This is a genomic window from Leptothoe sp. LEGE 181152 (genome assembly GCF_032906605.1).
GTDB lineage: Bacteria > Cyanobacteriota > Cyanobacteriia > Phormidesmidales > Phormidesmidaceae > Leptothoe > Leptothoe turfae.
In genome coordinates this window covers 57672-147202 of the sequence record NZ_JASATU010000016.1, presented here as the reverse complement: position 1 = coordinate 147202, position 89531 = coordinate 57672, and the positions used below count along the sequence as shown (strand labels likewise).

General features: G+C 46.8%; 59 protein-coding genes and 4 pseudogenes (1 of these 63 only partly in view). 43 read left to right on the top strand and 20 right to left on the bottom strand.

The genetic code is table 11. The features are described 5' to 3' along the window. Positions 1-1166 precede the first annotated feature (1166 nt). From QGP82_RS08345 to QGP82_RS08335, 3 genes are all read left to right on the top strand, one after another. Positions 1167-3650 carry an L-type lectin-domain containing protein gene (locus QGP82_RS08345; RefSeq protein WP_499058345.1) on the top strand — a complete coding sequence of 828 codons (2484 nt, stop codon included), beginning with the start codon at positions 1167-1169 and terminating at the stop codon, positions 3648-3650. 292 nt (positions 3651-3942) lie between these two features. Continuing rightward, complete coding sequence (locus tag QGP82_RS08340; RefSeq protein ID WP_499058343.1) at positions 3943-7491, top strand: two-partner secretion domain-containing protein; 3549 nt, start codon at positions 3943-3945, stop codon at positions 7489-7491. Between the two features lie 130 nt (positions 7492-7621). Further along, positions 7622-8878 (top strand): adenylate/guanylate cyclase domain-containing protein, encoded by a 1257-nt coding sequence (locus QGP82_RS08335; RefSeq protein ID WP_499058342.1) that lies wholly within the window; start codon positions 7622-7624, stop codon positions 8876-8878. Positions 8879-8911: 33 nt separating this feature from the next. Here QGP82_RS08335 and QGP82_RS08330 read toward each other — a convergent pair whose 3' ends face one another. Further along, entirely contained in the window at positions 8912-11380 is a 2469-nt protein-coding gene (locus QGP82_RS08330) for a CHASE2 domain-containing protein (protein WP_499058340.1), read from the bottom strand. Between the two features lie 393 nt (positions 11381-11773). On the opposite strand from QGP82_RS08330, the gene QGP82_RS08325 reads away from it, so the two are divergent. Beyond that, entirely contained in the window at positions 11774-12430 is a 657-nt protein-coding gene (locus QGP82_RS08325) for a DUF928 domain-containing protein (protein WP_499058338.1), read from the top strand. Here the strand turns inward: QGP82_RS08325 and QGP82_RS08320 are convergent. Then, positions 12420-12671, bottom strand: a complete 252-nt coding sequence (locus QGP82_RS08320; protein ID WP_499058336.1) for a hypothetical protein — start codon at positions 12669-12671, stop codon at positions 12420-12422. The two genes, QGP82_RS08325 and QGP82_RS08320, sit on opposite strands and share 11 nt — an antisense overlap. A 284-nt stretch (positions 12672-12955) precedes the next feature. Between QGP82_RS08320 and QGP82_RS08315 the strand changes: the two genes are divergently transcribed. After that, entirely contained in the window at positions 12956-14359 is a 1404-nt protein-coding gene (locus QGP82_RS08315; RefSeq protein ID WP_499058335.1) for a sensor histidine kinase, read from the top strand. Between the two features lie 196 nt (positions 14360-14555). Here the strand turns inward: QGP82_RS08315 and QGP82_RS08310 are convergent, their stop codons facing one another. Beyond that, a complete protein-coding gene (locus QGP82_RS08310) occupies positions 14556-15854 on the bottom strand; it encodes a response regulator (RefSeq protein WP_499058333.1) in 1299 nt (432 codons plus the stop codon). 216 nt (positions 15855-16070) lie between these two features. Further along, the gene (locus QGP82_RS08305) at positions 16071-21734 is read right to left on the bottom strand and encodes an AAA family ATPase (RefSeq protein WP_499058330.1); all 5664 of its coding nucleotides are present in this window, start codon (positions 21732-21734) and stop codon (positions 16071-16073) included. A 164-nt stretch (positions 21735-21898) separates the two neighbouring features. On the opposite strand from QGP82_RS08305, the gene QGP82_RS08300 reads away from it, so the two are divergent. From QGP82_RS08300 to QGP82_RS08270, 7 genes and pseudogenes are all read left to right on the top strand, one after another. Then, positions 21899-22123, top strand: coding sequence for a hypothetical protein (locus QGP82_RS08300; protein ID WP_499058328.1), 225 nt, complete (start codon positions 21899-21901; stop codon positions 22121-22123). 108 nt (positions 22124-22231) lie between these two features. Continuing rightward, positions 22232-22945: a peptidylprolyl isomerase gene (locus QGP82_RS08295; RefSeq protein WP_499058326.1), complete on the top strand. Its 714-nt coding sequence runs from the start codon at positions 22232-22234 to the stop codon at positions 22943-22945. 68 nt (positions 22946-23013) lie between these two features. Beyond that, a complete protein-coding gene (locus QGP82_RS08290) occupies positions 23014-26262 on the top strand; it encodes an ATP-binding protein (protein ID WP_499058324.1) in 3249 nt (1082 codons plus the stop codon). Between the two features lie 110 nt (positions 26263-26372). Next, complete coding sequence (locus QGP82_RS08285; RefSeq protein WP_499058322.1) at positions 26373-26504, top strand: hypothetical protein; 132 nt, start codon at positions 26373-26375, stop codon at positions 26502-26504. Positions 26505-26788: 284 nt separating this feature from the next. Beyond that, a complete protein-coding gene (locus QGP82_RS08280) occupies positions 26789-27745 on the top strand; it encodes a class I SAM-dependent methyltransferase (protein WP_499058320.1) in 957 nt (318 codons plus the stop codon). A 602-nt stretch (positions 27746-28347) separates the two neighbouring features. Then, positions 28348-28527 carry a DUF4278 domain-containing protein gene (locus tag QGP82_RS08275; protein ID WP_499058318.1) on the top strand — a complete coding sequence of 60 codons (180 nt, stop codon included), beginning with the start codon at positions 28348-28350 and terminating at the stop codon, positions 28525-28527. 227 nt (positions 28528-28754) lie between these two features. Then, positions 28755-29051, top strand: a pseudogene (locus QGP82_RS08270) (hypothetical protein); the annotation flags it as partial. A 137-nt stretch (positions 29052-29188) separates the two neighbouring features. Here QGP82_RS08270 and QGP82_RS08265 read toward each other — a convergent pair. Beyond that, entirely contained in the window at positions 29189-29431 is a 243-nt protein-coding gene (locus QGP82_RS08265; protein WP_499058316.1) for a hypothetical protein, read from the bottom strand. An 804-nt stretch (positions 29432-30235) separates the two neighbouring features. On the opposite strand from QGP82_RS08265, the pseudogene QGP82_RS08260 reads away from it, so the two are divergent. Then, positions 30236-30466 (top strand): annotated as a pseudogene (locus QGP82_RS08260) (AMP-binding protein); the annotation flags it as partial. Positions 30467-30562: 96 nt separating this feature from the next. Here QGP82_RS08260 and QGP82_RS08255 read toward each other — a convergent pair. The 11 genes from QGP82_RS08255 to QGP82_RS08205 form a co-directional block, all read right to left on the bottom strand. Further along, on the bottom strand, positions 30563-30850 hold the full coding sequence (locus tag QGP82_RS08255) for a hypothetical protein (protein WP_499058314.1): 288 nt from the start codon (positions 30848-30850) through the stop codon (positions 30563-30565). A gap of 278 nt (positions 30851-31128) precedes the next feature. Next, positions 31129-33516, bottom strand: a complete 2388-nt coding sequence (locus tag QGP82_RS08250) for a hypothetical protein (RefSeq protein WP_499058312.1) — start codon at positions 33514-33516, stop codon at positions 31129-31131. A gap of 496 nt (positions 33517-34012) precedes the next feature. Beyond that, on the bottom strand, positions 34013-35269 hold the full coding sequence (locus tag QGP82_RS08245) for a hypothetical protein (protein WP_163665505.1): 1257 nt from the start codon (positions 35267-35269) through the stop codon (positions 34013-34015). A 280-nt stretch (positions 35270-35549) separates the two neighbouring features. Then, positions 35550-37226, bottom strand: a complete 1677-nt coding sequence (locus QGP82_RS08240) for a tetratricopeptide repeat protein (RefSeq protein ID WP_499058310.1) — start codon at positions 37224-37226, stop codon at positions 35550-35552. Positions 37227-37457: 231 nt separating this feature from the next. After that, complete coding sequence (locus QGP82_RS08235; protein ID WP_499058308.1) at positions 37458-38873, bottom strand: cache domain-containing protein; 1416 nt, start codon at positions 38871-38873, stop codon at positions 37458-37460. Positions 38874-38937: 64 nt separating this feature from the next. Next, a complete protein-coding gene (locus tag QGP82_RS08230) occupies positions 38938-41508 on the bottom strand; it encodes a COG1470 family protein (protein WP_499058306.1) in 2571 nt (856 codons plus the stop codon). A gap of 54 nt (positions 41509-41562) precedes the next feature. Further along, the gene (locus tag QGP82_RS08225) at positions 41563-43854 is read right to left on the bottom strand and encodes a WD40 repeat domain-containing protein (RefSeq protein WP_499058304.1); all 2292 of its coding nucleotides are present in this window, start codon (positions 43852-43854) and stop codon (positions 41563-41565) included. A gap of 5 nt (positions 43855-43859) precedes the next feature. Then, the gene (locus QGP82_RS08220) at positions 43860-45158 is read right to left on the bottom strand and encodes a hypothetical protein (RefSeq protein WP_499058302.1); all 1299 of its coding nucleotides are present in this window, start codon (positions 45156-45158) and stop codon (positions 43860-43862) included. 82 nt (positions 45159-45240) lie between these two features. Beyond that, positions 45241-46296, bottom strand: a complete 1056-nt coding sequence (locus QGP82_RS08215) for a phage tail protein (RefSeq protein WP_499058300.1) — start codon at positions 46294-46296, stop codon at positions 45241-45243. Between the two features lie 11 nt (positions 46297-46307). Beyond that, entirely contained in the window at positions 46308-48557 is a 2250-nt protein-coding gene (locus tag QGP82_RS08210) for a putative baseplate assembly protein (RefSeq protein WP_499058298.1), read from the bottom strand. An 80-nt stretch (positions 48558-48637) separates the two neighbouring features. Beyond that, positions 48638-49060, bottom strand: coding sequence for a GPW/gp25 family protein (locus QGP82_RS08205; RefSeq protein ID WP_163665489.1), 423 nt, complete (start codon positions 49058-49060; stop codon positions 48638-48640). A 611-nt stretch (positions 49061-49671) separates the two neighbouring features. Here QGP82_RS08205 and QGP82_RS08200 point away from each other — a divergent pair. The 4 genes from QGP82_RS08200 (at position 49672) to QGP82_RS08185 (ending at position 54405) form a co-directional block, all read left to right on the top strand. Then, positions 49672-49881: a Nif11-like leader peptide family natural product precursor gene (locus tag QGP82_RS08200; RefSeq protein ID WP_163665486.1), complete on the top strand. Its 210-nt coding sequence runs from the start codon at positions 49672-49674 to the stop codon at positions 49879-49881. Positions 49882-50118: 237 nt separating this feature from the next. Next, positions 50119-51342 (top strand): Pvc16 family protein, encoded by a 1224-nt coding sequence (locus QGP82_RS08195; RefSeq protein ID WP_499058295.1) that lies wholly within the window; start codon positions 50119-50121, stop codon positions 51340-51342. Next, positions 51339-53483 (top strand): ATP-binding protein, encoded by a 2145-nt coding sequence (locus QGP82_RS08190; RefSeq protein ID WP_499058293.1) that lies wholly within the window; start codon positions 51339-51341, stop codon positions 53481-53483. Before QGP82_RS08195 ends, QGP82_RS08190 begins: the two co-directional genes overlap by 4 nt. Then, positions 53476-54405, top strand: a complete 930-nt coding sequence (locus tag QGP82_RS08185; RefSeq protein ID WP_163671115.1) for a hypothetical protein — start codon at positions 53476-53478, stop codon at positions 54403-54405. The genes QGP82_RS08190 and QGP82_RS08185 overlap by 8 nt, the downstream gene beginning before the upstream one ends. A gap of 159 nt (positions 54406-54564) precedes the next feature. Here QGP82_RS08185 and QGP82_RS08180 read toward each other — a convergent pair whose 3' ends face one another. After that, a complete protein-coding gene (locus QGP82_RS08180) occupies positions 54565-55170 on the bottom strand; it encodes a Uma2 family endonuclease (RefSeq protein WP_431732055.1) in 606 nt (201 codons plus the stop codon). Between the two features lie 693 nt (positions 55171-55863). Beyond that, positions 55864-56496 (bottom strand): type I restriction endonuclease subunit R, encoded by a 633-nt coding sequence (locus tag QGP82_RS08175; protein ID WP_499058291.1) that lies wholly within the window; start codon positions 56494-56496, stop codon positions 55864-55866. A gap of 259 nt (positions 56497-56755) precedes the next feature. Between QGP82_RS08175 and QGP82_RS08170 the strand changes: the two genes are divergently transcribed. Both QGP82_RS08170 and QGP82_RS08165 read left to right on the top strand, forming a co-directional pair. Continuing rightward, positions 56756-57283 carry an eCIS core domain-containing protein gene (locus tag QGP82_RS08170; RefSeq protein ID WP_163670275.1) on the top strand — a complete coding sequence of 176 codons (528 nt, stop codon included), beginning with the start codon at positions 56756-56758 and terminating at the stop codon, positions 57281-57283. 50 nt (positions 57284-57333) lie between these two features. Further along, entirely contained in the window at positions 57334-58797 is a 1464-nt protein-coding gene (locus QGP82_RS08165) for an ATP-binding protein (protein WP_163670273.1), read from the top strand. Between the two features lie 34 nt (positions 58798-58831). On the opposite strand, the gene QGP82_RS08160 is transcribed toward QGP82_RS08165, so the two are convergent. Continuing rightward, positions 58832-59035, bottom strand: coding sequence for a hypothetical protein (locus tag QGP82_RS08160; protein WP_163670271.1), 204 nt, complete (start codon positions 59033-59035; stop codon positions 58832-58834). Positions 59036-59693: 658 nt separating this feature from the next. Between QGP82_RS08160 and QGP82_RS08155 the strand changes: the two genes are divergently transcribed. The 24 genes and pseudogenes from QGP82_RS08155 to QGP82_RS08040 all read left to right on the top strand — a co-directional run bounded on the left by QGP82_RS08155 (position 59694) and on the right by QGP82_RS08040 (position 87837). Continuing rightward, on the top strand, positions 59694-61406 hold the full coding sequence (locus QGP82_RS08155; protein WP_163670269.1) for a phage tail sheath family protein: 1713 nt from the start codon (positions 59694-59696) through the stop codon (positions 61404-61406). A 112-nt stretch (positions 61407-61518) separates the two neighbouring features. Then, positions 61519-62016, top strand: coding sequence for a phage tail protein (locus QGP82_RS08150; protein ID WP_163670267.1), 498 nt, complete (start codon positions 61519-61521; stop codon positions 62014-62016). A gap of 17 nt (positions 62017-62033) precedes the next feature. Then, entirely contained in the window at positions 62034-62516 is a 483-nt protein-coding gene (locus tag QGP82_RS08145; protein ID WP_163670265.1) for a phage tail protein, read from the top strand. Between the two features lie 109 nt (positions 62517-62625). Next, a complete protein-coding gene (locus tag QGP82_RS08140) occupies positions 62626-63111 on the top strand; it encodes a phage tail protein (RefSeq protein WP_163671841.1) in 486 nt (161 codons plus the stop codon). 24 nt (positions 63112-63135) lie between these two features. After that, positions 63136-63579, top strand: coding sequence for a hypothetical protein (locus tag QGP82_RS08135; RefSeq protein WP_499058288.1), 444 nt, complete (start codon positions 63136-63138; stop codon positions 63577-63579). Positions 63580-63594: 15 nt separating this feature from the next. After that, positions 63595-63870 (top strand): hypothetical protein, encoded by a 276-nt coding sequence (locus tag QGP82_RS08130; RefSeq protein ID WP_250565179.1) that lies wholly within the window; start codon positions 63595-63597, stop codon positions 63868-63870. Positions 63871-63939: 69 nt separating this feature from the next. Beyond that, positions 63940-64485, top strand: a complete 546-nt coding sequence (locus tag QGP82_RS08125) for a phage tail protein (protein ID WP_431732038.1) — start codon at positions 63940-63942, stop codon at positions 64483-64485. Positions 64486-64488: 3 nt separating this feature from the next. Next, a complete protein-coding gene (locus tag QGP82_RS08120; protein ID WP_499058284.1) occupies positions 64489-70692 on the top strand; it encodes a hypothetical protein in 6204 nt (2067 codons plus the stop codon). A gap of 13 nt (positions 70693-70705) precedes the next feature. Continuing rightward, the gene (locus tag QGP82_RS08115) at positions 70706-71182 is read left to right on the top strand and encodes a CIS tube protein (RefSeq protein ID WP_499058282.1); all 477 of its coding nucleotides are present in this window, start codon (positions 70706-70708) and stop codon (positions 71180-71182) included. A gap of 205 nt (positions 71183-71387) precedes the next feature. Beyond that, positions 71388-73397, top strand: coding sequence for a VgrG-related protein (locus QGP82_RS08110; protein ID WP_163670258.1), 2010 nt, complete (start codon positions 71388-71390; stop codon positions 73395-73397). 8 nt (positions 73398-73405) lie between these two features. Next, positions 73406-73798 (top strand): DUF4280 domain-containing protein, encoded by a 393-nt coding sequence (locus QGP82_RS08105; RefSeq protein WP_163670257.1) that lies wholly within the window; start codon positions 73406-73408, stop codon positions 73796-73798. Between the two features lie 57 nt (positions 73799-73855). Next, on the top strand, positions 73856-75202 hold the full coding sequence (locus QGP82_RS08100) for a pentapeptide repeat-containing protein (protein ID WP_163699721.1): 1347 nt from the start codon (positions 73856-73858) through the stop codon (positions 75200-75202). A gap of 302 nt (positions 75203-75504) precedes the next feature. Beyond that, positions 75505-75892: pseudogene (locus QGP82_RS08095) on the top strand (helix-turn-helix domain-containing protein); the annotation flags it as partial. A gap of 192 nt (positions 75893-76084) precedes the next feature. After that, positions 76085-76231: pseudogene (locus tag QGP82_RS08090) on the top strand (group II intron reverse transcriptase); the annotation flags it as partial. Between the two features lie 202 nt (positions 76232-76433). Continuing rightward, the gene (locus QGP82_RS08085) at positions 76434-76613 is read left to right on the top strand and encodes a hypothetical protein (protein ID WP_083876767.1); all 180 of its coding nucleotides are present in this window, start codon (positions 76434-76436) and stop codon (positions 76611-76613) included. Between the two features lie 405 nt (positions 76614-77018). Next, entirely contained in the window at positions 77019-77699 is a 681-nt protein-coding gene (locus QGP82_RS08080; protein WP_163670253.1) for a helix-turn-helix domain-containing protein, read from the top strand. A 98-nt stretch (positions 77700-77797) separates the two neighbouring features. Next, positions 77798-80548: an ABC transporter transmembrane domain-containing protein gene (locus tag QGP82_RS08075; RefSeq protein ID WP_499058277.1), complete on the top strand. Its 2751-nt coding sequence runs from the start codon at positions 77798-77800 to the stop codon at positions 80546-80548. A 116-nt stretch (positions 80549-80664) separates the two neighbouring features. Further along, complete coding sequence (locus tag QGP82_RS08070) at positions 80665-82086, top strand: HlyD family type I secretion periplasmic adaptor subunit (RefSeq protein ID WP_163670244.1); 1422 nt, start codon at positions 80665-80667, stop codon at positions 82084-82086. A gap of 70 nt (positions 82087-82156) precedes the next feature. Beyond that, complete coding sequence (locus tag QGP82_RS08065; RefSeq protein ID WP_499058274.1) at positions 82157-82954, top strand: peptidylprolyl isomerase; 798 nt, start codon at positions 82157-82159, stop codon at positions 82952-82954. Positions 82955-83018: 64 nt separating this feature from the next. Further along, on the top strand, positions 83019-84200 hold the full coding sequence (locus tag QGP82_RS08060; RefSeq protein WP_163670240.1) for a phosphotransferase: 1182 nt from the start codon (positions 83019-83021) through the stop codon (positions 84198-84200). A 21-nt stretch (positions 84201-84221) separates the two neighbouring features. After that, complete coding sequence (locus QGP82_RS08055) at positions 84222-85346, top strand: T3SS effector HopA1 family protein (protein WP_163670238.1); 1125 nt, start codon at positions 84222-84224, stop codon at positions 85344-85346. Between the two features lie 1032 nt (positions 85347-86378). Continuing rightward, on the top strand, positions 86379-86624 hold the full coding sequence (locus QGP82_RS08050) for a hypothetical protein (protein ID WP_250565178.1): 246 nt from the start codon (positions 86379-86381) through the stop codon (positions 86622-86624). Positions 86625-86967: 343 nt separating this feature from the next. Further along, on the top strand, positions 86968-87435 hold the full coding sequence (locus tag QGP82_RS08045) for a nitrogen fixation protein (RefSeq protein WP_250565177.1): 468 nt from the start codon (positions 86968-86970) through the stop codon (positions 87433-87435). A 222-nt stretch (positions 87436-87657) separates the two neighbouring features. Then, on the top strand, positions 87658-87837 hold the full coding sequence (locus tag QGP82_RS08040) for a hypothetical protein (RefSeq protein WP_163670235.1): 180 nt from the start codon (positions 87658-87660) through the stop codon (positions 87835-87837). A gap of 327 nt (positions 87838-88164) precedes the next feature. On the opposite strand, the gene QGP82_RS08035 is transcribed toward QGP82_RS08040, so the two are convergent. Further along, a protein-coding gene (locus tag QGP82_RS08035; protein WP_499058269.1) for a CHAT domain-containing protein crosses the window boundary here: on the bottom strand, positions 88165-89531 show its 3' portion. 1234 nt of this gene lie beyond the right edge of the window; only the last 1367 of its 2601 coding nucleotides appear in the window; the start codon falls outside the window, past its right edge — the gene reads right to left on this strand; its stop codon occupies positions 88165-88167.

The following is an 89531-nucleotide window of genomic DNA, read 5'->3' as shown; positions in this document are numbered from 1 at the left end:
GAGATTTATTGGCTGCGGTACGCTCAGTTGTCAATACCGGTAAACGTCAAGGACTATCCGCTCTCAAGGCTATTCAGATAGCTCTCTCACCTGGACTCTCTCTTTTTAAACCGGGTTGAGCAATTACAAGCATGGATAGGCTTCTCAGACTTTATGTCAGGCTATGTAATATAGGCCAAACCATGGCAAATCGAGCAACTAAAGTCATCCCAAGGACCAGCAACGCCATAAGTCCTTTGCAACCTTGTGGCCGCAATATCACATCGAGAATCCATTGAAATGTATCGAATGTTTGGTATGGAAGATCTTCTCCAGGAATACCCCAATTAACCCAAATAGAGTAAATGGGGGTATTGTTCCTATTTACTCTAGCTGATGGAGCAGGTGTTTGTGTTTTCTCAATCAATTACCCTTGAAGTAACAATATAAACAGCTAGAAACAGAGTCAACGGAATGCCTTGAAGGGCCACACGGGTAAAAACTCAAAAATTTTATTGGCGTTGAGAAACACTCTTTATGTGGGCTAAGGCCAGTAATGTGTTAAGGGCTAAAAAACAATAAATATTATGGTTTAGCCCCTTAATCTCGAAGTAGTTGCTTCATGGATTACTGCAAATGTTCAATGAAAATTTATACTCGAACGAGATATTCTAGGTGATATTGTTCATAGCTTTGTATCGTGATCTGTGTTGAAGTACTGATTTCCCTTTAAAGAGGCTATGGTTCTTCATACTGGAAGCGATTCATCTAAGGGGACAAGTGGCTTTAATTTTAGTGATTCAGCTATAGCATTGAGAGCACAATAGTTTTGATGCCCAGTGAATTGGTATTCAATTACTCATTTTGACTGGATGATTTCAACTACAGCTGCTCGAATTAGCTTTTGTATAAGCTGAAAAATTGAGGCGTTATTTTTCCAAGTAAGATCCATCGAGTTTGGTCTGCATTTATAGAGCTTACGTGAATGCACGAGAATGTCGGCATTTATCAATGTTGATACAGCATTTTAGGATTAGTGGAGTATATGTCAATTTCTCAAGGCTTTCTAGCCAAGACTTGTAAGTACTTCATCTAATGAAAAGCGCTATCTTGTCAAAATTTGCTGTGGATAATCTCCTCGTTTTAACCATCCACTTTTGAGGATTTTTTTAGCAATGGGCCTCAGTATGAATTCAACTGTCGACAGCCTTCTCTCAGAATCTCTTTTAATAACAAACGGTGACGCCGTTTTGAATAAAGGTAGGCTACGTTTAACCGATGTATCCGACCCTTATACTAATCCCAATGACCAAAAGGGTACTGCTTTCTTACAAGTTGACGTAGGTCAGGCAGAATCTTGGGAAGCTTTCTTCACGTTTCAAGTGAGTGATTCTGGTGGAATTACTGATAAATTTCAGGATGTCGGTGTTTTAAACGGAGCCGATGGTCTTGTGTTTATGCTCCAAAGTAATGGAGCTCATGCATTAGGTGCATCAGGAGAAGGCTTAGGATATTTGGGCATTGATAATAGTTTTGCCGTTGAGTTTGACACTTGGGCAAATCCTAATAGATTAGACCCGAATAGTAATCATCTTGGCATCAATATAAATGGTTCTGTGCAGTCGATCAAGACCCAAAGTCTGCCAGGAGTAGTTTTCGAAAATATCGATGAAACACCTGTCAATGCTTGGGTTCAATATGATGGTGGCGAACGTGAACTGAGCGTTTATGTCAGTGCTGATGAAGATGATGATTATCCCTCACGCCCAGAAGATCCGAGTCTAACGATTGATTTTGACGATCCTGATGGAGATGGGGATGAGTCTGATCGCATTGATTTAGACTCTAGTTTTGGACAAGGTTCAAATTGGATTGGATTCGGTGCAGCCACTGGGGGTGCCTATGCCACCCATGAAATTTTAGATTTTGAATTCAATAAATCGTCATTGTCAGTTACAAAGGACTTTGTTATTGAAGGATCTGACAATCAACTTTTACCCTTCAATACCATAGCTTTAGGGCAGAATCGTCTACTAAGGTTTGAAGTAGAAAATAGTTCTGATCATGCTGTTACCTTTGACTTAGCTGACAATATTGTAGGTTCGGGGTTAGCGTTTAATTCTGGAACACTAGAGACGTCTGATCCTGATATCACTTCGGTTCATATTAATAAGTTTGATAGTGATGAACTAGAATTAACGGCAACGTTAGCGGGTAATTCGACTGGCACATTTTTTGTTGAGGTACAGGCACTTTTGCCTGACGAACCGATTGTAGAAGTTCCGGTTGCAGCGCTTACAGGTATTGCTAGCGATGTAGCAACCTATGGGGGCAGGGTTTTAGACGGTTCGTTTTGGCTCTATGAATCGTTGATTACAGAAAAAATCGATACTGATAATGATCACCAAGTTGATCAGATTGTTTTAGAAGCAGAGGAATACACCAATACGGTTTCAGTGACTGAATCTGAAACGGGGATCACTGTAACAGATGAGGAAACTGTTCAGCTGGCATTTGGAGCAGTTGATGTGGCAAATGTTGGTGAGTTCTTCATTGTAGATGGCAGTATTGGAACTGGTTCAACCAACTGGGGCCCTTGGGGATGGGATGGGGTCAATACATCTGAAGCGGGTACTCTTCCTAATGGTGAGCTGTTTTTAAAATTTGTCGAAGATCCCGATTTTGATGTATTGGACGATCAAGGGGCTGTTGAGTTTTTCCAACAGTTTGTAGATGGCGTTGAACAGCTAGAGGACGGTAGCCTGAGAGTTGTCGGCGATGAGACTGTTCCAGATATAGCCGAAACGATAGACCTGGTATTTGGTGAGTTAGCCAATATTACAACGGTATCTTCAGACGGTAAGTTAGATGGTCTTTCTGGCCCTGTCACAGTGGACACATCGATTTCTTCAGTTTTGACATGGAAAGGAAATGATGAAGACGGGATTAGCACCCTAATCTTTAACAACTGGGAAAATGGTGACAAAGTTACTATTAAGGAGCCTAGGCACCATAAAGGACGCCATAAAGGCTATAAAGACTACAGTTCTAAAAAGAGTAGAACGACATTTAGCCCGTTTGCCGATCTGATTGCCAGTTCTAACAATGCTGAAGAGACCTTGAAGGTTAAAGTTGACCTATCTAAGTCTAAAAAGCGCTCTGCCAAGGACTTTTTTGATGCTTCGGCAAATAAATTTAGCAGCAATATAGATGTCACAGTCAAAACTGGTAATGGTAAGGATAAGGTGACAGACTTTGGCTTGAGTTTGGGAGAGAGGCTCAACACTGGCAGAGGTAACGACACCTTAATCTTATTTAGTGGTGTCAATACCTATACGGGGGCAGGAAGAGACAAGGTTTATGTCCCAGTCGACTTTTTGCTTAATCCTCCTGACTCAGTTACATCGACTGGCGACGAATTAGCGTCTACGGTCAAAGACTTTAGTAAACGGCATGATAAAATCTTTTTGCAAACAACAGAGTTTACTATTGATGACTTTGTTTACTCCCATAATGCGGGTGATTTAGAAATTAGGCTTGGCAGCGATACCAGTGACCCAGGCAAGTTGATTTTGACCCTAGATCACACGCGGGTACGAAATCGCCATAACTTTGAGCGGATTGTTTCTGTAACGCCTGATTTGCCATTTCACACTGCTTTGGATGTCTAAAGCAAAGGTTTATAACTAAGGCAGGAACTGTCATTAGCCCCAGTCTCAATGTGCTTGTCTATTGAGGCTGGGGTATTGGTATTTAGAGGATAAGGGTAGTCCATAAAAATTGGACTGGTTTTAGCTTATTGCGATCGCAAACAATTATGGAGTGATGATTTGCGATCGCCCCATAGTTACTAAACGCTATAACTTAATAAATACTTACTAAGTAAAGACCCTATTCCCAAGGTTTTTCACGGTACACTTGTGCGCAAAGTCACTTCAAATCTACGCTAAAGGTTTTACAGCCATGCAGCAAGGCACGAAATTTGCATTCATGGGTATTGTAGCTGTTAGTCAATTGGCTGTAGCCAGTTTAGGTATCGTTGCTCCCGCCTATGCCCAACTCATTCCAGATAATTCTCTAGGGATTGAAAGCTCTTTTATTACCCCTGGTGTTCCTTTAGGTAATGGCTTTACGGATCGAATTGACGGAGGAGCAATTCGAGCTGGAAATCTCTTTCACAGCTTTTTAGAATTTAATGTGCAAAATGGCCAACAGGTTCATTTCGCCAATCCTGTTGATATTGAAAATATCTTTAGTCGAGTGACTGGAGTAAACTCATCCAGTATCTTAGGCACCCTTGGCACATTGGGACAGGCTAACTTATATCTAATCAACCCCAACGGTATCCTCTTTGGCCCTGATGCTCAATTGGATGTACGCGGCTCATTTGTTGGCACCACATCTAACGGCGCTACCTTTGACAACGGCTATATTTTTGGTGCCCTTAACCCGGATGTTCCCCCTCTGTTAGCCATTAACTCACCGATGGGGCTTAGCAGTTGGCTGCCTGCTACAGGAAATATTACCAATGAGGGCAATTTAACTGCGGGGCAAGACCTGACCCTGCAAGGGCTAAGTCTGAACCTGCATAATCAAATAAGCGCGGGGGAAAATTTAACGCTATTAGCTACAGATACACTAACGGTCAGGGATAGTGACAGTCATTCATTTATCGCTTCAGCAGGTAACAATCTAACTCTGCAAGGTGACACGATTGATCTATATATACTGCAGCAGGCAGGCAGCGGTTTGACTGCAGGCAATGATCTAACATTGGTTTCACCCAATGCCATTCGAGCAGACGCTCACTTTATAACAGGGGGTGAATTTCAGGCCCAAGACCTTGATGGTAATCCAGCGAATGTGTTCAGTTTGGAAGATCCGATTGTTTTAGCGGTGGGTAATGTGACCCTGGCGAACTACGAAGGCCCTTCACTGCATGTGTTAGCAGGGGGCAGCGTTCAATTGGGTGACGTCGTGATTACTGGTCCTGATACGGGAGCTAATACCATTAACCCGAATAACAATACGCTTATTCCTGGGACAACAACTCCTTACAGTGCCCTCAGTAACGTGACATTATCTGATGGTGTAACAACATTAGAGATTAGTGGCAACACTCAGACTACGCTGGATGTGAGAGCTGGTGTTGACTGGAACCAGGCTCCGTTTACTGGAACACCCATCATCGGAACACCCACTGTTGAGCCCGCTGCTACAGTCACTGTAAATGATCCTGGTGGAACCCTTGGCTCTGACATTACTGTAGGTACTATCGGTATTGGACAACCCGGTGGATTGGTGTTGCTGACTAATCAGTATCAGCCCAATGCCAATTTACCCGCTGGGACGATCGAAGTAATTTCGATTACGGAGCAGTTTCCACCACCTGCCGGTCCCGGCACTAATATTGTTATCGATGCTCGGGGTGATATTTCTCTACCTTCATCTAGAGATATTAGATCATTTGGGACACCAGGAGGGAGTATTACCCTGCGAAGTGAAACAGCAATTCTGCAACCTCAAGATGATGCGGATATCGACAGTTTCTCTTTAGCTGGAACTGGAGGAGATGTTACTTTGGTGGCTCCAGTTATTAATTTGGGTGGTAATGCGTCTACTGTATTTTTCGGAGCCTTAGGCCCTGGTCAAGGAGGAGACTTTAATGTAGAGTCAGATTCATTTCAGTCTGACTTTTCTAGCATAGGGGCTATAACGATTGGCCCTGGTAATGCTGGAAATGTCAATATTGATAGTGATTCAATTTTCTTAGATGAAGTCCAGTTGCTCAGTGGAGTTCTAGCACCTGGGGCTTCAGGGAATTCAGGTGATGTCACTATCAATACCGATTTACTAGTTGCTATTAACGGCACTCGGATTGGTTCCTTAACGGCTGGTAATGGCAATGCAGGGAATGTGACTGTAACAGCTGATTCTATATCACTATCAGGTTTTAGAGTTGTACCTCCAACTAGTTTTGAAGCCACTGGCATTTTTAGTACCGTTGAACCCGGTGCAGTGGGTATGGGAGGAGACATTGATATCACCACCAACTCACTATCTCTGCAAAATGCAGCTCAAATCAGAACCAGTTCAGAAGCTATGGGAGATGCTGGTAATGTTGCTATCCGAGCAGAAGATATCACTATAGATGGAGCTGTTTTTATTCCAGAAATTTTAGCTATTCCGGATGCAATCCCCACCTTGCCGAGTGCTATCCTCAGCGAAATGTTTTTAGGTTCAGAGGGACAGGGGGGAGATATCAATATTGCTACCTCAACCTTAGCTGTTACTAGGGGGGGGACCATTAGCTCCAGTACTCAATCTGGTAAGGCAGGTAATGTCAGAATTACTGCTACTGAATCTGCTAGCTTTGATGGCCTGACCTCATTTGCTGAAGTTAATCAGGATGATAGAGCCAGTGGTGCTAGCGTTGAAACCTTGGAACAGGCAACTGGAGATGGTGGGGAGTTAGAAATTACAACCCCTAATCTTTTTGTTACTAATGGTGCTCAACTGGAAGCAACAACTGCAGGTGAGGGTAATGCTGGCAACATTGAACTGAATGTTACTGATACTGTTTTAGTAGATGGTGTTGACAGTGCTATTGAGGCTAGTACTACCCCTGACTCTACTGGGATGGGAGGAAGTGTGATTATTAATCCCCGTTTGGTACTGGTACAAAATGGAGGTCGAATTGCAGTTGATAGTGAAGGCACTGGCGAAAGTGGCAGCATTGCTATCACATCTGAACAACTTCGTTTAGACCAAGGGCTGATTTCAGCTGAAGCTGACAGTGCCGATGGTGGCAATATTACCCTTAATCTGGGGCCTATTTTGCTTTTGCGTAATGGCAGTAACGTTTCTGCCACTGCCGGGCGTGATCAGGGCTTTGGCAACGGTGGAAACGTTGCCATTACGACTGCCGATGGCTTTGTGGTGGCGGTGGATACCGAAAATAGTGACATCACAGCCAATGCTTTTCTTGGCAACGGTGGGAATGTCACCGTAAACACCCAGGGGTTGTTTGGTATCGAGTTTCGGCCAGCCTTAACCCCTTTGAGCGATATTACAGCTAGTTCTGAATTTGGTCTTCAGGGAAGTGTCACTATTGAAACACCAGATGTTGATCCCAGTGATGATCTGGTACAACTACCCACAGGGCTGGTTGATGCCTCCCGACTAGTTGCCCAGGGGTGTGGTGCGGGGGCTAGCGATATTGCAACTGCCCTGGGGGAATTTACGGTGACCGGTCGGGGAGGGCTGCCACCATCACCCGAGCAGCTCAATCCTCAAAACGACCTGGCAATTTGGGAAACGCTAGATGATGCTCCAACTACGCCAACAGGTCCGGTTGCCTCAACGTTTAACCAGCAAGAATCCAGACAAATTACTGAGTTTCAGGGATGGATCGTGGACAAAGATGGTGAAATTGTGCTGACAGCAGAGGCAAGCTCGGTCACACCTCGTAGCCCCTGGCAGTCAGTATTTACCTGCCAGACACAAGGTTAAATGGCTTGAAATTAGCCGTTACTTATACCACTGCTCAGCAACGGTATCCCTGGGACAGTTACCATTTTTAAACACTGCTGGCTTTTTGATGCATTCTTGTAAACATAGGTTAAAGGTGCCATTATCCTCTATGAACCCTGTGTCCCCTAAACCTGATGACCTGTCACCAACTGACCTTGCCGCAGAGAATGAACGATTGCATCAGGCACTGTTAGTGGCTCAGAGCGAACGCGAAAGCCTGGAGACGCTGATCAATATTGTGACCGAGCATTCTACTGTGTTGGAGAACTCGCTTAATCAGCAAAAGCGGGAAATGGCCAGTTACATTCAGCAGGTGAAAATTGTTACGTCAGCAGCAGCGGCTGTTCAACGTAATGCGTTCACCCCTGATCACTTAGAAACAGTTATCAGTCGTGCTGACGAGTTGGGTACCCTGGCCCAGGTATTTACAGAAACAGTGCTGGCTGTCAAAGCCCATGAACAAACATTAATCAAAAACAACCAACACCTAGAGCAACTCTTGCAAGCTTACAGTCGATTTGTGCCTCAGGAGTTTCTTCATTTTTTGCAAAAAGAGAGCGTGATCGACTTACATCTGGGGGATCATGTGAGTAAAGAAATGGCCATCTTGTTCTCCGACATTCGTGACTTTACGACAATGGCCGAGACCATGACTCCCCAGGAAAACTTCAACTTTATTAATAGTTATTTAGGGGATATTAGCCCAGAAATTGCTAATCATCATGGCTTGATTATGAAATATATGGGGGATGGCATTATGGCCGTCTTTCCCAATGGAGTAGATGATGCTCTACAAGCTAGCATTGCTCAAGCTCAACGACTACGAGACTATAACCAACAGCGCCAATCAAAAGGCTATGTAACTCTAAATGTGGGCACGGGGATCCATGTGGGGCAGATGATGGTGGGGATTGTTGGTGAGAGCCATCGCATGCAGTTGGATGCCATGGCTGACAACGTGAACCTAACAGCTCGCCTGGAGGGATTGACTAAATACTATGGGGTGCAACTGCTGATTTCAGAAGACGTTCTCCAAAAATTAACAGATGTTGATCGTTACTCAATGCGTCTAATTGATCGGGTCATTGTCAAAGGTCGTCACACACCCATCACCGTTTACGAGGTGCTTGATGCGGAAGAAGAGACAATGCGGGCCAATAAGCTAAAAACATTGCCAGAGTATTTACAGGCTCTAGAATTTTATCAGCAGGGACAGTTGCTCAAAGCCCAGGTTTGTTTTCAAGAAGTTCTTCAGGCAAATCCTACTGATAAAGCTGTGCAGCTTTATTTAGACCGTTTACAGCTGCTTCAGCAGCAAGAATTACCTGAGAACTGGCAGGGGATTTGGGAGTTTAAACAAAAATAGGATACCTAATTCTTTGGGAGAATAACCTCAGATTTAATCATCCTGTTGCTGTAAACACATATCTACCAGTTGCGCGATTTTTGCATACTCATAGTCTTTAGCAAACGCCATTAGCTGCTTGGTGGTCGATATTTGAGACGGGGGAATGTCTTGTAATAACACTTTCACTTGCTTGCCATTGAGCCGCTGAGCTGCCTGATGTAGTTTCACTAACCAGTCTGGCGGCATGGTAGCCAATGCTACTGTAAGACTGTTATTATTTGTCACATTTACAGGGATCACCTCTTTCTCTACGAGTGTTGCGTCCTTAGGTTGTTCAACAGCGTTATCCAGATTACTTGGAACTTCCACAGCGGAAGGAACTACAGTTGTGGCTGGTACTTTTAGGATCTTTTGATGGGAAATAACAGTATCAGTAGAAGATTTGCTACTCCCTAGTTTGTCTGACTTAACCAACACGTGAGCTGTGAAAGTGAAGATGCTCCCTTTCCCAAGTTGACTACTAACCTGAATATCCCCACCCATTAACTGGGCTAGCTGCTGGCTAATGGGTACCCCTAAGCCAGTGCCAGTCTTTGAGTTTTCGCCGCTTTCAGTTTGTAAAAAAGGAATAAACAGCTTATATAACTCAGATTCGGCAATTCCTTCACCCGTATCTTCAATTTCAAACTGTAAAGAGAGGCCACTTTGTTGGTATTTTGTGTGGCCCACGCGTAAGGCTATATACCCAGCCTGGGTGAACTTTAAGGCATTACCCAATAAATTAATCAACACTTGCCGAAGTTTGGGGGCATCTCCAATCAGCTCCTTTGGCATAGTGGGTGAAATTTCAACTATAAACTGTAGCCCTTTCTGTTCTATACGCAGTCGGAATAAAGACTCAATCGTGGTGATTAGAGTACTCAAAGCGAAGGGATCTTGACGTAAAGTCTGTTTGTTTGACTCCAGCTTAGCCATTGATAAAATGTCATTGATCAGTTCCAGTAAATGTTCTCCACTCTGGCTAATCATCTGTATGCGTTTCTGACTTGTTGCAGAAATGTTGTTATCACTGGCAACAAGTTGACTAAATCCTAAGATGGCGTTGAGGGGCGTTTTAAGCTCGTGACTCATGTGGGCAAGGAAGTTGCTTTTTGCATGGCTAGCCGCTTCTGCAACTTCTTTGGCCTGATTGAGTTCTACGTTAGACTGTCGCAATTCAGCGGTGCGTTCAGCGACGGTTAATTCCAGAGCAGATTTTGCCTCTTCTAGAATGGTAACGGTCTGTTGCTGGGCTTTGACTTTTGTTTGGATAACCCGATCGTATTGGTAAAAAGCTGCCAGTCCGGCACTGCTTAACAATAGGCTGGCAACCGCAGGTACCCAGGGAATCCACCAACCTGTTAACAGCATGATATAGCTAATGCCAACGATAGTGGCAGTGCTAAGGGAAACCCACAGTAGGCCATGCAGAGGCTTGCGAGTATATCCTGCAAGAGCAATACCGACTAGCCCCCAGCCAATAATCCAGAGGTACTCTTCTAGATCTGACCAGCTTCTAAATAAGGGACGTTGCTCAAGGGCTGCACTAATAATTTGGCTGACTGTGTGGGCTTGGATTTCAACACCATAGACAAAATCTAGCTTTGGGCTGATGACAGATTGGGTTGCTGCGTTGCTATAGTCTTTGATACTGGGTGTAGTGACGCCGATGAGAACAATGCGATCGCGAATCCAATCAGGATTGACATCACCTGCTAATACATCCTGAAATGTCACTACTCTAAAGGGTTGAGCGCTTTGACGAAAATTGAGCAAAGTTTGGACTGTGCCATCACCCGTATCTAAATTTACATAACTGCCAAAATTGGGTTGAAGACGAGGTATTTCAGTATCACCAAAGCGTATGGTGATCGGATCCTTGTACCCATTGCCGATAAGAATGTTTTCTTGTTCTAGATAAGTTTGAGCTAATAATAATGCCAAAGAAAATCGGAACCCTTGATCTGTTTGGGTGCCGAGAATGGCACGGCGTTGCCAACCATCTTGATCAAAAGGGGCGTCAACAAACCCCACACGTTCTGCAGGTATTGTATGGGGTGGTGGAATTATAGGATAAAGGACTTTTTCACTGCCAATAATGTTTTCAATATCTTGCAAAGTGGTTCTTAACTCGTTATGACCTGGCTCTACAGGCAGGTCTCTAAATAGATCTAAACCAATGACTCGTGGCTCATGGCTATGGAGTTTGCGAAGCACTTTGGCAAGGGAACGATCGGGAATGGGATAGGTGCCGCTGGCTTGAATGGTTTCCTCGTTGATGCTGACCAGCAAGATCCGTTCATCGGTGGGTTCTTGGGGGTGCGATCGCAAAAAAGCATCCAAAGCTTGCCATTCCAAAGGTTGAAATGCCCCGGCCAGTCGGCCAGCTGTAATTAAGCCTAGAAACAGCAAACCGGGTAGCAGTCCAACTTGTAAAACTGCTATCTGGTTACGAATACTGCCCCAGGTCCCAAAAATCAATCAGTCGTCTCCGGAAGATAGTGTCATTATTCTAGCTGCAACCAAAGTTTACATCGCCTGAAATCATCTTTGGAGTTAGAGTTAGCCATCTGATCAGCACACCTCGCATGTCTTAACATCCGGTATTTACCTTAAAACTGTGGGAAATGGTATGTAGAGAATGATGAGTGTCTCAGGTTACCCTCCTTCCGTAGAAACTATTACCTGCTATCAGGGTCGAATATAGTATGAGGTAAAGATGGCTTGAGATTGAAGTTAACAGAATCTTCTCGTAGAACTATGAAATGCTTTAAAGATTTTCAATATCTGGCTATGAGACCCTCACAGAAAAGCCCTTTGTTTTCAAAACGTTGTTATCAATTAATTCTAGGGACTTTACTGTTAACGTTGCCGTTGACTCCTGTTCACGCTCAACAGTATAAGCCTCCCAGCGGTAGTCCTCCGCAAACTGCAACTGGCTCAAATGGCTCACGTGGTTGTCAAGGAATGTATGATGTACCACTAGTAGGATTAGCTCCAACGTTGATGAATCATGTGGGGCAAACGACTACGATCACCCCCACCCTAGCCTGGTTTGTACCGACAGATGAACTCTATCGCATTAGAGTTTCTCTCTTTACAATTGACCTAGAAAATTTACTATACGAGACAGAGTATGAAGACAATGTCTCAGGAATAATTAGTTTTTCAATTCCTGAAGATGTCGGTTTAGAACCTGATGGGCGTTATCTTTGGGAGGTCAACATTGACTGCGATTTGGATAATCCCACTTATCAAGAGTATTTTATAGCCGAGGTTGATGTCGTTTCTCCTCCAGCAGAGCTGGCGGCGGCTGTAGCTCTGGCTCCCACAGCCTCAGAGAAGGCATCACTCTATGCAGAAGCCGGCTACTGGTACGATGCTTTTGAGGAAGCATTGAGCGCTTCAGAAGATGTGAGTTTTGTACAAACACTATTATCCAGTTTAGCTGCTTCCGAAGAAGACTCCCTTCAGAAACAGTACTTATCTGAAGTTATTGAAATCATTGGTAACTCAGATATTAATCCGTAATCGACTTCGAGAGATTTATCGACTCATCCTCCCAGTGGGACTCTAACTGTCGTAGCAATTGGAGCCACTGGGATTCACTATTTTTGAGTAAATCGCAAAAATCATCGGGTGTTTCGATGCTGTCGAAGTAGTTAGCGGCGGCTGGTTCTGCATGATTCCAAGGATAAGGAGTATCATCGCTCAAAATGCTATAAAGCATTTCCAGCTCAATGTACTTGAGGTCGGTTTGAGAAAACATCATCGAACAGAGGAGTGATGAAAATTACTGGCAGCCCACTGCATATCGCCTATTGGATTTTACAATCTCACTATGACAACTACTTTTTGTAAAATCAATCCTGAAAAGTTCAGATTTATTCAGGTAAAAGTTCAGGTTAATTGAGTTTCTAAGCAAAAATGGATCCTTAGGCTCACTTTTTACCAGTATTTTCTAAATACCTGGTGGCATATGATACAAACTTCTAGATACCAGCTATATGTGCAAGAATAGTTAGAACTTGATCGGACCTATGCTCAGGTTTGCCCATGGATACAAAACATCTAACTGTAGAACTTAGCGAGCAGGCACTAAAAAATTTAGTAGCCTATTGCGAGCAGTCTGGTCTGGATTCATCCACAGTTATTCAATCGTACTTGTTGACATTGGGAGCACCTCAGTCAAATCTTTCTAAAGAACCTACTGTTACGTCCGAAGATCAACAGTCTGAGCATAATCCTCTTACTCAACTGCAAAAAATAATCAGCGAGCTTGAGCGTGAAAAAATAGATTTAGAGATTCTGCTTGACACTACTCTGGAACACTCGGACTATATTACGCATCAACTACGTATTGCTAAGGTGACTGCTGAGTTGGCAAACCAATCTAAAAGTAGGTTTTTGGCTAGGATGAGCCATGAGTTACGCACACCCTTAAATGCGATTTTGGGATTTAGCCAACTGTTAGAAAATACCCCGTCCCTGAGTTCTCAACAACGAGAACAACTGACTATCATCAATCGAAGTGGAGAGCATCTGCTGACTTTGATCAATGACATTTTAGATATGTCTAAGCTGGAAGCAGGTAAAACCATTGTTAATCCAAGCATCATCAATTTGCATACACTTTTGCAGGCTATGCAGGCTATGTTTAAGCTCAAAGCAGATGCCAAAGGCTTAGAGCTGATCCTCAATTACTCTCCTGAACTACCTCAGTATGTTGAAACGGACGCCGGAAAATTAAAACAAGTTTTAATCAATTTATTAGATAATGCCATTAAATTCACAGAGCGTGGTCAGGTGTGTCTTAGGGTTAGTTTTGAAGCATTGGCAGCTGAGCAACAAGGGGAAACATCGTCTAGAACTCCATGTACGTTGTACTGTGAAGTAGAAGACTCTGGGCCTGGGATTGCTGAGAGTGATCTCGAAGTCATCTTTACCCCCTTTGAACAAACTTCAGTAGGTCGTAATATCCATCAAGGAACTGGGTTAGGGTTATCCATCAGTCGGCAATTTATTCAATTGATGGGTGGTCAATTGACAGTCAATAGCCGAGTTGGAGTCGGCTCTAAGTTTGAACTCCATATACCTGTTTACCAATATTCTGATGAGATGATGTCTGTGGAGATACCTGCAGAGCTGTCTGTAGCCTCTGCTATTGAGCATTTATCCAAGCTTGATGGTCAAGAGCGTCAAATTCAAATCAAAGAGAATAATATAAACAAAATTGAGTCATTATCGCCATCAACTGCAGCATCATTGGATGAAATGCTAAATGATATGCCGCCCCAATGGTTAAAAGAGCTACATTATGCAGCGAGCCAATTAAAGGGGAAACAGGTGATGCAGTTGATTCAGCAAGTATCAGAAGAGAAAGCAGCCCTTGCGCACCACTTGAGAGAACTAGCCGAAAATTATCAGTTCAACAAGATAACTGAGATGACAATGCGTTAAAAACTAAGGCTTTAAACTGGAATGATGATAAAAGTGTTGTTGGCTTTTGTGAGCACTCTGTTGATCGTGGTTTGGGACTTGATACGCTAGAGCATGGCTACGGCATCTATCGATTAACCAGCAATCGCGCTTTCCGTAACACAAACCTGAGTACTGCCCCCCAGTGAGAAATAATATCGGCCTGAGCGTTAAAGGGTTACAACGACACTATGTTGATGCCATTGCCGCCGCTTTGTTTGGCCTGTTGCAGAGCGCGATCGCATCCCTCTAAAAACGCCTCCAGTCCCATATCCGCTATCGGCTGCGCTGTAATTAGCCCAATACTCAGGGTTTGATCAATTTTCTCAACAGCTTGCAACAACTTCTGGGCCATTTTCTCTGCTGTTGTTGTATTCGGTAAAACGATGGCAAAGACTAACGTGCCATAGCGACCAACCAAATCATTAGAACCCTGGATTGTTTGCTTCAGCACCTGGGCCACTTGAGTCAGACACTGATCGCCCGCTGTCGGGTTTCCCCCTTCCCCATAAAAATTAAAATTATCTACCTGGGCCAGCATCAAACTTAAAGACGTTTGGGATTGTACCGCCTGCTGCCAACACTGCAGCAAATAGGCATCAAATCGACGACGACTGGCCACCTGGGTCAATTCATCCAGGGCAGCTAGGCGCTGTAGTTCTTGAATCGCCTGCTGCAGCTGAGCATTTTGTGCCTTGAGCTGACGTTGCAGCTGTTGTACCTTGAGCTGATTTTCTACCCTGGCCAGCACTTCCACCACCTTGAAGGGCTTAGAAATATAGTCACTCCCCCCTGCCGAAAATGCTTTGACTTTGTCCCACGCTTCATCCAGGGCACTGACAAAAATGATAGGGATCTCCTGGGTGGTTGGATTCGCCTTGATCTGCTGACAGACGGTGTACCCATCCATATCGGGCATATGAATGTCCAGTAAGATCAAATCTGGCTGTTCTAGAGAAACGGCTTGCAGCGCCACAGTGCCATTGATGGCCTGCTGGACTTCATAGCCCTGCTCTTCGAGCAAATCAGATAGCAGCCTCAGGTTTTTAGGCTGATCGTCCACCAGCAAAATGGTAGAACCTGATAAAGGTTTAACCGATGGTACAGCGGTTGGCGCTGTAGTGGCTGGTGTGACCGGTAGTACAGCCGCTGCTGCTGCATCAGCGGCAATTAGTGCCGTAACCGGTTTAGGAACAGGGGCAGCACTGCGCATCGCCTGTTCTAGGAGCCCGCGCACATTAGCTTTTGTAACTTTTTGATCCAATGATTGAGAAATCAGCTGCCAAAGTTTAGGCGCAACATCTTGCTTGACATATTTAGCTGAGTATCCACATTCTTCAGCAATCTGGTCATAGGTTTTGCGTTCTCCCTGGAGAGCGGCAATCAAAATTTGGCGTTGTAGCTCACTACAGAACGTGTCTGTCTTTTTGTGGATAAGAGTTTCAGCAAATTCTAGAATACTGTCAGTGTCGCTCATGGATAACGCTTATTAAATCTGGCCTACGTTCAGAAGAGTAAGTTGACCGTAGAAAATCAGCTTTCTCAACCACTGTCATTGCAGTGGTTGAGAAAGCTTAAACTGTCGTGAGTGTAGCAAACCCTTCAGATTCATTGTGGATAGGGTTATAAATATTATCTGAGCCGCATTATCTGAGTCGTTGAGTAAAACCATAAGCTTATTTTTTGACAAGCCCTAGGCTGGATGACCTGACAAAAGGGCAGTTAGTTGACTGTAGTCATAATTTTCGGCGAGTTGCTTCAAATGGTTAGCCACCGCTACTTCAGATGCTGGCATCTGGTTCAGGAGTTTCATCACCTGACGACCATTGAGCCGCTGTGAGGCTTGTTTGAGTTCAGTTAACCAGTTTGCAGGCATCGTGGTCAGGGCTTGGGCAATGGTACTAGATGTGATTGGGGTGTTTGCTCCTTTTGCTAGCTCCCCTAAATCTGAAACGTCGGGTTCAACTTCACGATTTATTACTTGGATAGCAGGTTCTAATATGGCTGCTGGTGCCGATGGTTTTAGTGCCTCAACGGTACTTTGGCTTTGAACCGTGAAGGAAAATACTGTGCCTTCTCCCAGTTGACTTGTAACCTGAAACTCTCCCCCCATGAGTTTGACAAACTGTTGACTGATAGAGAGACCTAAACCAGTGCCAGTTTTGGATTTAGTGCCACTGTCAGTTTGTTCAAAGGGGACAAATAATTTAGGTAGTTCATCGACGGCAATGCCTTCGCCGGTATCTTCCACACTAAATTCTAAGCATGGCTGCTCAGCCTCAGAGCAAGGCCGCACCCGCACACCGATGTGTCCCTGGTTCGTAAATTTGAGCGCATTACTCAAGAGATTTAATAGCACCTGACGAATCTTTTTCTCATCACCGACAAACTGAGGTGAGACATCTGGATCAGTCTCGATGAAAAATCTCAATCCTTTCTGTTCCACCCGTAGTTGAAAGAGGGCCTGAATGGTTTCTGTTAATTGGATAATCTCAAATAGACTCTCCTTTAGGGGGTGCTTACCAGCCTCCAATTTAGAGAGTTCCAAAATGTCATTGATTAAGTGCAGCAGGTGTTCCCCACTATGGCGAATCAAATTGAGACGCTTTTGATGGGTCTCTGCCAGGTCTGTAGCCTTAGCCATAATTTGGCTAAAGCCAATAATGGAGTTGAGGGGGGTGCGTAGCTCATGGCTCATGTTGGCGAGAAACTTGCCTTTAGCTTTGCTAGCCATTTCGGCTTCATCCCTGGCCAACTTCAGTTCAACCGTGCGTTCTGCTACCTTTTGCTCCAGGGTGGTATAAAGCTGTGAGTTTTCTAATGAGATGGCTATTTGGGTGGAAAGGAGACCCAAGATCTGCAAACGATCGCGGGTAAAGGCTCCTTCTACCAGGTTGTTTTCTAAATATAGAACGCCGACTAGCTTGCTTTGGTGTACCAGGGGAGTACAGAGTACAGACTTGAGCTGGTGTTGCTGAATGTAGGGATCTTGGGCGAAGTCGGCAAATTGATCCGTGGCGTCGGGTGCGATCGCATTGGTTAACACCACACTCTTCTGAGTCCGCACCACATAGTTAAACAGCCCAGTGGGAATATGCCCCTGAATGGGTAACCCCATCAACACCCGAATCGGTTTATTGACTGCTCCAGTTGCTTCAATCCTGTACTGGCCCTGATTTTCAAGAATGAGATGGCCGGTTTGGGCCCCGGCATTTTCCATCACCACTTTCATCAGCTGCCCCAGCAACTTCTCCTGGACAATCTCCTGGGCAATGGCCTGGGACGCCTTCATCAAAGACTGGAAATCAACGGTTTCAGTCCCCGACGCGAGACTAAACTGCACTGCCGTAGACTGGGAATCAAAAATGTACCCTCTGGGGGAATGGCTGGTGATCGCCAACAGATTTGGGTAGTGCCGCTTCAGCTGTTTCACTTTGGCATGGGCTCCCCAAAGTTGATAGGTATAGCTGGCCTTTTGCAAATAGGTTTGGGCAAAATCTCGCTTGTTTTGTGATAACCAAAACCGACCTGCCAACTCATTTGCTAAGGCTTCATCCTGGATAAATCCTTGGGTTGCTGCCTCTGTAATTGCCTGATCGTACCCCCCAAACGCTTCCCATGGTCGCTCGTCAAGGCGAGCGAGTTCTGCGTTTACCAGCCAAACCTTATGCAAGAAGTTTTCAGGACAGGTGTTGGCCCAGCCTTTAAGTTCTTGCTGCAGACTTGAAATTTCTTCCAGATACTCCCTTTGCTGTTGGGGGGTCGCCTCTGGATAAAGTTGGATCAGAATAAGGGAGGTGTACAGGTTGAGTTCAGCATTGGAAATCACCCCCAGAATATAACTTTGCAGTTCCCTGGCTTGTCGGGCATAGTCCAGGGCTAGCTCAAACTCCCTGTCCATATAGCCCATAATGGCTTTGAGAATGTAGTAGCGGCAGAGGCCACTAAAACTTTTGTGGTCTGTACAGGCTTGAATATAGGATGTTTCCACTGCTGCGGGTAACTGAGCCAGGTCGTCCTCCGCAGAGACTTCAGCTGGGGCCTCTGCCAAAGGAGTTAATAACTGCTGGAGAACTAACTCATATCCCCGTAGCGCATCGATAGCCCACTGATTCTTGACCTGGCGACAGAACGCTAGGGCATCTTGCAAATCCACCATTAAGGCTTCCAGGTTTTTGCCCTGAAAGAACAAATTGGAAATGCGATAGCTGATGGTGTAGCCCACATATTGCAGTTCACCGGATTCTAAACCTACCTGTGCCCCGGTTTGGTTGATGTCGTCGGCCTCTTTGACAGGTTTGACCCATGAGTGCACAAAGTTACTCAAAATAAAGCAGGCCCGCGATTTCTGAGTTAAATTGTTATATCGTTCACTCAGTCTGAGAGATACTAAGCAGGACTCATAGCTGGCTTCATAGTTACCTAAGACTGAGCCCAGCAGCGTGCCATAGTTGGAATAGCCATAGCACGACTCAGCTACATTGCCATGGTCTAAAAACAGGTTAATGGACAGAACAACGACGATTTGCCAGGCAGCCTGGTTATAACGATAGGCTGCTGACCCAATATTAGAAAGGATTTTAACCGCGAGCTGTTGCTCAGGATCAACAATTTCAGGCAGCTCTAGCAGTGACGCCAGGGGACGATCGTCCAAACGGGCCTGAAGATGGTTGCAGCTTTGAGTAAAGGCTGCTGAAAAATTCTCTTGGGGAAAGTCAATGTTAAACAGCTGTAGTGCCTGCCGACCGTAATCCAGTGCCTGGGCATACTCAGTTTTAAGGGTGGACTGAATTACCAGTAGGTTATATGCCTCAGCTCGGTCCATGACCGTTTGAGCTTGGGTTAAAACAATTTCCAACAGTTGACGGGAGATGTCAAAATTACCCAGAAGGTACTCCACTTCTGCCTGGGCTTGATGCAGCGCCAGAGTCAAAGAATAGTGATTATTCCAGCAATTGTCTGGTAAACAATCTAGCCCCACATCAAGATAGGTGTGGGCAGCGTCGTAGGCAGTAGCATCTTTGGACTTTTGAGCCGCTTTTAAATTGAGTTCAGCCAGCTTCAATGGAAAGCCTGTATCGGTATTGTGTCTGCGGCCAATGTTGAGGTGATCAGCAACATCAAACAGGGTATCACTCCAGTCTCCTGCTGGAACCGTATGCCATAGCAGTTGGCCAATGGACAGGTGTTGCTGTTGCCGCTGGCTGTCGCTCATGGTGTCATAGGCAGCCTGCTGCACCCGATCATGTAAAAATCGGTATTCTTGAATCAGTAAATTGGCATCTGTTTGTGATGTGGTTAAAATCAGTCCGGCCTGGACAGCCACCATCAGGTCTGGGGCAATATCTGTATCTGGTTTGCGCTCAAGAACAGCCAAGGTTTTCAGGTCAAATTGGGTCCCTACACAAGCGGCTAGACAGAGCAGCTGCTGAGTGGCTTGAGGTAGCTTTTTCAGCTTGACCAACATTAGCTCTACGACATTGTCGGTAATGTCTTGAGCTTGAACCTGTTGAATATCCCATTGCCAATGACACTGTTGCCTATCAAAGTAAACCAGGTTTTCGGCAGCAAGGGTTTTGAGAAACTCGTTTACAAAAAAGGGATTACCGTTGGTTTTTTGGGTGATTAGCTGGGCAAGGATATCAACAGCTGTCAGATCGCAGCGGAATGTATCCGATAACAGGGACTGGATATGCTGGTGGGTCAGGGGGTGGAGAGCCAGGTGGCGAGGGTTAACACCTTCCTCCTTCAAGGCCTTGAGCACCATCATCCAGGGATGTGTGGGACTGACTTCATTATCCCGATAGGCCCCAATAAACAGATGGGACTTCATTTTAGGATTGGTCAAAATCAGTTGGATCAGCTGGAGGCTTGCCGCATCAGCCCACTGTAAGTCATCCAGAAAAATTACCAGGGGGTGGGTGGGATCGCTAAAGACTTGAACAAAGCGTTGGAAAACTAAATTAAAGCGATTGCGGGTTTCTGTTGCCCCCAGCTTAGGGACAACGGGCTGAGGGCCAATGACCAACTCTAAATCTGGAATCACATCCACAATCACCTGACCACTGTTGCCCAAGGCCTGCAGCAGTTTTAGTTTCCAAGATTTCAGCCGCTCTTGATCCTCAGTCAGTAATAACCGTATCAGGTTGCTAAATGCATCCACTACAGCCGCGTAGGGGATATTTCGCTGCACCTGGTTAAACTTACCGGAGATAAAATATCCCTTCTTCTCAGTAATAGGTTTATAAACTTCCTGAACCAGGACCGATTTCCCAATGCCTGAATGACCCGTGACCAACAACAACTCGGTCTTTTCTGCCGTGGCTACCTGGTTAAAGATTTCGAGCAACTGGTTAATTTCAGCTGCACGACCATAGAGTCTTTGGGGAATTTTGAGCTGGTGGGGATAATCCTGACTGGCCAGGCTAAACTGTTCTATAGTTCCCTCGGTTTCTAACTGGTGTAAACACCGCTGCAAGTCTGCCTGAATACCCTGGGCACTTTGGTAACGCTCTTCAGCTGTTTTACTCAGCAGCTTTAGAACAATGTCTGAAATAACCGTGGGTATATCCGGTCGTTTTTCTTGTAAACAGGGTGGGGATTGAGCTAAATGTTGATGGAGGACTTCTAAGGGATCGTCGGCATAAAACGGTACGGTTTGAGTTAACAGTTCGTAGAAGGTCACCCCCAGAGAATAAAAGTCTGTGCGATAGTCCAATAGCCGGTTCATCCGACCCGTTTGTTCAGGGGAAATATAGGCCAGGGTGCCTTCTAATACATTTGGACTTTCTAACCGGACACTGGTTTGGGGTACCTGGGTGGCGAGACCAAAATCGATCAGCTTTAACTCTTGTGAGATCTCATTGAAAACAATGTTAGAGGGATTAATGTCCTTATGGATCACATTGGCTCTGTGAATGTATCCTAATGCCTGGGTGATTTTGATGGCAATGGTGAGAAACTGGTTTATGGCCATGGTCCCACCATGAAGCAGATTTTTGAGGGACTTACCGCCAAAGTCCTCTAGAACAATAACAAGAGTTTTTTCATGGGATTCTAATCCATAGGCTTGAACAATATATTCATTGCCAGCTGATGTTTCGTGTTCTGTGGAAGGGGACAGGTTTGTCCCAAAGTTGGCCTCCCCAGGAAAGGCAAGATGTTGCAAGATGCTATATTCCTGGCGGAAACGTGCTAAAGCCTTTGAGGACGGATAATTGTTTTTAAGCTGTTTGATAATGACAGTCTGTCCCTGGGTCAAACCGTTTCCCTCCGACAGCACAGTTCCTCGATACACCAGGGACTGTGTACTTTCGTAAATCTTATTTTGAATGTGATATTGAGATGATTGAAGCAACTGAGCCAATCTCCGTCACATTTTGAGGGATAGCTAAAATCATACTGAATTTTCCTAACCTTTTCTGGTCAAACACCTGAACTTTTCGGGATTTTTTCTGCTTGCTATCACCGCAATACTTGAGTCATCTCAAACGATTGGCTATGCGGTAAGGGGCTTAAGTGATGCAGACTATTATCCCGATAACGTCGTCATTAAGAACTCAGAACTTGACTCGCTCTGCCCATGGCCGTTCTGGTTCATGGAAATGGAAGCAACTTATGACTGGTTTGACCCTGTGGGCATTAGGCGAAGTTCTTTTAGGAGCGGCTGGGTTAGATGACTTGGCAGACTATAGCGAATTTCTATCTGATCGCTATGAGATTGTCCTATTAGCTAAAGCGTTTTGAAAAACCTGAATTTAAACCTGAATAAACCTGAACTTTTCGGTATTTTTTTTGCTGTAGCTTTCCGCGATATTGGACCTTGTCCATGGCATTTTCTCAGGAGGCACTGCCATGAATACAACCTTGCAATTTGATGCCCAAGCCCTTAGTACGATGGATTTGGTACCGTTACTCAAACGCTACCAACTGCTGCCGCAATTACAGCGAGATCTGGTCATTGATCAAGCGATCGCATCCATTCAACTCACACCTGACGATATTAGAATTGCCTGTCAGCAGTTTGACATGCGATATAACTTATTTTCAGTAGAAGACCAGCAGGCATTTTGTCGTCAACGAGGGCTGGTGCCAGACGAATTAGAAGCCTTAGCCATTCGCCAGTTTAAAGTCCAACGATTTAAAGAGGATAAATGGGCGCATCAGCTAGGGTCTTTGTATGCCAAACGTAAACATGATTTTGACCAGGTGATCTATTCGCTCATTCGTACTCGCGATAGTAGTCTGGCCCAAGACATCTATTTTCGCATTCAGAAAAACGAAGATACCTTTGCTAACCTAGCAAAAACCTACTCCAAAGGGTCATCAGCTGAAGTGGGTGGTTTAGTGGGGCCTGTGTCTCTGATGCAGCCGCATCGTGCTATTGCGCGACTGTTGTCAGTGAGTCAAGTAGGTCAGCTATGGTTTCCCATTCCCATTGGCGAATGGTTTGTTATCTTGCGGCTGGAAGAGCGGGTGTCTGCCGAATTAAACGATGGCTTGAAACAGCGTTTACTGGATGAATGCTTTGACGCCTGGTTGGCAGCACAGATGAAAGGTATGACCTAAATCATGCGAGTCGCACTATCCTTAAACGAAATCCAATGGACTAGATAAGCGTTATTGTCTCTAGATTCATGCGCCATTTTCAAAACGCTAAGCTCAGTCTTCGTCAGGCCCTGGTGGTGTCGTTTGTTGTGCAAATTATGGCAGCAGTCGGATTGACGAGCTGGTTAGCATTTCGTAATGCTCAGAAGTCAGTGGATGATCTGGTCAAGCAGATCAGTGATGAGGTGACTACAGGGGTGGAAACCCATGTCAAAACCTTTGCTGATACTCCTCACCAGTTTTTACAACTCAATGTGGCGGCAATTGAGGCGGGGTATTTTGATTTGACCGACTACGATGCTATGGCCCGCTACTTTTGGGAGCAGATCCAAATCTCTGAAGCCGTTCCCTATGTTTATTTTGGTAATCCTGATGGAGAGTTTGTCGGTATATGGCGTGAAAATCAGGTTCTCACCACCTTAAGAATCAAAGATCAGCGCACAGTTCCTAACCGAGAGATTTATCAATTAGATCAGCAGGGCGATCGCAAAACGTTACTCAATCAGGATGGGTTTGATCCAAGAACACGCCCCTGGTATCAAGCAGCCGTGGCGGCTGGGCAGTCTACATGGTCCCCAATTTACGTATTTGCGAATCCTCCCCGTTTGGGGATTACCCATGCTGTACCCGTAGTGGCGGACCAGCTGTTAGGGGTGCTGGCGGTGGATTTGACACTATCTAACATCAGCGACTTTTTACGACAGCTGAATGTCAGTGACAATGGCCAGGTCTTTATTGTTGAACGTTCAGGGAATATTGTTGCCAGTTCGGTACCAGAACCTCCGTTTCTAAAGGTAAATCGACAAGAGGAACGACTGGCGGCAATAAAGAGCCGCCATCCCTTAATTCATGCCGCTACCGAAGATTTATTGCAGCGGTTTGACAGTTTTGAACACATTACAACCAGTCAGCGGTTTACGTTTAAGCTAGATGGCCAGCGGCAATTTTTACAGGTCACTCCAATTCAAGATGGCCGTGGGCTGGACTGGCTGATGGTGGTGGTGATTCCCAAGGCAGACTTTACGGCCCAGATTGATACAAATACTCGTAATACGTTGGTTTTGTGTGCGATCGCACTGGCCGTCGCTATCCTCTCTGGCATTGCCACTGCCCGATGGATTACGGCCCCAGTAATGGCCATGGCCCAAGCCTCAGAAAAACTAGCTCAAGGAGATTTAGAGCAGCAAATAGTCCCCAGCCCCATTGCCGATATTGATACCCTGGCCGGAGCCTTTAATAAAATGGCCAGTCAGCTCAAGGATTCTTTTGAGGCACTGCAGCAGAGTGAAACCACTAATCGTGCCATTGTTGAAGCCATTCCTGATCTGCTTATCCATGCAAAGAGAGATGGCACCTATTTAGAAATTGTTAGTTACAATCGCTTGCAACGGGTTTATGGTGTAACCAAATTTTTGCCTGGTAACACGGTGGATGAATCATTACCATCTGATTTGGCTAAAAAAAGAATGCATCATATTCAGCAGGCATTACAAACAGGAGAACTGCAAGTCTACGAACACCGCATGATTTTGGATGGTCAGATCCAGGATGAAGAGGTGCGTATCTCAGGGTTAGGAGATGATGAGGTGCTGATCATGGTGCGTGATATCAGTGCTCGCAAACAGGCCGAAGAAGCGTTGGCCCAGGCAAACCAGGTATTGGAACAAAAGGTAGCCAAACGTACTGAATCCCTTGCCCAAAGCCAGCAAACATTAGCAAAAAGTAACCAAGAACTGAGGGCAACGTTGCAAACTCTTAGAGCCACTCAAGTAGAACTTCAACAGGCTAAGGAAAAAGCAGAAAGTGCAAACCGAGCCAAATCAGAATTTTTGGCCAATATGAGTCATGAACTCCGCACCCCTCTCAATAGCATTATTGGCTTCACCCAAATTCTTGGCAAAGACACATCCTTTAAGCCTGAGCAGCAGCAGCGTCTAACTATTATCAACCGCAGCGGTGAGCATTTACTGTCCTTGATCAACAATATTTTGGAAATGTCCAAAATTGAGGCAGGGCAAATTGTGCTCAATGCTAAATATTGTGATTTGCATGAAACTCTCAGAGACATTCAAGGGATGTTTTGTCTCAAAGTGCAAGAAAAAGGGTTGCAGTTTCGCATAGAACCTGATGCTAGTCTACCCCAGCATATCTATGTTGATGAAGGGAAGCTACGGCAAATCTTGATTAACTTAGTCGGCAATGCGGTGAAATTTACTGAAAAAGGAACCGTGACCTTAAAGGCTAGTGTGGATAGTGCTCAACAGCCTACTTTGCACTTAGATATAGAAGACTCGGGGCCTGGTATTCCTAAGGAGGATTTAGAACAGTTATTCGTTCCCTTTGAACAAACTACTGCAGGACATAAGATTAAGCAGGGCAGTGGCTTAGGGCTATCGATTACAGATAAATTTGTCAATCTCATGGGAGGAAAGATAACGGCCAGCAGTACCGTTGGTTTAGGCACCTGTTTTCAGGTGTCTTTGCCAATTGAGATTGCTGACAGTGAGTCTTTCCCGGTGCAACGTTACACCGAGAAGGTGGTCGGTTTAGTGCCAGATCAACCTGACTATCGCATGTTGATTGTGGATGATGAACCGGATAATTGTTTGGTCATGTTAGATTTGCTCAGACCGGTTGGCCTTTCGGTCCGAAAGGCAAGTAATGGGCAAGAGGCGATAGAAACCTGGAAAGAGTGGCAGCCCCACTTGATCTGGATGGATTTGAGAATGCCTGAGATGGATGGCTATGAAGCGACTCGTTGGATTCGAGAAGAGGCAGAAAAAGCAGAGGCAGAGGAAGTCGAGAGAGATAATTCAAAACTCAAAACTCAAAACTCAAAATCTCCGATAATTATTGCCCTGACAGCCAGCGTATTCGAAGGTAAGCAGGAATTAATGCGTCAGGCTGGGTTTGATGACTTTGTGCTCAAGCCGTTTCAAGAAGAGAGTATTTGGAAAAAGATTAGTGAACATTTGGGAGCTGAGTTTGTCTATGACTCGGTCAGTGTTCCCTCTAATTTGACTAACGCTACAACGCCTGAACCTGTTACCACTGATGAGCTAGCAGCAGCGCTAAAAGCTATGCCTACTGAGTGGGTGAGCGAGCTAAAACAGGCAGCTAGCTCCCTTAAGGGTAAACGGGTAAAACAGCTACTTAGTGAGATATCAGTGACGTCCAATGGTGCTTTAAATAAAAGGGGAAATGCTATTGTTGCTCGCTTCAATGCCTTAGTTGAGAATTATCAGTTTGATGAGATTATTAGCTTACTAGAGACTTAGGGCTGTTAAGAAACAAGTTCAGGATTTGGATGCGGCAACTTATACTCTTACCGCGCCGTAAGTTACACATAAAGTTGGTCCAACTTAATAGCGGAATTAAGAGTTCGACGTTGAATGGTAGTGCTGGATTTGCCACAGCACAATCACCCAGTAATCCTTCAGCTGCCATTAGTAGCGCGATCTCACCACCCATAGAAATTCAAACGTCCCAACATGAGAATACTGCTCCCTTGCCCGAGTAATCTCTTGCCGAGCGGCAGTAAAAATTTTCTCTTTAGTTATGCTGGCAGATTTTTGCTCCTGCTCCTGAAGTTTTTGATACCCATTGATTAGATGTGAGCTATTCACCCCATTCAACTAATTTCGAGCACTTATTTTCATGACACCTGAATAAACCTGAACCTTCTCCTAAATAAACCTGAACAAAACGGAATTTTTTTCGCCGATTTTTTTTGCCATAGTTAGATCATCACAACAAAACCTACACACAATATCCTAGAAGCCAAACACCATGATTAGTAAGACTATGACTAATAAGACTATCTCCTTTCAAAAGCAGACTCCTGCCTGGGCTGGAGATACTTGGCTATCTCATTTTGTTAATCTGTTAATCAGTACCAAGCCATTATATGCCTTAATGAAACAGCAAGCCCGACAAGTATTGATTAAAAAGGCAGAGAGAAAAGGAATTCCATGGCGTGAGACAGTTCAGACATTGGTAACCTCTGATGTAAAAAAATGGTTATCTCAGTTGAACAATCCTACTGTTACCTATCCTGACTATTATCAGGCCCCTTTTCACGCTTATGCCAAAGGAAACTTATGTTGGATTGCAGCGTTTGAAACGGAACCAGCTACCTACGCCATGCCATTACGAATTTGGCCAGCTTTGAGTTGGGAGGCAGCCCAGGCAAAGCTACGCACTAATATTCATCAAGTTCTCGATCAATATGGCCCAAATGATGTCAAAAATCTCCTTGATGTGGGTTGTTCGATCGGCATTTCCACTCAATATCTCCATCAGCACTACACCCAACGCCAAAACCACGCAGTTCGCACTGTCGGTTTAGATCTCTCCCCTTATATGTTGTCTGTAGCAAAATATCGCGATACCAACAATGAAATTGCCGAATGGCGTCATGCTCAGGCAGAGGAAACAGGCTTACCTAATGCCTCTTTTGATTTAGTATCGCTACAGTACGTTATCCACGAACTGCCTCGCAAGGCAACCCAGAAAATTTGCCAGGAAGCCTTTCGTCTATTGCGTAAGGGAGGCAGCATAGCCCTGGTGGACATCGATCCTAAGTCTCCCCATATTCAGAATTTGAATCCCATTTTGTCAACCCTTATGAAGAGTACCGAACCCTGGAGTGACGACTACTATACCTTTGATATAGAAACTGCTTTGAAGCAGATCGGGTTTAATGCTGTAATCACTAAGGCTTGTAATCCTCGCCATAGAATCATCATTGCTACAAAATAAAAGGGCTATCAAATAAGATTTCAAGTAGCTTAGCAAGCAAAATCAATTAAATTCCACACACCTCACTGGGCCATAGCATCAGAGAACCTCTGAATCCTTTAGTCAATACCCAATCAGTCCACTCCACAGTGATAGCAGACACAAACCAAGGAAACTTGATGGTTGTGTAAGCAGACAGTGGGCTTATCCTGCAAAGGGGTTAGTGTGCCACTGCCCGGCGTACAGTGGATTCACAGACAAACTATTGCATAACGTCCTATCTCGAACCTTATATCGTCTAAGAGTTAGGTAAGTAGACAGAACCCTGTATTACTTTCCTAATTTTAGGCACCCTCTATATCTAACCCGAAGCCCTCCGTGAACCTTAGTGTCCGTGGAGGGCTTCTTATTTGAAGCGAGGCTGTAGTATCGCGTAGGCAGAAAAGGGATGGCTCGAAAGTGAGCGATCGCACATTCACCTGTAACAACGATCACAAAACGTCCATCGGAATTGATAGGCAGCCCGCTGTTTCCCTACTCAGAACAAACAAAACAACGTTCATCCACCCCCTCGGAGTTCCAACACCCACCGACACACTCACACACCTATAAGGACTTTATCTATGAAACTCACTCATCTTGGTGCATCCTACACTCCCTCTGCCCAGACTATCGAAACCATCGAAACCAATACTGAGCTGTCCTTTATGGGTCGCACCTTCAAAATGAGAGCCCCCAAGGCCATGCCTGCTCAGTCTGCTGCTCGTAGCCTCACCTATCGCGGCATTCGCTACAGCGCCTAAGACCAAATTCCAACGTTCGATACAGCACAGTGAACGGCCTCTGACAGCAGTGTCAGAGGCTTTTTTATTGGGCTTTGAGCAACCTGTGATGCTGGTCACTTAGTTTACTCAGCCAATCTCAGAAACCCCTTAAGCAACCTTCAGTTATCGGTCAGATAGCGTTCAGCTAACCCCAGCATTCTTGTAATCAATGAAGTCAATCACCGATTCCTAAAGGAGCTTTAACCATGAAACGCACACTGCTTTCCACCTTAACCGTTCTCGTTGCGACAGCTGCCATTACACCCGTTGCCTCCGCCGTTGAGCCTGCTAACTTCAATATCCAAGAAGCCCGCCTCGAAGCCCTCGACCGCCGCACTAAGAATTCCGTTCACAAGCTGCGCCTTGAGCACCTCAACAACCAGACTAAGGCCATTGAAGATATCCAAGCGGCTCGTTTGGAAGCATTGGATGCTCGAACTAAAGCTATCGACAACATCCAGGAAACTCGGCTAGATGCCCTGGATGCTCGTACTAAGTCCGTAATCCGCTAACAGATTAAACTCTCCTACACACACTCCAAGCCTCTGCCGACAAGGTAGGGGCTTTTTTGTGGAAAGTGGGATAGGGAGAAAGGGAGATCGGCATATTGCGGCTCCCCTGCCCCCATGCTCCCCTACTCCTAATCTACTCGTACTCGACGGGTCAAAATAGCCATCACCTCATTGGGTCGACCGGTTGCCAGAGGACGGCTCCAGTCGTTGGGTTCGGCATAGTTGAGTTTGAATAGGGTAGCAATGGTATTTTGCACAGCGTTTAAAGGGCCAAGCAGCATCAGTCGTACATCCTCGTACTGATGCTCGGGTAGGCCATCGGCAGGCGGATCGGTTGGCGCACCTGCACCCTGGGTTGGGTCGATAAACATGGGCTCTGATCTCCATATGGATAACGGGTAGGAAACCAGAGCGCATAAAGTAGCCACCCCGTGTGTATATGCAATCCGGGGTGGCAACAGGTACCATAAACCTGCGCTCCCAGGTTGTCGCCGCAACGTGGGGGTGAAGCCGCCGGTTTGGTGTTACCAGCACCAGCCGGTGGCGCTAAATTATGTGCTCTGTAGTGGGGTCGGTGAGGACCTTAGGCATAGGGTATACATTGAGGATCTGCCTAGTCAAGGGGGTAGGGAAATTGGTATTTTGGGCGTTCTGAAATGGTTAGGGCAGATTTCTGATCGATTTTATAGGGTTTGAGTTACTTTGCTTGACGATTCGTGGGGGTCAGGCGATCGCTGAAACCCTTATTTTTTGGTTGAACCCCACGAATGCATTGGCACATAAGAGCTTTAGACGTTTTCCACAGGTGGTAATTGCAAATGATTCTTAAGTATTTGGGAATGAGCTTGCCCCCTACGAAAAGTGGGGTCTATAATGCTCTCAGAGTAAGGGTTCTAGGACCCGGCCCTCATGACTTCTCTCGAAGTCGAACTAATGGAAGCTTTACAGTTTAAAATCCACCAGTTCGGGGAGTGATTTTCCTCATGACTTCTCTCGAAGTCGAATTAATGGAAACTTAACTCGGGTTACGCGCACATGGCGTAAACCAAGCTCATGACTTCTCTCGAAGTCGAACTAATGGAAACGCAAGCTTTGTGAGATTTCAGTTACTGCAGAGTTATGCTCATGACTTCTCTCGAAGTCGAACTAATGGAAACCGGCGTCTTGCTCCGTTGGCTTTATGTTTGTTACAAGACGGTGAAGTAGAATCCGGCACACTTACCTACCAGGAGTTAGATCAACAAGCTCAAAATATTGCAGCCTATCTGGGGCAGCGGGTGAATGTGGGGGATCGTGCTCTGTTACTTTACCCATCTGGGTTAGAGTTTATTGCCGCGTTTATGGGCTGTCTATATGCAGGTGTGGTGGCAGTCCCAGCCTATCCCCCCCGACGTAACCAAGACCTGCCATAAAAGCGGTACCGCTCGTCCACAACAGACCACCGACAGGTGAATCATACAATAGCGATTCCACAGCACTGTCGTATCCAACGCCAGATACAGTTAATGAGACTGCCAGTGAGTGAGTGCTAACAAAACCAGAGGTAGATACAATCCCTTGATATCGATGACTCGATTCATGAAAAAGCGAGACCATCGACGTTCAAAGCTTTGAGCCTGAGTTGTCCGACTGGGGACATACGGCTCCCAAGCGGCGGGGTTAAGTTGGCCACTACAGATGAGCGCACTGACCATCCAAGCCAACGTTTTCAAATGCCGAAAGTCTTTATAACAGCTGTGTTGACGTAAGAAGGTGAACAATTGATCATACAGTTGGGTCGAGGGTGACATGCATCTCAAGCTTAATGCCCGATATGAAAAGAGTATTTTTAGTAAATCATACAGTTGGGTCGAGGGTGACATGCATCTCAAGCTGATGGTTTGGTATTTTCAGCTTTGCATGCGCTTTGCCCATTTTCTGGCTGACCCTTATGTATGCTAGGTTATAGGCATTTATGTCAGGCAGGCAGGCGTGTGGGTTTAATTTACGAAAGTTAGTCCGTTTCTTTCTCAAGAATCCAAAAAATTAGTTTCCAGTCGGAGCCTGCTTTGAGGTTTTTCAGGGACGACTATCTAAAGGTCGAGGTGATTGACTTTTGTTGTGGATAAACGGATACCATGCCTGAGGCTGTTAGGTATGTTTGGCTTTCCTGAGTTAATAAGAGCTTTGTCAGACTTTTTCCGATTGCTGATCGGGTGTTGTCTAGAGGATAAACAATGGCCAGGGGATAGGCCAAGGGATAGGTGCGTTCTCGAATGACATGTTCATGGGGAAAATAACTGCCTTTGCGATCGCACAAATCACTTTCCGGCGTGACAACTGCCCCTGTATCAAATATCAGTGGTGCTGTAGCCTGACGGTTTTTCTCAAAAGCAAGAGGATATACGGCACACTGACCAAAGACCTGGCTTAGGGGAGCGATCGCGATACTGCCGGTGTCATTGCTTTCGAAATCCTGCAAAATGCGACGGAACATTGGCAGCATTGGCAGAGTTTCGGCGGCAGACTGGCTTTTGTTAATTAATGCGTTAGCCTCTGGTCCATTTTCTCTATCAGCAACAAACAGCTGCTGAAAAATCTCTTGATTGGTCTTATCGTCGGGCCAATAACGTTTGACAGCTAAGTTTACAGGACTTAGCTTGTCCCAATTATTGATTTCGTTAGTATATAATTTCTCTAGCTCGGCTATGGTCATCTTGCCTCGCAGGGCTGTTGGTAAGCTGTCATCTCTTTTAGAGTAGCTAAATGCCACAATGGGTACCAGGCTATCGTAGGCGATGATGGTAGCCGTTACATCAATAGGTAATTTTGCGAGCATGGGTACGATAGCAAAGTCAGCTTGATCCGTTCGAACTGCTGTAATTGCATCATCTATCGATGTATTTGCAAGATTGGTCTCATCGTCATTTTTGGGATGATATCTCTTAAAAAAGAGCTTAGATTGTTGTTGGGTGATCTGGTCTAACAGCCCTGATGTGTTATCAATGATGGTGGTGCGGTCCTGACTATTTGGTGTGGGTTGAAACAGTGGTTGCCAATAGGCCGAATCTGGGATGGCATAGGTATACTCACCTGAGGGAATACCGTCCACATCTTTGAGGCAACAGGGAGAGGGGACACGTTGTGCAACCTGTGCGCGTTGAGATCGCCATAAGAACCACCAAACTAGACCACCTAGGGCAGTTAATGCTAGAAAGCTGAGCAAGGGCCAGGGCATAACTCGCCGGTACCATGGCTTTTGAGTAGGCAATATTTCTGCTGCTCGTTTCTCAATCTGATTAATGGCTGGCTTGGGTGGGAGTTTGAGTAATTCATTACGGGCTATCTCAGCACTCTCAAAACTGGACTCAATGCCAATTAACTGACAAATAAACTGTTTTAACTCTTTATCGATAGCCTTGGGCCAGTGGCGATTAAGTCGAGGATTAAGGAGATAACCATGATCATCTACGGTAGTGCCATGTAGTATCCAAAATGCTACTTTCCCAAGGGATTGTAAATCATCTTGAGTACTCAGTTCATCCTGGGCACCTAAATCACCCCGTTCGAGGCTGGCCGGGTCAAACAGATTGGTCCAGATATGAAAGTCGGTAAGATAGACAAATCCCTGGGGAGGACTGTCATTTGTATTGGCAGCCCATAGCAAACTATTGAGATTTAGATTACCGTGAATGACGCCCTGTTGAGCCTGACCAGTAGGTACGGCGAATCGTTGTTGGTGTAAAAAGATAAGGGTTTGGAGAGCCTGGTTCAGCAGGTCTCGTACCATGGAATCGTTAAAGGGACCATGGCGAGCGCAGTACTCATTTAGGGTGGCGGTACGATTGAAGCCAAGGGTGATTAAGTAGCATCGATCTCCAGATTGATCGACAATGGTATCAAAAGGGTCAACAATTCTAATATCTTGGGAGCGCCCATCGGCCAGGGTAATGCCAGCAAGGCCAAGGAACTGTTCTTGGTAGTTTCGTTGTTCTTCCTGATTAAAATATCGTGAGGGTAGAAGAAATTCTTGAATAATAATGGGATCTTCGGTGTCTAGGTTAATGCCCTCGTAAAGGCGGCTAATGCCTCGGCGACCCAGAGGTTTAATAATTTCATATTCACCTCGTTTGCCGATAAGGTGTTGTTTTGGGGCGAGCCATGCAGGAAAGTAACATTGAGTACAGATGAGGCTAGTGGGTTCGCCAGGCTGGCTAATATGTTCTTGACAGGTGAGGGGATCGCCTTGGGTACAGCGGTATTGACGATAGTAGGGTGGCAGGGGTTGAATGGTATCTTGTATCTCTACGTTCTCGGGGAGAGGTTCTTCTGGTAACACCTCTGGTTTAATCTGCTCTAGAGCGGTCTGGAGCCAACTCACCGTCATCAGGTATTGATACTGTGATATGCGCTGAGATAACGGCAACCTGCGTAAGTGGCGTCGGAGAATGGTGGTTGCTACAGGATTTAGGATCATTTAGCCATCCTCAGTAAATAACAGATATTGTTCCAGACGATAATGGGTCCCTAAGAACCACTTATTATAGAATCGATCTCCTTTTAAGAAATATCTATACCCAATCCAATACTTCCGTATCTGTTAATGGTTTATCTAACTTTGCATACTTATCATGGGTGGCCTGCAAAATAAGGGATCAACAATTCGAGTTATTTAGCCATCTTCAGATACGGGTAGGGTGTGTTAGCGATACTTCGCGTAACGCACCAATTTGTTTTGGGGCTTTGGTTGTAGAGATTGATTGTGGAGTGAGGAGAGGATCGTCGGGAGCGAAATGGGTTGAAGCGGTGCAATGTATTGCACCCTACCGGGCTACTACAAAATGCGACGTAACAATTGAGCTAAAAAGCGTTTTAATGATTTTTTAGGTTTTGTTATGAGCTTTCAGGAATCGTGCCTGTCCAATTTCACCCTACAGTCCTTTTCGTTTGGTTCGGGACGGATTCCACCGAGATCAGCCGAAGTGAATCTCGACGCTTCCCTTCTTCAGGAGTACTAGCTCCGTGATCGTCTTGATCCCAATGAGGTGACCCCGGTCGTTGACAAGGAACACACCCGCCTTGACATTGGGGGTCGCCAACAGCACGAAGAAGATCGGATCCTTGGGGGTGAACTTGAGGTCGCCGTTGCCTCGATCCTTGCGTACCTGCCGGATGATTGGCTGGAGGGTCTTGTTGACTACGTGATCGCGGATCAGTGTCTTTACCTGTGGCTTCTGTTTTGCAACTTTCGCTGCCTCCAGCAACTGGTGGTAGATGACTTCGTTGTTGGTCAGGGGCTCCTTTTCTTCTGACTGGGCTCGATAGTTTGATGAGGCGACAATCGTTCCAGACGGGAAGTAGAAATAGTTCTGGTAGTGGCCAGTGTCCTTAAGCAGTCGATTGAAGTACGTGTCTTTGAAGCCAGTCTTGACGACAACCTTGATGCCCCACTCTTTGGTTACGGGGTCTATAGCGTTATCTGGCTCCATCTTATCGGATTTGTACTGCTGCCATTCTTTCCTTGGCTTAGACAATTTATTTTTGTGACCCATGCTCGCGTAGAGCGCCTTGCCTTGGTTTACCATCTTGGTATAGCTTTCTTTCGTGGTTTCTGGTCTGGGATTGACGCCACCCTGGACGTTCCGCTTAGCGTCGCGCGCCAAGGCGGAGTCAGTCAACCCTAGCCAGCCTTCCTGGAGCCATTGTAGGTATGGTTTCTTCTCGCTTTTAGTTAAGTTGTCTTGGTAGAAGAGCAAATCCTTGCCCTCGACACAGAACCACGTCTTATTGTCGATCGGCTTGTCCCATTTCATGAGCTTACCTTCAGTATCTTTGCCTTCATAGGGGACCCACTTGCGCTGGATAGGCCCTCGCCTGGCGGACATTGATGCTCCTAACGCTTCTGTCGGTTTTCGTTGCACAGGTTCTGCCGACGTAGCATTAGAAAACGACCCAGGTGGGTCAGGAATAGCCTCGCGCTTGGCCATAAACTGATTCGAATCTCCTGTGCTGATTTCCGCTTGCCCGTTGTTCCCTTTGAATTGCGTCGCCAACTGGTCGGCGTGACGGAGATTGTTTTCAGCGGTTTCTTGCAGTTTCTTGAGATGAAGGGCAGCGGAGCGATTATCCACAAATCCAAAACATTGCTTCACGTCACTTTTCTTCTGAGCAACAGAATTGGCAACCGCCTGACTCTTATTCCCTCTTTTTTTATCTACTTGTGCATACATATCTCAAACCTTGTTTGAATTTCTATTTAATGGTTGTTATAGGCTTCCCTCATTGCCTATAACATGGCCGGTAACCGTCACTATTCCGTTTATTTCTACTATGTCATTACTCAAAAGGTGCACATATACCGCCGATTTAGCGGTATATGTGCACCCCTCCTTCCCTCCATCACCTCCAGCATAAACTTCAAGCTCTCCCTCCCGTTGACATAGATTCTGTGTAAATTTCCAACGTCACTAAACGGTGACGCCCTGTTCTCAACATTTTCACCCATTCATTTTACTTATCACCTTCCCCTTGTCCCTCCAGACTCAACGCCTCCAAAGTCTCCTGCGCCAACTCATCCTCCGGATTCAACGCCAACGCCATTTGTAAATCCATCATCGCATCCTCATGCTCTCCTAGATGAAACCGTGCCACCCCTCGCCCCGTCAAAGCACCGGCATATTTCTCATCCCTATCCAGAACTTCATCGTAGCTCTCAATCGCCCCACGATAGTCCTTCAATGCCGACTGAGCTGCTCCCCTGTTATACCAAGCCTGGACCGAATCATCATTTAGATTTAGAGCCTCTTCTGCCGAGACTATAGCCTCCTCATAATCCCCCAACTCCCACAAAACCAAACTGCGATTTGTCCAGGCCCAATCATTCCAAGGGTTTAACCCCAACCCCCGGTTATAGGCTTCCAATGCTTGGAGATATTGTTCTTGTGCCCGAAAAATTAACCCACGGGTAAACCAACCATGGTCATAGGTCGCATCAATGGCCAAAGCCTGCTGATTTGCTTCTAAAGCCCGACCATAATCCTTTAAATACCAATAAACAATACTCCGTTGGTTATAAGCCTCCACATATCTCGGATCTATTCCCACCGCCCGATTAATCGAGGCCAGGGCTTCGTCATATTTACCGGTACCCGTTAAGGCAATGCTGCGCTCATGCCATGCATTAGCAGGGCTATTCTCTCCCCAGTCACTATCCCCTGCCAATGCTGCTTCGCAAGCGGTTAAAGACTGTTCATATAGTTTCCCTTGTTCTTTCACCTCGGCGTCCACCGCTAACCGATTTAAAGCCATACATTGGCCCAACAACGCGTCTGCAAAATCTGCCTTGATACCTACGGCCTGTACAAAGGAAACCAACGACTCTTCAGTCTGCTTGAGCTGTGCTAATACCTGTCCCTGGGCCACCCAGGTTACGGCACTCATGGGATCCAGATTGAGGGCCTGGTCATAGGCAGCAATTGCCTCATTATATAGTTCCAACTGGGTATGGGTTTTTCCAATGGTTGTCCACACCATAGCCGGACTAGCTTCGCCCCAGTCTTGATTGACGCCCAATGCTGCATTGCATGACTCTAGTGCTAGAGAGGCCTGTTGCAATGCAAAATGGGCGTCACATTTACGGGCCAAAGCAAAGGAATACTCGGGTTCTAACAGTAGCGTGCGTTCATAAGCCACCAGTGCGCGCCCATACTCTTCTTCTTGGGCCAGAATGACACCGCGATATAACCAGGCAAGGGCCGGATTCTCATTACCCCAGTTACCATTGATCCGCAGGGCCTGATTACAATGATCTAAGGCAGTTTCGGTTTGTTTGAGGGCGCTATAGGCAACACACTGATAGGTAATGGCTAGCGAATGTTCTGGGTCGAAGAGTAAGGCCCGATTGGCTGATGAAATCGATTCTGGATATTTTTGAGTATTGAGTAATATACTACTATGTAGTACCCAGATGTTGGCATCTTCAGGTTCGAGGGCAATCGCCTGTTCACAGGCCATCAGCGCTTTAGCATATTCTTCTTTTTCTTCTTCTTCAGCAGCCTTATCCTCTGCCGCACTAATGTGGAGTTGACAAAGATCCTGCCAGTATTCAAAATCTTCAATCGCTTCTCCCAATGGTGATTCCTGCGCCCAAGCAACAGATAAGCATAGACAGCTTACTGCCACTGACATTGCACAGCAAGTGGCACTACGAAGCGTAGCCAAACCTGTTACAAACCTGAGTTGCAGTAAATTGGACATTGGGTAAAAGTCTATAGTTTGAACATATTGTAAAATGCCTGGGCTATGCTGAGGGGCGTATTATTAACGATAATTATATCTTTCTCACTAAATAAAAGAGTTGACAAACCCTATGCCACCAATCGATTACTTCCCCCCTCTTGGGATGGGCTCTGGGTGGGGTTACCGCTGGCTATATCGACTGCGTACCTGTTTCGCATGGCGCAATGCTACATCCAAAGAGTAACGTTTATCTCCTGTGCTCCGATACTGTAATTTCTCTGTCTCCAGCTGTTTTACCTGATCTGCCAAACTTTGTTCGCGACTCACCACCACCGTTGCCATATCGTCAAATACATCGGCCAGGATACTAAACTCATCCGGACGCTGCCTCACATCTGCCAGGGTTTGAGGATCAAACTGATGTTGTTTAATATCATCGGCAGCCTGGTTTAGCTTTTTAATGGGGCGAATAATATACATTGCGCCTACTAACGCCAGCAGTGAGGCAAGCACGGTAATAACAACTCCGATTAATAGTGCCTTTCGGACAATGCCATTGATGGCCCCCATATAATCCTGCTGAGGAATGGTGACTACAATCAGCCACTTAATGTTGATATCTTTATCTCCAAGGTAGTTGACACGAACTAGATGTTTTTTCCCATCAATATTAAATTCACAATTGTCATTCCTTAGGTTATTTATTTCTTCATTAGAAAGGCTGTTTGAATTACAATTTGGGTGTCGAAGACCGTTGTTGTTATCCAGAATATAGTCTGCTGTTTCTCTAACTAACTTATTTGTACTTTCTTTAGCACTAATGGTGTTATTTCTTCCCGACTGTTTTACAAATAGATCCTCGTCCTCAGGGGTGGCGATAAGTTCTCCTGTAGACTGCTGATCATCTACCATTTCTAAAATAAATGCCTGACCTGATTTGCCCACATTTAATTCTTTAAGAAAATTACTCAGGGAATTGAGCTTGATGTCAATTCCAAAAACACCTTCTAGATTCCCGGCTTGATTATCAATGGGAATTGACCGAGTCAAGACTAATTCGGAGGTTTTTTTATCGTTATAGACTTCTGCCCAGATGGCTTTTCGAGCTTTTTCAGCAGCTTTATACCAGGGGCGTTCCCGTCGATCGAAGCTGGTGGAGTCTGGCTGGCTGGTGGCATGCTTTCCGGCTTCATTGGCATAAAAAAGGTTGGCAATATTCTCACTCGTTTGTGTCGTTTGGAAGACTTCTCGAGTTTCCTCAAGATAGTTGGTGAGTGTAGCCATATCTTGAATGTTAAGGACCTCACTATTGACCTCAGCCACTAACATTTTTGATGCCACGATGGATACTTCAAGGTATCTGATGACTTCTGTCTGGATGTTATTTGCAACCTCTGTAGTGATTTGGTTGACGGTTTCTTCAACGGCACTTCGGCCACTTCTATAGGCGAACCAACCCGTTAGAGCAATGCCAATGATTACTGGAGCAACAACCAATAAAGGCAAAATCCATCGGATGGAAATAGCCGGTCCTTGGGAGGCGCGGGTTGGCGATTCCCCGTAGGATTCGAATGGAAATGGCTCTAACGTTGACATGATTTTTCTAAAGATGTTGATAAATTATGATGACCAATGCAGATCGTTAAACGTCAGTCGAGAATCACTCAAATTGGGGAGGTAGTTCCACAGGAGAAACGGTTCCTGGACGAGAGCGTACTGGTGGTCCGCTGCTCTGACCAGCCTCTCCTCCACCCTCGCTGGCACCATCGGCAGCCTGGTCGCCATCCTCAGTATTAACAATGATGGTGGGGTTTTCAGGTGTGGGATCATAGGTGGTAATGGTGAGCGATCGCGTTAGTGATTCTCCGGCTGAATTGGTTACCTGTAGTGAAAAGACATTTTTACCGGGGTCAGGACTTAAGGGCACAAATAAAGTTCCCTGGGTTTCCACATTGCCTGGGGCGGGCATCAACATCACTTGAGTTCCTGGATTATTTTCCACTTCCCACCCCAATACAATTTCCATGAGGCCCTCCCCTTCGTCAACAGGTAATAAATAGTCTGCTTTCTCGGCCAGGATAGGGTCTCCATTAAGGGTAAACTGAATCACCTGAGGTGGCCTTGCCTGTACTTGAATAGGATCTGTGGTGGCTAAAATCGGTTCTTCTGTGGAGGATGTTGTTTTGGGAATAGCACCCAACTCGATGGTGTGGGCTCCAGCTTGCTTCAGGCCTGTTGGCACGTTGCTACACGCTAAAATACTGTTTTGGTTAATGTCGCAAAAATCTTCTAGTTCATCGGGGATACCCTCTTGAAAATCAAATATTTGGGGAGGCAGTGCAACGGCTTTTTGGGCATCTCGCACAATTAGCCGCAGGCCCATAAGTTGTTCGGGATGGCTGATGTTCCAGTTTGCCCTGACAATATAGGGATCTTCTTCGAGCGATGGTAGTGGCTTGCGATCGCTACTGTCTGATTCGTTAGCTGATCTACTGGTCGCTTCATCAGTGTCTGCATTACTCGGAACAGCTGTGGCAGCGGTCTGATTATCCGAAGGCTGAACCGGGGGGGCTTCCACATAGTTCATTTGGGATGGCACCAACTCTAAGATGCTGGGTCGTGGGATGGGTGCGATCGCAACAAGAGGAGCCTGGGCCTGGGTGGGGGTGGCATTGCGTCCAGGTTTAGGAATCACATTGAGAATAAATTGGTACTCTCCGGCCCGTCTAGCATCGGTGCGAACATTGCGACAGGTCAGAGACTGTCTCCGTTCGATGCAAAAAGATTCCAGTTCTGGCGGTAAGGTTTTACCACTCAGGTCATAGATTAGGGGACCACTCAACAGATCCCCCTCCGCCGACTGACCCATAATTTCTAGCTGTTGAATACGGCCAGGGTGGCTAATTTCAAAGCCCACAGACACTGTATCGCCATTAATGGCCTCATAGGCGCTACTTTCGGTGGCAAAGCGTAGTACCTTAGCCTGGGCAGGCGGATGAATAAACAACCACCAGGCCAGCCACATTAAGCCGATAAAGGAGCCAATTAATAACAGGATAAAGGGCAAAATCTGCCACCAGGGGCGAGCCTCCCACATCAGTAGCCCCTGCATTGGGTTCTCGACCAATGGCTTTTTGTCGGGGTCTGTGGCAATGACTTCAAATTGGATGACGCGACCGCCACCAAACAGAGGTTGTTTCCATGGATTTTTGGGTTGGACGATGACCTCACTCACCAGGGTTTGTTGGGGGGCGAGGGTCAGGGATTCTGGTCGGAGGGTATACTCGCAAAGATTTCCACCTTCTAACCCAATCACCTGAAAATCCAGGGTTCTCTCGGTGTTGCCTTGGTTTGTTGTCTGGATGCTGTACAGCCCTGATTGTTGTTGAATGCGGCTGACCAGGGTACGAAAATGGGTGGTTACTTCGTAAAACGGCTCAATCTGTAGATAGAGAACATCCAGTAGCTTAAGCTTAGGATTGTTTTCAGATTTTACCTGGAGGGTGACCAACATGGTTTGGGCCAGAGCCCTAACTGGAGGCGTGAGGGTGAGTAAAATCACCCCTTCCATGTCTGGGTTGAGATCTAACTGGGTTTCAACAACGGCTAAGCCCGGTGTGCGAAATCCTTGAGGATAATTAATGGTGACCCAGTCTTCGGGTAGGTCGGGGCAAAACAGTCGAAACCGATCGACCCGATCTGAACGATTGTAGACATATACTTGAAACTGGAGGGGGTTGCCGGGAAGCACCTTGATGGGTTTGAGGTGGGTAGTGACCGGTTCCACCGCAAAGGTGGGTGTGTTCTCCTGGGGGCTTTCCTGGGAGGGGGGCAGCACGTTTAAATGATGTTGATAACGGTGGGGCGCTTTCCCAGGATAATGTGCTGGTGCGTCCACCACTAGCCAATAGTGATAACTGCCTGTCAGGGCGTTGGGGGGGACATCAAAGTGAAAGGTGACGTCTTCTCGTTCCCCTGGGTCTAAGGCTAGCTGAGTTTGGGTAAGGGGACACCAGGGATGAATGGCGACGGGTAACTCATCTAGGAAAATGTCAATAACGGCACTTTTATCTCCTTGATTGCTAATGGTAACGTTGATGTCAAAACAATTCCCTGGGAGTACCTGGTCCTGTCCGGATGACGAGATTACCACACCAATTGGATCGGTGGTAGATTCCTGTTGAAGGGCGACTGTGGGCAATGCTGCCATTGGAACAGAATAGCGAGTCATGGCGGAGGGAAGGGGGAGGTAATATTAAAAAGTAACGAGTAGCGAGTATGGATCTTAGGGGCAGGCGGGGTTGTCGGCTTTTGTTTGGCGCAGATTGACTTGATGGGTGTCGCTGCCACTGACAATGGCTAGTGTGTTCTCCTTTTGGGCAATATCGACGCTGTTGATGGGTTTTGAAAACTTGGCAATTTGTTTTTTGTCCATTACTAAACCTGAAGGGTTGAGACGCCACAGGATGACTCGACCATCGGCACCGCCGCTGACGAGATAACAGGCATCTTGGGTGAGGGCGATGGCATTGACGGGACGCTCTTGGTGACCATCTGTCCACTGGTCGGTGGGTGAACAATTGGCATTGTCGGTCCAGCACTGGTTAAGATTCCAGAGACTAATGCGACCCTGGTTATCGGCAACTGCCAGGCGCGTTGGCTTATTGTTAGCGGTGTCTAGGCTGGTAATGTAATTGTCTTCTTGACCTGTAGCATAGGGGATAGAGCTGATTTGGTCAGTTTGGGGATCCCATAGCTTGAGCTGATTGCGGCGACCGCCAATGACCAGGGCTAAGGGATCTTCCGGTGCAGGTGTTTTATTGAAGAGGATCCCTTGCTCAGGGGCAAGGCTTGTGGGGGCCATGGCCTGAACGGCAAAGTTAAACTGTTGTTGTTGAGCCGGTGTCGAAAGTCTAGGGCGATTGTCTAGGTCTGGTAGATACCAGCGTAAAACTAGCCCACTACCGTGGGCGCTAAACAAACTGCGGGAATCAGCGCTAAATTGTAGGTCAAAGACGCGATCGTCTGGCTGGAAGACCATTGGTTTATTGGTTTCCGCGAGTAAATCCCACAGTTGAATTTCTCCATTTTCTAGCCCAGCTGCCAGAATATTATTGTTACGAGGACGGTAGTGAACGACTCGCACCGCCTTTTCTTGCATTGCTTTGTTCGGGGGCAGCTTATTTAACCGTTGGAGTTGACTCTTTCGGAGTTGGCGAAAGAGCTGCCAACGGCCAATGGTATTGTCATTGGAGCCGCTAATGACCATGCTGGCTTGCCCGTCAAATTGCACGCTATTAACGGGGCCTTTATGGTCAGATAAATGTTGGTAGAACCACCTTAGACCTAGTGCCATTAAGAGCAGTCCTAAACATTGCAGCCAAAATGGAACTCTAGGGGGGACCGCAAGCCGAATCTGGTGTTCCGGAGGGTCAACGATAGTTTCTTGCAGTTGGGGGTGGAGCTGAAACTGTTGTCGGCGTCGCCATCCCCACCAGGGGACCTTGGGTTTGATGTTTAAGGCCAGGGTGGTGACTTCTCCAGGTTTGAGATCAACCTGAGATGGTCTTAGGTGCAGGCAATGGGGGGTGGTGCGAGCTGGGGTGGGAACGGTGCGTCGTAGGAATGACTGCAATCGCTTGAACCAGGGGATATCGATGCGGTTTATGTTGAGTCTGACGGACTGTACTACATTGCTGGCGTTGTCCAGGGTGATTCTGTAGGTTTTGGATTTAGAGGCTTTGGTAGATCTGGATCGGGGGTTATGGGTGGGAGAGGAAGGGAGGTGCGATCGCACCTCCCACAGCTCAACGTCATCGACCTCATCCATCTCCCTAGGGTCTTTATGCAGCTTGGGATTCACCGTTGCCAGGTCACAGTCAAAGAGCAAAGAGCCCACGGGTAACACGGTCAAGGTAGCCGCCTGCTGTACCGGCTGAGCCTGAATTTGACGCGCCTCCACCTGAAACCCATAGTCTCCGTGGATCGCTTCACTGAGATCGGGCAGTTGGCAGATAAATAACAGCTCAGATCGGCCCTGGGGCGGCAGCTGTAGCCGTCGTTTATGGCCATCAATTAACCAGTTCTGGTTTAAACCCGTTAGCTCTACTTGCAGGTTGGCCGTATTACGCTGACAGTTTTTAATCACTACCGGAATATCAATAAGCTCCCCTGGTTTGCCCTGAAATTCCGTTGTCGCCATGGAGATTTCCAGGGGAATACTGCCTGGGCCTTTAACCTCTAAATTGATACTTTGTCGATCTTTTTCTCCCAATTCTAAACAGGTGACATTCACATTGAGCTTCATCTTGCCAGTGAAGCCACCGGCAATGGGGGGCAAAGCCAAGAGATTAACAATAAAATTAGCCTGATCCCCGGCTGGAATCTTGGCAGAGATATCCGGCGTCAGGCGATACCAATCAGGGCTGGCATTAGGCCTAATGCCAGGTGCCGATAGCTCCAGGGTAAAGGTGGCAAAACGATTACTGAGATTATTGACCATCACCTCAAACTGGTCATGGCCGTCGCCAACTTGAAGAGACTGGGTAGATAGCTGGGTCAAAATCTGGGTAGCCATGGGTCTTAGACCGGTTGAGAACGAGGGGATGAATCGGCCATCAGCCACTGGTGGAGCTGACGATGACGGGCAGCAAACGTAAGGAGATTAACGCCAAATTCCTGGGCCGCACGAATCTCTTCTCGATCGAGATATAGGTCATCATTGGCACCCCAGGCCTGGAGTAATGGCCCCATTAACAGCACCACCCCACCCCAGCGATATAGCCCAATGGGCCGCCGCTGCACCGTTGGCAAATGGCTAAAGTGAAAGGGCTGGGTCTGCACCAGGGAAAACTCTCCCTGACGCACCCTATCCGCCGCTGTTGCTGTGCTAACGGTGGCTGACAGTCCTTCAATCTCTAGAAATGTATGAATGGGTGCGGCCAGGTTAGCCACTTCGTCGGCAATGCAAGTTTGCAGGGTACTTAATTCTGCTTGAGCACTTTCTCGCAATGATGGAGCACTGTGGGCGGGGGTAGCGGCGATGGCCTGCTGCAGTTCTAGCTCGGCCTGATACAGGTCCAAGACATCATGATCCACAATTGCCTCGATGAGCAACACCCCGCCCTGCTTTAGGTAGTCAGCCAGCCGGTGCTGATGGGGACGGGGTGTACGACAAAACTCATCGTAGTCAATGTAGCTGAGGTCCCCTGTTAGGGGGGTATCCACCATGTGCCCCTGGAGTCTAGGGGCGAGGCTCGGTAAGGCGGCAAATAACGCCTGAAACTGAGCCACATTGTTAGACGAGGATGACCATAAATCGACTCCACAGGTGAGGGATGAACGAGCCTGAACCGGTTGGCGATGACGTAAATCTAGCTGATTAACATCAGGGGAAAAGACATTGTCTGGGTTAGTGAGCGCCTGTAACCCTGGCCCCAATCGTACCCGACAAAGCTCTACCTCATCTGCCTCAGCAGGCACATCTTTTTCAATAATCTGAAACGCATCCTGAACGATTTCTGCTTCCATTTGGGAGGCCTGTTCCGAATGCTTGAGCACAATATAAATTGTGGTTTCTTCGGTGGGCTGGGCCGACAGATAACAACTCTCAGGACAAGAGACAACAATGGGGTTACCCTGGCCATCTATCGCCAGCCCTGGTTGAATCGTCAACCATCGCGGATGGCGATAGCGACTGGATGCTTGCTCTGGAATCTCAGCTACACACACCCCCAGGCCATCGACAATACCTCCCTGGTGTAGCGACTGATAGTGGATGGTCTGACGGGTTTGATGGTAGCTGTGGGCCACCTGCCACAGGTTGGCCGTAATCAGTAAACCGTCGTTGACGTGGAGACGTTGGAGGGGTTGGAGGGGCATGGGGGAGAGGAAGTAAAAAGTAAAAAGTAAGAGGTAGGAGTGAGAGAGTCTGATTCACTACTCGCTACTTGTTACTTTTACTTCAACTACTGTCCACCCCAGCTTCAATCACAAGATCGTAGCTACAAAAGGCAGGCTTTTCCTGGTCAATGATGGTACGAATTAAGGATTCATCCAGGGGATGGTTCTCGGGGGGGCGTAGTCGTACAGAAAAGTGACAGGGACGGCTGCCTCCTAAGATTGCTGAGGTGCCGATGACGGCTTGGCCCAATACATGGCCTGGGCTAAAGGTCTCGTGGATGCCAATGGCTTTTTGGGATTCGTCGGGAATATGTTCATCCAGGGGCAAGCCGCTGGCCAGGTGTAGATAAAACCGTAATCCTCGTCGGGTGCCACGCCATCGGTAAATCTCCATGGCGTAGCGAATTAGCATCCGTTGTTGTTCCAGGCTCAGGGGCACCTGAAATGACCAACCCACCCAATGGGCCAAAAACGGCAGCATCGCGCGCGGGGCGGTCAGTGGATCTAGATAGGCCCACAGGTGGTCCAGAATATCAACGGTGGGTTCAAAGGTGGTCTCAAAGATTTTGAGAAATCGACCGACAATATCGGTGCGGCGGTAAATATCGGGTAAAAGGTCTAGATATTTACTGGGGGGACGTACTAAGAGTTGAAAGGGGGTGAGATGTTCTTCGGCATCACCCCGTTGGGAACTGGCGGTGACTTTAAGTTGGCCTTTGTAATCTAAGCGTAGGGGTAATTGACTGGGGGAGAGGGGGCGTTCAAAAAAATCCGTTGGACTAACAAAGTAAAATACCGTCTCCATTTGATGGTGCGCAGGCAGTGTCGAGCCTTCTGTGTGAATCTGGCACCAGCCTGAGGGAATATCTCCCATGATCGTAAACTGAAGTGTGAGGTTCGCGTCCCCTCGATTTTTTATTCGTACCACCAACTCATTGGGTTCTCCTGGTTGTAGCTGTAGCTGGGTTGTGAGGGAGGATGGCAGGGGGCGGGGAGTGGCGATGCGAGACAATGTGCTAGAGGGGGAAAAGCTAATTGCCGAGCTAGAGGCAAGATCTGGTTCCTGCAAGGGCACCAACTCAAGGTCGATCATGCGTCCAGTTTGGGTCTGTGCCATGGTACGTCCCCCTAACGAATGACCCTAATGGTATGGCCAGTAGACAGCTGAGCGTCGTTCCAGGAACAGATGAGACCCAGGGGATCGGGGGTGACGACGTTGTCTGGAGCCAGCCGCCGTACCCATTCCGTTTCTTGGTCTGTACTCTGATCTGTACTCTGATCTGTGCTCTGGTCTGCGGCCTGCTGCCGACGTTGTTGTCGAATTTCGTATAGGGTCACTGCGCCCAGATATCGTACCCCGGTCATGGTTTGCAATAGCGTAATGATATCTGACGGATAGACGGGGGTACCAAAGGGCCAGCCTTCTCCCTGGGGGCCACCGGTCAATGGGTTTAAGAATCGATATAGGGCCACCTGCAGCTCCTGTAGTATGGCCTGTTCCGCTTCTGGTGAACTGTAGCTAGGATCCAGAGCCACTTCGGTGGTCACACTCACCCCCACATAATTAGGAGATACAAGCTTTACCTGCAACCCCAGGGGACGTCGTTCGTTGAGATAGTTGAGCACGGTTTGGCTGAGCTCTGGCGTGAGACCCAGCGCTTCGGGGGAAATACCTAGACCCGTGTCAAGGTCCCCCAGGTTGGTTTTGGGCACAACAACAACAGTGATGATGCCAGGTTTGTCGTTGAGTGCATGGGGGCAGAGACTGCGGGCCACAGTGCCTGCACCTGCTTCTAAGGCCAAGGCTTCAAAATCTTCGGCGGTGACGGCGCGATCGCGAGTGCGCAACAATTTAGGTACCCGCAATACGGCGGACTCCAGGGATTCCGCATCAGCGCCATAGAGGGCAGCCCGATAGTTGGTCACAGATGCCACATAGGGTACAGCCGACTTAATCACCCGCAGTGTATTGGCTTGCACATTGCCCTGTTGGCCGCCGCCGGTGCGATAGGCCCGCATAGTCAGCACCGCCCCTCTAGGGGGCACAACCCCATGCTGTCGTTCTAGCAATTGGGGAGAAGCGGCCAACACAGCCGCCGCACCAGAAGCATGGAAAGACTGTTGGTGGGCGCGTAGCTGGGTGGCAGTTTTTAACTGGGCCGGTTCACGGATCAAGGGACCAAACTGGATTAAACCCGTTAGTGAATCTAAGGTGTAGTGGAGATCTTCCGGTCCCGACTCAGCAAAGTCAGATACCTCCTGCCACACTTGCTGTAGACCATTGGTTAAGGTGGCCACCAAAGACTCTGAACCCTGGCGCGGCAAAATCGGCGTACTTTGCAACTGAAACGTTTGTCCCGACTGGCCATTACTTTCCCCCAGCAGTTCATTGTGGATGGTCTCACATTGGTGGGCATTGACCGTGCCCCCCGTGGACCGAGCCGCCACACTAATCAAGCGAGGAGAACTGCCATAGGCCGTTGTTCCTACCATCGGCTCAGTGCAGACACACCGAATCCACCGTCCCCGATGACCAGCAAAGTCTGTGGCTGGAAAATGTTGGGGCAAATGTAAGACAATTTCCCCCTGTTGCACCGCACTGTCACTGCCGGAATTGTAAAAACTAAACCCGTGGGTTTCATCGTCAGTTTCCTGCATCAATATCGTAGAGACCCAGGTCTCACCATTCCAAGCCTCCCAGCGACGGGGCGGTGCTGCGGGCAACAGGCCGGTGGGTGTAGCCGCCTCGCCCTCTACATGTAACGCAACAACGTTGCCGTCTAGCGCCTGGTCAGCATCAAGCACCACATAAAAACAATTGCCAGGTTGGGGCGTGGGGCTAAAAATCTCCTGCTCTGCCCCGGTCCAACGACCGTTGGGCTGGCGAGACCAGCGTACCGACAGGCGATCCTGTAGTGCTGTCGGCTGCAGTTCGTCGGTCTCTGCCGTTAACAGATGACGGATATGGGGTAGCCCCACGGTGAGGGGACCGTCGGTACTAAAAATAATTGCCTCTTCCGTCTCCGTCCGTGCGGTGGCCACGGCCACTGAGGCTGGAATGGTATAGGGCTCTGGCAAACTGGCAGATAAATAAAAGGTAAGTGCCGTCTGTGCCGGTACCGGCGGTTGTAAGCGAATGCCCAGTAATTCTAAAAAAGCAACATAGTGACGTCGCGGCACCTGGTTAAACCGCATCATCATTTGATCCGTCAGCCAGCCAAACAACTCCACCATGGTGATCCCCGGATCACTAGGATTATGGTTGGTCCACTCCGGACAGTAGCGGGGAATGCGCAACAAACATTCTTCCACCAGTTCTTTGAACTGACGGTCGTCAAGGTTGGAGTTGGGGAGCTTTGGGAGGAAGTCGAATTCCATTGTAGAGCTTTAGGGGGCGGGGGAGAGGGGGAGGAAGATTTTTTTCAATTTTTACTTTTTACTGTTCAATTTTTACTTTATTACCCCTCAACCGGAGTGAGATAAAACGGATAAACCAAACTGCGACGATGGTGAGTTTTGCGAATACGATAGTGCACCGTAATCTGTAAACTAGACGCATCTGGCAAAGGATCCGCCGTCACCGCATCAATTTTGATGCGGGGCTCCCATTGTTGTAAGGCTTCACGGGCATAAATTTGAGCCAATAACAAGGTGTCATCGTTGAGGGGGGCAAAAACAAGTTCATGGAGTCGAGAACCAAAATCAGGTCGATAAAGTCGTTCTCCGATACGCGTTCCTAAGATAATAACGATAGATTCTTCCAGGTTGCGATAGTCATGACTTAGCTGAAAACTTCCTTGCTTGGTTAATCGCATGGGAAATCCCCAGCCTTCGCCTAGGATGTGTCGTCGTTTTTGTGACGGGTCTTGAACTGACGCCATAGGGCATGCATCCACTAACAATTACATGGGATATCTCAAAAGGGAATAGGAATAGTACAAAACATAATACTGAGTTATGTAAAGTTTGAATTGATGTTTAACAACTACCTCTCCTTAAGCAGCTACCGTATATACACATCTGGAAGATTATTAACATCGGCAATGGCGGCAATGGCTCCCCTTATTCAAGGAGAACCAGTTATGTCCAAACCAGATAAGAACAAGGATGTAGACTTCTCGCTAACTGAAAAACAGTGACGTATTACAGGATGGCGATTACTTGATTTCGTTTAGAGATTTTTCCTAATAATAGACATGTTTTAGATAACTAGCATTTCTTTTACAGATGTTTTGGAATTGACTCTATTTGATTACCGTTCAGCCGTTAATTGTTAGATAAGTTAAAAAATGGAGAGTGTCTGTAACTTTGAGCGATCAATATTGCAGATATTTGCAACAAAAATCATGGAATCCTGGTTTGTGTGTTGGTATAGTCATGAAGCTTGCTAGTATAACAGTCAGCTACTGCGAACAAATCATCTGTTGCGAACAAATCATCGTGGCTTTGCGCTCATTTCCTTACTAAAATATTTAAAGGAGCCCCCTCTAATATGGCTAAAGAGCAGGTTGTAAAGCTTTATCGTGAAGCTCAAGCGAATCCTAATTTGCGAGATTCTCTTAATTTAGCTCCCAATGCTGAGTCATTTGTGATGATGGCAAATCAACGGGGTTTTTCGTTTACGCTGAATGAATGGCAAGACATGATGCGGTTTTCCGTGGAAGAGCTTGATTGCGAGCTATCGGAGATTCCAGGGATTTAGGACGGGCATGAAACCGTGATATTAACCCCCCATTGAATATTGGCCAATAACCCGAAGGGTGGGCACGACCCATCAATCGTGTGATATGGCCTACAAATAATATCTCTTGCTATTGTTTGTCACTGGTGGTGGGTAATGGTTGGTATTGGTTCCATGCCGAAACGTGTTCCATGGGTGTTACCCATCCTACGGATTGTTCTGTTATAAAACAGCCCGAGGTGATTTTTCTATTTTGTTATGAGTAACTCGTTGGCCATTGCAGCGGTCACTACCACATTGCAGTCTCTGATTAACCATGGTCTGCGCAATGTGGTAGATAGTGCGACGGTGACGGCACAGACCCTGGAAAAGTCTCAGGGCAATGGTGATAGTAATCGGGTGAATCTGTTGCTCTACCATGCGATGCCTAAGCTTGAGCTGGGCCACCAACAGCCGATCCATCCCAGAGCGAAGGTGAGAACGCCGCAGAAAACTGCTGTTGCCCTGGATCTTTATTATTTAGCGGTAGCCTATGGGGAAAATGGTAGCGAGGCCAAAAGCCATGGGTTGTTGGGGCGGGTGATTCAGTTTTTGGCGGATGGCATCACCCTGCACCCAGACGAGATTGAAATCGCGACCGCAAGAGAATTCCCAGATAGCGATTTACATCGACAGATTGAAAAGATTCAAATTACGCCTGTGGCCCTGGACTTTGAGGATATGTCGAAGGTGTGGCAGGTGTTACAACATCCCTATCGGCCCTGTATCGCCTTTAAAGTCGCCGTAATTATGATTGATACCGGTGGGTTGCCAGCGGGAGCAATGCCCGTATTAAACCGCAGTGGTGTGGAGGGTGGTCCCTTTGTCATACCGGGACTGCCGCCCCAGATTACCGGAGTGATTTTGCCCCAACGACAGCCCAGTGCGCGGCTGGGGGATCGGGTGATGATTCGGGGAGAACATTTTGATGGGGAAGCGGTGACGGTGCAGCTGCGCCATCCGTTGTTAGAAGAGGCGATTGAGCTAGTACCTGAGGTGTCACCCACTTCGGCGGAGATTGTGTTGCCCCCCGAGGCCCGACTGGCCGGGTTTTGGACCGTGGCGGTGGGGGTGGTGCGGGCGTCCAGTGCGATGCGAATTAGCAATGAGTTTCCCTTGGCAGTGGCCCCCACCATTTCAGAATTGGATCCGTTGGAAATCTCGGCGGGGAATTTAACCCTGTCGTTGAGCTGTAGGCCAGCGGTGCATCCGGAGCAGCGGGTGATGTTGATCTGGCGAGATCGCACCATTGCGCCTTATGAAATCTCCACGGACGACGATAATCCAGGGGCATCTCGCCTCACCTTTCGCATTCGAGAAATGACGCCGGGGGACTATCCGGTGCGGTTACGGGTGGATGGGGTGGATAGTTTGCCGGTGGATGTGGCGACGGTGCCGCTGCGGATCGATCCATTGCAGCAGGTGAGGGTGACTATGCCATGAGCAGCTGGGCGGAACAGAATCGAGCCTATCTATTAGCGGTGTGTCGCGGGTTGCGGCTGCGGCTGCGGCGGGCCATTGGAGAAGATGCCATCACGCCGGAAATGCTGGAGGAAGCAGAAGTGGCCATTGCAAAAGCGGCGGCGATGGATCCGGAACCGGCGGCGTTGGAGCTGGGCTATCGGTTTAATTTGACCGACCTGGATCTGGGCATTTTGCTGCTGTGTGTGGCCATGGAGGTGGACCCGCAGATACCGGACCTGTGCGATCAGGCCCAGGGGAATCGGGGTTGGGCGTTTCCCACCTTTGCTCTTTGTTTTAATTTGTTTGATCAGGTGCAGTGGGATGTGATGACGGTGGATGCGCCGCTGCGCTACTGGCGGTTAGTTGAGCTGCATTCTCCCCAGCCGCAGCCGTTGCCGCAGACGATGCTGCGGGCGGATGAGCGAGTGGTGAATCATATTATGGGCTCGGCGGGGTTAGACCATCGGCTAGAAGGATTGGTGACGCCCTTGGGTCGCGGTGCGGTGCGGCTGTCGGCCAGCCAGCGGGCGGTGGTGGAAGCGCTGGGTGAGCGGTTGGCGGGGACGGAGCGAGGCCAGGCTTTGCCGGTGGTGCAACTGTTGGGAATGAGTGAGCCGACGAAGGTGTTGGTGGCGCGGGCGGTGGCGCGGGGCTTTGGCATGGGGCTGTATTGTTTGATGGGAGAGTTGATTCCGACAGGAGATACGGCGTTTACGGAGTTTTTGCGGCGGTGGGAACGGGAGACGTTTTTGTCGGCGGTGGCGCTGTATGTGGATACGCAGGAGCTGGGGTCTGATAGCTCAGGTCGGGTGGCGTTGCGCCGGTTTTTGGCGGGCTGTAATGGGTTGGTGTTTGTGGATAGTCGGGAGGTGCGGTTGCCGACGCATCGGGTGGCGATCGTGCAGGAGGTGGGGAAGCCGACGGCGATGGAACAGAGAGAGGTTTGGGAGGATATGTTGGGTGAAGGATCGGATGAGATGGCGGGGGTATTGGCGGGGCAGTTTTGTTTGAATGTGTCGGAAATTGAAGAGATAAGTAACGAGTATCGAGTAACAAGTAACAAGTTGGGGGAGGAAATTCAAAGTACTCTGCGAGAAGAGCACAGCTCTACAAAAATCAAAATTCAAAAAGAAGAGGAAACAGTTCAAAATTCAAAGTTCAAAATTCAAAATTCAGATACTCCATCACCCCATCACCCCATTACCCCATCACCCCTTCTCTGGAATGCCTGCCTCAACCGTACTCGCCCAAGATTAGAATCCCTGGCGCAGCGGGTTGATGTGAAGGCTACCTGGGATCAGTTGGTGTTGCCGGATGAGGCGATGGGGATTCTGCGGCAGATTGTGGATCAGGTGCGGTTGCGGTCGCGTGTGTACGACGACTGGGGTTTTCGGGAGCGGATGAATCGGGGGTTTGGGGTAAGTGCGATGTTTGCGGGGCCGAGTGGGACGGGGAAGACGATGGCGGCGGAGGTGATTGCGAATGAGTTGAACCTACACCTTTATCGGATTGATCTGTCATCGGTGGTGAGTAAGTATATTGGGGAGACGGAGAAGAATTTGCGCAGGTTGTTTGATGCTGCCGAAGAAGGTGGGGCGATTTTGTTTTTTGATGAGGCGGATGCGTTGTTTGGGAAGCGCAGTGAGGTGAAGGACAGTCATGATCGGTATGCGAATGTGGAGATTAATTATTTGTTGCAAAGGATTGAGGCGTTTCGGGGGCTGGCGGTATTGGCGACGAATTTGCGGGGGGCGTTGGATGATGCGTTTTTGAGAAGGCTGAGGTTTTTGGTGGAGTTTCCGTTTCCTTCTCGGGAGTATCGGGAGATATTATGGCGGAAGGTGTTTCCGGTGGGGTGTGTTAGTGAGGAGATGGATTATGGGGAGTTGGGTGGGTTTGATGTGGCGGGGGGGACGATTCAGACGGTGGCGTTGAATGCGGCGTTTGTGGCGGCGGAGAGGGGGGAGTTGGTGGGGATGGGGGATGTGTTGGGGGCGATGAGGGTGGAGTATGGGAAGTTGGGGAGGGTGGTTTACGCATCAGAGTTTCAGTGGCAGGATGTAGAACATAGATCGACGGATTGGGAGCAAACGCAGGAGCAGGAATTGGCAGATGACTGAATCAAAGCAAAGAAAGAGAAGGCAAGTTGAACGACAAGGAATCAAAGGCGAGGAGCGTGGGTTGCAGCTAAGGAATCGCAGACAAAGAACAGGATGCAAGGTAGAGATAAAGAATGGAAGAGGCCACAATTGGAGACAGACACGAGAGCTCCAGGCCAATAATCTACACGAATCAGAGTTCTGGACATCATCCAGACAACCCTGGAAACGTACTTCTACCGATCGTGGTTCATCGATTCCATATCAGCGAGCCACAAAAGAAAAGAACTCTCATAGACATTTTGAAAATTACTATGCCCTAAATGAAATTTTAAGGCAACCGCCAAGGACGCAACTGCCTGAACCAAAGCAGTTAGTGAAGAAAAACACTTTCATCGATTCAAGCGCAGGCGTATTACAAAGATGCTTTGATAAAAATAACCCTGACCCCAGCAAAAAAATCACTATTCAATCGTGTCAACGCCCAGCGTTTTTCCCTGGATTTCCTTGGAATCATGGATGCACGATATTTAAAAATCAAGATGGATCGACAACTTCCCTTAGCTTAGGAAATCCTACTACGGAAACCGAGAACGATTATCTAGAGTGTATAGAAAGTGAAATCAGCTTTGAGCAAGCACGGCAACTGCATGACAGATTGAAAAGCCAAAAGAAGGCATACAATGAGCCACCGGAAGAATATAAGGAGTATCAAGCTGCCGTAAAAATGAAAACGCCGAGACTTAACTATGCTGTCAATTATTCGTTTGTGAAAGGGAATTGCAACAACCACCAACTAGACGCGTATCAGCACGCGGGCCTGAAGGTGCCGACACCGATGATGTACAGGGATACGATGCAGAATATAAGTGCCGACCTATCAACGCAACTTTCGGGGGACATGGAAGATATGCGGAAGCACACAGGCGATCAATTCACTTAATGTGCGGTTGGACCCCCGAGAGCGTAGCCGGCTCGCCGAAAACGGGTCGGGTGCGTCACGGATCCACCTTTAAGGAGGGCAGGAGAGTGATCTGAATTTTGTGTAAGTGGCCTAAGAGCCTAAGAACCGTAGGGTGTGACTCGACGCACCGCATCCAACTTAAAACCGAATGCGTCGATAGATTTCACTGAGGGGAATGTCTACACCTAAGCTATTCAAAAAGATCCCTTGCGCCATGTCTGAATAATCCTTCCATTGCCAAAAATCATTACTCTCCCGAGCAAGATTATGGTATTGCTCAATATAAGGCTCAGTTTGGCTAACCAGCAGATATTCACAAAGACTAGAAAGAGAACGATATTTTCTGAACTTTTCGCCCCGATCATACGCTTCAGTCGACGGCGATAATACCTCAACTATCAATAGAGGATTGAGAATCTCATCCTGGCGATCGCCATTAAATGCAGGTTCGCCACTAATCACCATTAAATCGGCATATGTCCCACACTGATAGTCAGGAATCCAAATTCGCAGGTCGCTACTGTACAGCCTAAAGTCCGTATCTCTTAATAAAAAGCCCAAATAGATCAAAAAATTACTTGCGATCAAGCTGTGTATCTCAGAACCTCCCGACATCGTAAAAATTTCCCCATTTCGGTATTCGTGGCGTTCTGGATTATTTTCTTCCATCGCCCGATACTCATCTAATGTGAGACGAGTTGAGATGACATCGGGGAGCTTAGATTGAGAAACAACCACAATCAGACCTCTTGACTAATTAGCTCTAAACCTATTATCCCCACTGGAATCAATAATTGCCAACTTATACGCACACTTAAAACGCGATCGGCGCTACCCAGCGAGAAGGAGGTTCAATTTTCGACCCACCCCCAGCGACCCATCCAACACCTCACACAAATTGACAACCCGCACAGCGAAATCAAATGACCTATCCGTAATCTGTAATAGACCGTAGGGTGTGACGCGTCGCACCGCTTCCAACCTATCACGCCCCACCACCGATCTCCATCTATCGACCCATTCCATCACCACATCCACCCCAATCCACCGACCATGAATTCTCTCGTCGCCACATAATCAATCGCGCGCGTTGGCGCAATATATCGATGGTGCGTTACGCGAAGCCTCGCTAACACACCCTACGCCATCACCCCAATTGGGAGGATAAATCCCCGGCGCAATAAACTAGGGTGCGTCACCGAGACCGTAGACCGTAGGATGTGACACGTCGCATCGCTTCCAACCCACCCCGCTTCAACACCAATCGCAAAATTTTCCCACCGAACCATCTCCACCCACCGTCAATTAATTCTCTCTTTGGCCCATAATCAATCTCACGCTCTGGCACAACATCCCGAAGGTGCGTTACGCGAAGCCTCGCTAACACACCCTACCGAACTCAACCCCTACCGAATGCTCAGCTTGGCTGGCTTTGCCTTAGCTTTTTCCCACGACCTGACCAATACGTCGCAAAATCTGCAAAATTTCACACAGTTCCTGATCAGACGTCATCGCTGCAAACACTCGCGAGAAGTTATACTTTCCGCCCTGTGAACGAGCCACTTTCACAAATACCGAATTATCATCATTGGTCATCAGCGCAAAACTCGGTTGTTCCGACTGAGGATCGGCCATCAAATAAGCCAGTGTTTGCGGTAATGCCGACCATACCGACAATGCCGTCTTCTTAGATTCCAGCACAACTACCCAAAACTGTTCTTTGAGTACTAACACATCTAACCGCCCCTGCAAAACCTCCTCTGGATCCTCAAGAGTAAGCTGAACCGACTCCTCCGCCTTAAGCCTAAAAGGAGGATCATAAAATCCCGCTAGGGTTAGTAATGGTGAGGCAAACAAGAGCGTTACCGTATTTTCTAATAGCTGTCCCTGGGAACGCTGATATAGATAACGACGACGCAGCTCTGTCAAGCCTGCCCTGTCCATATCAGTGAGCGCGGGGAAATCAGTACACCATTCCTGAAAAAAATTATCTTCCTCTGTCCGACGCAGGCAGAAACGCTGTTCTGCCTCGATCAGGGTAGTAATCGCTTCTGTGATAGCAACTGACATTATTTGGACTATTTCTACTGCTCCATTGTAGCCAATACCCTCAAAATGTTTCGCCAGCACACCCTACCGAACTTTCCTATCAAGGTGATCTATCTGCAATGCTGCGTTACGCTTCGCTAACATGCCCTAATGATTTCAATCGCTAGTTGCGATTATTATGGTGCTACATAGTTTATGTAACCCTAAGCGGTTTATCTGTTTTCATCAGCTTTAGCCCTGTGCGATGTCATAGGCAAATAGCCTAAGGAAATCCAGCCCCATGTTTGAATCCACGCAGCGAAAACGAGACAAGCAGACTCAAACGAAATCCGAGGCAGATAGCTATTGGCTCCCCGTGCAGCAACAGCAAAATGTTAGTGGGACTCCAATGCAGCGACAGGCAGCACTGCATTACGATGTTGATGCCATGCTAGACACCGTATCATCAGAGCAGGATACCGCCGTTCAACGACAAAGCAACGAACAAGCAAACGAAAACCACACCGGCATGCCCGACCGGCTAAAGTCGGGCTTAGAACAGCTTTCCGGCTTTGACCTATCCAACGTGCGCGTTCACCGCAATTCTGCCAAACCAGCCCAGCTAAACGCCCTCGCCTACGCCCAGGGACAGACCATTCACCTCGGTCCTGGCCAAGAAAAACAGCTGCCCCACGAAGGTTGGCACATCGTACAACAAATGCAGGGTCGGGTAAGGCCCACTATGCAAGCTCACGGGGTAGACATTAATGACGATGTTGCCTTAGAACGAGAAGCTGACCGCATGGGAACCGAAGCCGCTCGCGGATAATGATAGTAAACGGTTCCTTGACAGGATAATGCCCATTACCCGGTGACGGCATGAACCCAGATCAAGTGTCTCAAAACGCAGCCTGTATTGATCTTGAACTCACCTGGTTCAGTACCCTGCTAGAGCATCGCATAAAACTATATTTTGAAGGCGAACCACCTCCGGATGACTTATTTGCCATCATCCCACCACCGGAGCTACGTCACAACGATGCGCCTTACGCCACTCTCGTGCAGCAGCTTCATCTACAGCCAGAAGACCGTCTAGTCCTTTGTCTATGCCTGATCCCCCACCTTAAGCCCCATCTCCTCGACACATTTTTTATCCGCAACCAAAACCTTGATCGCGGCTATACCGAATTTGGCGGCCTCACTGGCAATGTCCACAGTGGCTTTCTCCCCACCTGCGAAACTGCTATGTTTTTACTGGCTGGAGATAATCTCTCTGCTCGCTTACGCTACGACAATCTCTTCCAGCCCAAACACATCCTATTTACCCAGGGCATCCTCACCCTGGACTATCCACACCAAAACGAGCCCCCCCTCTGCGCAGCCCTCAACCTTAGCCCTGAGTATCGCCAACAACTCCTCACCGGGCAGCCCTACACCCCTGCCTTTGGTGCCAAATTTCCCGCCCAAGAAATCACCACCGCCTTAGACTGGGATCATCTTGTGCTTAATCCAGCCACCCGCCAGGAGATTGACCATATCCTGGCCTGGGTGCAAAACAAAGATCTGCTGATGGACCATTGGCAGCTAAAACAGCGGATCAAGCCCGGCTATCGTAGTCTTTTCTATGGTCCCCCAGGCACTGGCAAAACCCTAACGGCCTGTTTACTAGGTAAAAAGCTGGGTTTACCTGTGTTTCACGTTGAGCTATCTAACGTCCTGTCAAAGTACATTGGAGAAACTGAAAAGAACTTAGCCAAACTGTTTGATCGGGCCAATTATCATGATTGGATTCTATTCTTTGATGAAGCTGACTCCCTATTTGGCAAACGGTTAGAATCCCAAAGTTCCAATGACCGGGCGGCCAATCAACAGGTTTCATACCTGCTACAGCGCATTGAAGACTATGCAGGTTTGGTCATTCTCGCCACAAATTTACAGTCTCATTTAGACAATGCCTTTGCCCGTCGGTTTCAGTCTATGATTCGGTTTCCCAAACCCAACCCTGAGCAACGCCTGCAGCTGTGGCAAGATACGTTTATCAACAAGCCTTTTAAAGTGGCTAAAGACGTCGATTTTGAAGCATTTGCCCATGAGTATGAGCTAACAGGCGGTAACATTATCAATATTCTGCACTACGCCTGTGTCAAAGCCGTTAATCGTAAACCACAAAAGATCCACAAAGACGATGTGCTCAACGGCATCCAGCGCGAGCTACAAAAAGAAGGCAAGTTAAATGGCTCAGCCTATAGCTCCTGGGATAGCCTGCCCACAGTCCCTAAGAAAAATAGCAATAGCCCAACTGGGAAACCCCTTTGGTTAGGCTCATCGATAACTATGGAATAAGGTTGTTTATATCTAAACAAATGCCACTCGGGTATCAAATATTGATATCCGTCGGTTGCACTAATGTTTGCAGATATTGGATCGCCTCACTGGGCGACAATAAAATAAATTCTCCCTGTCGTAATAGCTCATACTGGCCGCCTCGATACCCATGGGCCGTAATTAATTTCTTTTCCGTTGCTTCAGTGGCGAGCTGATATAGCTGATTAACGCTAATGGAATCCAGTTCTAAGTTCATTTGATTTTTGAGAGGATCTTAACTTTAACAAGTTCAATCTGACTAATGTGATGTCACCGTCATGTAGCAAAAGCCATTAGATAAACGGCTTCAAAAGGATGTTCTTGGTTTATAAGAGAAATCTGAGAACATCCTTAGCGCCTTGGAAATCCTTGAATATTGGCACTAGATAGATTTGTATTACGCTTCCATAGGGCTAAATTCCACATAACGCATCTCTTAATTATGCAGACTTCAATCTTGAAATCAACTCTTTTTCATCAAGCATTATTAACTTATGTCCTAAGTATAGAAATGTATCTTTAACTTCAGAAAATCAATCTTACGGAACATTTGTAACATCGCTGTGTTACAGCGATGTTTCTCCTGCTTAAGTAAACCTTGTTCAAGGAAAAAATACTTTTATATTGAAAACTTCTTGATGTCTTTGCTGTGGACATTGCTATGGATTGATTTTTGTCAATGTTGAGAGATTTAACTTCGAGATCTTTGAAAAAATAAATTTGTTATGGTAGAAACAAGGCTAATGAGAATTTGTCACGCTTTTTTGATGGCTCTGGCCTAAGGGTCAGTTCAGTTGAACTAAAAAGTTTTGCGCTACAGAGACTTATATATTTACAAACGCCCCAAGCATTAATCCCAACGGAGGAGAGCCAGAATGGCATTAGACTACTTTGCCCCCGGTGTTTACGTTGAAGAAGTAGACCGAGGCAGTCGCCCAATAGAAGGCGTTAGCCTGAGTGTTGCCGGGTTTATTGGGTTTACCGAAGATGTTCGGGGCGATGCCGAACTGTTTGAGCCGATGATGATAACAAACTGGGCTCAATATTTAGAATTCTTCTCTAAACCGGGTTCCGACGGATTTACCGACTATGGCGCTTATTTACCCTTCGCGGTGCAAGGTTGGTTTATGAATGGGGGTGGCCGTTGTTGGGTGGTTAGTATTGGCACGCAGCTGCCAGGATCACCCCAACCCACGGCTGCTGATAATGCCACTAAGATGCTGACGTCAAGTGGTAAACCCTCGCTGTCATGCTATCTCAAGGAGAGTTCGTCGGAAGAGGGGGGCCTCCTAGCGTTACCCTCTAGCAGTGGGCGGTTGACGCTTACGGTGATGAATGGCGAACCAAAGCCATTGCCTGACGATGCTCCTGACGATGCAGAACCTCCTATTAATAATGGAGAGTATTTCACGGTAGTGGTGAGCAACGGCAGTGAAGAAGTTGAACGATATGAGCACCTCTCCATGAATCCGGAGGTGGAAACAGCCCTTGCTGACTATGCAGTGACGGCCTTAGAAGCCTCAGAATTTGTCACAATTGAAAATATCTCGCAATCAGGGCAGGCCCTCTCTCGACGTCCGGCCAATGGTTCCTACGAAATTGCGCCACCTCCCTATGTGGGTACTCCCGATCGATTTAATCGCGATCTCCAGGGCAATCGAGATGATCGCACGGGTATTCAGGGGCTATATGAAGTGGATGAAGTTTCCATGGTGGCCTGTCCTGATTTATTGCTGGCCTATGAGAGGGGGCTGATTGATATTGATCAGGTGCATGGTGTCATGGAAATGATGCTTAGCATGTGTGAAAATTCATTCCCTGGACCGGCCTATCGCATGGCGGTGATTGATCCTCCCCCTGTGAAGCCGGGTAAGAGTATGGACCCGGTGGCTCCCAGTCGACAACGTCCAGCGGATGTGGCCAAATGGCTCAGTTTGTTTAATCGTCGTTCCATGTTTGGGACAACCTATTATCCATGGATAAAGGTGGCCAATCCTCGCGATGGTGGACGACCTAAATTGGTGCCTCCTTCCGGTCACATGATGGGTATCTGGTGTCGCACAGATGAATCTCGCGGTGTCTTTAAAGCTCCTGCCAATGAAACCCCGAGGGGGGTGATTGGTCTGGCCTATGAGACCAATATGCGTGAGCAGGAGTTACTCAATCCGCTGGGGATTAACTGTATTCGCAACTTTGCCAGCTATAACCGGGGGCTCAAGGTTTGGGGTGCCCGCACCTTAGTTGAGCCCGACAATGTGCAATGGCGCTACATTAGCGTGCGCAGGCTGCTCAGCTACATTGAAAAGTCCATTGAAATTGGCACTCAATGGGTTGTCTTTGAACCTAACGATCAAGATCTTTGGGCCAGGGTCACCCGCACCGTTAGCAACTTTTTAGAAAGGTTGTGGCGGGAAGGTGCCTTAATGGGAGGCGCTCCAGCAGAATCGTTCTATGTGAAGTGTGATGGTGAACTCAACACCCATGACACAATTATGTTGGGACGTCTCTATGTTGAAGTGGGCGTTTGCCCCGTGCGTCCAGCAGAATTTGTTATCTTCCGCATTAGTCAGTGGGCACCGAATCAGTAGTAGTTTTAAGGCTAATGCTAACTGAGCTGACTGTTTTAACTAGGTATTAAGGCCCCTTAATGCCTAGTTAAAGAAATAGTTCACCTGTAATCCAAGAGAAAGGAGTGATTTTATGGGCGAGTTAGTTAAACCCATTGCCCCCAGTAGTTTTTACCTGGAATTGGCAGGAGTATGTGAAGGGGAAAAGTCCGTATTTAAAAGTGTTACTCTCCCTGACTATACGCCGAAAGTCCAGGGCGGGCAACAGGCCGTGGGGACTACTAAAGGGGGTAAAACCATTTGGCAGGTAAACTCTGCTGGTTTTGAAGGGTTGTTTACCCTTGACTGTGTCACCATTGCCAGTGGTGACGGTGATAGTACCAGTAAAAAACTCTACGAGTGGTTCGAAAAGTGTTTGCCCTCGTCCAATGGTGGTAAGAGTAAGTGGACTGACAATAAGGTAGAAGGCAGCATTACGGCTTATAACACCGATGGAGAGGAAATTGCCCAATGGCAATTTACAGAAGCTTGGCCATCTAAATATAAATGTGCCGATCTCGATGTGACGGCTGATGCTTACATTGAAGAGACCTATACCATTACCTGTGAAAAGTTTAACCGTACCAAATAGTTTAATTAGAGGAAATAATGGTTCAATATCTCACCAATTCTAAGTTTTACTTTGAAATTGATGGTGTTACGTCTTTAGCTGTGAAGACCTGTAGTGGTCCAGAGATTGAAATGGAAGTGGCTGGAGGCGATGCGGCCATTGGGGTAACCAAGGATGCTAAAACCCAAACCCAGGCAACCATTGGTGGTGTGAAATACAACGCTACCGTGACATTAACCTATGTGGCAGGTAATGAAGGCGATCAGAAAAAGCTCTCTGATTGGTATAACGATTGCCACCCAGATACCTTCTCGGGAGGTGCTTCTAAAGCGATGGATAGTCGTAAAACGGGCTCTTTGGTGATTTACGATCCTAATGGTAAGGAGGCTATGCGGTATAACTTTATTGATTTGTTCCCAGGCACCAAAAAACAAATTAGCAGTCTGGCGGTGGATAGTGGCGGTAATTTAGCAGAAGATACGTTAGAACTTTATTTTACTCAAGTTGTACGAGCTAAATAAATCTTGTCCACGTCCAGACCTGGAGTTTTGTCGTAGAGGAACCTCAAGGTTTCAACTGGGATGTGGTTTAGGTTGAATAATTACTGAGCTGTTGTTGATCAGGAGATCGATTATGTTTCCTGAGATTTTAACCAAGGCCAAGTTTTATCTAGAGCTAAAGTTAGATGGGAGTGTGGACTCCACGGATGGTTACTTTATGGAATGTTCTGGATTCCAGAGATCGCAAGATGTGATTGAGATCACTGAAGTCACTCCCCAGGTTTGGGGAAAAGATGGTAGCAGCCATGGTCATGTGGTGCGCTCAAAAATTCCAGGTAACAGTTCTTATCCCAACATTACGCTGAAGCGGGGGCTGACGGTGTCCATGGCCTTCTGGGATTGGATGGATACCATTGGCAGGGGTAACTGGAGTAAGCAACGTCGCAATGGGGCCTTATGTATCTATGGTCAGTCGGGACAAGAACAGTTTCGGTTTGAGTTTATGGGGGCCTGGCCCGTCAGCTATAAAATCTCTGATCTAGATGTCAAAGGAGCAGACCACAATATTGAAGAAGTGGAAATTGTGATGGAATCCCTCAAACGGATAAAAGTCTAATTTTGTAAAACTCACATATTTATTATGTCGACGATTCAACTCAGTAACAACAATATGGGTCTGGCCCCACCCAAGACAAAGCCTTCGCTTCAGCCCATAGACCCACCACCGAATCCTATAATAGAGCCACAAGGAGTTCCAGGTGGTCAAGACAGTCCAGTGGGTCTCCAGTCAGGTCCTCAAACTGAATTTTCCTTTGAATTACCCATTGGTTATGTAGATGTCGTGGGCCAATCCCACCGTCGAGGCATTATGCGTTTGGCCCGTACTGTGGATGAAATTGGACCCATGGCCGATCCACGGGTCCGGGCAAATCCCGCCTATGCCACTGTGATTATTCTGGCCCAGGTGATTTTATCCTTAGGTACCTTGCCGGATGTGAGTCCGGTGGTGATTGAAAATATGTTTGCAGGGGACTTAAATTATTTACAAAATTTCTATCGCAAGATAAATCGTCTTGAAGAGTAAAGTAGCGGTGCTCCCATGACTGACCACAACAAAAAATCCATGACTGGGGCTGAAAATGCGACATTTTTACCTCCCGTAGGGCCAGTGTCTAACCCGACTGGTTTTGTGGCTCCAGTCATTTTGCGAAGTGATCAGCCTGCGGAAGTAAAACAAATGATGGCCCGAGTTGCAGCTCAGTTAGCCCATGATCCCATGGCGATGCAGCAGTTTTGCGATCGCGTCTATCAACTACTTTGTGACGATGTGCGAGCACAGTATGAACGAGCCCATAGTTATAGGAGACGCTGTTAGTTTCAACAGTGTTAGTCTCCAAGGTGCGTCCATAATTATCCATTTTATCCTCAACGGGAGGTGATCGCAGTGGCAACCGACAATAAAACTGTCACATCCAATGCCGCGAACTACGTTACCACCAATCGTTTCTACGTTGAAATCGAAAGTAAAATCACCGCCTCGTTTACGGAATGTAGCGGCCTAGGAGTCCAGGTAAAAAAAGAAATGGTCGAAGAGGGTGGCTTAAACGATCAGCAGCGTGTTTTATTAGGTAAGCCAGACTTTTCAGATGTAACTCTGAAGCGCGGTCTCAGTGAGAACAAAATATTTTGGGATTGGCTCAGCGCATTGTTTCAACCCAGAACCGTGGGAACTAATATCAAAGAGCATCGCCGCAACATTAACATTTTAGTATTTAACCAGGCTGGTACCATTCAACAGTGCTGGACCTTGATTGGGGCTGTGCCCATTGGTTGGCAAGCACCGTCGCTCCAAGCCGATGGTAGTGCTGTAGCCATTGAAGAACTGACAATAACCTATGAAGGATTGAATGTTACCTTTGGCAATGGCGGTGGCGGTGCTACCATTCTCTCCAAAGGTCGTTCTGACACTGGCTATTTTGAGAGTAAGTAACCGATGGCAAAGCATCTGGGTCATTGCTCTCCATTAGGTTTATGTCGTCCCTTAGGGCCGTCTGGAGTGGGGCAACGACGTCCCCTAGGTGCATCGTCCATATCGTTTCTAGATCTTAAAACATTCTACCCCAATGGTTTTCCTACTATAGTACCAGGGGAAATACCTTCAGTTAGTGAGGGAGCCCCTGGTACAATTAGTCAATTGGTATCGCAACCTTCGTCAATACCTGATGTAGGTGTTCAGCCTGAATCGGCATCCCCTCAACTAATAACGGATAATATTGCTGTTAACGCTCCGGTACAGCTATCTCATCCAACTGTATCAGAGAAGAAATCGGATTCAGATACATCATCTTCTGTTCAGGCCAAATCATTTCGAACTGACCTACAGAATTACTTTATGGGACATTCCCAACAGCAATCGCCTACATCACCCAACTCTCCTTATTCCAACAATGCGTTATCTGCTGATAATCTTCCATTTATCCCTTCAGAAACAGTGCAACGACAAACACCTGCGGAATTACCTTCTGTAGGTGTCCCACCAGTGAATATTGCCCAGGCAGTGCAAAGCTTACAAAGTTCACAACAATCAGCCTCCACATCTTCCCGTCAGGAAAATATCTCCCTGTCTTCTGACAGCCGAGCTAATTTATCTCCCGATCATGCACAAGAGAATAACCCAGTTAATCTGCCTACCGTTGAGCCTACGACTCAGATATTAGATCCCATTGACAGCTCTGCCCCGATTCAGCGTCAAGATAATACATCGGTAGACAACAACAATGAGCTACCCCTCCTTCAATCAAAACAATTTGGCCAGGCGGGTATAGACTTGTCTAAGTATACGACACAACCGTCTGAGTCCTTCAATACCCATGGGCTGATTCAGCGCCAAAGCCATGCCTCGACAGATAACAACATTCCTAACTCATCTGTCTCTCCATTAGTATCAACTAGTCAGGCTCCTACTAACCCATTAGCGGCTAGGGATGTTGATGGTTGGACTGATGAGTCACCCATCGGTCAACCCAAACAATTTAACCCGACGAATAAAGCTTCATCTTCAGACTTATCTTTTAGTAGCGCATCTCATCTACCGACAGGACAGAATAGTCATCCAGGCACTGCCAACAATCCAGTTATTAACCGAGCTATCGCCGCTGACTTGGGAGAGACAGAGTCAGTAGCAGGATTGCCTGAGATACCCTCTGCTGCATCTGAGACAGAGTCTGATCGGTCTGGTATTCTCCAACGTCAGGAAGACATCTCCCAGCCTTCTGGTATTCCAATTGTTTTATCTCCTGGTCAGGAGCGGATAGATAACCCAGTTAATCTGACTACGGTTGAGCCTACGGATCTAACATTAGATCCCACTGATATCCCTGACTCAATTCAGCATCAGAATAAGACCTCGATAGATAACACCTCTAACTTATCCGTTTATCCATCGGCATCAACTAGTCAGGCCCCTAATGACCCGTTAGTGGGTGTTGTTGATAGTTGTTGGACCCATAAGCCACCAGTACTTCAACCAAAACAATCTAATCAGAGGGCTATAAACCAGCCTTCTGATAGTGCATCTCCTCTACAAACAGGAGAAGATATTTTTGGTCATTCAGCTACTGCTAATCATCCAGTTGTTAACCAAGCTGTCGCTGCAGACTCTGTTTCTGCTGAGTTAACAGAAGTGCCTGGGTTAACTTCTGCTGTATCAGAGACTGGAGCTGACCCCTCTGACATTCTTCAACGTCAGGAAAATATTTCCTCGTCTCCTGCCAGCCAAGCTGCTTTATCTCCCAGTCACGAACGAGAGAATAACCCAGTTAATTTGCCTATGGTTGAGCCTACAATGCATCCATCTGGGGCTATCAATGGCGCTGAATTGGTTCAGCGCCAAAGTAATGTCTCGGTAGACAACAACGCTGCTAACTCATCCGTTTATCCATCTGCATTAATCAGTCACGCTCCTACTAACCCATTGCCGAGTAGAGATGTGGCTGTTGACAGTTGGGCTAACGAGTCACCTATACTTCAACCGAAACAATCATCTAACCAGGCAGATTTATATCAGTCTTCTGATAGTACATCTCGTATACTTCCAGGAGAAGATATCTCCGGTCATTCAGTTACTGCTAATAATCCAGTTGTCTATCAAGCTATTGCTGTAAATTCTGCTTCTACTACTGAGTCTGCAGGAGTATCAGAGATAGCCTCTCCTGCATCAGAGACCGGCTCTAATCCGTCTGATATTCTTCATCAACGTCAGGAAGCCATCTCCCAGTCTTCTGATGATGCCTCCCATTTACCTCCAGGACAAGATATTTCTGGTCATCCAGGTACTGCTAATAATCCAGTCGTTAACCGAGCCGTCACGGCAAACTCTGTTTCTACCGAGTTAACAGGAGTGCCTGAGATACTTCCTCCTGTATCTGATACAGGGGCAACCCCATCTGATATTCTTCAACGCCGGGAAGATATCTCCCCGGCGGCGGCATCTGATGATGATGTATCTCACCTGCCGACAGGACAAGACAGTTCTGACCACTCAGTGACGACTAATAATTCAGTCATTAATCGAGCTATCGCCGTAGACTCTGCTTCTAACGAGTTTGCGAGAGTGTCTAAGATACCTTCTCCTGTATCAGAAACGGGCTCTAACCCGTCTGATATTCTTCATCAACGTCAGGAAGCCATCTCCCAGTCTTCTGATGATGCCTCCCATTTACCTTCAGGACAAGATATTTCTGGTCATCCAGGTACTGCTAACAATCCAGTCGTTAACCGAGCCGTCACGGCAAACTCTGTTTCTACCAAGTTAACAGGAGTGCCTGAGATACCTCCTCCTGTATCAGAGACAGGGGCAGCCCCGTCTGATATTCTTCAACGCCGGGAAGATATCTCCCCATCTTCTGGTAGCCCAGCTGCTCTATCTATCAATTGGGAGCAAACAGATAACCTGGCTAATCTACCTGCGGTTGAGCCTCAGACTCAGATATCTGAGCCTATTGTTGGACCTGGCCCGATTCAGTATCGAAACAACACCTCAGTAGACAATAACGTCTCTAGCCCATCAATCCATTCGTCAGCGTCAACCCCTCAGAAACCTACTAACCTGCTATCAACTGAGGATATGGCTGCTGATAGTTGGACCAATGAGCCAACAGTGCTTCAACTCAAACAATCTAACCAGGCAAATATAAACCAGCCTTCTGATAGTGCATCTCGTCTACCGACAAGACAAGATATCTCTGGTAATCCAGGCACTTCTAATCATCCAGCTATTAACCGAGTCATCGCTGCAGACTCTGCTTCTGCCGAATCAGCAGGAGTATCTCAGATACTTCCTCCTGTAGCAGAGACAGATACTAACCAGGCTGATATGCTTCAATGCCAAAAAGGCATCCCCCAGTCTCCTGGTAGCCCAGCTTCTCAATTAATCGAGCGGGAACAAGCAATTAACCTAGCTAATTTACCTACGGTTGAGCCTCAGGCTCAGATATCTGGTCCTATTGCTGGACCTGACCCGATTCAGCGTCAGAATAATACCTCGGTAGATAACAACGTGATTAACTCCTCCTCGCCACAATCACCACTTGTTTCCCAAAAAGTGCAACCTTTAGAAGGGGGTGAACCGCTTCAATTGGCTGAAGAGAACACATTAACTTCTGAAATCCCCAGTTTTCAAATTCAGCGTCAACCATTACTCAACCTTGAGGCAGATATTGCCAAATCTAAAGAAGTATCAGGCTCGACTACACAGGCAGTTTCATTAGAGCAAGCTCAGCTATCTCCGACTCAGCTAACACGGTTTGTCCCCGGTTCTGATGGTCGGCAATTGTCATTTGATAATGTTCACGTAGCAACTGAGCCATCGCACTCATCTTCCAGTGCTCCAGTTGAACAAACTTCGCAAGCTATTCCTCATCCTTCGGCAGAGTCAGCTCAGAAGATTGTTCCGCCATCAACTTTGTCTCCCACTTCTTCAGAGCCGATTCAGCGCAAATCCCAAGAGGTTTTGAGGCTACCAGTAGAAGAGTCAGATCCACCGACTATAGCGGATCATCTTAAACAGACGGTGCGATCAAAAACCTCTGCTACGATAGAGTCGGGTCAGGCGACTACTTTATCAATGGCAGATGCCCATGCATCTACGGAACCAATTCAATGCTCTGAAATACCTGAACAGGTATCCATAGAGATAGATCATCCAGTAACACAGCCATCGATACCCACCGAAGAGATAATACACCAGTGCAAGGCGACCGAACCTCAAATTCAGTCCGGTATAGTATCAGACACACCTAAATCATCTGAATCTCCTAAATGCGCTGAGTCTAAACAACCCTCTGGAATGCAGGTCTCTGAAACACTTTCTAACGCCCAGCAGTTGCTCCTGCCAGAGTCCCCTGCCATCGTTCAACGTGTTGCTGCTGCTACTACCCAGCCTTCTAACTTCCACCATCCACCCAGCAGTCTAGTCAATGAGGTGGCACCATCTCGTTCTCTGCAACGTACACCTCACTCACGCCATCAATCAGCTGCTCCTGAGGGAAATTCATCGCCTACGCCAGCTTCTAATTTCTTGCCTGCAGAACCAGGACAATCTATTCAACCACTGACTCCCTCAACTGCTAAATCTATACAACTTAAGTCTGGTTCGGTAGTAGATAATGCTGTTGATCTGATGATCGATCCCATCGCCTATGTTTCAAACACTAACAGCCATACGATTAATACGGTTTCCCCTAGCCATATCGATAAGACTGAACAACAATCGGATAACCTCTCACAAGTGGCAGTGATACAGCACTCTGTAGCTGATAGTCCTGAGTTACAGAAAACTAATATTAATCCTAGAACGCAAATTTCTAAAACGCTGCGGAGCAAGGTTAATGGTGAGGTTATTCAATCAAAACAGGATGGTGCGATCTCACCCACAACAAATCTTTCTTCCCCTATCTCTACCCCGTCTCCTCCCCCTACTCTCCAAGCCAAACCCTCAACTGAACAAACTGTTAAGAAGGTAGCCCATCAATTAGCAACTCCATCGACCCCTCCTGGGAAACCCAATAGCCAGAGCCAGTCAGGGGCTATCCTTGTTAACACCTCCCAGGTCACACCATTATTGACGGTACTCAAACCGCTGGGTGTATTACGTCCTCTTCGCTTCGTGGTGCAACCCAGGGCAAAATCAGAATCAGTGACTCACTTATCTCAGGCTCATCAGATATCAATTCAACGGGTAAGGGATAGGGATACTCGTATGGATGCTGGTCAAACGCTGCCGCTCAATATGCTTAAGCCGATTGGTGTGCTACGTTCTCTGCCATCTTTGGAGACGCGATTGCAGGCCCCCACGTTCCAGTGTGAAACTCAACGATCCCAAAGCAATCATGACCAGAACAATCATGTTCAGAACATTGATGGCAGTATTCCCAGCGCGGGGTCGAGTCTAGAAAACTTAGTAACACAGTTAACACCTGCGTTACCTGATGCCCCAGCGTTGATCCAATCGTCACCCCAAAGTTCAGCTCAAAGTTCAACTCAAACTCCAGGTCAAGCTCCAGTTCAAACTTCTGATGGATCGTCTATCCAGTCTCTAGATCGCCACACTATTCAACGACAGACAGTTGATCAAATACCTGCCCAGGTAAACAATCACACCATTCAACGTCAAATAGATGATCAAACCCCAGCACAGCTCACAGAATCCACACTGCCCAATGCCTGGTCTAATATTGAAGATCTTGTCACCCATTTTCATCCTACGTCTAACGCGGATATATCCGCCAAAGACTTAAATCCTCAAGCAGTCTCGCATCTTTCAAACACAAAGGATAAGGTTGCCTCTCCGATCCCTGATTCGGCGATCGCATCAACCGCGTCTAGCGATCGCACCATAGCATCTGAGTACCTTACCAATAAAATGGCTGGTTCTGTTCAACGTAAACTAGATTCATCACCAACACATTTATCATCAGCTGCATTCGCATCAACATCACCTACAAATATTATCCAAACAGCCCAAGATCTACCCACGGTCACCATCCGTAGTTCATCAGACACTAGTCAACTGGAGACAGATAATTATATTCGGAACTATAGTCAGTATCTAGAGTTACTCGCTCAAGAAGTCTATAGCGTTTTACGACAACGCCTTTGCCTGGAACAAGAGCGCCGAGGGCCCAAATATCCGCGATGAGTTTTATTAACTGATGAGTACATTTGTAAAAGCCAAATTAATTGCCCAAGGGGGTGGCAACAATATTGAATTTATGTTTAACCCAACGGAGTTAAGCTTCAGTCGCAGTCTTCGCCTCAATAGCCCTGGTGGGGCGCGTACTGACGAGGGATTGCCCAAGGTGAGTTTTGGTTCGCCTGAGCCCTATAGTCTTAACGTCTCTGGTCTGGTTTTTGATACCTATGAAACCGGTGAAAATGTGATCGATAAATATGTCAAAAATTTTCGACAGGCAGTTGAATTTATGGATAGCCAGGAGCGTCCTCCCATCTATCTCTTAACCTGGGGCAAGCAAGAATATTTACGCTGTTTTGTGGAGTCGTTATCCTATAAGCTCACCATGTTCTTAGCCGATGGGACACCTGTTCGCGCCACCGTGGATATTACCCTCAAAGAGGTCGGAGAAGTTAGTGGCACTGGTAATACGGGAACACCGGGGCGACCAACATGAGGAAGCTACGGGAATCTGCAATATTAGGTTCTGTATATTTTTGAACCACACCCAAGTTGAATCCTGGAACTCTTACCAGAAAAACTACAATTCTGGACGTGGACAAGGTTTATTTATACTAATGTGAATCTATCTCACTCAACGTGTCCGCTGATAACGACCACCTTTAAAATGAAGTATTCTCCGTAGAGATAATGCTGCTATTATGCCCGCATCCTCTTTTATCGCCCAACCTACGCTCAAAATTGACGGATCAACGGCGTCATCTGAATTAATGGACGACATCCTCCAAATTGTTGTGGAGGAGAGCTTGCATTTGCCAGGCATGTTTACCCTTGTCATCCGGAATGACTATTATGGTGGTGCTGCCAATTATGAAGTCTGGAAACATGAGAAACTCTTTGAAATTGGCAAATCCATAGAAATTGGGTTTGCCTCTAGTACGACAGAGTCCGATGATTTTGATGATGAGAACAAAGGTAATGTGATTAAGGGCGAAATTACAGCGATTGAAACCCATTTCACCAGTGAGGCCCAAGCGCCCATCATTGTGCGCGGTTATGATATCTCCCATCGGTTACATCGCGGTCGTCACAATCGCTCATTCCAGAATAAAACAGATTCTGACATTGTTAAATCTATTGCGTCGGAAGTGGGCATTTCAGTCGGGACTGTAGATACTACGGGCGGTCCCTATGGTTATGGTGACATTGGTGGGGCCAGTGGCTATGTGTTTCAACAAAACCAGACCAATATGGAGTTTTTGCGGGAGCGGGCGGCCCGCAATGGATTTGAACTATTTGTGCAGGATGGGAAACTGTATTTTCGTAAACCTAAAAAAGATAGCACCCTAGAATTGGAGTGGTTGAAAAACGTCCACAGTTTTCGCGTCCGCGTCAGCAGTGCGGAACAAATGAAAAGTGTGGAGGTGCGAGGGTGGGACTATAGTCGTAAGGAAGTGATTGCGGAAAGTATTAGCTCCGCCCAAAAGGTCTTAACAGAAACAGATAGCGGTGCGGGTAGTACAACCGTCAGTAGCTTTAATGGACAGCCCAGCACTCCCACCCTAATTATGGTGGACCAACCGATCTCTCAATCCAAAGAGGCCAAGACCATGGCCCAGGCCCTATTTGATGAACTGGGGGGAGAGTTTGTCCAGGCCGATGCGCGGGCGGAAGGTAACCCCTTGATCCGTCCGGGGCGAGTGGTTAAGTTGACCGGAATGGGTAAGTATAGCGGGAGCTATTATGTCACAGAAACCCGTCAACTTTTCCATGAACGGATCTATACAACAGAGTTTGCGGTTAGGGGGCTGCGGGGTGGTGATTTGCTCCAAACCCTGGAAGCCAGAAATACGTTACAGCCAGGGCAAACCCACATGGTGGGCATTGTTGCCGACAATAATGATCCGAAGGGATGGGGACGGGTGCGCGTTAAGCTACCCACGTTAACCGAGGACCATATGAGTAACTGGGCGCGGGTGGTATCAGCAGGGGTGGGACCATCACGGGGGGTGGATTGGTTGCCGGAAATTAATGATGAGGTATTGGTAGCCTTTGAACATGGCGATATTCATCGGCCTTTTGTGTTGGGCGGAATCTGGAATGGCAAAGATGCCCCTCCAGAAAAGACAGAGGATGTTGTTGTCGGAGGCAAGGTGCGGTTACGGACATTCAAAACCCGTTTGGGACACACATTACAGTTTGTCGAAGAGGATAAGGGGGATAGTAAAAAAGGAGTTTACTTAACCACGGTCGATAATCATTTGCTGCATTTTAATGATACAGATAAGTACATTGAGCTCAAGACGAAAGATAGCCATCAGCTGAAGTTGGATGATAAAAACAAAAAAATCGATCTAAAAACCAAAGGTGGTCATCAAATCACCATGGATGACAGTGGTAAGAATGTGAATATTATCTCCACTGGCAGTCTCAATGCTAAATCGGGAACCAGTGGCAACAGTGAAAAGATCAATATTAATGGTGGTGAGATTACCCTCACGGGCGCAACTAAAATTACCCTGAAGGTGGGTAGCAATAAAATTGTTCTCAGTAGTTCAGGAATCGATATTACGGGTACGCAACTGAATATGAAGGCCAATGCGAGTGCCAAGCTACAGGGAGCGATGGTGGATGTTAAAGGTCAGGGGAGTGTCAATGTGCAGAGTACCGGTATGACTAAGGTGGCGGGCAGTATCTTGAAGCTAAATTAAGGTGAATTATGGGAATGCAAGTTGTGGCGGGGGCAATGCTCCAATGTCCGTTTGGTGTCGCTCCAAGTACGCTTAATGTGATTCCCAAGGGACCACCTGCATTTGCATCGGGGCCTTTCGCTGCAACGATTATGGACTTTGTCCCGATTGCAAATGTTATGCCCTTTGGAATGTGTACGTCGTTGGCGAACCCGACGGTAGCCACTGCCACTGCGGCCGCCTTAGGAGTGTTGACGCCCATGCCCTGTATTCCTGTGATTCCGGCACCGTGGGCACCGGGGTCACCAACGGTATTGATTGGCACATTCCCGGCACTGAATGATAGTTCGAAATGTATGTGTACCTGGGGTGGGGTGATTTCGATTATCAACCCTGGCCAGTTTACCGTACAGATTCCTTAACAGACTTTTGGAACCTGTCCACATCGTTTATTCTCTCCTGTTGCCCCCTTTCAACCAATGATCACACCCTGTTCCAAGCCCACATTTGTTTTGCCTATCGTTGTTTTACTACTGATGCCTTCACCAGCTAAGGCATTTAGCGCTAACGATTTGGAGGCCCTGCGCGAACTACGACAGTGTAGACGATGTAATCTAGAAGCAGTCAATTTGGCCCATGCCTATCTACAACAGGCAAACCTGAGTCGGGCCAATCTGCAAAATGCCAATCTCAACACGGCGGATCTGCGGGGAGCTTTTTTACATAATGCAGACCTCCGTAATGCAGACCTCCGTAATGCGGATTTGCGGGGAGCCAATCTACAAAATGCCAGGCTGGAAGGAGCACAGCTAGCAGATCTTCGTATTGATGACCAGACCATGCTATCGGCTAAGTGGCGGTTGGTGTATGACTTAGTTACCCATGGCTACAATGGTCAAGACCTGACGGGCGTGGACCTGAGTGGGGCCAATTTAGATGGTGTTGATCTGCGCAATGCGGATTTAACCAATGCTAATCTGACCGAAGCTATCTTAGCGGGGGCTGATTTACGCCACAGTAGTCTGGAGGGATCTGTCTCCACCGAGGCTGATTTGTTCATTGCCGATTTGCGACAAACAAACCTACAAGATGTAAATTTCGAGGATGCTAGTCTCCGTGCCGCTGACCTGCGGGAGGCTACTTTAACCTCTACCAATTTTCGGAATGCAGATCTGGCTCTTGCTTATTTGCATGCAGCTCAGTTGGATACAGCGGACCTCCGTCGTTCCAATCTTTCGGCTGCCATATTAACAGACACTAACCTGCAGGGGAGAGATTTAGAAGGAGCCAATTTGTTTGCAGCTGATATCAGGGGTGCGAATCTCTCCGACACTAATTTTGAGGATGCACAGCTGATCGGTGCGAATCTCGCCAATGCCACCCTGACCGAAGCATCTCTCGACGGTGCCACCATTGAGGGTGTGACCTTGCGGGGTCTCAGTTTACAGTCCGTTGACCTGAGTCGTCAGAATTTACGAGGCGTTGACTTTTCAGGTTCGGATCTCAGTCATAGTAATCTGAGTGACTCTGATTTGAGAGATGCCAATCTCAGTGGTGCGGTTCTCACCAACAGTCTTTTGATTGGGGCCAAGCTGATAAGAACAAATTTGAGTGGTGCTGATCTTACAAAGGCTAACCTGAGTAAGGGAGATTTTCGGGAAGCTAATTTTGAAAATGCGACGTTGACAGACACTAATTTTAGCGGCGCAGACTTACGGGGGGCCAACCTTGAGGGTGCATCGTTAGGGGGCATTCAATTTAGTGATGCCACCAACCTCTGTGGAGCGATCTTGCCTGATGGGACAACTTTTACATGCAGTCAGTAAGTTGGAAACTAGTGGATAGGTTTCTGCTAAGGCCAACGGATAGACAAGAATATTGGCTAAATAGTCGCCTCAGGGGAGCAACAGAGCAACAGCAATAATCTCTGTATCATCGGTTTCAAAATCCTGAAACATGCAACGTAACTGGTTTGATTAGAAGACGTTTTCAATGGCTTTTAGGTTTTGTTATGGGCTTAAAAAAAGCTCTTCCGGAACTGCCGTGGTCGACTACTATATCTAGCGTTACGGATGAGAGCATGACACCTGTGGGATGATTGAGGTGGTCGATTCCATGGAGGCTAGCTATGGATAACTCTATTCGTATCCCTCTTGACCTACCGGACGTTCGTGTCCTAGATCTTTCCAAGACTGACCAGGGTGCTTGGCTAATGTCATCAATGTGGCCGACAGATCAGGCACTCTCATGGCTTTGAACCTGCCATCCAGCTACGTTACCTCCCCTTGTTTGAAACGCCTGTTTTTATTGAATTTTGCCCTAAGCGCTACCGCTGCCCACTCTGCGAGAGGAAGCCCACTACCACCGAACGACTGAGTTGGCATGAGTTACGGAGTCCCAACGCCAAGCCTTATGAACAGTGGCTAGTTCGGATGCTAATCAACTCGACGGTTGCAGACGTAGCTAGAAAGCTGAATATCAGTGAAGAGGCCGTCGCTGGTGTTCTGAAGCGTTATCGCGACTACCCAAGCCATACGATTTGGAAGGTTAGGTCGTTCGACTATTTAAGATAATAGGTGGACCGTCGCAGGAAAAGCACCGATGCATTGTCCGTTGGTTGGGATTGAGTCTATGTTAAAAGGCTTTCTGAAGGACTATCGCGAGGCCTTACAGGTTATTTTTCTCTGCTCATAACCTTCCAAGTCGTGTCCCATACATGTGGAGAATGTCATCTGGCATTCATCGATGGTGAAAAAGTACATCTACATCACATTGATGGTGACCGGAATAATTGGGCGATAAACAACTGTTTAGCCGTCCATGAATCTTGTCACGATTATATCCATATGGGCAAACGCTAATTCTCTCCTCAAACGGCTGGAATTATCTCAGGTAGTCGGGAGCCGGATGCGGTGAAAGTCGCACGTCCGGATCTAAGTGGGAGGGGCGAAGTGGTAACACTTCCTCCGACCCAACCTAAAAATAGTATGCTGAATTTGAGCTATCATGTCCCTTGAAATCAGAGCGTTTTGGCGGTTACTCGATTTTTGAAGGTGGATGGCGCGACGGATTAATCAAAAATGTGTGGCCTGTGCTCAGATGAGTGTGGCAAAGTCAAGGCAGCTCCATGGGGAGTCTGGCGATGGTTGCTGGGTGGAAAAGCGGTGTCATCGACGGCTGAAATGCCCCCATAATTTTGGGGGGCACTACAGTATTTATTTCGAAGCCTTGACGTAGTGGATTGTAATGTCTTGCTCTCAAATAGAACGTATAGCCACTGACTTAGCTTTACCCAAGTTGCTATAAGTGGCTGAATTTGGTTTAAGTAGGGCATTAGAGTGTCGAGTGATCGCTAAGGTTTTGGACTTGGTCAAGTGCTTGTTACTGAAGCTGGGCGGTCTTGCTGGTAGGGCAATGGCTCGGCATAATCCAGCAGTTATATCGCTTTTATGTAACGACTTAGTCCTTGGTCCGACTGGGTTTGCTATACCTCTTAATGTATTAAGTCGAGCTTAGTTTCATACTCATCTAAAAAAGTTGTATCACTCTGCATAATCTCTAGAAACTCCCCTGATAGGTCAATAGACGCTTACTAATGACTTCCGTAAGGACATTGATTTTTTCTCTGCTGGAGGAGTTCCCATGAAATTTAATCAAACTCAAATAGAGATTACTTCTACGCTTAAATCTGACTCAACATTCGGTCAAAGTAAAACAATTTCGACGGAGCCTACTTCGCAATATCTTTCTACCTTTCAGCGCAAACTTTTAGAAAAACGTCTGAAAAAAGGCGATTTGTCAACGCTGTGGTGCAAGCGTATTCAAATTATGTTGCTCGCTGATCAGGGTAAATCTCAAACAGAGATTTGTCAGCTACTTGGTTGCTGTCATGCGACAGCACGACACTGGATTTTGATTGCACAATCAGGTCAGGCCCATACCTGCTGTGATAACACTCTAGGGCGACCCAAGATTGTTCATGATGAATATCTCAATCGCCTGAAAGAACTGGTCGAACATAGCCCTCGCGATCACGGGTATGTCTTTCGTCGCTGGACTGCAGGTTGGCTAAGCAAACACCTGGAGAAAGAATACAACATTCGAGTTAGCGATCGCCATATCAATCGATTACTCAAGCAAATGGGATTATCCACACGGCCTCAGTCTTTGTCTAAGACTGACTGTACAACGTCTAAGGATATATCAGCTGCTCAGGCATCAGAACTAAAAGCTCGTGCAAAAAAAATTGCGATTCACGATTTGCAACCAGCTTCTAATCTCGAATCTGGGCTCTATCAACTAAGCTATGTGGCTCAGAGCTAGATTTTACAAGTTTAGTTTCTAGATGAATTTGGCTGCTTCTATCAATCGCACGCGCAAACAACCCCATTTAGATCCGTTGAACAAGAGGTCAAATATCGATGGCGCAGAATCTCGTAGCGTTTTCTCTCTCCTGTCAGACACTCAGTCATCTCTTTAGGATAGCTATTTCAGAAGCTCAACTACAAGCGTGTCTGAAACAGACTCAGAAAACTCAGCCAAAGGTTGGCGCTTTCTGGCATAGTCAGCAGGATAAGCCTGGACTTTACATTGTTTTTTCTGGGAAAATTCGTCTCCTCAATGAAGCAGGACAATTGGTAGAGACCATTGGTCCTGGTGGTGCCTTTGGTGACTGTACTCTGTTTCCGGCGGATGGTGAGTTTCTAACTTATTCTGCGCGGGCTTCCCTAGGGGTGGAAGTTGGCTTTCTGCCTCAGTCCTGGATAGATGATCTGATCTTCCACTTTCCTGAGGTCCATCAACACTTGTTAAATCGGGCAAGAATACATAATGCCCGACTAGAATCTGATATTTCCTTAAGGGGCAATCGTGAAACTAGCAGCGAAGCTGCCAGCAAGGTTGCTAGAAAGTCTGTCAGTAGCCTTGCCCCTATAAAGTCAATTCCTAACGCCAGTCGGGTACGCAAAGCATTCTTTCCTACACCTAACCAACGGGTTGGGCACCTTTTTCAGCGTATAATTCGGCGCTATCCTTTCTATGGGCAGCAAAGTGCTTCCGACTGTGGGGCTGCTTGTCTGTCTATGGTGGCTCGTTACTGGGGCAAACGATTCAGCATCAATCGTCTGCGCGATATTGCCAATGTTGATCGTAATGGGGCTTCACTGCGTGGCCTGTCTACTGCAGCTGAAAGTGTTGGCTTCAATAGCCGTCCCATAAAGGCAAGTTTGGATCAGCTCGCCAAGCAGCCGCTACCGGCTATTGTTCATTGGGAAGGTAAGCACTACATCGTGGTGTACGAAATCACACCTAAGCATGTGATTGTGGCTGATCCAGCAATCGGCCAGCGCACCCTTACCGTGAAAGATTTCAAGGCTGGTTGGACTGGTTACGCTCTGCTATTAACGCCAACAGCGCTCTTTCGGGAAACTCTAGAAAGCACCACTCCATTCTGGCAGTTCTTTGAGTTGTTGAAGCCTCACGGGGTGGTAATGTTAGAGATTCTGATTACCTCTCTCTGCATCCAGTTGTTGGGACTCATTACACCGCTGTTTACCCAACTTATCCTTGATCGGGTAGTGGTGCAACGCTCAGAATTAACCCTGGTGGCAGTGGGACTAGGATTAATCATTTTTGGTCTGTTTCGGGTTGCTATGACAGGGCTCAGACAGTACCTACTTGACCATACAGCAAATCGAATTGATCTGGCCTTAATCGTCGGATTTATTCGTCATACTCTACGGCTGCCATTGGGCTTTTTTGAATCGCGCTATGTTGGCGATATTATTGCTAGAGTCCAGGAAAATCGTAAAATTGAACGTTTTTTGACGGGTGAGTCTTTATCTATCTTGCTTGATCTGTTGACAGTATTTGTCTACATCGGGCTTATGTTTTGGTATAGCTGGAAAATGGCTTTGCTAGCCCTGGTGATTATTCCACCATTCTTTTTATTAGCACTGCTGGCCACACCTTTTCTGAGACGAATTTCACGAGAGGTGTTTAATGCCTATGCCAGTGAAAATAGCTATTTGATTGAGACTCTCTCTGGCGTTAGAACCGTTAAAGCAATGGCTGTCGAGCAAACAGTTCGTTGGCATTGGGAAGAGTTACTAAATCAGGAAATTAAAAAAGGATTTTCCAGCCAAATTATTAGCAATCGTTTACAAATTGTTAGTCATACTATCGAAACGCTGGCAACTACTGGCCTACTTTGGTTTGGGGCCTGGCTAGTGATTCAAAATGAGTTGACTATTGGCCAGTTGGTAGCCTTTAACATGCTTCTCGGCAATGTTATTAGTCCTTTTCAACGTTTAACAGTCCTTTGGAATCAATTCCAGGAGGTTGCTATTGCTGTAGAGCGCATTAATGATATTCTCGATGCTGAGCCAGAGGAAAATTGGCTCACTGAAGTGCGACAGGGCTTGCCCTTGATTAACGGTAAAATTCGCTTTGATCAGGTGACTTTTCGCTACCATCCTGACAGTGACATTAACGTACTCGAAAATCTGAGTTTTGAGGTGCAACCAGGACAAATGGTAGCTCTGGTGGGCCGCAGTGGCTCAGGTAAAACTACGATTTCTAAATTACTGCTAGGACTATATCCTCCTACGGATGGCAAAATTTTGGTGGATGGCTATGACCTATCGACTCTAGCCATGCAGTCGTTTCGTCAACAAGTTGGGGTCGTCGATCAAGATACTTTTCTTTTTGGCAGCACAATTCGCGAAAATATTAGCCTGGGCCATCCCAGTATGTCCCTTGAATCAATTGTGGAAGCAGCTACTTTGGCTGGAGCCGATGAGTTTATTCGCAGATTACCCATGGGCTATGAGACTCAAATTGGTGAAGGTGGTGGCATGTTATCAGGCGGACAGCGACAGCGACTGGCCATCGCTCGGGCACTCCTGGGCAACCCAAAATTGTTAATTTTGGATGAGGCAACTTCTCACCTGGATGCAGAATCAGAGCGTATTATTCAACAAAACTTAAATCAAATTATCAAAGACAGAACAACACTGGTAATTGCTCATCGATTATCGACTATTCGTAATGCCGATCTGATTCTGGTATTAGATCGCGGGATTTTAGTAGAGTCAGGGAATCATGAAGCCCTGATGGCTCGTCGAGGTCATTACTACTACCTCAATCAACAACAATTAGCCACCTTGAATTGAGCCATTGCTTGACATGAAGTGTTGTCTGCTGCGACGCAAAAAATATCTCAAAATCTTTGCCCCTTTAATTTTATTTATCTCTATCTATTATCTATCACTTAATTTTGGTGAATTCGATGCCCAATTCTCTCAATGGTCACGTTGCCCATGCTGCTTTGCTAACTCCATTACAGGGATCCAAAAAACAGCAAAAACAACCAGAGCTGCAGAAAGATAGCCCACTTCAACCCATCGCCCAAAAATCCTCGCCAGTTCTCAAAGCAGATTGGTCCCACGCTACCGAAGAACTGCTGGACAGCATGCCTCAAGTCTGGACACGAGGTCTGTTATATTTACTCTTACTATTTGTGGCTGTGGTATTACCCTGGGCAATGTTTTCCCGCGTTGACGAAACCGGCACTGCTCGGGGACGTCTGGAACCTAAAGGACAGACCCTGCGATTAGATACTGAGGTGGCAGGCTCAATTGCGACTATCCAGGTCGAAGAAGGCGATCGTGTTGAAGTCGGTCAGCAGCTCTTAGTCTTAGACTCTGAATTGATTGAAGTTGAGCTACGGCAAACGCAAGAGCAGCGAGATGGTCAAGCAGATCGTCTGGCTCAACTTAATCTCTTGAGAAATCAGCTAACGACTACCCTCACGATCCAGCAGCAACAAAATCAAGCCCAAGCTCTGGAACGGAAAACTCAAATTGATCAGGCTACCCAGCAAATCGAACATGCTAGAACTGAGCTTGATCTGAGGGTAATGAACCTTGCGAGTGCCAAGCGAGAATTAAACCGTTATAGGACCCTTTACGAGCAAGAGATTATTCCTAAAGTCGAAGTTGTCGAACATGAGGATGTGTTGATGGAGCGGCAACGTCTCTATGAGCAGGCCCAGGCTGATGTTATCCAGGCAAAGCTTCAACAACAAGAACGGCTGCAGAGTTATGACAGTTTGCTGCACACAGGTGAACTCTCGATGCTTCAGATACAGGAAGAATTGAAAAATCTGGAAACTCAAATCACCCAACTCACTTCCGAAATTGCTCAAAGTACCCATGCGATTCAATCACTTAAACTGCAATTAGAGCAACGTGTAATTACCTCCCCTGTGGCCGGAATTATTTTTGAGTTGCCTTTTCAGCAAGCAGGGGCAGTGGTTCAACCCGGTAGTAAGGTCGCTGAAATTGCCCCAGAGGGAGCGACTTTTATTGTGAATGCCCAGATCGCTACAACCGAAAGTGGATCGCTGCGTGAAGGGCTGCCAGTAAAACTCAAATTTGATGCCTACCCTTTTCAGGATTACGGTATTGCGACAGGAACAGTGGCAAGTATTTCTCCAACTTCACGAGTTGAAGAAACGATTCAAGGTGATGTCGATACGTATCAGCTAGAAATTGAACTCGACCAACCTTGTTTGCCGACGCCTCAGGAATGTCTTCCTTTGCGGCCAGGTGACACAGCTACTGCAGAAGTGATTGTTCAGCAACGTCGCATTGTTGACATTATCTTAGACCCCTTTAAGAAGCTGAGTAAAGACGGTTTACAGCTCTAGATAGGCTACTCAGCAGATATTTCAATTGACGTGTTATTTCTTCTTAAATAAGGACATGGGAGATTAAATTATGAATACAGTTAAAAAAATAAAAATGACTCCCGGTGAGTTTCTCCATCAGGCTAAGACGTTAGCCCATCTACCGACTTTAGTTGAAGCGATCTCAACTCGTCAGGTTATCCAAGCAAAAGCGAAAAATTTGAGCCTGGATGTCACCCCTCAGGAGCTGCAGCAAGCTGCTGACCTGTTTCGTAACATGAATCAACTACACAGTGCAGAAGCCACTTTTTTGTGGCTTGAAAAATATCAACTCTCTTTAGATGAGTTTGAGGAGTTTATCCATGGCAATATACTGTCTCATAAAGTGGCTGACCATCTTTTCTCAGATCAGGTAGAACCCTATTTCTATGAACATCGAATAGTTTATGAACAGGCTATTTTTTATGAAATTATTTTTGAGGATGAGGACTTAGCTTTAGAATCTTTTTATGCGATTGAAGAAAAAGAAGTAAGCTTCTCAGATGTTGCTCATCAGTATACTCAGGATAAAGAAAGTCGGCGTATTGGTGGATATCGAGGTGCCGTCAGTCGCAAAGACCTGAAGCCTGAGATCTCGGCTGCTGTGTTTGCCTCTAAGCCACCTACACTTTTGCAACCAATTCTAACGGCTCAGGGTAGCCACTTAATCTTGGTCGAGGAAATCATTCTTGCACAACTAACTGAGTCTCTAAAAGTGCAAATCTTAAATAATTTGTTTAAGGAATGGCTAAAAGAAGAAGCCCAAAGTATTGAAATTGACTTTGATGTAGATAACTATGCACAAGCGAATCCTGACAGTGACATGACTTTAGCTGTTATGTCTGGTTAATTTCTAAAAAGAAATATCGAATATAGACAGCTTTCTTTGTTGACCATTTATCTTCGTATGACCTATGATTTTTCGTTTAAACGCCCAAAATGTTTTCGACTATCTTCAAGGCACTGACCTCTGGACTGAACCGGAGTCACCGACAGGACAAGTTGAACTAAAGCCAGCGAAGAACTTCAACCTGTTAGTCAGCCTCAACACTGGCAAAAAGTTTCTAGTGAAGCAAGAGCGTTATGCGCCAGATGGTAAAGCCGCAGGCGAATTTTTCAATGAGTGGCATATTCGCAAATTCTGGCAAACATTTCCAGAGTTTGCTGCGGTACAGCCTTCAGCATCAAGCCTAGTACACTTTGATGCTGAACATGCGATTGCTATTTTTGAGTATCTGGATGATTACCGTGACCTAGGAGATTTCTATGCGAAAGAAAATCACTATCCGGAGCAAATTTCTACCGCGATTGGTCAAACCATAGCAGCTCTACACAAAGCCACTTTTCGCCAGGCGGAGTATCAGTCCTTTTTAACTAAGGAAGCAGCTACAAATAGTACCCGAAAACCGTACTTGCAGAACCTAGAGCGCCCAACTCCTGAGATCTTTAGCGGTCTACCAGGGGACGGGATACGGTTCTTTGTCCTCTACCAGCGTTTTGCGAGTTTGAGGCGGGCGATCGCAGCAGCTAATGTGCAAGTTACACCCTGTTGCTTAACTCACAATGATCTCAAAATCAACAACATTTTACTGCATCCAGAGCGCCTACGGTCATCTTCCACTGCTTCTGCCGATTCCGCCGAACTCCCTGACTTGATTCGTTTGATCGACTGGGAACAGGCAGGTTGGGGTGACCCTGCTTTTGACCTGGGATCGGTAATTGCTAGTTATTTACAACTCTGGTTAGGGAGCTTAATTGTTAGTCAAGACATGGCGATTGAAGAAAGCTTGAAATTGGCCATGACTCCGCTGGAACTGTTACAGCCTTCGCTCCAAGCTTTAGTCAAGGCCTATTTTGATGAGTTTCCTGAAATTCTGGCACAGCGACCTGACTTTTTATCCCTGACTTTGAAGTTGGCTGGGATTGTGCTGATTTTTCAGATTCAATCTGTCTTACGGTATCAAAAAAAATTTGGCAATAACCAGATCTGTACTCTGCAAGTAGCAAAAAGTTTGCTCTGTCAGCCAGAATTAGCGATTCCGACACTGTTTGGTACCGATAGCCTGCAGGTGCCCACCCTTTCTACTGTGATGTAAATTTACTTTGGATTTCTAACTATGGTTCTTTCCACTTCAGTTGCGTCAGCCTCCCTGGCGACTTTACCTTCTAACCTAGCTGATGCCTTAGAAGATATGGCGGCATCCGTCATGATTCAGTCAGACCTTTGCATTAAACACCCTCAGTATCAGCCCTTTCAAGTTCCGCCCGAGATCGTCAATCGATTTGAACATGTTCCGGCTGATTTAAAACAAAAGTATCTCATGCTCCAGCTTAGGAGTTTTTTGTATGGCATCTACTACAACGGTTCTTTACAAACGGAACTGGCTCTGGATAGTGATTCCGAAAAACAAACTCAATTCCAAGATCTAGAGAACAATACTTACTTTGGCCTTGATCTCGACTTTTTGACTCAACTGCATCAGCATAATACTGGAACCGGCTATTTTGATCCGGGTTGGCAGGTCGTCGAACAAGTCTCCGAGGAGAACCTTACTGTCAAAAAGGGAGGCTTGACCCTATACATCAATTGCCAGCGTCATTTGGTCCCAGAGGTGACTGCGGCAGTGGGTGAAGTTGTCGCAATTCGCTTGCCCAGTAATTTAATGCAGAACGGTTTTTACGTAGCCGTGGGAAATGCTGGCAAGAGTTCTGAGCGAGTTGAGCAAGGACAAGAACCAATCGTTCGTCTCTATTTCAATGTGACGAGCCAAGGGGCCGTAACTGTTATGAAGACCCTTACCCAACAGATGAATGCCCAAGCGTTGCCCTTCACATTCAAAGTGCTCTATAACCCGGCCAATTATCAGCGTCATGATGCAGGGGTTCTGTATGTAGAGCGTTCCCACTACCTGCAGGTCCGTGGATTGTTGCAGTCAGTTTATGCCAAACATCAGTCTCACTTTGGCCAGCAGGAACCCCTTTTTACCAAACGTCTGGCACCGGGGCTAGGGTTAGCCGAGGAGCCCGATCGCAAGTTTGGTCAGTCTGAAAGTTTCGGTCAAAACCGCTGCCAAATCGTCGCGAATGCTTTGTTAGAAGCAGAGACATTTAGCGACAAGCCAGACTATCCTGAGCAGCGACTAGCTACTATTCAACGACATTTTCAGCAAATTGGCCTCGACCTAACACGCCCTTACCTCAACGCTAATGCTGAGGATATCTATGCTCCTTTGGACCTATGAAAATCACTTCCCTAGAAGATGCAATGAGGAAGACATCATTACAGAACTTTTGTCTTTTTGTAAGAGGTCCATCCATTACAGAAGAAAAGTTTCAGCAGCTGAGCGATCAAAGTTTTGATTTTATCGAGCTCTTCAACCTTTTTTGAAGCTGGTTATTGGATATTTAGAAACATCCTAAAATAGTCCAGTCTGAAGGAGAGAGTTTCCAAAAAAATATTTGAAGCTCAATCTAACAGTCTTAACTATTTTACTTATGTCCTATTTAACGACCTATTGAACAGTGAATGTCTTGGGTAAGCGAGTCGCTTTCGCTTTGAGAACGTGAATTTGACCGGACGGGAGAATAATCTTAGCAGGGAGCTTTGATTGAGTGCGTTCCAAGTAAGTTCATATGTCTCAACTTGTTGAATTGGCCAAACGCTTTAGCAATATCTTCTTCTCAATCAAACGCTAGAATTAATATCTGTCAAGAGCTTCAATGCTTGGCAGGAAAAATTAGCACCAGATTAAGCCGAGAAATCTCGGGTCGAGACTTCTCGGTGAGATGGGAATATAGAAGCTAAGAGTTTTGAACCTAAAACAATCAAATCTAGAAAGGTTACTAACTGTCAGACAGTTAGTAACCTTTCTTATATTCAGATTTTAGATTGCAAAATCTGAATCGGGCACTTCGATGAAATAGTTCTAAAACCAGTCTCTTTTTAAGCTGCCATAGGCAGCTGCTGTACCACTTGTGGATAGCTTCATAGCGTCGTACGTGGAAATTAGAGCGTTAGTGAATGTTTTACGTTGGATAACCTTGCCATGCTGGGCTTTAAATAAATCAAACTGATAAAAGTTGGAATTTATTTTTTTGAATTCAAGTCTTTTGTATTTTATTTATGTCTTTTTAGATATGGCATTTATCTTGTTGTTTGAAGGAAGAGTTTGCATAATAAATATAGGCCAGGATATTACCTGTCTCGAATCAAATCTATATGGAAAACTGACATATTTTTTATAGAAGTTTGCCTGTTGTTTGATTTCCGGTGTATGTTAGCAAATTTAGTTTTTGGAGAAATCAAAATGTCCAGTATTAAGATTGTTAGTTTATCTCCAGCAGGTTTGGAGATGATGCAAAGCCCAGAATCATTTTTAACTGAGCTTGGTGATGCTGAAGATGCAATTTATGGAGGAAAAGTTTATTCTGATAGCCGAGTAGTGGCTTTATCAGTATTCACGACTCCCGCCTGTATTGCATCAGTTATAGCATCAAACATCGTCACCAATACGGATTAGACTTGTTGCGAAATAAGAACCTAATCGAACTAAAAGCACTGGTAGCAGAGGCTTTTGAACGTTCGTTTGTTACAAAACTTAAATCCATTGAGGTACAAGGGTTTAAGCCACTTTGTTACCTTATTTCGCAACAGCTCTATTTTTAACTTGAAAGAAGGTGGGCGATGCCCACCTTCTACTCTTTGAAAATCATCGCAGCAAAAACTTAAAATTGAAGCTTTCATAACCCCAAATGTTATTTGGTTAACTTCTTCTCGTCAATCAGAGTTTTGCTTCCAGGAAAATATCTTCCACACCTGATAGCTCAGGGCTTGTCCTCTACTAACACTCCAACCAAAACACCATGAAAAATAACCATATGATTCGGGAACAAGTAGATCGCAATCTAACCCTTTGCCCTAGCGGACGACCGGAAATTGAAGACAGCCGTGTCTTCGGTATTGTGACAGGAACTGCTGAGCAACCGCAGGTGAACTATCTCAAGAAGACGATTCCCTTAGATGAAGAACTACTGAGCCAAACTCAAGCCGTTACACCCACTGAAGTGTTTAGGATTGCGTCTCCATGTCAGGCTAATAAATGTGTTCACTTTGATGGGCAAGATTGTCGCTTGGTCATGCGGGTAGCTGATCAACTACCACACGTGACTGAGACTTTGCCACCTTGCGCGATTCGTCGTGATTGCCGCTGGTGGAAACAGGAAGGCAAATCAGCCTGCATGCGTTGTCCGCAAATCCTTACAGATAACTATCACCCCACTGAATTGGAAGTGCAGGTCTCGGGTGACCCTAGAGGGCATTTAAGTCACTAAAAGCCTTGCATTTTGCTGAAGACTTCAACAGATAGTTTGTTTGACATATTAGAGGTTCATTGATTCTGCATTGGGTTATCGGACAAAACTACTATCTTTCATCCCTAAAACCCTTCTAGAAATGCTTGATTAAATTGAGAGGTTGAAGCTAGATTATTGGAGGTTGGCTAAGAGTTTCGAAAAATGCATTTACAGCAATAACAACCTATTTGGAGACCAATCATGACTATTGAAATCAAAGACCTAGTTGAGCAAGCTGTTACACTTGCAGCTGAACGGCGACAACAGATGCTTTCTGAGCAGGAAACTACAACCAATAAAGGTGGTGGTGCAAGGCATAATCCCTACACTACTTTTGGCGGGATCTGGGATGGGTTTGGTTCGGTCTTGTTTCCTCGTTAGTCCGTCTTAGTAAATGACAGAGAAAATAGCGTTGGCATAGTTCTCTGTCATCTTTTCTCGGATTAAGCGATTGTACTCATGGATGGCTTTGGTGCGTGAATGTTCTGACAGCCAGATCGATCCTCCAGAGCATCGATTTCAGGATTCAACAGGGTAGCTATCCGGCATTCCCAAATGAGTGATCTGATATAAACTTTCATTACTCTGGAAATGGATGAGATATTGGGTGCTTCAGTGTATGGGTTGTCTAAATAACCGAAATAATTAGGCTAGCTTAGGGTCGACTAATAAGTCGAGAGCATTATCATTGCCTTCACCAAACTATATTTACAGCCAGTTACCCACCAGCACGTAGGGTGCCCAATATCGAGGATGCTGGTATCGAGGATTTTTTAGTAGAGCTAGCTGAGCCTGCCGTAGTGCGATGGCTTTAGTAGTAGGATTATCTATCAGTACTTGATAAAACTGCTGCATTAAGACTGCACTGGTTTCATCATCTATATTCCAGAGTGAGGCCAGGGTACTGCGAGCACCTGCACGTACAGCAACGCCAGCTAACCCTAGTGCGGCTTGTTTATCGCCAGTTGCTGTTTCACAGGCACTTAACACCAATAGTTCAATGGCATCCTGGCGACTTTGTTCACTGTTTCGCAACAGGCGATTTAATGCATTAATTTGAATTGGGTTATCCCAGGCCAGGATAAATGTTTCCTCTGGATTAGAACTAAACTGACCATGTGTGGCAAGATGCACCACTGGAAAAGGAGTTTGGTTGATTGCATCTGTTAACGCACTTTCTGTAAAGGTTTCATTTAACAAGACACGACTATCTAAGGTTGATTGAATTTGCTCGACTTCAACATTTACAAAAGGTAGGGGAATAAAGCCATGACGAGATTCACTTAAACCAGCTGTAATGGCAGCTAGGTCTTGTTCCGCCAACGGCTTTGGGTCTACCAACTTGAGACCCGGTGCCAGGGCCAGGCTATACTTTTGGACTAAATATTGTTGTCCGTCGTAGAGCGTTGCCATCGGAATGTTGCGTAATGCCCCATCCAAAATAAAAATGAGGGTATCAACCTGGGCTTCTTCCAGGGCGGACTCTGCCGGTTTCAACAGACTGTCATAAATTTGTTTTGCCAGGGATTGGGTGCTTCTAAGACCGAAGGAACGCACAACTTGTTGACGTAAATCATTAATAATGACTTCTAGATCGGTTTGGGCCAGAGGCGTTGCATAATGTTGCAGGGGTTGATTGGGGAGTTTCAGAATGACTTCTAGCCGATCTGGCAAGATAATGGGATATAAAACAGCGGTGGCAGACTGGCCATCATCAACTACCTGATCGATTTGTTGTCGAACTGCCAAGCAGGGTTCTCGAAAGAAATTTTCTAGTTCTGCTAGCTGCAGGGATTCAATCACATCTCTAGCCTGTAATAGCTTGTTTTGGCTAATGTTGGATTCTGTAGAAGACGGAGTCAACAATAAATCTACCAGTTCTCGATAAACAGGTTCGACCTTTTCTCGAAAGTCATATTGAATATCGGGGTTAATGGCTACTAGCTCGTTGCGTAGGGATTGTAGGCTTTTGACCGCATCGCTATAGGCTGTGGTGGCATCTGTCAGGTTACCCTGTTGACGCGACAGTTGGCCCAGCTGCCACTGCCAGCGATAGGCAATGTCAGCAGCATTGA

Excerpts from the sequence above, each read along its gene's own strand:
- QGP82_RS08345 (WP_499058345.1), top strand. The coding sequence starts at position 1,167 with ATGAATTCAACTGTCGACAGCCTTCTCTCAGAATCTCTTTTAATAACA.
- QGP82_RS08340 (WP_499058343.1), top strand. The coding sequence starts at position 3,943 with ATGCAGCAAGGCACGAAATTTGCATTCATGGGTATTGTAGCTGTTAGT.
- QGP82_RS08335 (WP_499058342.1), top strand. The coding sequence starts at position 7,622 with ATGAACCCTGTGTCCCCTAAACCTGATGACCTGTCACCAACTGACCTT.
- QGP82_RS08320 (WP_499058336.1), bottom strand. The coding sequence starts at position 12,671 with ATGATGTTTTCTCAAACCGACCTCAAGTACATTGAGCTGGAAATGCTT.
- QGP82_RS08315 (WP_499058335.1), top strand. The coding sequence starts at position 12,956 with ATGGATACAAAACATCTAACTGTAGAACTTAGCGAGCAGGCACTAAAA.
- QGP82_RS08310 (WP_499058333.1), bottom strand. The coding sequence starts at position 15,854 with ATGAGCGACACTGACAGTATTCTAGAATTTGCTGAAACTCTTATCCAC.
- QGP82_RS08300 (WP_499058328.1), top strand. The coding sequence starts at position 21,899 with ATGCAGACTATTATCCCGATAACGTCGTCATTAAGAACTCAGAACTTG.
- QGP82_RS08295 (WP_499058326.1), top strand. The coding sequence starts at position 22,232 with ATGAATACAACCTTGCAATTTGATGCCCAAGCCCTTAGTACGATGGAT.
- QGP82_RS08290 (WP_499058324.1), top strand. The coding sequence starts at position 23,014 with ATGCGCCATTTTCAAAACGCTAAGCTCAGTCTTCGTCAGGCCCTGGTG.
- QGP82_RS08280 (WP_499058320.1), top strand. The coding sequence starts at position 26,789 with ATGACTAATAAGACTATCTCCTTTCAAAAGCAGACTCCTGCCTGGGCT.
- QGP82_RS08275 (WP_499058318.1), top strand. The coding sequence starts at position 28,348 with ATGAAACTCACTCATCTTGGTGCATCCTACACTCCCTCTGCCCAGACT.
- QGP82_RS08265 (WP_499058316.1), bottom strand. The coding sequence starts at position 29,431 with ATGTTTATCGACCCAACCCAGGGTGCAGGTGCGCCAACCGATCCGCCT.
- QGP82_RS08255 (WP_499058314.1), bottom strand. The coding sequence starts at position 30,850 with ATGTCACCCTCGACCCAACTGTATGATCAATTGTTCACCTTCTTACGT.
- QGP82_RS08250 (WP_499058312.1), bottom strand. The coding sequence starts at position 33,516 with ATGATCCTAAATCCTGTAGCAACCACCATTCTCCGACGCCACTTACGC.
- QGP82_RS08245 (WP_163665505.1), bottom strand. The coding sequence starts at position 35,269 with ATGTATGCACAAGTAGATAAAAAAAGAGGGAATAAGAGTCAGGCGGTT.
- QGP82_RS08240 (WP_499058310.1), bottom strand. The coding sequence starts at position 37,226 with ATGTCAGTGGCAGTAAGCTGTCTATGCTTATCTGTTGCTTGGGCGCAG.
- QGP82_RS08235 (WP_499058308.1), bottom strand. The coding sequence starts at position 38,873 with ATGTCAACGTTAGAGCCATTTCCATTCGAATCCTACGGGGAATCGCCA.
- QGP82_RS08230 (WP_499058306.1), bottom strand. The coding sequence starts at position 41,508 with ATGACTCGCTATTCTGTTCCAATGGCAGCATTGCCCACAGTCGCCCTT.
- QGP82_RS08225 (WP_499058304.1), bottom strand. The coding sequence starts at position 43,854 with ATGGCTACCCAGATTTTGACCCAGCTATCTACCCAGTCTCTTCAAGTT.
- QGP82_RS08220 (WP_499058302.1), bottom strand. The coding sequence starts at position 45,158 with ATGCCCCTCCAACCCCTCCAACGTCTCCACGTCAACGACGGTTTACTG.
- QGP82_RS08215 (WP_499058300.1), bottom strand. The coding sequence starts at position 46,296 with ATGGCACAGACCCAAACTGGACGCATGATCGACCTTGAGTTGGTGCCC.
- QGP82_RS08210 (WP_499058298.1), bottom strand. The coding sequence starts at position 48,557 with ATGGAATTCGACTTCCTCCCAAAGCTCCCCAACTCCAACCTTGACGAC.
- QGP82_RS08205 (WP_163665489.1), bottom strand. The coding sequence starts at position 49,060 with ATGGCGTCAGTTCAAGACCCGTCACAAAAACGACGACACATCCTAGGC.
- QGP82_RS08200 (WP_163665486.1), top strand. The coding sequence starts at position 49,672 with ATGGCTAAAGAGCAGGTTGTAAAGCTTTATCGTGAAGCTCAAGCGAAT.
- QGP82_RS08195 (WP_499058295.1), top strand. The coding sequence starts at position 50,119 with ATGAGTAACTCGTTGGCCATTGCAGCGGTCACTACCACATTGCAGTCT.
- QGP82_RS08190 (WP_499058293.1), top strand. The coding sequence starts at position 51,339 with ATGAGCAGCTGGGCGGAACAGAATCGAGCCTATCTATTAGCGGTGTGT.
- QGP82_RS08185 (WP_163671115.1), top strand. The coding sequence starts at position 53,476 with ATGACTGAATCAAAGCAAAGAAAGAGAAGGCAAGTTGAACGACAAGGA.
- QGP82_RS08175 (WP_499058291.1), bottom strand. The coding sequence starts at position 56,496 with ATGTCAGTTGCTATCACAGAAGCGATTACTACCCTGATCGAGGCAGAA.
- QGP82_RS08170 (WP_163670275.1), top strand. The coding sequence starts at position 56,756 with ATGTTTGAATCCACGCAGCGAAAACGAGACAAGCAGACTCAAACGAAA.
- QGP82_RS08165 (WP_163670273.1), top strand. The coding sequence starts at position 57,334 with ATGAACCCAGATCAAGTGTCTCAAAACGCAGCCTGTATTGATCTTGAA.
- QGP82_RS08160 (WP_163670271.1), bottom strand. The coding sequence starts at position 59,035 with ATGAACTTAGAACTGGATTCCATTAGCGTTAATCAGCTATATCAGCTC.
- QGP82_RS08155 (WP_163670269.1), top strand. The coding sequence starts at position 59,694 with ATGGCATTAGACTACTTTGCCCCCGGTGTTTACGTTGAAGAAGTAGAC.
- QGP82_RS08150 (WP_163670267.1), top strand. The coding sequence starts at position 61,519 with ATGGGCGAGTTAGTTAAACCCATTGCCCCCAGTAGTTTTTACCTGGAA.
- QGP82_RS08145 (WP_163670265.1), top strand. The coding sequence starts at position 62,034 with ATGGTTCAATATCTCACCAATTCTAAGTTTTACTTTGAAATTGATGGT.
- QGP82_RS08135 (WP_499058288.1), top strand. The coding sequence starts at position 63,136 with ATGTCGACGATTCAACTCAGTAACAACAATATGGGTCTGGCCCCACCC.
- QGP82_RS08130 (WP_250565179.1), top strand. The coding sequence starts at position 63,595 with ATGACTGACCACAACAAAAAATCCATGACTGGGGCTGAAAATGCGACA.
- QGP82_RS08120 (WP_499058284.1), top strand. The coding sequence starts at position 64,489 with ATGGCAAAGCATCTGGGTCATTGCTCTCCATTAGGTTTATGTCGTCCC.
- QGP82_RS08115 (WP_499058282.1), top strand. The coding sequence starts at position 70,706 with ATGAGTACATTTGTAAAAGCCAAATTAATTGCCCAAGGGGGTGGCAAC.
- QGP82_RS08110 (WP_163670258.1), top strand. The coding sequence starts at position 71,388 with ATGCCCGCATCCTCTTTTATCGCCCAACCTACGCTCAAAATTGACGGA.
- QGP82_RS08105 (WP_163670257.1), top strand. The coding sequence starts at position 73,406 with ATGGGAATGCAAGTTGTGGCGGGGGCAATGCTCCAATGTCCGTTTGGT.
- QGP82_RS08100 (WP_163699721.1), top strand. The coding sequence starts at position 73,856 with ATGATCACACCCTGTTCCAAGCCCACATTTGTTTTGCCTATCGTTGTT.
- QGP82_RS08085 (WP_083876767.1), top strand. The coding sequence starts at position 76,434 with ATGGCGCGACGGATTAATCAAAAATGTGTGGCCTGTGCTCAGATGAGT.
- QGP82_RS08080 (WP_163670253.1), top strand. The coding sequence starts at position 77,019 with ATGAAATTTAATCAAACTCAAATAGAGATTACTTCTACGCTTAAATCT.
- QGP82_RS08075 (WP_499058277.1), top strand. The coding sequence starts at position 77,798 with ATGGCGCAGAATCTCGTAGCGTTTTCTCTCTCCTGTCAGACACTCAGT.
- QGP82_RS08070 (WP_163670244.1), top strand. The coding sequence starts at position 80,665 with ATGCCCAATTCTCTCAATGGTCACGTTGCCCATGCTGCTTTGCTAACT.
- QGP82_RS08065 (WP_499058274.1), top strand. The coding sequence starts at position 82,157 with ATGAATACAGTTAAAAAAATAAAAATGACTCCCGGTGAGTTTCTCCAT.
- QGP82_RS08060 (WP_163670240.1), top strand. The coding sequence starts at position 83,019 with ATGATTTTTCGTTTAAACGCCCAAAATGTTTTCGACTATCTTCAAGGC.
- QGP82_RS08055 (WP_163670238.1), top strand. The coding sequence starts at position 84,222 with ATGGTTCTTTCCACTTCAGTTGCGTCAGCCTCCCTGGCGACTTTACCT.
- QGP82_RS08050 (WP_250565178.1), top strand. The coding sequence starts at position 86,379 with ATGTTAGCAAATTTAGTTTTTGGAGAAATCAAAATGTCCAGTATTAAG.
- QGP82_RS08045 (WP_250565177.1), top strand. The coding sequence starts at position 86,968 with ATGAAAAATAACCATATGATTCGGGAACAAGTAGATCGCAATCTAACC.
- QGP82_RS08040 (WP_163670235.1), top strand. The coding sequence starts at position 87,658 with ATGACTATTGAAATCAAAGACCTAGTTGAGCAAGCTGTTACACTTGCA.